Below are 115,343 nucleotides of genomic sequence, written 5' to 3' on the forward strand. Positions count from 1 at the left end.
CCTATTTGTATGGTTTACTATCATGCCTTCCCCTGTTAAAGCTGCTCCTGTAGCTAAAGCAAAATCTTTAAGACATACCTCGTTAAGACTGCCATTTACAAATTCGGCAGTCTCGTAGAATATTTTTACCTTTATACTTTTATATTTATTAAAAGATATCTCCATTGGGAGTGTCTTTTTTTAATGAAAAGATATATCAAATTTCATATCCTTTATCCAAATACATTTCACTATTAGTTAAGGATTTGCATACAATAATTTAGTGATCATTATATAACTGGAGGGCAACTATTTGGTATTTAATCAAGATAATAACGAAAACCTCCAATCCGTCAGTGAATCAGCAAAACTCGCTGTTATTGCCGGAGTAGTGTCAACGTTTGGTGATCTTCTTTCAACTATATCAGCAGTGCTTGCAATAGAAGAAGAGCGTCAAGCAGAAAACAATAAAAGTGATAACAGTGATAATAAAAGTATGCAAAAACAGATTGACTATTTAAGCTCTGAATTAGAAAAACTAAAAAAACAAGTAAACAATGTAAACCCTTATTTTCATAAATAATTGTATACTCTCCTATATAAGCACAAACATATAGAAAAGCATTAATCCCCATTGGATTAATGCTTTTGTCTTTAAAATCTTTTTACTGAGAAAGGAATAGCAATTGTCTTAAAGCTTTTTAGTTAATGGAAAGAAAACACAATCTTTTATCGTTTCACTATCAGTTAGAACCATTAATAATCGTTCAATACCAAATCCCCAACCTGAAATTGGAGGCATTCCATATTCCATAGCTGTTAAATACTCTTCATCCATCTCCATAGCTTCCAAATCACCATTACTTTTAAGGAGAGCTTGTTCTTCTAGCCTTCTTCTTTGCTCTAACGGGTCAACTAGCTCTGAATATGCATTAATAATTTCTGAACCGTTTACTACTAATTGAAAACGATCTGTTAGCGAATAATTATTGTCATTAGCTCTTGCTAATGGTGATAAGTCAATTGGATGTTGAATTAAAAAAGTTGGTTTTACAATTTGAGGTCTACTTATTTTCTTATAAAGCAGATCTATGAAGTTACCTCTACCTAAAGATTGAATATCCGAATGTTCTATTTGAATATTTTTTCTCTTCGTTTCCATGTATAAATCTTTAACATCTGGATAAAGATCTATGTCAATTCCTGTGTCCTTTAATATTAAATCTCTAAAAGATACAATATCCCACTCTAATGAAAAATCAATTTTTTGACCTCGCATCATAATGGAAGTTGTATTAAATGTATTTTCAAGAACAAACAGAACCATTTCACGCATTAATTTCATCGTATCTTCATAATTCCAATAAGCTGCATATCCTTCAACCATTGTAAATTCTTGAAGATGTTGAGGACTGATTCCTTCATTCCTAAAGCACTTTGCAAATTCAAATACTTTTGTAAAGCCTCCAACAATTAATCTCTTCAAATAAGTTTCTGGTGCAATTCGCAAGTTCAGTTCCGTATCCAAAGAATGATGAAAGGTCTTAAAAGGTTTTGCTATTGCACCAGATGAAGTATGTTGTAATATAGGAGTTTCAACTTCTAAGAAATTCTGTTCTTCAAAGAATCTCCTAATAGATCGAACCAAACTTGTTCTAGCTAGTAAACGATTTTGCGTATCTTTTGTCATTATTAAATCTAAGTAGCGTTGCCTATACCTTAACTCAATATCGTTTAATCCATGCCATTTTTCCGGAAGAGAATGCAATGCCTTCCCTAGAAACTTATAACTTTCAATACGTAGTGTTTTCTCATTTGTTTTAGTTGTGTACATAATTCCTGTAACTCCGATAAAATCTCCAATATCCAATAAATGATGAAATTGATTATAAGTAGGTTCACCAACTTCCTCTTTTTTCAATAGTAGTTGTAAACCTCCGTATATGTTGGATATAGTTATAAAACTTAAATGATTAAAGTTTCTAATACCTGTTATTCTTCCAGCAACTTGTACTCCAGAAGTTCCATCTTCCAGCATTTTCGCTTCAATAAGTTCATAATTTGTATCATATCTTTCAGGATATACTGTTATTCCCTGAGATTTAAGCAACCTTATTTTCTCTATTCTTCGTATTGTTTCTTCATTACTCATTTTAATCACTCCATACTTTTTATATTGTCACATGTAATTACTGTATTTATAAACAACAAAAAAACCCCCACCCCCAAGATTATTAATCTTGAGGACGAGAGTTATTAGCTTCGTGGTACCACCCCAGTTTATTGATATGTCACCATATCAACCTTTTCGGGTACGGCAATTAACACATTGATTATACCCTATCTCTATAACGGGAGATCCCGTCGCATTATCACTAAGATTATGTCTTAGATCCGTGCGAAGCTCCGAGCCTTTTTTCACTAGGATAATTAATACTCCTTCTCACCAATAGGAGCTCTCTGGAAATAATTAATCATAATTACTCTTCTCTTCATCGCTATTTTCCTATATTTTTTAATAATTTTAATAATAGAAATAATATTAATCGATATATTTAGTTTAGTCAATATATCTTTAATGTTTATTACTTTGTTTCTCTATGCAAAGTCACTTTACGTAATCGAGGACAATATTTTTTCAGCTCTATACGTTCTGGGTTATTACGTTTGTTCTTCTTCGTAATGTAATTGCGGTCACCAGTCTCTGTACAAGCAAGGGTGATTTTTAACCTCATTGATCTTCCTCCTAATTTGCGTACCAATTTCGGAAATGCTATGTGTCAAATAATAGTTCAATTTGAACTAAACGGAGGAAGTGGATCCGATAGTTTTGTCCAGTCACTAACCATTTCCTCATCTGTTAATAAACATGAATCAAGACCGGTTTCAATTTCATATCTATCCATCTCAAGCCCAATCCATACCATTTCTGTCAGTCGGTCTCCATGAATGTCATCCCATCTAGATGTCAAAGAATAGTCTTCTTGTAATATCATTTGTTGTTCATCTTTCGAGAGAGATGCTACCCAATTACCAGCACCCTGAATTTGGATTGAAGATCCAGCTTGGGATAGTATACCTGACATATTATTACGAGTTGCTAACCAGAAGAATCCTTTGGACCGAACAATTTCTTGAGGAAAAGCTTTCAACCAATCGTACCAACGTTCTGGGTGGAATGGGCGTTTTCTTCTATATACAAAAGATGTTATTCCATATTCCTCAGTCTCCGGGATATGTTCATCATTTAATTCTTTAATCCATCCAGCACCTTGGCTTGCTTTCTCGAAGTCAAAAAGTCTTTTGTCCAAAATTTCCTCCGGGGGAACTGCCCCATTTATCATTGGAACAATAGCTGCTTCAGGATTTAATTTTTTTAAAAAGGATTTAAATGCTTGCAAATATTCAGGTGTGACTAAATCTGTTTTACTTATCAATAAAATATTTGCAAATTCAATTTGATCAATCAATAGATCCGAAACATCCCGAATGTCTTGAACATCGTCTGTTTGTTTCCGTTCAAGAAGCGATTCTCCACTTTCATAATCACTCCAAAAACGGAAGGCATCTACCACAGTTATCATGGCATCTAACGTACAAAATTTAGATAAATCAATACCAACTTCTTCATCAATGTATGTAAATGTTTGTGCTACAGGTATAGGTTCAGAAATACCGGTCGATTCAATAACTAAATAATCGATATTCCCATTTTTAGCGAGCTTCTCGACTTCCATAATCAAATCTTCACGAAGTGTACAACAGATACAACCATTTGTTAGTTCGACTAATGTTTCTTTAGTTCGTGAAAAACCCCCGTTCTGGATAAGTTGAGAATCAATGTTAATCTCACTCATGTCATTTACTATTACAGCTATTTTCTTTCCATCCTTATTTGCCAATAAGTAGTTCAGTACTGTAGTTTTTCCTGCTCCTAGATAACCGCTTAAAACGGTGACCGGTATCTTTTTATTCATACATTTCCTCCTTCATTCTTTTTAAATCGTAATGGTTACGATTTATATAATACAATTTATTTAATTAATGTGCAATACTAATGTATATTTTTTATTTATTCGAAGTTGTAAACCAGTCAAGTACTACTTTTCCAAATTAGAAAAACTAAATCACTACATTTACTAGGACATATTCAAAATCAAATTTTCATATGTTATCTAAAAAGTTTAAAAGGGGAAAATGAGATTTCCAAAGTTAAACAAATTATTCGGCTTCGAACAATATGGATTGTAACTTTTATCATGTTTATAGTAGTAATGTTGAAATTAATTCACCTGCAAGTCTTTCAGTTTGAAGAGCTTACTTTAAAAGCTAAAGAAAGCTGGGATCGAGAGTTACCCTATGCCTCCATTAGAGGAAACATTTTGGACAGAAATGGAGAAGTGATAGTTGGGAACAAACTATCACCAACACTCTTTTATATGCCCTCACAAAATGATGATCCGAAAAAAGTTGCGGAGCAAATTGCACCACTTTTAAAAACAGAAGAAGAAGTTATTTTAGAACAATTATCCAAAAGAGCTTCCATAATAAAGCTGGCTCCTGCAGGTAAAAATATAACCTCAGAGCTTGCTATGGAAATTCAAGACAAAAATATTAAAGGTCTCTATGCCGGGATTGATTATATTAGGGAATATCCACATGGTAATATGCTATCAAGATTATTAGGATTTACAGGCTCTGATGCACAAGGTCTTGCCGGAATAGAATATCAATATGATTCCATATTAAAAGGAGAAGATTCTGCTATACGTTTATATACGGATGCTAAAGGCATTCCACTTCCACACGTCGATGATGGTTGGAAAAATGGATTAACAGGAAATCATATTCAATTAACTGTAGATTTACATATTCAGCAAGTGGTAGAGCGTGAATTATCTCAAGCGATGCAAAAATATGAGGCAACTCAAGGTGTCGCTATAGTGATGAATCCTAATAATGGAGAAATTTTGGCTCTTGCTTCCGCACCAAATTTTGATCCATTATCGTACCAAGAGGTAGACCAAGCGATTTACAATAGAAATTTACCTGTTTGGATGACTTTTGAACCTGGTTCAACATTTAAAATTATTACATTAAGCGCTGCACTTGAAGAAGATGTTGTAGACTTAGAAAAAGATACTTTCTATGATCCAGGATATGCAATAGTGGATGGTGTAAAGTTACGATGTTGGAAAAGAGATGGGCATGGACTTCAAACATTCTTAGAAGTAGTCCAAAACTCATGTAACCCAGGTTTTATCGAACTTGGTCAGCGATTAGGAGAAGATAGATTATCGGAATATATTCGTAAATTTGGTTTTGGAGAATCTACCGAGTCGGGTATGGCTGGAGAATCAACGGGAATCTTGTTTAGTGAAGAGAATTATGGTCCTATCGAGCATGCAACTACCTCGTTTGGTCAAGGTATTTCCGTTACCCCTATTCAACAAGTGCAAGCAGTTGCTGCAGCCATAAATGGTGGTTACTTATACAAACCGTATATCGTTAAGAACGTTTTAGATGGAGTGTCAAACGAGCTATTATCCAGTACTGAACCAGAAATGAAACGCCAAGTAATTCGGGAAGAAACATCAGCAAAAGTACGTGATGCATTGGAGCATGTTGTTGCAGAAGGTTCTGGTAGAAATGCATTTAGAGACCAATTGCGAATTGGTGGTAAAACGGGAACCGCTCAAAAAGTTAAAGATGGCAGATATGTCGACGGTGAATATATTGTTTCGTTTATAGGTTTTGCTCCTGCAGACAATCCCGAACTCATCGTATACGTAGCAATTGATAACCCAAAACATAGTGCTCAATTTGGTGGGGTTATAGCAGCTCCGATTGTAGGACAAATTTTAGAAGACACACTTCAAAAAACTGGATCCGGTGAACAAATCGAAAAAGAGTATAGATGGGGTGATGTACCACAAACTAGAGTTCCAAATCTAGTAGGTACTAAGAAAGAGGAAATAACTGCGTATATGTATCCTTTTTCAATCGTTTGGCATGGTGATGGTAATCAAATACTTTCTCAGTTACCAAAAGAAAATAGCTTAATTCCATTGGATGGAACAATCCATGTATATACAACAAATTAATAAATGAATCAGATTGCACATGATGAAATAATATTTTGTCATGTGCATTTTTCTATAAAGAAATACAATCATACCTCTCTCCATTATCTTAAATAATAAAGCACCTCCACCACTCAATCCTACGCAGTCAATAACTTTTCTAGTGATGGAAGTAACAGAATCAGTTATTTTCCCTCTCTTCATTGTTCTCATGATTGTTGGTCCAGTTCGTAACTCTTATATAAAAGAAACAACAAAGGTCAAAAAATATGTAAGTAATATTACTGTACCCGTTCTTTTGTTTTGTTTGTACATAACCAAATTCTATCTGTAATCATATATAAAAAAAGCAAACCCACTACTTTGGGTTTGCTTCACTAGTTTATAATACCTTTTGTAGAAATTCTTTCGCTCGTACTGATTTAGGTTCCGTGAAAAACTGATCTGGTGGTGTGTCTTCTACAAGCTGGCCACTATCTAAAAATAATATACGATCTGCTACTTCTCGCGCAAAATTCATTTCATGTGTCACAATAACCATCGTCATACCTGATTCAGCAAGTGACTTCATCACAGCAAGTACTTCCTTTACCATTTCTGGATCAAGCGCTGAGGTTGGTTCGTCAAAAAGCATAACGGAAGGATTCATCGCTAAAGCACGCGCAATCGCAACACGCTGCTTTTGTCCACCTGACAATCGATTTGGATATTCGTCTCGTTTTTCAAATAGGCCAACTTGGCGTAATAGTATATCTGCTTTTTCTATTGCATGCTGTTTTGAAATTCCTTGCACATTAATTGGAGCATACGTTAAATTCTCTAGTACTGTTTTATGAGGGAACAAGTAAAAGTGTTGGAATACCATTCCTACGCTTTCTCTTACCTTCATAATATTTGTCTGTTTATCTGTCACAACATCATTACCAATAGTAATAACGCCTTCTGTAGGCTCTTCTAATAAGTTCATACAACGTAAAAACGTCGATTTTCCTGAACCGGATGGTCCAATTACTGCAATTACCTCTTTTTCCTTAATGACAGTCGAAATTCCTTTTAATACTTCATTTTTTCCAAATGATTTATGCAAATTTTCTACTTTAATCACTTCTACTCATCCTCTTTTCTAGCATTTTCCCAAGGAATGTCAAAATGAGCGTCATAATATAATAAATTACACCAGCAATTAATAATGGCTCCAAATATCGATATGTTGAGCCTCCGACAACATAGGCACGGCGCATAATATCTAGGGCTCCAATAACTGTTACAATTGCAGATTCCTTGTTTAGTGTAATGAATTCATTCATTAATGCCGGTAGAATGTTCTTTAACGCCTGTGGTAAAATGATATCTTTCATCATTTTAAAATATGGAATTCCTAATGCTAGGGCTGCCTCTTGTTGGCCTTTATCAACTGCATTAATACCTCCACGAATGATTTCCGAAATATAAGCACCAGAATTTAAACCGAATGCTAATATAGCAGCAGGCATTGGATCAATTTGAATGTCTAATAACTGTGGTATTGCATAGTAAATGATCATTAATTGTAATACGAGCGGTGTTCCCCGAAAAATGGATGTATATATATCCGCAATCCAGCGCAACAATTTAATACGTCCAATTTTAAATAAAGCTAATAAAATTCCTAATAAGAAACCAATGATGGTTGCGCACAATACGATTTGAAGCGTTATACCTATTCCTTCTAAAATATAAGGAATAGAGGGTAAGACTGCTGTAAAATCTAAGTTCACAACGTCCCCCTCCTTTCTTTACTTACTATTTATTCTTCCACAACAAACCATTTTTGTTGAAGCTCTTCAATTTTACCGCTATCAATTAATTCTTGAATTGCTTGATCAAATTGAGCTTTTAAGTCGCTTCCTTCAGGTAAAACAGCAACTTTATAATCTGCTTCATCTACCTCTACTGGGAAATAAGTTAGTTCAGCATTTCTTTGTACATAGTTTTCTGCTACAATATCCTCGATAATCGCTGCATCAAAACGTTTTGTCATTAATTCTTGTACTACTTCTGGAATAAGGTTACGGCTTTCTACTTTCATATCTACTGTTTTAGCTACTTCATTTGCTAATTCTTCTTGAATAGAAGAAATTTGCACTCCCACGGTTTTACCAGCTAAATCTTCTACTTTTTCAATACCACTATCCTTTTTAGTCACTACCATTTGTACTGTTTCGTTATAAGGAATTGAAAAGTCTACTACCTCATCACGTTCAGGAGTTGGGCTCATTCCAGCTAATATAAAATCTACTTTTTCTGCTTGTAATGCCGGGATTAAACTGTTGAAATCCATATCTTTTACTTCTACTTCAAATCCAATTTTTTCTGAAATTGCATTAGCTAAATCTATATCAAATCCAATAATTTCATTACTATTCTCTGTATCCACAAACTCAAATGGTGCGTAGTCAGCAGACGTCCCCATTACCAATACCTTTTTATCCTCTGTTGCTGAACCTTCGCCATTTGTTGATTCTTCTTTTTCCGCAGTTCCACATGCTCCTAAAATAGACATAACAAGTACTAACATGAATAAAAATAGTTTATTTTTCATAATTGTTAACTCCTCTTCTTTTTCAGTTTGATTTTTCTTGAATAAAACGAATAATTGCTTTTTCTAACATTTCTAAGCCGTCATCTATTTGTTCTTTTGTAATAGTTAATGGTGGAATCATCCGAATAACTTCACCGACGTTTCCACAAAGGTAGAATAGAACACCTTCTTCTAATGCATAATCAAGAATTTTCATTACCGCTTGTCCATCTGGCTCGCCTGTTTTTGGGTTCGAAATTTCAATTCCAATCATTAAGCCTACTGAACGTACATCACTTACTATGGAATATTTTGATTGAAGTCTTTTTAAACGCTCCGTAGCATAAGCTCCAACTACTTTAGAGTTTTCAATTAGTTTTTCCTCATGAAGAATTTCTAAAGTTGTTAACGCTACTGAACAAGCTATAGGATTTCCTCCAAATGTTGTACCATGCATTCCTAAAGGCCATTGTTGCATTAATTCTTTGGAAGCAACAGTTGCACTTAACGGTAAGCCAGATGCGATACCTTTCGCTATAGCCATAATATCTGGTGTTACGTCGAAATATTGCGCAGCAAACCATTCTCCTGTTCGTCCGAATCCTGTTTGCACTTCGTCAAAAATCAATAAAATACCATGCTGATCACAAATTTCTCTTATTTTCTTTACCCATGCTTTCGGTGGAATGATGTAACCACCCTCACCTAAAACTGGTTCTAAAATAACACATGCTACTTCCTCAGGAGTAACTTGGTGATTAAAGAGTCGTTTAAAATCCTTCTCTAGTTGTTCTACACAGTAAACTTCAGGATCCAATCCATCAGGACAACCCTTTACGTCCGCATAAGGAATTTGATAAGACAAATGCGAAGGTTGTAAAAACTTTCGATATTTACTCTTCGACGTTGTTACACCCAAAGCGCCAAGAGAACGACCGTGGAAGCACCCGGTAAATGACACAACGTAAGGACGTTGGGTTACAAATTTTGCAAGCTTTAAAGCACCTTCAATTGCCTCAGTTCCACTATTTGCAAAGAAAAAGCAATCTAAGTTACCTGGTAATACATCACCAAGATTTTTCGCAAGTTTTAAAATCGAATCATACATTATGACGCCTGATGGTCCATGTACAAGCTGATCAGCGGCATCCTTAATGCTTTGTACAACCTTTGGATGACGATGACCTGTATTCGCTACAGCGATTCCAGATGTGAAATCCAAATAAGTCTTTCCATCTACTCCATAGTAATAACAGCCCTCTTCTTTTACTATTGGAATATTCGGATGATCCTTAGCCATACTTGGTGCTAAATAATCTCCCATATTATCATAAAGCTCTAGCCAGTTACTCATGTTGTTCACCTTCACTTTTCTTTCAAGTTTGTTTACCGATTATTAGGGACGAAATGTATTTTTACAATTGTAAATAAGAATATATACATTCAAATCATTCAAAAATAGATTTGATATTAATATAATATATGACTTTATGTATAATTATACAAGAAGAAATTTTGTGTAAATTAAAGTTTAAATAGTATGAATTGATAAAATAATCTCTATTTATTAAGAATAAATACATTTGTGAACCAAAAAAGCCGTTGATGTTTTTAACTCACACGGCCAATTGATGGTTGCTTCTTTAGTATCATGTACGCATATAATTTTCTAAATTACTCCCTTCCCTTTACAAATAGGGCATTTTATTTCCATTGGAATAGGCAAAGTTATTTTAATTTTCCCGGTCCCTTTACACTTTTTACACATCATTTGAATCCCCTCTTACGTTATTTTTTTTCTGGTACAATACATTTATTGATTTTAGTAAATGATCAAATTCTTCCTCATTTAATTTGTCAATTTTTTTTAGTTGCTTCCTAATGTATGTATCTAAATCGTCCTCATTGTTAACGAGTGGATCGTCTTCGGGATCAACTGTTTGTTCAATATTAGAGAAATAAATTGCCATACTTCCTGTAATAGATCCTATTAAACCAATACCTACTAACATAAGAATACTTGCAATAATTCTTCCTCCGATTGTGACCGGTGAGATATCACCATATCCTACTGTAGAAACAGTCACAATTGACCACCAAATGGAATCGGCCATACTATTTATATTTGGATTCTCTCCCTTTTCTAAAATATAATTGCTAACTGCTCCCCATGTCATGATTAGAAAAGTAAATATAAATACATTTGATAATCCGCCTGACTTAAAAATTTCTTGTAAAGTCTTTGATACTTTAATAATTCTTATTAATCGAACTAAACGCATAAGACGAGCAACTTTGAAAAAAGCATCAAACGGAATGAGTGCAATAAGGTCAAATACGTTTTCTTTCACAAATTTTTTCTTGTCATTTGAATTATATAATCTAACGATATATTCAATGGAGAAATAGATAATAAAACTATAGTCTGCCCATTTAATTTGTTGTGCTGTCAAAATTTCACTACCTGAATAGCTTGTGACAATTATTGTTAAGTACAATAAGATAAACAAGAAGATGACAAATTCATATATAATCGTCTTATTTTTCATCTTTTCACTCTCCTATATCTATCACGCCTTTCTCTCTATACCCTTTTCAATTGAAATATATTACTTATAAGATCATAAAAATAAATCTCACGAATAATTTTTCATCAGGATGGTAACAATATAATTAGAAAATTTTATTAATCCGAAGTAGCTCAGTGGTAGAGCAACCGGCTGTTAACCGGTTGGTCGTAGGTTCGAGTCCTACCTCCGGAGTATAGATAAAGCACCTCTTTGTATGAAGAGGTGCTCAGACTGTAGACAAACTCAAAGAAATTTGAAATTGTCATGGTCTTTTTTTTATTTCAATACATAGTGAGAAATCGTCGATTTCCGTTTCAGGCGCTACGCTTTCCACGGGCACGGCCTCAGCCTTCTCCCTTGCTCCTGCGCAAGCTCGTCGCAGAAAAAACGTTGCTCCTGCGCAAGCTCGTCGCAAAAATTAATTTCGCTACGCTCAGTCCGGGTGCTTCGGCTCGTGCTGTTCCCGTAGGAGTCTTCGCGCCTTCTACTCCGATCGACTAGTGTTGGCAAATTTAAAAAGAGTTGAGTTTCTAAATCTTCTAAGACGATAGGTGTTGAATATCATGATGACTAAAAATCAAATCAATGAACGTGAAAATTGACAAAGTACCCCAAGAGACGAACTCACGGGATACTTTGTCTGAGCACCTCTTTTTATGAAGAGGTGCTTTCTATCTTTTTGGATTGAGAGGATTTTTTAATAACACCTTATAAAACCCAATTAAAAGGCCATACTTGTATATATATAAATTTAATATGGAGGTACTGAAAATTGTATACAACTGATTCTAAAATAGCTGTTTTTGCTCTCGGTGGCGTAAATGAAATAGGGAAAAATATGTATGTTATACAGTCTGATGACGATATTGTTGTAATTGATTGCGGATCTAAATTTCCAGATGAAAGTCTACTAGGAATTGATTTAATCATTCAAGATGTTTCTTATTTAAAAGAAAATATTGAGAAAATCAGAGGCTTGATTATCACCCATGGTCATGAGGATCATATTGGAGGTATCCCCTATTTCTTAAAACAATTAAAAGTGCCTGTTTATGCAACAAACTTAACACTAGGTTTAATTGAAATAAAATTAAAAGAACATGGCTTATTAAGAGAAACAAAACTTCTATTGATTGATTCAGAATCAAAACTTAGATTAGGTACTATTAACGCAACATTTTTCAGAACTAGCCACAGTATCCCTGATTGCTTAGGCATAGCTTTCCATACACCACAAGGTACAATCGTACATACTGGTGATTTTAAGTTCGATCTAACTCCCGTGGACAATCAATCTCCAGATATTCATAAAATGGCGGAGTTAGGTCAAAATGGTGTATTGCTATTATTATCAGAAAGTACGAATGCTGAAAGGCCAGGTTCTACTCCATCGGAGCAGCTTGTTGGCGATCATATAGAAGAGGAATTTCGTCGAGCGCCAAGAAAGATTTTTATTTCCACTTTTGCTTCCAATGTTCATCGTATACAACAAATAGTACAAGCAGCTATTAAAACAAATCGAAAAATTGCATTGCTCGGCCGTAGCATGGTTAATGTTGTAGCAGTTGCAAGAGAACGTGGTTATTTAGAGATTCCAGAAGGAATGATTATTGATGCAAGCGAAGTACAATCAATGAATCCTGAAAAAGTAGTGATTATTTGTACAGGAAGTCAAGGAGAACCTATGGCTGCTTTAGCACGTCTAGCCAGCTCTAATTTTCGCCAAGTAGAAGTTTTGCCTGATGATACTGTGATTCTTGCAGCAGGTCCTATTCCTGGAAACGAGCGAAGTATTTCTAAAATTATCGATAATTTATTTCAATTAGGAGCTAGAGTAATTTATGGCTCAGGTAGTGTTACTGGGATGCATGTTTCAGGTCATGCATGCCAGGAGGAACTAAAACTTATGCTAACACTAATGAAACCGAAATACTTTATTCCTATTCATGGAGAGTATCGAATGCTAAGACATCACAGCTTATTAGCAGAATCAGTTGGCGTGAAAAAAGAAAATATATTTATTGTCAGTAATGGCGGTGTAGTTGATATAGAAAATGAAGAAGCTAGACATACCCGAACTATTGAATCTGGAAATGTGTTTGTGGATGGTTTTGGAATAGGAGACGTTGGGAATATTATTTTAAGAGATCGAAAACTACTTTCAGAAGATGGCATGCTAGTTATCGTCACATCAATCAATAAATCTAACAATCAAATAGTTACCGGTCCGGACACTATTTCTAGAGGTTTCGTGTATGGTCCAGACGCAGAAGAATTGATTAATGAAGTAAATAATTCAGTTCGATCGACTATCAACCAGCTGCAAGATAAAAATAAAAATCAACGTGTCCTAAAACAAAATATTAAAAAATCTGTAGAACATCTTTTATATAAGAAAACGAAAAGAAGACCAATGATTCTTCCAATAATGATTGACATTTAAATCTCGTATGAACAATCCAGGAGGCTAGAATGAAGGATTATAAAATATACACAAGCCAAGATATTGATGTCTATTTTAATTTAAATAAATGTACTCATGCAGCGAACTGCGTGAAATATTTACCTTCTGTATTCAATGTGAATCGAAAGCCATGGATTCAACCTGATGCAGCACTAATTGAGGATGTAAAAAGAGTAATTGCTACCTGCCCAAGCGGTGCTTTGCTATATAAGGAAAATAAGTTCAAATAACGAAAAGTACCGTTCTATTTATAAATTAGAACGGTACTTTGTCAATTTTGAAAGTATTTGAGTTCAAAATTCCCCTGAATTTTATGCGTGAGTAGTCTCTACGAGACGTTTTCAATTTGCATTAGGAAGCTTCCATGTCCAAGTGGGTCCTTCGGTACAAGCTTCTCAATCGTTAGCATTTCAAGTTGTTCACGTTCATTTATTTGGTTTTTAGTCATCATGATATTCAACACCTCAAAGTATTAGAAGATTTAGAAACTCAACACTTTTTAGTTTAGCCAACACTAGTCGATTGGAGTGGAAGGCGCGAAGACTCCTACGGGAACAGCACGAGCCGAAGCACCCGGACTGAGCATAGCGAGGGAGAAGGCTGAGGCCGTGCCCGTGGAAAGCGTAGCGCCTGAAACGGAAATCGACGATTTCTTACTATGTATTATAAATAATAAAAGACAATTTCAAATTTCTTTGAGTTTGTCTACAGTCTGAAAAGTACCGTTCTATTTATAAATTAGAACGGTACTTTTCGATTTTACAACGAAATTACTCCAGTAACCACAGCAGTTATGGTCATGACAATCGTCGTTCCAAATGCCCACTTAAATAAAAACTTTTGATGCTCTCCAAAATCCACTCCAACTAGTCCAATTAATATAAATGTTGCAGGTACTAAAGGAGATAGTGGAAATCCAGCTGTCGAATGTCCAAGCAAAGCGGCACGTCCAATCTCTACTGGGTCAATACCAAAACCGGCAGCCGTTTCAGCTAGAATGGGAAGAATACCAAAATAGTAAGCATCCGGTGAGAACACAAAGCTCATTGGAATACTAGTAATAGCTACGATAACAGGCAAATGGCTTCCAAGTGATTCAGGAATTACAGAAACTAAAGTAGATGCCATTGCATCCATCATACCTGTTCCACTAAAAATTCCAGTAAAAATACCAGCGGCAAATACCATCGTACTGATCATAACAAAACTATTTGCATGGCTTAAAATCTGATCTTGCTGTTTCTGCGCATTTGGATAATTGACAAAAAGTGCTATAGCATAAGCTACCGCAAACAAAATGGCAATTGGTAACACATCCATTACAAGTAAAACCATAAGAACAATCGTTAAAAATAGATTAAACCAATATTTAGTAGAAGTCCCCTTACTTGTTGCCGCAATCTCAAGAGATGCAGTGGAAGTTTCCTCTAATTTAACAATGCCTAATCTCTTTCTTTCTCTCTTGCCTAATATGTATGCTACAAAAAGTGCCCATAATAGTCCTGAAACCATAACAGGAATCAATGGTATAAACAAGTCAGATACATCTACCTGAAGGCTAGCTGAAGCTCTAACCAAAGGTCCTCCCCATGGAATAATATTCATCACACCAGCAGCCAGTCCAACTACCGAAGCTAATATTAAGCGATTCATCCCAAGTCTAGTGTATAGAGGTAACATTGCCGAAACAGTAACCATAAACGTTGAAGAACCGTCTCCATCGAGCCCAACTAAAATAGTTATGATAGCAGTTGCAACTACAATTTTTAAAGGATCCCCTTTTACAACGCTTAAGATTTTATTAACCATTGGATCAAACAATCCTACATCAATCATTAATCCAAAATACAAAATAGCAAAAACAATCATAACCGCTGTTGGTGTTACATTGAGAATCCCGGCCATCATCATCTCACCCATATCACCTGCAAAACCACCTATTAATGCAAATACAACAGAAACACTGATGAAAGCAACAACCACAGACAGCTTTTTAGTGATAACTAGTATTAAAAAAATACCAATCATACAAAATCCTAAAATTGACAACATAAAATAATTCCTCTCTTTTTTACTTTTCTAATAACGCTTTAGCTTAGTAGTGTAATAAGTACATAGAGTATATTTTATGCAATATATTTCTCTAAGTCAACATAATTTTTAGAATATTAATAAATGTAAGAAATAACAAAAAACGTTCATAAATAGATTAACTTCCCTAATGGAATTTCATCCTTTATATATAGCTTAAGTGATTGTATTTTCAAAAAATTATTGTAAACTAAAACCAAGTCATTTATTTTGTATATATTAAAAGGAGAAATTATGTTAACTAAACAGCAATTACTAGATATAGAAAAACTACAAAAAGAATGTGAGAATCATGATCACATTCAATTAAAGCTAAATTGGGAGATGCTTCGTAATCGTACTTCCAAAGAATTGGATTTCCTGCTTTATGAAAATGAAGAATTAATAGCTTTTTTAGGATTATATCCTTTCGGATCAACAGTAGAAGTATGTGGAATGGTTAAACCAAGTGAGCGAAGAAAAAATTACTTTACTCTCTTATTTAAACAAGGTATGGAAGTTGTCAAAAAAAAATCTTTTAGAAAAGTTTTATTAAATGCTCCAGCTAGTTCAATTGAAGCGAAAGCTTTTTTAACAAAACAAGGTGCAATATACAGTTTTTCAGAACATCAAATGACATGGGAAGAAAAGGTGTTAGAAACGGTAGATGGGTTTTCCTTACGCCACGCAAATGACAATGATTTAGATATGCGAATACGTTTATCAGTTGAAGCATTCGGATTACCCGCATTAGATGCCGAAGAAATGGAAGTCAGAATTACCGAAGATAAGGACTCTGACATGTTAATGATTGATGTTGAAAATGAAACAATCGGGAAAATTCGCATTAGAAGAGAAAATGGAGAGGCTTGGATATATGGTTTTTCCATCTTACCTACACATCAAGGCAAAGGTATAGGAAGAAAAGTATTACAACAAGTAGTACTCGAACAATCTAACTCTGGACAATCAGTACATCTGGAGGTAGAAACTAAAAATGCACATGCACTCAGACTTTATGAATCAATTGGATTCAAAGTGGTCCATGCGCAAGATTATTACGCTTATAAATAAGAAAAAAATAAAACCAAAGTGATTTTATCATCACTTTGGTTCTATCTTACTTATTTGAGTCCTTTTTCCTTTAAATATTGCGTATTTCTTCGCGCTTTATAGCGAACATCATTATTCTTCCACCACGCCCAAATAGATACTAAAAAAGTTACTAAAAGCGTCACTCCTAATTCTAGCTCTTCATCATTAAATGGTAGTGGACTATACCCTTTCATAACTAAAAATTGATTGATCCAGGCTATAAAAAGAATAATAGACCGTATAATCATCATTTTATCGAAAGGTGCTAGTTTATCATTACTTGACATTACAGATTCGCCTCCTTAAGAAAATAATATGTTTATATACTATAATCATATGTCTTTAAGGGTTTCTGCATTGGACTATCTGTTAATGTCTTTTATTATCGCTTTCCATTTGACGCCAATCTTTTGCAAGCATTCCATAAATAACATGATCTACATAATGATCATATAACCACTCTGCTTCACGTACGCAGCCTTCTTCCGTAAAACCTAATCTTTCTGGTACTGCTCTACTTTTTTTATTTTCTACAGCCGCCCGTATCTCAACTCTATTTAACTTTAAGTCTAGTAATGCATAATGGACAAAAGATTTCACCGATTTTGTCATTAATCCTAAGCCTCTATAGCCATCACCAAGCCAGTAGCCTATACTTGTAGATTTGTTGTTCCAATCTATCTTGTGAAAACCGATAACCCCTGCAATTTTTCCTTCATACCATATACCAGCCTGTACTCCATTATTCTCACTAAATTGCTTCATAGTAGACTGTATAAAATTTTGAGTATCTCCAATTGATTTTGTGTAGTCTATAAACGGTAGCCATTCTCTTAATGTATCTTTTGAACGAATAGTTAAATCATATACTTGTTGTACATCTTGCAAGTCAAGCATTTTCAGCTCGGTTTTATCATCAATTTTGAAAGTAAACATTATTTTTTCCAACCCCTTAATTTTACATGTTTCATAGAATTTAGTTTACATAATATTATTATTAAACAATTTCCACGAAATTCTATTCATGATCAGCAAACAATCTCTATGAAAAAATATTACCACTCACTTATGTGAGTGGCAATATAACTTAGTTTTCATGCTCGGTAGAATTACAGCACCCATTATGTATGATTACTTTTACTCTGCATCCAAACTTATTAGCTCTGTTGGAACCGCACATGACTGTCTAACAACTAAATGATGAGGAATGATTATTCGTTTTACTGGTTCATTTTCATTCTCTAGCATTTGAATTAAACTCCTCGCAGCTTGATAGCCTAGTTCTACAATATGAATATCAATTGAAGTAAGTGGCGGCCTGGACATTTCAGCAAATAAAGCGTTATTAAAGCTTACAATCGATACTTCCGTTGGAATGTCAATTTGCATTTCTGTCAGTGTATTAACTACTCCCAAAGCCATTAAATCATCTGTTACAATAAAGGCTGTAGGTGGAATGCTTCTTCTAAGAAGTTCCATTACCGCTTCTTGTCCACCCTCACGTAAAAATTCCTCGTGGATAATATAGTCTTCATTTAGTACTATGTTAGAATCCTTCAGAGCTTCTTTATATCCAAGCAAACGATCCATCGTTACAGTTAGACTTGGACTGCCTCCAATAAAGCCAATTTTTTTATGTCCAAGACCAATTATGTATTCAGTAGCTTCTTTTGCTGCTAAATAATTATCATTATCTACATGAGTTATTTTCTCCACAAAGTCAAAAGGTTTACCTATCACGACAAAAGGAAATTTTCTATATTTTAAATAGGAAAGAATTTTGTCGTCTATACGAGAGTATAAAAGGATTATTCCATCAACCCTTCCCCCCTGGACCATTTGCACAACTCCATGATATAACTCCTCTTCCGTTTTGCCAGTAGTCATTTGAAGAGCATAGTGTTTTTCATGCGCACCTTCACTTAATCCTTGAATAACCTCTGCAAAGAATGGGTTTTGAAAAAACACACCAGACGAGTGAGGTAATACAAGACCTATCACTTTTGTGGATTGGCTTGCAAGACTGCGTGCGATAAAATTAGGATGGTATCCTAGCTGCTCCATCGCTTCTCTCACACGTTTCTTCGTCGTTTCACTAATACGAGGACTATTTGCAATCACGCGAGAAACTGTAGAAGGTGCAACATTTGCCAATTTTGCCACATCTTTAATCGTAATAGCCATTAAAATTCCCTCACTCTCTTCCATAAATAACATTATACAAAATCATCGTTTCCATTAAAACATTGATAATTAAAACATTGTATCTAATACTATATTTTTAAAATTGGGAGTCACCTTATACACTTCTTACTATTTGAACAAATATACTCTTACTTCGTAAGGCTTGAGGAAAACATCCTTTGTTAATTGACTGGGAGCGTCTTCATAATTAAATAGTAATAATTCAGCCTCAAGGTTTGGAAGTTCATCTAACTTCAGTTCCGATTCATAATGGCGGAAATTACATAGCACAACAGCAAACTGACCCAAGAATGAGCGTGTATATATATATACATCAGGATGATTTTCAAGCCATACATCATATTCCCCATAAACAAAAATCGGGTTATCTTTTCGCAATTGGATCATCCTTTTGTAGAAATGATAAATAGAGTTTTCATCATTCAGTTGGTAATTTACATTGATTTTCAAATAGTTAGGGTTAACTTTCATCCAGGGGAGACCATCGGTGAATCCACTGTTTAACGTATCATCCCATTGCATTGGCGTTCTAGAATTGTCACGTCCATTCGTCCAAATTGTTTCCATTACATCCTCATGTGAACGTCCTTTAGCAATCTCGAGAGTATAGTAATTCTTCATGCCGATATCATCATAGTCTTCAATGGTAGGAAATTTGACATTTGTCATCCCTATTTCCTGCCCCTGATAGATGAAAGGAGTCCCCTGCATAAGAAAATAGAATGCAGCCAACATTTTTGCACTTTCGTTCCAGTGCTCTTGATCATTTCCCCAACTAGAAACGCTACGTGGTTGGTCATGATTTTCTAAGAAAAGAGCATTCCAGCCTTTAAGGTGTAAACCTTTCTGCCATTTGGTCAGTGTTTTTTTAAGACCGATGACATCTACCGTCTTATCTAGCTCCTTATTCCATAAGCCAAGGTGCTCAAACTGAAAAATCATATCAAATTTCCCATTTTCCTCCCCAACCCATTCATCAGCTTCAGCCAAGCTGACTCCGTTAGCTTCACCAACAGTCATAATATCGTACTTTGAAAAAGTTTCCTCTTTTAACTCTTTTAAATAATCTTGTATTCCAGGCTGGTTTGTGTGCATTTCAAAAGCAGAGACATATTTATCGCCTTGAGAATTAGGCATATCCGGCATTCCATAGCGCTTCTTTATATGGCTGATTGCATCTACACGGAATCCATCTATTCCTTTATCCAACCACCAATTAACCATTTTAAATAATTCTTCTCGAACTTCTCGGTTTTCCCAATTTAAATCAGGCTGCTTAATAGCAAATAAATGAAGATAATATTGTTTTGTTAACAAATCGAACTCCCATGCACTTCCAGAGAAGATACTCTCCCAGTTATTTGGAGCTTCATCTTCTTTACCATCTCTCCAAATATACCAATCTCTCTTAGGATTATCTTTGGAGGAGCGGGATTCGATAAACCAAGGATGTTCATCGCTTGTATGATTGATTACCAAATCTAGTATCAACTTCATGCCTCTTGCATGTACCTGTTTTAATAATTCATCAAAATCCTCAATGTTTCCGAACTGTTTTGAAATACCTTGATAATCACTAATATCATAACCATTATCAGCATTAGGTGACTTATAAAACGGACAAATCCAAATTACATCTACCCCTAAATTCTTCAAATAATCTAACTTTGAAATGATTCCGCGTAAATCACCAATCCCATCCCCATTGCTATCCATAAAACTTCTAGGATACACCTGATAACATACTGCTTCTTTCCACCATTTTCTTTCCATATAACAAAGTACTCCTCTCGTTCTGAGTTTACAAAGTATATTACTGCAATCAGTCGACTGGAGCGTATATATTCGTGCCATTCGCTAATTCACATTTTGTTTTTTTCTCTTTTTAATCCAAACATATAGGGAGACTGCAAATAAAATAACTATAGAACCGGCTATATATATCCAAGTAATCCCACCGCGGTTTCTAAGTTCATATATTTCTGATTGGCCACTTTTAAGTTCAATGGAATATTGCTTCCTATCTGATTTAAAGTTTCCCCCATTAAGCAGACCTATTAATTCTTTTCCTTTTTCAAGTCCTTCCGTAAGTACTACCTTTTGGCTTTTTGAAGTATTATTGATTGCTACAACAACTGTTTCTGCTTGATAGGTACGTTTGAATACCGCCATTCCCTCTTCTTCATATAAAAGTTCCATGTTCCCTCTTGTGAGTGATGATAAGTCTTGCCTCAACTTGCCAAGCTTGGATAGATAGTTAATTAAATCGTCATTCGAATTAAATTCCATCATTCTACGATTATCCGGGTCATTTCCGCCATCCATAGCGTTTTCAGTTCCATAATAAACAATTGGTATTCCAGGTGCCGTATATAAAAAAGTTAAACCTTGCTTCACTTGAGTAACCGGATCTTGGTTATTGTTAATTGCCAGATGAGCGAACCTCGGTATGTCATGAGTGTCCAAAAACTGCCCCAACTTTTCAGGTCTATCGAATGTCTTTTGATTACGATCATTATTTGAAAATAGCCAACCTAATGATTGGTCCGTTTTTTCAAAAGCAGTACGTAAACTATCATTCTGCGAAAAGTCAAGAAACCCATCAATACCTGTATCCTGATACCCTATAATTACATTAGGATTATCATGCCATACCTCACCAATGAGAAAGAAGGAATCTTTTTCTGATTTAACAGCAGCTGAAAACTCCGTCCAAAAATCCTTTGGAACATGCTTTACTGTATCTAATCTGTAACCATCAATATCTGTCTCGTTAATCCACCATTTTGCCGCATCTATTAAATACTTTCTTACTTCCGGGTTATCCTGATTTAAATCTGGTAGATCATAAAGCCAACCATTCTCCACTTCATTTGGATCGTCCCAATTAGAAATTGGTTTTTTTTCGTGAAACCAATCTTGTTTACTAGAATCGGATAGCCACTCATGGTTAGGTCCTACATGGTTAACGACAAAATCTAAAATAACCTTCATATCTCGATCATGAGCTTCTTTAACGAGGGTCTTGAATTCTTCCATCGTACCGAAGTGATCATTTGTTTTATAAAAATCATTTATCCAATAGCCATGATAGCCTTTTTCCGTATTTTCAATGATTGGTGTCAGCCAAATTGCTGTGAAACCCATTTCTTTTAAGTAGTCGAGCTTGTCGATGACGCCTTTAAAGTCACCACCGTGATACGCAAGCGGGTCATTTGGGTTTGCTTCGTTGTCATTATTAACATCTCCGTTATTGAATCGGTCCACCATAATCATATAGATGGTCTCGTCCTGCATCTTTCGCTCTTCGTTTGCATGAACAGGCTGAAATTTAAAATTAGTAATTAAAAGCAAAGTTAATACAAATAGTACAATACACTTTTTCATGTCTTTCCTCCCGGCAAATTCTTACCCCTTTGTACCACCTGATGTAAGGCCAGATATAAAGTATTTCTGGAAAGTCAAGAATAAGATGGTAATTGGAATAGCAATCAAAACCGAGCCGGCAGCAAAAGTAGTAAACTCATTACCGAACTGCTTGGATACCAATTCATATAAACCAACACCCATCGTAAATTTTTCCTCTGAACGTAGCATAATTCGAGCAAGGATAAAATCCCCAAAAGGAGCGATGAATGAAAATAGAGCTACTACCGCAATAATTGGTTTGGCTAGTGGCATAATAATCTGCCAAAAGATGCGAAGATGTCCAGCACCATCCATTCTAGCTGATTCATCTAACTCCTTTGGAATAGTATCAAGATATCCCTTCATCAGCCATGTATTCATTGGGATTTGTCCTCCTACATATATAAGAATCAGCCCTAAATGAGTGTCTAAGAGATTTGTTCTTTGTGCGAGAACAAAAATTGCTATAAGAGCAGCAAAGTTAGGAATCATTTGCAAGACCAAAAAAGTAAGAAGCCCATTTTTTCGTCCAAAAAAACGATAACGAGAAAAGGCATAACCAGTGAGAGAAACACTTATTACAGCAAAAACCATTGTGATTAAACTAATTTTCATGGAATTTATATACCATAAAATATAATTAGACTTTTCTGTATCAAACAGATCTAGATAATGCTTGAATGTAGGATTTTCTGGAAACATGGAGGATCCAGAAAGACTTTGTCCGGGATTAAGGGATGATCCTATTACCCAAAGAAGTGGGTAAATGACAACCACAGCTGCAATAAGTAGGAGAAGATATGAAACTGTTAGTCTGATAATCTTTTCAGTCTTATTAGTCATTACATCATATCCTCCTCTTTAAATGAATTGGTCCGTTTGAATTGCCATAATGCAACTGCAATAATAACAACTGATAATAGCATCGTTATTGCCGCTGCCTTTCCGTATTGACCAGAAGTCATCGTTAATTTATAAATCCAGGAAATCAATATGTCACTACCTCCGGCATTTTGCCCTGGTAAAGCTGGTCCCCCGCCGTTGAAAAGGAAGATTACATTGAAATTATTAAAATTAAATGTATACTGCGTGATTAGAATCGGTGCTGTTGCGTATAAAACCATTGGTAAAGTAATACTACGAAATTTCTGCCAAATGGAAGCACCGTCCACGTTTGCAGCTTCATATAATTCATCAGGAATTGACTGTAAAACCCCAGTTGTCATTGCAAAAACAAATGGAAAGCCTAGCCATGACTGAATAAAAATTAAGGCCACACGTGTCCATAACTCTTCTGTCATCCAAGGAAGGGGTTCAATACCAAAAAAATGGAGTATACTCATATTAATTACTCCGAAAGATTCATTGAACATTCCAGAAAAAATTAGAATAGAGATAAAGGCCGGTACAGCCCATGGCAGAATCAAAATCGTCCGAAAAACTACCTTTCCTTTCAAGTCCTTTTGATTGACTAATACAGCTAAAAAGATTCCTATTGCTGCTTGTAGTGTCGTTGCTCCGAATGTCCATACTATAGTCCATCCAAGTACTCCAAAGAATGTTTTTCTCCAAAGATCCAATTTGAAGATATCAATATAGTTTTGAATTCCTACCCAATCAACTAGTTTTGCAGGTGGAGAATGGTACAAATCATAGTTAGTAAAAGATAGTAGAATAACAAAAATGATAGGAAATATAACAACGAAGATTAACAATAAAAAACCAGGGGATATCATCAAATATGGAAAGCCATTGTCCAAGAGGTTATGATATTGTTCCTTCACACTGTTTAAAGCAAAGCCTTCATCTCGTTTTCTCCCATTATAATAAGCATCATAAATGTTAAAAGCATAGATAACTAAACCAATTATGGCTACAAGCAAAGCGATAATTCCATCTATTAGCAAGAAGATGGAATGGTCAAGAATTGGAATCTCACCAAGTGTGAATAATCCCCAAAATCCCCAACTTAAAGTTTGAGAAAAGCTACCAAAAAATGCTGCAGCTAATACGAGGAAAATAATACCCTTCACAATCTGTCTGTTATAAAATTGTCCGAAGCCAGGAATTATCGATAATATGCCCGCATTTCGTTTATGTTTGGTTGTGACATTTCTGTCCATTGCCCATGTTGCCTCCTTCTTTCCTTTGAAAGGAGAGTTTTCTCTACTATTGCGCAAGCATTTGCTTTTATTTTTTTGTATGAAAATACTAATATACAAGCAAAGCCATGCTTCCTGATGGAAACATGCCTTTGCCTTCAAACATTAATTAGGGTGATTTGTTTTAATATTTGTCTTAATCGTTTTTACTGCATCATCCATTGCTGCTTGCGGCTCTGCTTTGCCTGTAGCAATCGTTTGCAATGCAGATGCACCTGGCCCCCAAACCTCACTCATTTCAGGAATGTTTGGCATTGGTACAGCATACTGAGATTGAAGAGCTACAGCTTTTGCACCTTCATTTTCAGCAATAATTGGATCTTCAATCAACGTTTTTACAGGTGGGATTTCTTGTGTAGTTTCGAAACGAGTTTTAGCATTCTCTTCGTTTGTTAACCATTCCACCAATTTTGTAGACCAATATTTATGCTCTGTAAATGCTGTTACATGCCAACCTTTAACTCCCATAAACGTTTTCATATGCTCTCCATTTGGTAGAGTAGGCATAGCAGAAATCCCAATATCGATTCCAGCGTCCTTCATGCTTTGGAAAGCCCATGGTCCGTTCATTACAGAAGCAATTTTTCCTTCGTTGAAAAGTCCGTCTCTAGTAGAGCCACCACTTTCCCCTATGATTCCTTTTGGGAACAATCCTTCTTTATACCATTTTTGAATATATTCGGCTCCTTCAACTGCTCCTTCGTTATTCAACCCAACGTCTTCACGATCAAGTGCACCATCATTATCCTTAAATACATATCCGCCCATCCCAGCTATTACACCATGAGCAAAGTAAAAGTCATCCCACACAGCGATAAATCCAAACTGTTTACCATCTGTAAATTTCTTTGAGAACTCATATACTTCATCCATTGTTTTAGGTGCTTCTGGCATCAAAGCTTTGTTATAGATAAATACTGGAGTTTCAGTAGCTTTTGGTAATCCATAAAGTTTACCATCGTATTTTTGTGCATTCACTGAAGATTCCGTGAAAGTTGACAGTACTTCGTCACTTACTTCTATTTCTTGAATTAAACCTTCTGTAACAACCTGACCAATTTGATCATGCGGTAAAGTAACGACATCTGCTCCAGTCCCAGAAGGACCATCTAAACGAAGCTGATCTCGCATTTTATCAGCCATACCTAATTCTTTAAACTCGACTTTAATACCTGTTTCTTTTTCGAAAGACTCAATTGCAGGTTTCAAAGCAATTGATTTATCTGTATCTTCCCATACAACTAGTTTTTCTGGTTTTGCAGGTTCATCTGATGCGTTTTCAGTATTTTCATTGACATTAGAGCTTACTGGAGTAGTTCTTTCCCGATCTGGTCCACAGGCAGCAAGCATTGCAACAATAAGAACCAACATGGTTAACATGGATAGTGACTTTTTCATTTCTTTAACCCCTCCTATTTGTATCTTTCTCGACTTCCCCAAGTTGGACAACCGCTTGCACAATTATTTAAATGAAAACGCTAACATATAATTCGTTAGAGGAATATATTTTTTCTAATATCTCTTCAGAACTGATTTCTCAAGGTATTAAGAGATTATTATTTACATAAAATTTATGAAAGCGATTGCACAACTTATGGTTTTATTATACATTTATTCTAAGAGTACACAATCCCCTTTTTTATTTTTTCAAAAAATATTTAATATTTCGTTATTCATTCGTATTTATAATGCTTCATGTATTACTATCCCAAAGCTTTAATATTGTACTGAAAGAGATTAAACATCAAAAGGAGATAAGTTATGGAAAAAGCAGCTATTTTTCACAGACCGAGTGACAATTTTGCATATTTACTAGACGATCACACCCTTCAAATACGGCTTAAAACGAAAAAAAGTAATATACAGGCGGCTTCATTAATTATGGGTGATCCATATATATGGGAAAATGGAGAATGGCAGTTTTCTGAAATTCCGATGAACCTAGTTGGAAACGACGATTTGTTTGATTACTGGGAAGTGAATGCTTATTCCGAGACTAGTAGAATTCGATACGGATTTAGACTAACATCCCTAACTGAAGAATCCATCTATACTGAAAAAGGATTTTATGATATCCCCCCTACTGACAGTGATTATTATTTCTGTTTTCCCTATCTTCATAAGAATGAACTTTTCAATGCTCCGAGTTGGGTGAAGGACACTGTTTGGTATCAAATCTTCCCAGAGCGCTTCGCTAATGGGAATCCTTCTATAAACCCTGAAAATGCTAAAGCATGGGGTAGCGAGCCACCAGCAGTGAATAATTTCTTTGGTGGAGATTTTGAAGGAATTATAGAACACTTAGATCATCTAACAGATATAGGCGTGAATGGAATCTATTTAACACCTGTGTTTAAAGCTTATTCAAATCATAAGTACGACACGATCGACTATATGGAACTTGACCCTCAGTTTGGAGGCGCTGACTCTTTAAAGAAGCTAATTACTGAATGTCATCAACGTGGCATTAAAGTTATGCTTGATGCTGTTTTCAATCATAGCGGATACTATTTCCCTCCTTTTCAAGATGTTTTAGAAAAAGGTGAGAATTCTAGTTTTAAAGATTGGTTTCACATTCATAGCTTTCCGGTCCAAGGTGGATCAAAACCTAATTACGAAGCATTTGGTTTTGTTGACTCCATGCCAAAATTAAATACTTCTAATCCAGAAGTAAAAAAATATTTGCTCGAAGTAGGGACATATTGGATAAGAGAATTTGATATAGACGGATGGAGACTAGATGTAGCAAATGAAGTAGACCATCCCTTCTGGCGTGAGTTCAGGACTGTAGTCAAAGATGCAAAGCCGGATATTTATATACTGGGGGAAATATGGCATGATTCTATGCCTTGGCTTAGAGGAGATCAGTTTGATGCAGTGATGAACTATCCATTTAAGACAAATGTATTGAATCTGCTAGCAAAGAAAACGATCAGTTCTAAACAATTCGTAGAAAATATGAGTAAAGTATACTATAGTTACCCGAAGAATATAGTTGATTTTACTTTTAATCTAGTTGGTAGTCATGACACTTCAAGAATTCTTACTGAATGCGAGAATGATGTAAAGCGTACAAAGCAGGTTTTCACTATCTTACTAACATTTATGGGAACCCCTTGTATTTATTATGGTGACGAAATCGGTCTTACAGGTGAATTGGATCCTGGCTGTAGAAAATGTATGGATTGGAACACTGAAAATCATCATGATGAGTTAAAGAATCATATTCGTACTTTAATTACACTTCGAAAAAAAGAGAAATTATTGGCAAATGAAGGATCGGTAAAGTTCCTTTTCCCAACAGAAGAAAATGGTATATTTGGTTATCAAAAATACTCTGACAACAAATCAATTATCGTTTTACTTAACCCTAGCTCTTTAAAACAAGCTTTTCCTTTAGAAGAAAATCTAGATTATACGGTTCTTTATAGTTCCGAAACGGAGATGGAGTCTTTACAAATTAATATAGGAGCAAATGGTTTTTGTATCCTCTCTTACACGCACTAAGCATTGAATAGACTGACATAAACATTAAATGAAAATAGAAGTGAATCGTCTCTTTAGTTAAAAGACGGTTTGCTTTTATTTTGATAATCTAAATCCATAAAATCATTTTAGTTTACATAAAAATATTATTTTATTCTAAATGATTAAATGGATTATTATCGATTACTTGTTGAATCTCCTTATCCTCCACATGGGTATATATTTGAGTAGTAGAAACACTTGTGTGACCCAAAATATGTTGTAGACTTCGAATGTCAGCCCCATTCTTATACATGATTGTTGCGGAAGTATGTCTTAACTTATGTGGGGTTATTTTTTCTTTTTGTATACCAGCGTCTTCCTTAATTTGTTTAATAATCTTTGCAACGGTTTGACGGGTAAGTCTCGTTCCTTTTTGAGACAAAAAGAGCGCTTCATGTTTACTTGCACCATGTATGTACTTTCTCTCCTTCTCTTTATATATTTCAAGAGATCTCAAGCATACATTATTCATAAATACTGTTCGTTCTTTATCACCTTTACCTATAACACTTAGCAAATTGCCTTGTATCGAATTAATATTTAAATTGCATAGTTCAGAAACGCGAATCCCTAAATTTAAAAAGAACATGACCATACTAAAATTACGGTAATAGTGATTATTTCTTCTAATTGCTGCTATAAACTGTTCAGCTTCCTGTTGATTCATATAAATTGGTTTCTTTTTCCCTATTTTCGGTGACTCCAATTCATCTGCAGGATTATACTCCAATAATCTTCTTTTTCCTTTTAAATATTTGAAAAATGATTTGATCGTTGCTGCCTTTCTTGCTCTAGAAGCAGTGCTATTATTTCTTTGGACCTCACAGTACTCCAAAAACAAGTAAATGTCCTCTAAAGTAACTTCTCTAATCCATTCAATGTTTATATCCGATATGTTTATCGTCTGTATTTCACCTGGATCTATGTCATCTTCAATCGCCTTTAAAAAACGGAAAAACAATTTAAGGTCGTACTCGTATTCTTTTCTCGTTCTTAAAGATTTTCCTTTAATAGTTGTTAAGTAAACTAAAAAGTCCTTCATTATTTTCGGTATCTCTCTTTGCAATTCTTTCACCTCACCTCTTTGTCTCCTATTTTATCACAAAATAAGGTTCCCAAATATGTATTTGGGAACCTTATATACAAAATGAAATCTTTTTTATGCTTTTAAGATTCCACACTAAATTTTTTATAAATGTTGAGGGTCCTTCTTCAATTTTTTCTTACGTAGCATATAAACCGCTACTAGCAATATAGGAATGACAATTCCAACAATGGTTGACAGTGTTATCGCTAATTTTGAATCAAACTTATATTGATCCATAATATCTGGGAAAAATAGGAGGGAAAGTACAACCATAATGATTCCTATAGGTGACGTCAACGGGCGATAATCTTTTATATTTAATATTTGTGACAATCCAAAAATGGCAGCAAAGAAATATAGAATAGATTTAAAAAATAAACATAAAATCCAAAGGGTAGCCATTAATGACTCTATTCGTGTAAAAAAATCGCCTACATTAATCACTTTCGCTAAGGCATAGCTTGGATAAACTTGTCTTGCTGTAGTATTAGAACCTAATACAAAAATACACAAAAAGGTGATTAGGATGATCACAATACTACCAACAATATTACCTATAAAAAAGTTTCTCCTTGCTTTCTTAATCTCTTTCAAAAAAGCAGGAAAAATAACTAATAAGGTAATTGAATTCACTGTTGAAACAATAATCAACACAAACGATGCCTCAAGAATCGTAGTAGGTTTTGACTGAAAAAATGGCTCGATATTCTCATAATTTATCTGTGGAGTTATGGATAAACTCAGAATAATAAAAAGAATAAAAAAAACAAATATTAAAATTTCTGCAGAACGAGCAATTGTTTCTATCCCTAAACGAACCCCCATCACAATAATAATGGCCATTAAAATATTTAAGGGAGCCATTGGTGTTTTTGGGTACATTTGTGTTATTAAAAATGTACCCGAGTGTGCGAGCAATGCGGATGAGTATAGAAAAAGCATAAGTACAAAGATTATTGAAAAGGTTTTACCTAACACTTTTCCAAATACTTTTTCATTTACTTGAATGTAGGTTAGTTTCGGAAACCACAGAGAAATAATTGTATATAACCAAATAACAAGCAGCCCAACCAATGTGGCTACAATAGTAGCAATCCAAGAATCCTGCTCAATTTTAATAGCTAGAATGGATGGAACATAAAGGATGCTTGAACCAATTGTAAAAAAAATAACCAAAACTAAAAATTGAAAGGAACTTATTTTTTCTTTTTGCATCCTTGCACATCCTCTATCACTTAACTTTTACTAAACAGATTGTAAATTGGTTGAAGAATATAAGAGAGTAAATCTACTGGTGACATCTTTTTCACATCAAACGAATATAGAATACCTGAAACTACTCCGATCACTAACAGAATTATAAATACTATTAATTCTTTTTTTAATTTTTTTTGTACAAGTGACGGAACCTCCATAATTACTATCACAGTCGCCAACAATAAAATACCTATACTACTTACCACAAGTTTCAATCCTTTATCGTTTTTAGAATCGGATTAATGACAGATCCCGTATGTCTAATTTCAACTTTTACCTTTATATTGACAGGTACTTCTTTAAACTCTTCATCCCAATTCTTCTTTAATTTTTTCCATTCCTCTGGATGATCTTGATGGATTTTCGCACCAAATCCAAAAATGTCTGAACCCAAATCCTCTTGTACAAATTTAACCGTATCATTTATATTTTTTTTAATTTCCTCTTCGTAGAGCTTGTTTAGCTTTTTAAAGGTTTCTTCTTTATTTAGATCAATTTGACAATCCACTTCCCCAACATTCCCAGTGAGATGAACACTTACTTCTATTTCTGGTTTCCCATTCGCCATTTTACTTTTTAATTTTGTCTTAGAAGTAATTCCATGCACATTTAATGTCCCTTCATCAGGGCAAGACAAGATTCCTATCGTATTTTTTACATGATTCGTTATACTGTTATATCCTTTACCTTCCTCTGGAGACAACCAGCCTACGAGCTTGTCATGATTAAATACAGCTATCTCTTCCAATTTTAAATATGCAGAAGGAAGTATAGTCTCCACATTCTGTTTACTAGAGCCGCTCTTTTCATCTCCTAACACTTTAATTCCTGTTAAAACACCTTCTTTACCCTCTCGTTCTAAATCAGTAATAAGTTTAACTAGTGTCATTGCAGTGGTACTGGATAAACTTTCTTCGGATGTTTTAAGTATATGAAAGAAATTATTAGCAGGTATGTTTTCTAAAGTAGTTTGCACGTTTAATATTTTTTCAGCAGTACTATCTTTTGCAATAGCTAAATAAAAATCAGATCGAACTTCCCAATATCTTGATAAATAATCTAAAAGGGAACCAATTCCCTCTTGCGCCAACTCCTCTCCAATAATCACCATTTGAAGATGTCCGAAGTACAATGTTCTTGGTGAAATGGATGTTACATTCCGAATCGCTTCATTAATAGTTTTACCTTTAGCTATAAACAGAGTAACAGGAGAACGACCAGTACCTCCCTTTATAGGAGAAACTTCTCCAGGTAAGACGACTTGAATAGAAGCTAGATATTCATCATCTATCTTATCTATTCCGAGCCCCATTACTAAAGCTAACTCATTTAATTCTCGTTTATCCCAACAGCCAGTTAACATCAGACTAAGTAATGATAAAACAATCAAGCATTTCTTCATTTACTTTCCCCTTGATTCTCTAGATGGTTTTGAGTAATTTTGTCTTCTTTTATTTTTTGATATTAAACTAGGACGAAATAACATCTTCCAAATTGGTAAACGAACAAACGTATCTTTTTGTCCAGAAGCACTAAATGGTCCTAGTGGAGACATGTAGGGAACCCCAAAAGATTTTAAACTAGATAAATGCAATAATAGTGCGATTAAGGCTATGAGTATGCCATATAATCCAAACGCACTTGCTATAATCATAAAAAGAAAACGTAGTATTCTTCCGGCAACTGCAATATCATACGTTGGGGATACAAAGCTTGATATAGCAGTAATAGATACAACGATAACCATTGCTGCCGAAATAATACCCGCTTCTACCGCAGCGGTTCCAATAACAAATGCCCCTACTATTGACATTGCTGAACCAATAACACGAGGCATTCTAAGTCCTGCTTCGCGTAATATTTCGAAGGTAAGTTCCATAATAACTGCTTCTATAAAAGCAGGAAAAGGAACTCCCTCACGTTGTGCTGCCAAACTAATGAGTAAATCCGGTGGAATAATTTCATGATGAAATGTAATAACAGCAATATAAAAGGAAGGAGCTAGCATGGATATTCCAAATGATACAAATCGAAGAGATCGAATAAAACTGGCCATGATTGTACGCTGATAATAGTCCTCAGAAGACTGAAAGAACTGAACAAATAATGCTGGAATAATTAATGCAAAAGGTGTCCCATCAACTAAAAGTGCTACTCGGCCTTCTAATAATGCAGCTGAAACTATATCTGGACGTTCTGTATTATATACAGTTGGAAAAGGAGAATATTGAGAATCCTGTATAAACTCCTCAATATTTGCACTTTCCAATATTCCATCTATATCTATCCGTTTTAGTCTTTGTCGCAATTCTTGGATTACTTTTTCATCAGCTACTCCGTTTATATACATTATTGCAATATTTGTTTTAGTGCGTTTCCCGACTTCTGATGATTCCATCCATAAATTCTTGTCTTTTATAATTCTTCGGATCAATGCAGTATTAACTCGTAAATTTTCAGAGAATGCTTCTCTTGGACCTCTAATAACGCTTTGGGCTGATGGTTCTGTTACTCCCCGTTCTATCCAGTGCTTATTACCGATGATAAATCCAGTCGAATAGCCATCGACTAAAAATATCGCATCTCCAGATAACAAAGCAGTGAATAAATCCTCAAATCTAGTTAAATCTTTAATTTCACCAACCGTCATTGCGAAGTCCTTTAAGTTGTTCATCAGATTAGGATTAGTCTCTAGTTCATTATTTTTAAAATCCAGCATCAAAGTTTCCATAATAAAATTTTGTAAAGAACTTGTATCGCTTAATCCATCTGTATATATAATTCCGGCACTTATAGCACCACCTGGACCGAATTTAAGCTCACGAAAAATAATATCTGTGCTTTCTCCGAGGGAATCTTTTATAAGTTTTAAATTTTCTTTTAGGTTTGAATATAAAAAAGTCATGTCCTTTGACTCAACTTTCTTACTAGCAGGCGGAGACAAGGGATTTAGGACAATATTATGTTTATTTTTAAAGAAACTCATTATCTCCCTCAATTCTTTCCTATTATAAAGAAAGCATTACCAATCACTAGTTGTTTTAATCTTTTTTAACTAGAATAAGAATAAAAAATACCAAGAGTTCATTTCACTCTTGGTATTTCAAGATATATAAAACCCCTTATTCAGCTTCTATAGGTTTAGTTGGTTTAATTGAGTCATTCTGTTGATCTTTAAACTTGTCAAGAATTGTGCCAATAATAAAACCTACGATTGCTGGCACTAACCAGCTGAATCCATCTGAGCTCAATGGTAATTTTGAAACAAAAGTCGATAATAATGGAACTTGAACCCCTAAGGAACTAACTGTTTCTATTAAACTAACGATAAATGTTAATAAGATTGTTCCTCTATATGAACCAGCATTTGGTACAAAATTTCGGAAAGTACCTAATATAACTAATACGATTGCTACGGGATATAAAGCTGTGAAAATTGGCATTGTATAATTCACAATATTTTCGACACCAAATGAACCGATAACTACTCCAGTAACACAAATAATTAAAACCCAAGTACGATAACTTAATTTTTCTTTAGTAAGATCATTCAAGAAATCTGCAATTACTGCAACAACTCCAATAGCAGATGTTAAACAAGCCAATGCTATAGCGATTGCTAAAGCAATTGCACCAAAACCTCCAAGTGAAATATCGATTAACGCAGATACTAAAGCTGTATCTCCAATATCAGTTGGGAATAATCCACTTCCTGATGCTCCAAGAAATAATAATCCACCATATACAACGAGTAATCCTAACCCGGCAATAATCGTTCCAGTAATAGCCATTTTACGTGCTTGTTGTCCCTTATACCCATAGCTAGCAATAGCCGCTATAAATATTGGCGCACAAAATATCCCTGTTACAACATCTCCAGTTTGGTAAGCGCTAATAAAAGCATTTGAAAAAGCATTTTTAATATTTGAGACTTCCGGTACGCCAATTGGATCAAAAATACCTTTTCCTACGATAAATAGAAGAATAATGACTAACAAAGGTGTAAGTACTTTACCAATCTTATCGATTACATTTGATTTATCCATAGCAAAGTAAAAACAAATTGCAAAAAATACTATGATAGTCACAATGGAAGGAACGCCTGGAAACAATTGATGAACACCAAGTTCATGCGTCGTTGCAGACATACGTGGAATTGTAACGAACATTCCAATACCAACCATTAATAATAAGTTAAATACTTTATAAAACCAAGGGCTAATTGGTCTCGTCAAATCTTCAAATTTCCCTCCAGCATTTAATATAGCGATCACTGCTAGAAGCGGCAAAACGATTCCTGTAATACAAAAACCGATTAATGCTATAATCCATTCACTTCCGGAAGCGTTACCAATGGAAGGCGGAAAAATTAAATTACCTGCTCCAAAGAATATTGCAAATAAAGCAAATCCTACTAATAAACTGTGTTGAACTGTTTTACTCATTTTTGACCCCTCTTTCATAAAACCACTTTGAAAACCCTTACAAAATTAACAAGAAATCAAGAGCAGTTCGTCTGCCCTAATTGACCCCCAAGTTTTAATTTTCTAATAGTTATCCTTATAATAATTAATTAGTGACAATAATAAAAGGAGGTAAATTTTTCACCCCCTTTCGTAAAAATATTTTTACCTTAATTCATATTTTTCCATTTTGTATTTAAGTAATTGTTTGGATATTCCTAGTCTTCTTGCTGTTTCGGCTAATTTCCCACCACTATGCTGTAGCTCAAGAACAATCAAACCTCTTTCATATTCCTCCACTTTATCTTTCAAATTTATAGGTTTATCTGATTTAAATATATTTACCAATTTATTTTTGAATTTCGAAATTTTTGAAGGTATATCATTCAGAGTAATATTTTTTGTACTTGCATTATTATAGGCAGTTTCAATAGCATTCTTTAATTCTCGAACATTTCCTGGCCAGTTATATTGCTGAAATACTAGTAAAACATCGTCTTCTATATGATCGATTTTCATTTGCATATGACGATTATAAAATTGAATATAATAATTGGTTAGGACTCCAATATCCTCTTTTCGCTCTGCCAATAAAGGTAAGTCTATTCGGAAAACGCTTAAACGGTAATACAAATCTTCCCTTAATCCCTTTTCACTTACTAACTTATCTGGATCCTCATTTGTAGCAGCAATTAGTCGAATATTCAAGTGAATATCCTGATTACTTCCAACTCTTCTGATCGTTTTGTCTTCAATTACTTTTAATAGCCTCGCTTGTAGTTTAATATCCAATGCGTTCACTTCATCTAAAAAGATAGTTCCGCCATTAGCTTGCTCTAACAAACCAGTAATAACTGGAGTTAAAGTCGAACTATCTTTTTCGGTCCCAAAAAGAATTTTTTCCAAGAGGTCCTCATGGATTTCCGCACAATTTATAGATATATATGGCTGAGTATATCGAGTACTTAAATTATGTATAGATTGAGCAACAATCTCTTTTCCGGTCCCCGTTTCTCCATAAATAAGAACGGTTGAATCTGTATTGGAAACTTTGCTAATTTTATTTTTTACTTCTTGCATAACAGTACTTTCAGAAATTAAATTATCGATTGTATAGATTGTATTATTTTTTCTATAAATTTTATGATCAGCAAATCGTTCAAGCTTCTCCATATCTTGTATTTCGTAAAAATGCTTAGAAAATTCGATAGCCCCTATAATTGAATCTCCTTTCTTTATAGGAAAGGTAGAGCTTTTTGATAGATAAGAAAAACCATTCGTTGATGTCAATCGTTGTTCTATATTCCATAATGCTTCACCTGTGCTTAATACGGTCATTAAAGTACTATTATCATTCGTAAAGTTTTGATAAAAGGATGTTACATTTTTTCGCAAAAACTCTTCTGGTCTAAGACCGAGTTGTTTTAAGATATTTAAATCTGCCAGATCGTAAAAAATTGTAATCCCGTTTTCATCGACTATTAATACATTGTCATAATCAGACAAATGATATATTTCATTGATATTCATATATTTGCCCGTCCTTTCTTTACTAAGCAACTCGAGAAGATTGGGATCAACTGAGATACAATATTTTCTGTTATTATAGTCTATTTAGATGTAGCGTAACCAATTATATGATACCCCTTAGTTCGTTAAACCACTGAGCGCATGTAAAAGAACGTCCCCATTCTGGATCATTATCCTCTATTCCCCAACATGCATATAAAGTAGACATCGTAAACCCAGCTTTCAAAAGCCGCTCTTTGTCCAAATTCATCTCATCACAAAGAGAAAACACTCTATCCTTAAAGAATTGCTGAGGATTTGGTTTATCAAACAACTGATTCGTGAGAAAAGAAATTAAATCAAAATAAGTATCACCAATTACTCCTTTTGGATCAATAGCAATCCAACCGTAAGCTTTCGAAAATAAAATATTTTCATGATGTAAATCTCCATGCAATAGTTCATTACCTTTAGAAGAATCTGATATTTCACTATAGAAAGTTTTTGCCAAGTAGATATAATCATTTGATATTGGTCCCTCTTCAATAGAATAGGTCTCTAAATATCGATCAAATGCACTTAGCCAATTTTTTATGAAAGGATGATCAGAATTTCCTTTGATCGGTCTCCGAATCTCCATCCATACTTTAGCAAAATACTTAATAGCCTCTTGTTCCTCCACTATATTTAACATAGTTCCAGGAAGTAAATGCTCTAACAGCATTACACCTTTTTCAGTATCGGCATCTAATAATTTTACACACCCCTTACCGTTATAAGTTTGGAGTGTTCGAATCTCATTCTTAAAATCGTAATTTGGAACACCTAGCTTTAAAATTGCAGGGTTTCCATCTTGATCTTTTACTTTTAAAACATAATTATAAGACAAATTATCGACTGGCCCCTCTGAAATTAGGTTCCATTTATGTAAAAATTCATTTATGGTCGTCTCCAAGGAATATAAGAATTCCTTTCCGTCTTTACCAAAAGCCCCTATTATTTTTTTCTCAAATCTTTCTGGGTACATACTATATGAAAACTCCTTTTCCCTAATTTCATTTTCAATTTTCATTTTAAAGTGTAACCCTATTCCACGAAACAGCAAAGACAAAAATGAGTAATAAAAAAAGCTGATACCTTGGGTGGCATCAGCTTTCAATTTAATTCCTAGCAAATTTTCCGTCTACTTCTACTGTTTCAAATATGTTAATAAAAGCATTGTTATCATGCTTACGTACTATTTGTTTTATTTGCATAGTTTCGTATCGGGTAACGACCATCATCAAAATTTGCTTCTGCTCTAATGTATAACCACCGTATCCATCAGTAATTGTTACACCACGATAAATCGTAGTCAAAAGCTCTTTTCGAATCAGTTCCCCTTGTGTAGTTACAATTTGCATCGTTAATTTTTCATGATTCGTATAAATGGTGTCCACCATTTTTCCAGTAAGATAAATAGATAAAAGTGTATATAAAGCAATTTCCCAGTTAAAAATCGTACCAGATATTAAAACAATCAGTCCATTCATGGCAGTTAGTAACATGCCAACACTTACATTACTCATTCTTGATACAATAATGGCAATGATATCTAAACCACCTGAAGTACCTGAGTACTTTAAGATAATTCCTACTCCAAGTCCCCCTATAATCCCACCAAAAATAGATGATAGCAAAATGTTATTTGTAACTGGTTCAGTTGGTATTATATACAAGAAAAAAGAAAGAGAAACAACGCATAAAAGCGTATTAAAGGTTATCATTTTTCCAAGTTTAAAATAACCTAAAATGATAATTGGTAAATTTAGGGCAAAGTTCAAGATACCAGTATCAAATGGTGTAATTATTCCAAGCAAAATAGCGATTCCACTGATTCCACTACTCAAAATACCATGCGGAACTAGGAAGCAATTGAAACCAAACGCTATAATGAGTGAACTGATGATAATTATTAAGTTTTTCATAAAATTAATACTCCTTCTTACCTTTTCATAAAAAAACTCGCCCTCATTAAAGGACGAGTTTTCACATCTTTTACAGGTTTTATTCATTATAAATTTAGATAGAATTTAATTTATCAGAGAAAATTAAGCAAGTCAACAAGAAGAAACCGATAGATTTTAATCAATAGATCAGACTCTCGACAAAAGGTATCGAGTGGTCTTTCTCTCGATACCTTTTGCCAATAAATATATATTTTGGCGAGGAAAAAACCAAGCTTAAGTTTAGGGAATACTTTTTGAGCATTTTTCCTTATACTTAAGCTCGTAGACATTTCAAAGTGGTGAGTTTCTTCAAATTCAAGGCAGCAAATGTAAATCCATAACTTATATCATTGTAATTATCCAATATAACGATTGGAGCGGAGGCGGCGACTCCAGCGGGAAAAGCGGGACAGCCGAGACCCTGGACTGAGCTTTGCGAAGGAAGCGGCTCGGCCCCGCCCGCGGAAAGCGTCCGCCGCGAGCGGAAATCGTAATTCTATTTATCAATTTTTTTATTTTAATAGAAAAAAGACTATAGAAAAACTCAAAATCCTTAAAGTTTGTCTACAGTCTTACCTATAAATTTTATACTCAAACATTTTTTGCTATTTTGTATTTTTAACCGTAATTTTTCCGTTATCTGTTTCTAAACTGATTAAGTTATCACCGTTTCCAAATATAGATTGTTTGTTGGATGAACCGAAGATATCAATCTTACCGTTATCTACATTTGCATCAATTGTAGCATTTTGAGGTTCTTTGTCAGTTTGTATTTCAATAAATCCATTATCTGTTTCCAACTCAATAGATCTTTCTAAATTAGTTGAAAGAAATATGATTCGTCCATTGTTTGTTTCCGCTTTAATCTTACCATCTACTTCTTCCATTAGTATCTGTCCATTATCAGATTCAACATTTACGTTCTCTGCTTGAATATCTTTTAATTGGATAGAACCATTGTTAGTAACTAGAAATGCATCTTTGAAATGCGCATTTTCCACTATGATACGTCCATTTTCCAACTCTGTTTTTAACTCATTGTATTCTTTTTCTGGTACATATACTGTTAACTTAGTATTTAGAGAGGAAAAACCAAACTGAATGAAATCCCAGCGTTTTTCTATTAATTCAATTTCCAACGTATCTCCTTTTACATCAGCGGAAAAATTGTATTTCGTTCTTTTTTTTGATTTTCCTGAGAATACAACTTTTGCTTCTTCGCTTTTCGAAGGTAAAAGTTCTACAGTAGCATTATCAGACGTTATCTGAATATTGTTGTATGATTGATCTTTCACAATTATTTCGTCTGATTTCAGCACGAGTGTATCTTTTAAGTTCAAGACAATATTAATTGCTGCTCCCGCCAATAAAATAAACAATGATATGATAGCAATTTTCTTTAGATTCATCTTCTATATCCCCCAATTAATGGTTTACTTGTTATAACCTTATTATACGGTAGGCAGAAATCATTCCAATGGCCTGAAGAAGTGAAATGATCTCAGCCTTAAGACGTATTTAAAAGTACGTATATAATTGGAGAAACTAAGTTGAAATACTAAATCTGTTGTTCTAATTCTTTCGTTTTTTCGTTTAATAGCTCTGTATATACGGTCAATTCTTCTTTGTTATTGGTTTTTATATATATTGGTTCACCGAAGATAATCGTTGCTTTTTTCATATTCCATAACTCTTTTAGTGTACGCGGTCCAACGTAAAGTGCAGGAATAATTGGTGCTTTAGCTAAATTGCTTATCGTAACAGCACCTCTTTTTAAAGGCACTTCCTCAGCAGTGCGTGTGCCGCTCGGAAATATTCCAACTACTTCTCCAGCTTTTAATAATTTTACAGGTTTCTTTATGCTGCTTGGAGAAGTATTTTCTCTGTCCACAGGAAATGCATTTATTTTTTTCAAAAATGAACCAACTATTTTATTTTGAAAAAGCTCTTTCTTTGCCATAAAATGAATCGGACTTGGGATACACATCCCTAGAATTACTATTTCTAACCATCCTCTATGTGTACAAGTAACAATATATCCTTCGTTTTTAGGTAACAAATGCTTGTTTTGAACCTCTACTTTCCCAAACAACCGTACAACTATTTTTGCTAATGTTAATGTAAATCGATACATAATTCTCACCTTTTTTATCATCTAGTTTTAGTACCTAGTGCTAATTATAAAGAATAATTTTAAAAAAACTAGACTTAAGGTTAAAAATAATTAGGTTTGTTGTACCATTTAGGAACGTCTAACGTAAAATTGTCAAACTGATCTAGTGTAAACCTTGTATATCCTTGAAACTTCTCCAACTGTTTAATTGCAATTTCATGGCCCCATACTTCTGCAGACACAATATGCATTGCTGCATACAACCGATGTAATTCCCAAAAAGAGAAAGGGATCTCCTCCATGTTGTGATAACCATCTACTACTCCACATGAATAGGCTTTACTTGTCTGTACATTAAAATATTCCATCTTATAAAATTCATTGATAGGATCTGCATATCGTATTTTTTGCATATCAATTAAGCCAGAAAATCGGTTTTCATCGATTAATATATTACCAGGATGAAAATCATAATGTTGAATACTACTTGGTCGATTTTTTAATAAATGAAGATTTTCCTTTATAAATGGCAATATGCATTTATATTTAGGATTTTTTCTAACAATTTCTTCAAACAGCGGTGCTTGTCTAGCTATTCTATTTCCCCATGTTTCATCCCAACTTGGATACCCTACAGGAGCTGAAATACTATGCATGTTCTTAAGTGTCTTTCCTACCTGCAGGCCAATTTCGTATTGAGTCGTTTCGCTTTTACTCGGCAAGGCAGTTTCCCCATTTTCTCCATTTATATAGTCCAAAATCATATAGGCTTTGTCATTAAAAACTCCGATATTATGTACAAATGGAATATGGGAATCGAGTGCATGAACAGCATTTATTAGTTCCGCTTGCATTTCTAACTTTTTTATATCTGTTTGTGGAGAAAAACGAAGTAAATATATTCCATCTACACACCATTTCTCGTCTTCCGAATAACCTTCATCTATTTTTTGATAAGATGTACATTTTTTTAGAAATGGAATATCTGGTTTAAACATCATTTACCTCCTTCTAATTTTGTTTTTTAAAAATTCCAACACTAGCATTAATATTACTAAATTATTACACCCAATGACACAACAAAAAAACCAATCTGCTCTTCTTTTAAAAGAAAAGAGACTGGCTTTTGAATGAATCCGAATTTTTTATACAGCTTTCAAATTCAAGAACACGTTTATAGCAAACATAATAACGCTGAACACAACTAATACCCCACCGATTGCTGTAAAAACAGTTGCTATTTGAGCTCCATTTAATATTAGAACTGCCAAAGCTATCATCATCATAGGAAGCCCAATATTGCTGCTCCAGAAGTGTAACTTAGTATACAAGTTGTTGCTTGTACTTGGGAATAAGTGATACACAAAACCTGCTAGAGCAAAAGAAGCCCATCCTATCAGATTAATGTGTACATGTACTCCTTTTAATGCATAGTCATGCACCATAGACATGTAAAGACCTAAGATCACCCCTATGGAAAAATAAACAACCGAAATCTTAATAAATTTAATACCCATTTTTCTCGTTTTCCTCCATTGAAATAGAATAATAAAATAAGTGCTTATATATTCTATTAGGAGAATAAAGTGAGTATTATTATCAAAGTTACTTATTAATTCCACGTATCATCTAATTTATCTGAATAAAAACGGATCGCTTTTTGGTAACGTATAATCTCTTCATCGTTTGTAGAATCCAGCAAACTGGATAGTAGTATTTCCATAGCCTTATTATGTTCGTTTAGGTTGTAAAGAGTCATCGAGTAAAATACTTTTATTGCCTTATTGTTTGGGAACAAGTTAAGCCCTTTAAGAAATATCTTTTTTGATTTCTCGTATTCTCCTAATGTTCTATATGTACTTCCCAAGCCTAATATAGCACCTTCTAATTCTTCTGTAGGGAGTCCATATTCAATCGCTCTTTCGTAATAAGGTGCAGCTTTTACTTCTTCCCCTAAAACATCAAAGCTCCAGGCACATTGATATTGAAGTATAGCTTCAGTAGGAAATGCTTCTGCTAACTTGATCAACAACTGATTTGATTCCTTATTCTTTCCTTCTTCTCTTAATTTAAGCGCAATCTCCATTATTTCATTCAATTTTTGTTCCTCCAGGGTTATGTAGATGGGATTTCTTTTTTAAAATAAGTTAATTCGTGTTTAACTTGAAATCCATAAGCTTTGTATAAATGGACTGCTTTTTGATTTTCTGCTCCTACACATAAAGTAATTTCGTTTAATGAGTCCTTAAAGATTAGATGATTTAAAGCCACTCGTACAAGCTTTGTGCCAACTCCTTGTTTTTGAAATTCAGGATTAACCGATACATATTCTATCAAGCCTTCTCCATGTTTTGGGTCAGCTTCGACATACACATAAGGACCCCACACTTCTGCCTGTTTATTTTCTTCGTCTATATAAAGGCTTATTGCTCCTAAGATTTCCTTATTTTCATATGCAACAATGAACGAATTTGAAGATTCTAAAACAGAAAAGTCGCTAAGAAGTGTTTGGTAAATTTCATTTTCATTTTCTAACCCTCATCTGAAGTGATATTTGAATTCTCTGAAATTATTTATAATTTTAGAATAACAGAAACAACAAAAAATTTTCATTATTATTTTCTTTGGAGTAGTCGTATAGCTCGTTCACTTTGAATATGATTCTAAGACATCACATTTCGGAGGGCTAATAAATGAATTCTTTAATTACCTATTTCCTATTAGGTGTTTCGTTAGCAGCACCTATCGGCCCTGTTAAGGCAACATTATTAAATACTGGTATTAAAAATGGGTTTTATCATGCTTGGTTTTTTGGTTTAGGTGCAATTTTAACAGACATACTTTATATGCTAATGGTATATTTTGGAGTAGCCCAATTCATTGACTCTCCCTATATGAAGACATTTCTTTGGTCTTTCGGTTTTTTTGTCTTAACGTATACAGGGATTGAAAATATCATGACTCTCCATACTATATCAACGGATCCAAAATTTCGAAAAGTGATCCGTTTAAGACACTCTATTTTAGCAGGGTTCTTAATGGCTCTAATGAACCCTTTAACTATTCTATTTTGGTTAGGAATTTATGGTTCGATACTTATTGGGGGAAATGGGAATTTAACTGGATATGAAGTGATCATTTACAGTTTAACCATATTAGTCGGTATCTCTTTAGTAGACTTAATAATGTCTATCCTATCGAGTAGCACGCGAAAAATCTTATCGAGCCCATTTTTGAAAATTATTTCCCTTATCTCCTCGTTATCCATGATTGGATTTGGAATATATTTTGGTATTCAAGCTTATCGTTCCCTTATAAATTTAATAAACTAAATTAACTATTTTACGTTTTTTGTAAAAATATTTTCAAGGATAATACGTTGGTGCATGGGAATCATACCTGTAACAATAAGAAGTTGAGGTGTGATAATGAATAATATAAACAGAGGGGATTCACAGGTTAGTGTATGGTGTATCGTCAGCTTGGCATCAATCCCCCTCGTCATGACTCTTGGAAACTCCATGCTTATACCCGTACTACCTATTTTAGAGAAGAAAGTTGGAATTACATCTTTTCAATCCAGTATGATCATAACAAGTTATTCAATTGCTGCAATTTTACTTATTCCCGTAGCAGGTTATTTATCTGACCGTCTGGGAAGGAAAAAAATTATCTTACCGAGTCTTATTCTTGCACTTATTGGTGGTCTGATAGCTGGATATGCATCATGGAAAATGGAGAATCCTTTTACATGGATTATTATAGGAAGGATTCTACAAGGAATTGGAGCATCTGGAGCTATGCCAATCGTATTACCACTAGTCGGAGACTTATATAAAGATGATGATGAAAAAACAAGCTCGTGTTTAGGAATAATTGAAACTTCGAACACCTTCGGAAAAGTGTTAAGTCCTATCTTAGGATCTGTTTTTGCAGCCATTCTATGGTTTTTACCGTTCTTTTCTATCTCTTTATTCAGCTTGATTTCCATTATCCTAATATTTTTCTTTGTTAAAGTGCCAAAAGATTCCGATGAACCTGTAAAACTCAAAGAATTTATTGGTAATGTAAAGAAAACATTCAAAAAAGAAGGTAAGTGGTTATTTACCGTATTTCTTAATGGAGCTTTCGTAATGCTTATATTATTTGGAGTTCTTTTCTTTTTATCCGAGATGCTAGAAATAACACACAACATAAAAGGGATTAAGAAAGGTTTCGTAATTGCTATTCCTCTACTGTTACTTTGTATTTCATCATTTATTACCGGTAGAAACATTAAGGGTGATATTAAGACCATCAAAAGAATGATGGTACTAAGTTTAATTATTACCTCTGCAAGTGTCGTCTTCGTCGGTTTTGTAAAAGAAAAACTTATTCTTCTATTAATCGTAACGAGTATTGTAGGTATTGCTATAGGTGCACTTTTACCCGTTCTAGATGCAATTATAACTGAGAACATTAGAAAAGAAGAACGTGGAACAGTCTCTTCTTTTTATAGCTCTGCAAGGTTTATAGGTGTTGCTGCTGGCCCTCCTATCATGTCCTTAGTAATGAAAAACTACCTCAATATAAGTTATATTATTGGAGGGATCATTGGCCTTCTTCTTTTATTTTTGGTATTTAAATACGTTAAAGTTGATGAGTTTGAAAGCAAATCGACGTCAAAATAAATAAAAGGATCGAACAGCTTATTACGCTGAAGCGATCCTTTTTATATTTAATCTGACTTTAAACTAAAAATGATAAGGAATATTCCTGCAAAAAGACAAATAATTCGTGTAAGAGATATTTTTTCAGCTAATCCAGATAGTCCAATTGCTGTAGTAACGATTAAAACAGTTGGTCCAACTAGAGCAAGTAATGTATTAATATAAAATGCTTTTTCTAAATCATTAAATTTTAGCATAAATAAAGCAGCTGTTATTTCTATACTTCCTGAAATCAATCTTAGTAAAATGATAAAAAATAGCGCCTTTTCTATTAAAATGAATACCCGCTCCCCAACTTATTATAACCCACTACTATATATATACGAGTTAATACAAACGATTATGCAAATTAAAAAGGTGCTAAATCTAAAGTTGGGGTGTGGTAATATTGTTCAAATAATTTCACTGCACCCTTTCTTGATAAGGGCGCGATGATTTTCGCTACGGGTAGGACGCTTACCCCGGGCACGGCTTCAACTAATTTTTTTCAGCTCGTGCTGTTCCCGGTGGTGTCGCCTCCCTTTCGCTACATACAAAGCTGCTATCCAAGATGATTTCCTACTTTTTTATATAAATGACTAAGTAAAATCTTCGCCTTAAAATACTCGAACTTACTATATCCATCGTCATTTCCATTAATAACTTTTAAATGAATTATTAATACCTTCTAAAAAACCATTCGAATAGGCAAATGCATAACTATTTAAATCTCTACATGCAAATTATTATAAGTATTAATCGTTCATAGATTATGATATGGAAACTTGTTTTTTGGAAGCTTGTATAAGCTCGACTATTTTCTTCTTGTTATTCAAGTGGAACGCTTCTACTATTGCACTTCCCACAATTACACCATCTGTAATAGCACCCATGGATACTACTTGTTCTGGCGAGGAGATTCCGAATCCTGCGAGTACTGGAATAGGACATAGTTCTTTTAATAATATTAAATGTTGCGCTAGCTGTTCATCAAAACCATTTCGAACGCCAGTAATACCATTTACAGTAACTGCATAAATAAAACCTTCCCCTAATGCAATAATTTTTGCAATACGCTCAGGTGGGCTTGTCAAAGATACTAGTGGAACTAGTGCTATATCAGTATCTTGAAGGGACACTCTTAGTTGATTACTTTCTTCGACAGGTACATCCGGAACGATCAATCCAGCAATACCAATTCGTTGACAGTCTTTCGAAAATGTTTCTAAACCATAACTTAAAATCGGGTTGAAATATGTCATTAATATAAGTGGAATATGAACTTTTTCATGAAAAGAATCTAACGCTTGAATAATTAATCGAAGATTTGTACCATTGGCAAGTGAACGTTCTCCAGCTCTTTGTATTGTAGGACCATCTGCTACAGGATCAGAAAAAGGAATTCCCACTTCAATGGCAGTTGCTCCATTTTCTTGAAGAAAGAGAATTTGCTCTTGTAATAATTCAAGACCTCCGTCACCAGCCATTATATACGGAATAAACGCTTTTTCACCTTTTGTAAGTACTGCCTCAATTTCCGCTGTTAGTTTTGTTTTAGTCATTTTCCTGCACCTCCTAACGCATCTCGTACTGTTTGAACATCTTTATCGCCACGTCCAGATAAACATATTACCAAAATTTGTTCTGCATTCATTTCCTTCGCTAATTTTGCAGCAAAATGAACAGCATGAGAACTCTCTAAAGCTGGAATAATACCTTCCTTTTTTGAAAGTAATTGTAGGCCTTCGAGTGCCTCTGAATCTGTTACAGATGTATATTTCACACGTCCTATATCATGTAAATAACTATGTTCAGGTCCAACTGCTGGATAATCTAAACCTGCTGAAATAGAGTGTGCTTCTTGGATAAATCCATTTTCATCTTGTAAAATATACATATATGCTCCATGCAATACGCCTTCTTTTGCTTCTGCAGTTGCTGAAGCATGTAAACCTGAAGCGATACCACTTCCGCCTGCCTCTACACCGTATAAAGATACTGTATCATCCTCAACAAAAGGGTGGAACATACCGATTGCATTACTTCCGCCACCTACACATGCAACTACAGCGTCTGGTAATCTTCCTTCCTTTTCGAAAATTTGCTTTCGAGTTTCAACACCTATTACACGTTGAAAATCTCGAACAATTCTAGGAAATGGATGTGGCCCAAGGGCAGAACCTAAAATATAGTGGGTATCTTCTACATTGGATACCCAGTACCGAAGTGCTTCATTGACAGCATCTTTAAGAGTCCCTGAGCCTTGATCAACTGAAACGACCTTCGCCCCAAGCAACTCCATCCGAAATACGTTTAATTCTTGTCTACGGACATCTTCTTTTCCCATAAAAACAACGCAATCCATGTCGAATAATGCACATACAGTTGCAGTTGCAACACCATGCTGACCTGCTCCTGTTTCTGCAACAATTTTATTTTTCCCCATACGTTTTGCAAGTATTGCCTGACCAATCGTATTATTGATCTTATGTGCTCCTGTATGGTTTAAATCTTCTCGTTTTAGGTATATTTTCGCTCCACCAATTGCTTGTGTAAGTCTTTCTGCAAAATAAAGAGGTGTTTCACGTCCACTATATTCCTTTAAATAGTAATTCAATTCTTCTAAAAAAGATGGATCCGCAATTGCCTCATCATACGCTAGTTCTAATTCATTCAATGCAGTCATTAAAGTTTCAGGAACGTACTGTCCGCCAAAACGACCATATCTACCAGCTTTTACTTCCTCATTAGTTTTGACCATTTGCTTCTCTCTCCTCATCTTTAACAGCTTTAATAAATGCTCGAATCAGCTCGCTATTTTTTTTACCGTCTATTTCTACCCCACTTGAGACATCTACCATATAAGGATTTACACGTTTTATGGCCTCTTTCACATTTGTAGGATTTAATCCTCCAGCTAATATTATCTTTTCTTGCTTGACCTCGTGCCCTTTCATTAATCGCCAATCAAACACAATACCACTACCAGCTTGTGGGGCATCAAACAATAAATAATCTGTGTCGTACTGCTTGGCTCGCTCAACATCTTCCTCACTTCTTACAGAAAATGCTTTTATGGAAGGGTAATTATGCACTTGAATGAATTCTGGCGTTTCAATGCCATGGTACTGAACAATATCTAATGCTACTTCCCTTACAGTATCTTCTAATTCCTGAGCTGTCGGGTTAACAAATACCCCTACCTTTAATACGCCTACTGGAACCTCTTTGGCTAATTCTTTCGCCTGTTTAATCGTAAGTTTTCGTTTACTTGGTGCAAATACAAAACCAACTGCGTCAGCACCAGCATCAATCGCTGCTCTTACATCCTCTTTTTCCATCAATCCACATATCTTTACTTTCGTCATTTGGCTATAACACCACACTTAACTTGTAAAGAACTTATTGCATTTTTGATATCTCCACTTCTCATAAGCGATTCTCCTACAAGGACACCACTCGCTCCATATCCTGCAACTTTAGATGCGTCCTCAGAAGTCCAAATACCACTTTCACTTATTAATACACGTTCCTCATGGAAAGGAAAGATAGATGCAATTTCTTCGGTACGAGCTAAATCGACCTCAAATGTACGCAAATCTCGATTATTTACCCCAATAAGCTTCGCATCGAGCTGTAGGGCACGTTTCAATTCCTCTACATCATGTACTTCCATTAATACTTCAAGCCCTTGATCATTTGCATACGAATAAAGTTTAGCTAACTCTTCTTCACTGAGCGCCGCTACAATAAGTAAAACAACAGAGGAACCTGCATTTTTAGCGTAATCTATTTGAATAGGATGTATTACAAAATCTTTACACAATATTGGGATTGGCACAGTTCGAGCTACCTCTTCTAAATCAGAAAAAGTTCCTTTGAAGAAGGGGGTATCAGTTAATACGGATATACAAGCAGCTCCAGCTTGGTAATAGGCTGTAGCTTGTTCGCTAGGATTTACACCTTCTGCTATCAATCCCTTCGACGGGGAAGCACGTTTTATTTCCGAAATTACTTGTAAATGATTATTTTGATACATAACTTCAAAAAGTGAAGGTCTTGTAATTTGTATATTTTTCTTTTGCAAATTCTCTTTTAACATTTCCTCAATTTGGTCCTTCTTCTTTTCTAGAATCTTATCTAAAATAGTTGTCATGACACAACCTCCTGCATAACCGCTTTTTTACTGAAAGCAATTACTGCCTCTAATTTTTCTAGCGCTTTTCCAGATAGAATAGTATCAGACGCTATTTTAACTCCTTCTTGGATAGTGCTCGCGATGCCGCTCGCAAAGAGGCCGATACCACTATTGAATAGGACGGTATCTAAATAAGGACTACTTTCTCCCTGAAGAACTTTTCGCATAATTTTTGCATTTGCTTTTCCGTCTCCTCCACGTATTGCTGTAACAGGGGCAGATGATAATCCAACATCATCTGGTGTAATGGTAAATGGGATCAGATCACCTTTGTCTACGAGAACCAATTTGTTTTTGCCTGCTAAGGATGCTTCATCCATACCTCCAGCTCCACTTACGACAATAGCTCTTTCTCTTCCAAGTATTCGTAGTACTTCTGCATATTCCATCGTGAAATCTGTTCTATTTATTCCTGTATATTGTGTTTTAAGTGCCACAGGATTCGTTAAAGGTCCAACTAGATTGAATATAGTTGGTTTTCCTATTTGCTTTCGCGCATTACTAATACGTTTTAACTTTGGATGAACATTCGGTGCATATAAAAAAGTAAGACCTTCTTGTTTTAACAGTTCAATTGATGCTTCAGCACCGATAGAAGGTTGAATTCCTATAGCTTCTAATACATCTGAGCTACCTGCTGCACTTGAGATTTTTCTATTTCCATGCTTGGCAATAGTCGCTCCGGCACTTGCTAGAACAAATGCTGATGTTGTACTAATGTTAAAGCTATTTAAACCATCTCCACCTGTACCACAGTTATCCATATATTCCCCAGGTGGTTCATTAAGCTGGATTGCAAAAGACTTCATTACTGTAGCAAGAGCAGCAACTTCTACAGCTGTTTCTCCTTTTTTCGAAAGAGCAATTAAAAAATCAACAATATCTTGTAAATTGGTATTTTCTTGAAACATCAGACGAGATGCCTCCACCATTTCGTCATACAATAATTGCTCTTGCTTCTCTACTTTTTCAATAAAATCTCTCATCTCAATCTCTCCTCTTCTCATCTCAACTAATTTCTTATAATCAATATGCATTTGCATATCTGTGTCTCGATTTATTTAAAGTGTTGTTTCGTATAAAAAATCTGAGACAACTGCAAGTGCTTTGATTTCTAAAAAACAAAAAAAGCCCTCTTCAAAGGAATTCAGAAGAATCCCTTTGAAGAGGACGGTTTTGACCGCGTTGCCACCTCTAGTTGGAGCTTAATGCTCCCACTTCATTATCCTGTAACGTAGGAAATACGTCTACCTCTAAAACGAATAGTCGTTCTCAAGATAGCTCTCATAAGTCCATTCACACTAGATACAAATCAGTTCTCACCAACCACTGACTCTCTTCATTGCAAACTAATGCTACTCTTCTTATTCAAACAATTTCTCAGCTATGCTCATCTAATCTCAGCTCGTCTGTTCAATGGGCGAAACCGCTATCGGTTTCTTCTACCCGTATCCGAACATAAAAGTTACTACTATGATAGTAGGAATACTTCCAATTGTCAAATTATTTTTTTGTTTTAGACAAACTCTAATTTATTTATATCTAGAATAGATTAGTTGGTTTTCCGAAGCTTCCGTGGGCGAGCGATGAGCCTCATCCTTCTCTTCGCTTGAGGGCACTGATAAAGTCCTCAATGAGATTTCATAACAGTATTTGAACGACAAGTGTTCACATACTCGATTTTTATTTTGTACCCGTTAAATTACGTTCCAGGCGGACGCGTTCCGCCGGCATGGCTTCAGCCGCTTCCCTCGCTACGCTCAGTCCAGGGTCTTCAGCTCATGCAATTCCGGCTGGAGTCGCCGCCTTCCACTTCAATTAACTATTATCCACTTTTCAATTATGAAATCTTCATACATAATAGAGCAAGTTTTTATCACTTACGTTATTCAAATAGTATTTATAGAAAATCGTTGAAAAAGGCGACACTCCTGCGGGAATAGCGTTAGCCGAAGACCCCGCAGCGTAGCGAGGAGGCTAAGGCAACGCCCGCGGAAAGGGAGCCGTTTCAACGATTTTCTTATTTATCGGGCGACACTTTTTAGAGTCAAATTCTATAGACTTTTTCAGTGCCATTGCTTCACTCCAGAAGGGTATCAACTCTTTCACTTTCACGCAGGAATCGACCGGACGCTTCTCCAAACTAATAAAATGCTACCTTTTTATTTTCTATATACTTTGAAAGAATAATCTCAAGTTAAAAAGATGACAAATAATCATAATAATGAACAAGACCAATTAGGAGCTGCCGTCTTCAAGCTGAGGTACTTGTAGTTAATCTAGTATCTGATTTCTATCGCATAATTTCAATTTGTCGGAACAAGTTGTATTAATATTGTATGATTTCCTATTACAATTTCTGTACCAACCATTTCATTTTGAGTAAATGTTAAACTATTCATCAACAAGTTTTGTTGCAGCATGTTCTTAAACTTTTCAATTACAATTTGTAGCTCATCATCCGTTTTTACTATTATATCTACACGCATATCTATTGGTAGCTTTAACTGTTTTCTATATGACTGTATCGCTCTTATTAATTCACGTGCCATTCCCTCTTGAATCAGTTCTTCAGTTAATGAAAGGTCTAATGTAACTGTATAATCTCCACTTGTAGCAGAAGCATAGCCTTGCTTCGCTACTTTTTCAATCTGCACATCTTCTACTAAAACTTGTAATTCTTCAGCGTTTCTCATATTTAAATAACCAATTTGTATAAATTTTTTCACTTGTTCTTCGTCTAAGTTTTGTAGAAAAGTATTAATTGTATTAGATTGATTTCCAAACTTCGCACCAGATTTTTTAAAATTCAGCTTTAATTTAGTAAAAACAAACTGATCATCATTATCTATTACTCGAAATAGCTTTACATTCAACTCTTCTTTGATGATATCTTCGTATAAGTCCCAGTTTACATCTTGTTGCGAACTCATTAGAGATAAACTTCCTAATGGTTGTTTTATTTTCAATGAAGTTGTATTCCTTATACTCCTTCCTAACTCCACTACTTGAAGGACTGCATCCATTTCTTTCTCAAGCTTCTGATTTATGAAGTGTTCTTTAGATTTAGGAAAATCTGATAAATGTACACTTTTACCTGTCAAGTCCATAAACACATCTTCTGCTATAAACGGCGTTAATGGTGCTAATAATTGACTAGTTTTTGTTAAAACTTCATAGAGCGTTTTATATGCAGCTGCTTTGTCCGAATTCATGCCATTTGACCAAAATCGTTCTCGGGATCGTCTAACATACCAATTGCTTAGTTCTTCTAATAGCTTTGCGATTTCCCTTGCAGCGTTTGTAAAATGATAAGCATCAAAGTTCATTCGAGCTATTTTAATAGTGCTATGCAATCGTGATAATATCCATTCATCCAATTTGTTATTTTTTACTTCATATTGCGCACCTGGACTATAGTTATCCAAATTAGTATATAAAGAATAGAAACTATGCACATTATCTAATGTATCGACTAATTTGGATTTAGCCTCTTGTACAATCCGTTCTGAAAAACGTTTAGTATTCCATGGTGCACTGTCAACTAATAACGCCCATCTTAATGCATCTGCTCCGTATTTTTGAATTAACTCTACTGGATCTAGTGCATTCCCTTTACTTTTAGACATTTTTTGTCCATTTTCATCTAAAATATGACCTGTAGAAATTACACGTTTATAAGGTGCTTTTCCCGTAAATAAAGTGGATACGGCGAGTAAGCTGTAAAACCACCCTCGAGTTTGATCGATTCCTTCAATAACTACATCTGCAGGAAATTGTTTTTCAAATAACTCTTTATTTTCAAAGGGATAGTGATATTGTGCAAATGGCATTGAACCACTATCAAACCAAACATCAATTACTTCTGGTGTCCTGATCATCGTGCCGTTACAACATACACAATTCAACTTAATGTTATCTACATATGGTTTGTGCAATTCAATCTCATCAAAAGGCTGTATTGAGAGAAGTTTTAATTCTTCAATACTTTTGGGTGCAATTTCATGCTTACATTCCTCACATTCCCAAATATTCAGAGGTGTTCCCCAATAGCGTTTTCGACTGATGTTCCAGTCTACCATCTGCTCTAAAAAGTTTCCAAACCTGCCATGTTTAATATGCTCCGGGTGCCAAGTGACACCTTCATTATTACGTAAAAATTGATCTTTTAGAGCTGTTGTTTTGATAAACCAGCTTTCACTTGCATAATACAAAAGAGGCGAATCACAACGCCAGCAATGCGGATAACTGTGTTCGTATTTTTCTTTATTGAAAAGTAATTCTCTTTCCGCAAGATTACGAACAATATCCACATCACAATCTTTTACAAACCTTCCTTCAAAGCCTTTTACATCAGAAGTATACATTCCTTTTTCATCTACAACATTGATGAAGGATAATTCGTTTTCTTTCACTACTTTATAATCCTCTTCCCCGTAAGCTGGAGCAATATGAACGATGCCTGTTCCACTTTCTGATGATACATAATCAGCCAATACCACTTTATGTCCTTTTTCCACATCAACAAAATTAAATAGAGGTATATAAGAAATATCTTTTAAATCTTCCCCTAAATGAATAGAAAGAATCTCAAAATCTTTTGTTAATACAGTGCTAACTAAAGCTTCCGCAACAATATATATGTTTTGCCCTTGTTTTGCTCTAACGTATTTCATCGAAGGGTTAACTGCCAATGCAACATTTGCCGGTAATGTCCAAGGAGTCGTTGTCCATCCAAGAAAATATTCATTTTCTCGATCTGTTATTTTAAATTTTGCGGTAGCAGATAAGTCTTTCACAGTCTTATAACCTTGTGATACCTCATGTGAGCTAAGAGAAGTTTGACAACTAGGACAGTATGGAGAAACCCTATGACCCTTCTGAAGTAATCCTTTTTCATGAATTGTACCTAGTATGTTCCATTCACTTTCAATATAAGTGTTACTTAATGTTAAATATGGATCATCCATATTTACCCAATAACCTAGCTGTTCAGTAAAATTTCGCCACTGCTTTTCATAAGTAAATACACTTTCTTTACACTTTTCAATAAAAGCCTCTACACCATACTTTTCAATCTCGCTTTTCCCAGAAATGCCTAATTGCTTTTCTACTCCAAGCTCGACTGGTAAACCATGTGTATCCCAACCAGCTTTACGTATTACTTGATGTCCAGTCATTGTTTTATACCTTGCAACGACATCTTTAATTGTCCGACCTAATGCATGACCTACATGAGGTAAGCCATTAGCAGTAGGTGGTCCTTCATAAAAGACAAAAGACGGGCTATCTTCTCTGTACTCAATGGATTTCTTAAAGGTTTCACCTTTCAACCATTGCGCTCGAATCCGTGCTTCTCTTTGTAGAACAGTTTCTTTTTCGTTCGATTTAACCATTCGATATCACTCCTATTTTTATTAATAAAACATACAAAAAACCCGTCCCTGTATAAAGGGACGGGTTTAACCGTGATACCACCCTAATTCTATTGGAACTCTCGTTACACAATAGCACTTAGCCACGTACAATCATACGTGTTCCTTTTAACGGTAGACACCCGGTCTCACTTACTCATTTTCAGCTCGACTTCTCAGAGAGGATTTTCATCTATGAACTGAACACCGACTTTCAGCATTTGCCGGCTCTCTTTGGAACAGTTTCAACAACTACTTTTTCTCATCAACGAATTTGTATGGTTTTATTGTGGATAAATTTAACATACATCAAATTGATCTGTCAATTTAATATATGCTTAATTTGTTCCATTTACTCAAATGATCTTCTAACTTTATCTACTCCAATGTTATTTTGAAAATAAATCAAAAAATCTGTCCATTCATCATTTTCAAAAGAAAACTCTGATGAAACCATCCGATTTTAGTATATAGCCACCCGATTATTTAAAAGATCCAACCGATTAATCAGTTGAACCATCCGATTCTCATTAATTTTACATAAAGATGAACCCAATTTATGTAATATAGTTAAAACTAACAAGACACTCATAAGTTTGTTGGAGCCAAGAGGAAGAATCTATTCAATGACTCCTTCAAGCTAATGAGTGTCTGGTTTCAGTACTCAAAATCTCTTTACTAGTAAAATTTTCAAATATACGAATTTTCTATAGTTGTTGGTCTTGGAGTTTCTTCTTCTACCATCTGTTTTGAATTAGTTGTAAAGCTCAAAGCTAAGATGACCATGCTAGAAAGGGCTAAAAATACAATTCTCTTTTTCAATTTATAAATCCTCCCATTTATTAATAAATTTTTCTTTAAATAAAATCTGATTTGATTTTTGATAATATAAACCAGCTGCTTTAAATTTATTTTGTTTAAAAAAGTAATTTGCTAATAAAATAGAATACTTTTGAACATGCCGATCATCTTGGATATTTTCAAAATGATAGATAGCTTCTTTTAGTACCAGTTCAAGTTCTTCGGATAAACTATGGAAAGTTCTATATATTTCTATATGAAAATAATATGAAATATTTTCATTGCTAGAATTTTTTCCCACCTCTATCCTTTCTAAGCCTTTTTGACACCACTTTAGAACTTGTTCATGATCCGCTTGCTTTGAATACTCTTTAATAATGGAAAGAATAGTTATTAGATATCTTTCTGTATTACAAATTTTTTCCTTAGATCTCAAACTACGCTCATAGAACTCAATGGCTTTTTCATGACTCCCCTGAATAGCGTGTAATGAACCTAGATTTTGATAAATCACCCCCTCATAGTGTATAAGTTTATAATCTATTGCTAGCTTTCCAGCAAAATTATAATTCTTTTCTGCTTCTTCATATTTCCTCATTCTTTTATGTGAAATTCCTATAACGATGAAATTATCAATTGCTCTTTCGAACAAAAGATTGTCCTTATAGTAGACCAAAGATTTGGAGGCATAGTTTATTGCGTTAAAAAATTCATTGCATTTAAAGTACGTTAAGCTTAGTACATTATAGTAATCAGCGATCTCCCATTCTTCATTTGTTTCCTTATTTACGAATTTTAATGATTTTTCCAATTGATTTAATGCCTTTTGATAATTTCCATCCAAATAATAATACAGTCCAAGATTAAGATTCATAACAAACTTTTGTTTATCGTCTAAATCATCTTTTATTTTCACAAGGACGTTGTAGGTCGTTTGAAGCTTATCTTCCTCTTCGTTTAAAATTAACTGGAGACGAAACATAAATAGGTGATAACTATAGAAATTATTTAATTGTAAGAAGTAGTGCTTTCTTTTCGTAAACTCTTTCAAGGATGTTCTTATTAAATTTTTATCCCTGCTCAAAATGCCAGTTTTATACAGCTCAAATAACAATGTAATTACCTTATTTTCTTCTTCACTTGAAACTTGATCTATTTCTATTTTTAGTCTTTTGAGTAAAAGCCTTATAACTTCGTCACTTGGAACTGTTGTATTATTTTCAATTTTGCTTAAATAGGATGTAGAGCAGATTCCCTTGGCCAATGTGTTTTGTTTCATACTTTGGTTTATTCTTTCTGATTTTATTATATGACCTATACTACTCATTTTCTTCACCCCTTATGAATTAGTAATGTACTAATTCTTGAAATAAAATAAATATCCTTTCTTAATCGCTCGACTCAAAACGACTATTTCATTGTAGAAATTCATATTAATAGGTAGAAGATTGTTGAATATAGGCGATTTCAATATCCAATTTTTATTACAAAATAGTAATATTTCATTATTACATGAAATTTGTTTGATTTTAGTAGTAATAATCCAGGAAAAAAAAGGTTATTTCCCAACTTATAATTATTCTAAAAATACGAAAAAATTAGTATAATCTAATAAAGATTTATTATTTTATCAATGAAAGGTATTTGAGGTAGTTAGAAGTATTATTTTTTTCGGACAAGTCAGTTTGTCATGATGATAATGTATTTCTCAACAGGTATATCATGTAGTTAGAAGAATGGTGAAATAAAATAAAGAAAGGAGGATACTCATGATTGGGGAGGGAAACATCGTACAATTAATTGGCAACTTCGGATTTCCCATTGTAGTCACTATTTATTTATTACACCGATTTGAGAATAAAATAGAGTCTCTTGAAAATACCATTCACAATATAGCAAATGTTGTTAACAATAGTATTGAAAAAAGAAAGTGATGGTGTAACATGGACGAAAACTGATATCCTGTTGATTAAATAAATTTTTTTAAAATAAACTACTTTTTTCATACGGCAGTTTAGCTTATTTTCACTCTGGACCAACGATACTCTTTTATGAAGATCGACAGTAGTGAAAAGTAATCCATCACGAGTGATAACTCAGACATGGATTACTTTTTTCATGTCAATAATAGATCTACACCAACTGTAACACTCCTTCTTTCTAAAAAAAGATTTATCCCTCCATATTCCATTCCCTTTTGCAATCCTCTCACGAATGCCTATTATTCAAAACCATTTTTCCTGTATTATTTTCATGGAAGATCGCAGCTTGCAAAGTCCAATAACCGGCTACTTCCGACTTTTGGTTAGTGCTTGCAGTAGTAAATTACCGATCCCTTTCCCCCTTGCATTTGGATATATATAAATACTGACCTCCCATACACCTGAATACACACTAACGTACAATCCAAATGATACTTTCATCTTCCATTGTTCAAATGAAAATGGAGCTTTCGTCTCAAATGTAGCCAACAGAGACAAAAAATAAAAAATGGAGCAAGAATCAACTTTTGCATGTTGATTCTTGCTCTTCTCATTTATGCTTAAGATTTAACTGAATAGCCAATGAATCTATTAAAGTATGAAGCGGATTAATAACAGTTATAGAGGTCTCCTTCTCCACTTGAATAGAAGCATTCACCATCGATAATTGGGCAACTGAAATAATTTTATTTTCCGCTTCCAACAATTTATGTATGCATTTAGATATTGCTTCATTGTATTTCTCACTTAGACCCTGCATAAGTAGTTCAAATGAATCTTCAATTATGACAACATCCATCTCTATATTCTTGTGACGATCACTTAAATAATTATTTAATCTATCCAAAGTACCTTCGACAGTTGCAGGATTAGTAAAAAGAATAACTTGTGGTTCATCAATTGAAGCTATTACTTCGAAAAAAGGTTCATCGATTTTGATAATTGGTATGGATAATAAATGATCAGCCTCATTAAGCAATGCAACGTAGTTAGTACAAGTTATAAGTATTGCATCTACGTTACTTTTTGAAATCCATTCTATTTGTTCCTTAACTTTTTGTTGAGCATCTGAAATGCAGAAACTAGTATCATGAGTAACCCTATTCACAAGACCAGGGTCTACAAAATGAACTAGTTCTATTTCATAAGACACTAAAGCAGATTCTATATATTCGATATTTGAATGATGTGCGTGTAAACATGCTAATTTCATTTTAACTCTCCTGAATACATGCTGTAATTTAGATTCTTTAGAGAATTTTTGAAATCCATAATTTTAGTGAATATCTGATTTGGTTTTGTAATAAAATCATCTGCTTGATAATTTTCTAACCATTGTACTCCAATTGTAACAATTCCTGCTTGAACGCCAGCTAAAATATCAGCCTCGCTATCTCCGATAAATACCGCTTCCTCTTTTTGAACGTTTAGAATGGACAATGCCTTATTTACTCCCTCTGGATGTGGCTTTGGGAATTGTACATCATCTCCTGTTATTATTACATCGAATAGTTCCTCCATTTGGAGCGCTTTTAATGAAATATCTAAACTTCTCTTTGCTTTACCTGTAACGATTCCAAGCTTTATACCCAACCCTTTTATATAAGTTAGTAAATCTTCTATTTCTATGTTACTTTCTACAAAATGGTGATGTTTTTCTAAATAGCTTTCATAATACTTCTCAATTGCCTTCTCTTTGTTATTATTTATAAGGTTTTCTCTAATGATTCCAGTTTCAGAAGGACCAAACATAGCTTTTATTTCTTCTGAAGATAATTCTTTATTATCAAACTCTTGAAAAACACTCTGAAAAGAGTAGTAACAAATTGGCAATGTATTCGCTAGCGTTCCGTCAAAATCAAAAATAATGGCTTTCATTTTAACAATCTCCTTTTGGCTTATATTATCTAATCATTAAATTCCATATACTGTTTTTCAAGTCTGTAGTACTCCATTCTGTCTTGTAATGTACCGGTATGAAATTCGAATTTATGACCGTCTAGATCAGTGAAGTAAATAGAATTCTTGTCTCTTTTGTCTCTTTCTCGTCCTACAAGTATATTTACTCCCAACTCCATTAATCTTACGTGTGTATTCTCAAAGTCGGCTTCCTCTATTGTAAAAGCAATATGTGTATAGGACTCATTAATTTCGTTTCGTGGTACATTCTTTTCTTCATTTAATGCAAGCCACATTCCACTTAAATCAAAATAAGCGGTACTTTTTCCTTTCACCAATAGCCTTGCATCAAATACATCTTGATAAAATTTGATTGATTGCTCTAAATTGGATACAGAAAACAAAAAATGATTTAAGCCTTTAATCTTCATTTCTTCCCCTCGTTACTAATTTCTATAGGTTTATATATGGTGTATCCGGTATTTAACGAGTTCTTTTTATTCTCATCTATTCTTCTAACTTCTATTAAGTGATTCTCATAAAAAGAAAGCCTATAAATGTCTGGCATAGCGAGCTGCTCCCAAAAATGAAAATCATATTGCCGATCAAAGAAGTTCATGATCAAAACCATGAGGTTACCATGTGTGCCAATAACAACATTTTTTCCTTTGTATTCATCTAGAACTTGCATGGTTGCTGTAATCCCTCTTTGTTGTGCTTTTTTATTCGACTCACCACCATCAAAAAAGAAATCAGGGTTTGACCATACTTTTGTTATAGCCTTATTAAAATCTTCTACAGGAAGTAAAGACAAAGTTCGTTCTCTAAAATCTTTATTAATCTCAATGTTACAGCCAAGGTACTCGGAAATACCTTCAACTGTTTGAATCGCCCTTTTATATGGGCTAGAAATGACAAAGTCAATGTTTTCTAGCTTTAATCGTTCGGTTACTAACTTTGAGTCTTCTTTACCTCTGACTGATAGTGGTCTTTCAAGTTCATTAGTCGTATATGTAGAGTGCGCATGTCTAACAAAATATAAATTTGTAATCATAATTTTCACCTCTTAATTTGTACGTAAAGAAAATATACCTTTCACAAAAGGTTCTTTTAAATTTGTATACGATGTTATATTTATACTTTTTCTTTCAGCTAAAGCTACTTTTAACTTTTTATATTCATCCCTTGCCTCATCTATTGTATTTAAGTAGTCTCTAAAAAAAATTAGGTTTTTCCAAAGCTCTTTGTCGTAATCGACTAAATGGATATAATGTGTTTTTACTTTGTATGTATCATCTATAAATTTTGCTAATACAATTTCTCCCGGCCTTTCCACTCGCAATGGAAGAAAACCAATACTCTGGAGAGCTTTCATCATGTTGTTATCTATATGTTTTGTATCTTCAATGCCGATTAAAATATCGATGATTGGTTTTGCCACCATATCTTTAATTGCCGTACTACCAATATGTTCGATCCGTTTTGTTTCCAATTTAGTTACCAACATGATCTCTTCTTTAACTCTATTAAATTCTATATTCCATTCACTCGTATAATTATTTAATTTTACTTCATCTTTAGATAATCCTAGCCTCATGAAAAACTCTCCTTTTTCATAAAATTACCCCTCTTACATATTCTTCAAGAGGGGAGGATAATCCTTTATTTCACTAATAGTTCGTCTAAAAAGGTAACTAAATCTCTTTGATTTTCTGGTGCAACACCATGTGAAACAGGATAGTTCTTAAAAGTAACACTTGCTCCCTTTTCTAAGAAATAGTCTCTACTAGCAGTTCCCCATTCAAATGGAAGCATATTATCAAATTCGCCATGAGATATAAATGCATTTAATTTATTTACTCGTTGATGTGCATACTCATCTTTCACAAACGACGGAATATAGCCACTTAGTGCAACTATTCCTTTAATTTTATCACCCATTACTAATGCTAATGATTGAGTCAATATAGCACCTTGACTAAAACCAAGAAGGAAGAGCTTATTTGAATCAATCGAATGATTATTAGTTATTTCTTCGATAAATGACTGAAGATCTTGTACTACCTGATCAAAGACTGCACGATGAGGTTTTCCGAGACCCTCTATCGTGAAAAAGGCATATCCAGGTGGTTGAGAAATTGGCCCACGTATACTAAATATATGGCATTTCTCCTTTAAGTTAGAAACGAGTCCAACCAAATCGTTTTCATTACTTCCCATTCCATGCAATAAAAATAATGCTGGATATTTTTTATTCTCATCGGAAATTTGTGGAGAACTATGAATATAAGTAAAATTTGAATTCATTACTTCTTATCCTTTCTTTTAGGTATCGACAAAGTAGTCCACTTGTCTTCTGGTGTAACTTGTTTGGCTATATATATTACCTGTCCCACATGAATTGAAATATGTGTAATACTCCGAATGATTGCTTCCAAAACAGTAAGTGGTTTATTGCGAATATAAATAGTTTGAAGTAAGTGTTTTTCTTCTATACTGTCTATCGCTTTGAAAAATGCATCACACCCATTTTCCCACACTTTAAGCAACTCTTCCCGTGATTCTATCGTACTTTCGAATTCACTATCACGATCTCTGTCTTTTTTTTCTCCATCGGTTGTTAAAAAGTCTGTCCAACGAGAAATTAAGTTTCCACTCATATGCTTCACCAGTACATCTACACTATTTGATTGTTCGTTTGGTGACCAAAAAATGGATTCTTCCTCCATTTGCATGATCGCTTTCTTTGTATCACTTTTCAATTCCTCCAATTTTGACCGTATATTTCGAATAAAGTCAGCATGAAAATTAGTTGAATTTGACAATCTAATCATCTCCTTTAAAACATAGTTCAATAAATATTATGAATCTCCTTCCCCATTTCTTTTGATAAAACCAAAATTCTTTGAGTAAAAGGACATTATTGGTAATATTATACTAGAATATATAGAAGAGGAGTTGTTTTTACTACTATGAGTAAAAAAGTAGAAATTGGTAAAACCGGATTATTTGTAAATCCCGTTGGCCTTGGAACAAATGCAGTTGGTGGCCACAATTTATTTCCGAATTTAAATGATGAAACCGGAAAAGACATTGTGCATACAGCACTTAATCATGGAATTAGTTTTCTAGATACTGCCTTTATTTACGGCATCGGAAAATCAGAAGAGTTAATTGGGGAAGTATTAAAAGAAACGAAGAAACGTAGTGAAATAATTCTTGCTACTAAGGGCGCTCATAAAATGACCGGTGAAAAAGTAGTCATCGACAACTCACCTGCATTTTTAAGAGAAACTGTGGAAAACAGTTTAAAACGACTTCAAACGGACTATATTGATTTATTCTATATTCATTTCCCCGATGAAAACACACCAAAAGCTGAAGCAGTTGGTACTCTTCAACGTTTAAAGGAAGAAGGAAAAATCCGTGCAATTGGAGTATCCAACTTTACTTTAGAACAGTTAAAAGAAGGTAACCAAGATGGTTATATTGAAGTTCTTCAATCTGGATATAACTTATTAAAACGCGATGCAGAAAAGGATTTGCTTCCATATACAAATGAACGTAATATTTCCTTTATTCCTTATTTTCCGCTTGCTTCGGGCTTATTAACAGGTAAGTATGATAAAGGCAGTACTTTTAGAGAAGGTCTCACAAAAAATCCGTTATTCCAAGGAGAAACATATATTAACAACTTAGAAAAGGTAGAGCAGCTTCGCCAAATTGCTAATGATAAAAATGTAGGTGTTTCTAATATTGTGCTTGCATGGTATTTAACGAAAGAAAATATTGATGTGATTATTCCAGGGGCTAAAAAACCTGAACAAGTTATAGATAATTTGAAAACTGTAGATGTTCAATTAACAAAACAAGAAATAGATAGAATTGACCAAATATTTCAATAAAAAAATAGAACAAGAGGCTGAACGAAAGAAAAATCTTTCTCAGCCTCTTCTGAATTATTCCCATTCGTATGGCGTTTCTTGATAGACATAATAATTTAACCAATTAGAAAACAATAAATGAGTATGCGAACGCCAAGAATTTAATGGTTGTGTCGAAGGATCATTATTAGGAAAATAATTTTCAGGAACATCGATTTCAATACCTTTATTCACATCCCGAGCATATTCTTCCGCTAAAGTTGTTGCATCATATTCTAAATGACCAGTAATCATGATATGCTTTTCGTCATTTGATATTACAAGGAATACCCCTGCATCTTCAGAATTTGAAAGCAGATTAAGTCTGGAATCAGTTATTATTTCATCATATGAAACAGATGTATAACGAGAAACGGGCGCATAAAACTCGTCATTGAAACCACGGACTAAATTCACAGTTGGATCGGATAAACGGTGAGAAAATACACCAAAGCATTTCTTAGACAATTCAAATTTACCAATTCCATAATGATGATAAAGTGCAGCTTGTGCACCCCAACATATATGTAAGACAGAAGTGACGTTTGTTTTCGACCAATCCATTATTTCTGTCATCTCACTCCAATAATTTACATCTTCAAAATTCAAATGTTCAATTGGTGCTCCAGTAATAATCATCCCATCATATTTGCGAAGTTTAATCTCTTCAAAAGTAGTATAGAAAGTGTCTAGATGCGTTTTACTAACATTTTTGGATTCATGTGTTGCAGTATTCATAAATGTAACATTCACTTGTAATGGTGTATTACCTAATAGTCTTAGTAGTTGTAATTCCGTTTTTTCTTTTTCTGGCATTAGATTTAATATAATAATGTTTAGAGGACGGATATCCTGAGCAATTGCGCGCTCCTCGTCCATGATAAAAATCTTTTCTTTCTTCAGCAATTCAGCTGCTGGCAATTGTTTGGGAATCATAATTGGCATACATTTCTCCTCTTTTCCGTAAAAATAAAAACCCTCTCTTCTAATAAATAAGAAAAGAGGGTAAGCAAATGCTCTCAGTTCTTATCTTTCAAGATTGATATCTTGTAGGAGTTAGCACCTTTCTGACATGTGTCAGAGGTTGCTGAAGCTTCACAGGGCCATTTCCCTCTGCTTCTCTTGATAAGAGTATATTATTTGTTATTCTACTACATTATTTTTTATACTATCATTTTCTGAACATTTAAGCAATGGAATATTATACTTTAAAACGATTCACTGCTTCTGCTAATTTATCGCTAAGTTCTGTTAATGTTTCAGAAGCATCTGCAACGGATTGGATTGCCCGAAGCTGTTCATCTGAAGATGCACTAACTTCCTCGCATGCAGCAGCAGTTTGTTGAGAAGTCGCTGCCATCATTTGAATCGTTTCAACTACTTGTTCTTTGTATTTAAAAACTTGGTTAATTTCGTTGGAAACCTCATCAATAGAAGATTGCATATTCTCCATTAAATTTGAGATTTCACTAAATGTTATTTCCGTATCAGTAACTACTGCCCCTTGTATACGGAAAGTTTCCCTAGTTTCAGTCATTTGTTGGCTTACTAAAACTGATTCTTTCTGTAATTCAGTAATAGTCTTTTTAACATCTTCAGTCGCTCTGGCTGATTGCTCAGCAAGCTTTCTTACTTCCTCTGCTACTACCGCAAAACCTTTTCCATGCTCACCAGCTCTTGCTGCTTCTATACTTGCATTTAATGCAAGTAGATTTGTTTGAGCAGAAATCTCCATGATGGTTTCCATAACCCCTCCAATGGCTTTTACTTTGTTTTCTAAAATATCGACTACATCAGACATAGACTTTAAATTGGACTCCCAATTGTTAAAGGATGATTTAAGTTCACTCATTTGTTTTTGTCCATTTGCATTCATTTTATTTGCTTTCGTAGCAATATCAGTCATTACAAGCGATTTATCATTAATTAAATTAATTTGATTACTTAAATGTGAAGAGCTATCTGTTACTTCTTCCGCATCTTCAGCAGATTTTGAAGCACCTTCAGCTATTTCACCCACAGCTACGGATACTTGTTCTGATGATGCAGTTGTTTCCTCTGCAACTGCACTAAGACTTTCAGAACTTACTTGAACATTACTTGCAGATTCTTTTACTACTTGAATAATTTCATGCATGCTCTCAGTCATTTTATTGAAATTTTTAGCTAATTGTCCAATTTCATCGGTTGACTTTACGTTCGCGTGAACAGTCAAATCTCCTTCTGCAACCGAATCCATTAGTATTTTTAATTGATCTATCGGTTTTAAAATGTGATGAGTAGTGTAATATAGCACAATAAACATCAGCACTAATATAACAGCAGTAATAACTAAAATGAGATTTCGAATACTATCAGCTGTTTTATTAACTTTTTCTTGCTCGTATACTGCACCAAGCTTCCAGTTCAAATCAGGTATTGTCGTAAATACAGTAACCGTTGAAAGTCCTTCGGAAGTATCTGTGACTACTCCTTCATTTAAAGAACTAGAAAATATTTTTTTAATATAAGCATATTCTGACAAATTCTCACCAAACATGGTAGGATGAACAATTGCTGTGCCGTCGTTCTCCACGATAATCGGAAAACCTTCAAATCCTAACTCATTAGATGAAATTGTTTCTGTTAACTTCGAAAGTAATATATCAATGCCGACAACTCCAACAACTTGACCATTCTTAAGTACTGCTTTTGCACCAGAAATTGCATATTCTCCCGTTGCAGCATCTAAATAAGGTTTGGACCAACTAAAATCATCTTTATTGGCTACCGCATTTTTATACCAATCTCTAGTTGTTGCGTCGAAATCTTTCCCTAAATCCGCTTCAGGTATTATTTCAATATGCTTGTTCGGTAATGCATAGTAAACGGAAGCAACCGCGTCGTACAACGTTGTAAACTCAGTAAATTTAGAATCTAATTGTTTCTCTAGCTGTGAAGCAATGATTGCATCTGAAATACTAGATTCCGTTTGAAAATCCACCACTTCCTTTGTAGTGGATATTTGTATAATACCCTTTTCATAGACACTGAGATAATTTTGAATGGAAGAGGACATTTCGTTCACTAATACATGACTTTGATCAGTTAAACTTTCTTCCGTTTTGTCTTTAATCGTAAAAGTACTTATGAAACTTAATGCAGACATACTAATTACAATTAATATCATTACAGTAATAATTATTTTCCATTTGATAGAAATTTTCATATTTCATCTACTTTCTGTTTTTTTAAAGATATAATCCCTTAATAAGGATAAATTTACTATTTCAAAAACTAGGACATAGTATATCTTTCTGATTATATCGGCTAAAAACGAGAAAGTTAATATTAAATTATTAATTTTATAGGAACTATCACACATTTTTTTGGAGTTAAGCGGACTTAATAATCATGAATATTTTCATTCTTGTCTCTCTAACCAGATCTCTATTAATTTTTCAAGTTTTTGTTCCTTCTCGTCAATCGACAATAATAATTTTTCATAATCATTCCAGTCCTTCTGAATATCCTTTTCTTTCTTTAGTTTACTTAGTTCGTTTTCCAATTCTAAAATTTGTTCTTCTGTTGATTTTTCTTTTTTATCTCTACTTTTATAAGTTCTTACCTTTTCAACGTATTCTGCTGTGTTGATTGACTCCTGTTTTACTAGTAGCTCGTTCCATTTCCCTCGAGCCCAATTATAAGGCCCTTCAAAAGTTGTCATATTTCCTGAATCGAGCCAAACTGTACGATGAAATAACTTATTTAAAAAGTATCGATCATGAGAAACGCATAGAATAGTTCCTTGAAAATCTTCTAGAGCATCTTCCAATACTTCTCTCGATTCAATATCTAAATGGTTTGTTGGTTCATCTAATATCAACAAATTTATATCTTGGTGCATTAGTTGAGCAAGACGAAGACGCATACGTTCTCCTCCACTTAAATCCCCAACTCGTTTAAAGACATCAGGACCATAAAACATAAACTTAGCTAAAATATGCCGTGCTTCTGCTTCAACAACACTCACTTCACTTCTAAATACATCTATTATACGTTCTTTTGGATTCAATATTTCAAAGTGTTGTGAAAGAAATCCGATCCTAACATTACTGCCTATTCTAGCATTTCCTTCATCAGCCAAAATTTCTCCTAGCAATAATCGTAAAATTGTTGATTTTCCAGTTCCATTTCTACCAACGATCGCAACTCTTTCTTTCCAATACACATACAAATTTGATTTATGAAGCAAAACCTTATTGCCAAATGATTTAGAAACGTTATCCATTATGACAACTTCTTTTCCACTTCTAGATGCAGCTTCGAATGATAAACTCATCTTTTTAGGGTCGATAATTGGTTTTCTCAGTTTTTCCATTCTTTCCAATGCACGTTCCATGTTCCTAGCTTGCCGATGAAGACCTGGATTTGGAGGAACAGCTTCATTTGCCCACTGTCTTAACCGTTTAATGGCTTCCTTCATTTTCTTTATCTTTTTTTGTTGTTCCTCATATTCTTGAAATTCCCGCATGAGTCGTTCTTCCTTGTTAACAATATAAGAAGAATAATTACCATGGTAGAGAGTTAGTTCACCATCCTCTAAATCAGCTACTTTTGTAATTACTTGATCTAGGAAAAATCTATCGTGCGAAATAATTACAACTGTACCTGTGTAGTTAACTAAATATTGCTCCAACCATTCAACTGCGAATAAATCTAAATGGTTTGTAGGTTCATCTAGTAACAGTAAATCAGGCTGTGACAACAATAATTTACCAAGCATTATCTTTGTTTGCTCTCCTCCACTTAGGTTTGAAAAAGATTGATGAACAAATGAAGATAATTGTAAACCCTGGATGACTTTATCTATTTCTGAATCCAAAGAATAACCGCCCTGGTTAGTAAAGTCCTCTTGCACATCTCCATATTCCTGGAGTAATTTTTCCATATTAGGTTGATCGGTACACGATAACTTTTCTTCTAATTGTTGCATTTTTGTTTGCAGTGCTTTTAGCTTTTCAAATGCACTATTTAAAACATCCATTCCTGTTACTTCATCTGAAAAGGTAGGTATCTGTGCTAAATATCCAATTTTAGTTCCTTTTTTAAAGCTGATAACACCTTTATCAGGTGCCTCCGTACCGATGATTAATTTAAAAAGTGTCGTTTTACCTGAGCCGTTTCTTCCAACAATACCTAATTTTTCTCCAGTTTTAATCGACAATGATAAGCTTTCAAAAATGGTATTTCCTCCGAGCATTTTGCTTACATCTTTAATTGTACAAATCATTATTTCCGCTTCCTTTCAAGTTCAATATAGCTGGAAGCATTTTTCTGCATAAAAAAAGACTGCTTAAAAAGCAGTCTTTCCCATATATTATGGTTCAGAAAGAATGACTTATCAGCTGTGAATTACATGTAATTTGCTAAAAATGGGCACACTTATCCCGTTGTTAGAAATTTCATGAGTAATCGCACACGAAGTGGATAAAAATTCCAATATAAATCCATGTGCATTCACAGTGTTTTTCATTCTTTCTTCACCTCCGTTCAGTTAGTTACGAATATTCTAACACATAATTTTTTCCAACACAATAATCATTTATCAATTAGATGATCATTGTCATTGTTTTTATCAATAACACCTTCTTCATTTTCTATATTTACATCTTCATTACCGGTAACAGGAGTATTACCTGTTTTACTATCTAGCTGCGTTTCCGGTTTTGGCGGACCATTTGTATCACGATTTGAACCGCAAGCAGATAGACTGAGCAATAGAAAAACTAGAGTAACGCTTATAAATTTTTTCATAAATTGTCTCCTCGTTTTTGATTAGATTGCTCAAATCCACAACATTTATCCATAAAAAAACTCCAATACAGAATGTATTGGAGTGAATGAAACCGGTTGGTTATTCTTCAATATCAAAGTGAATTTCATCTTCGTCATTATATTCAGAACCATTTTCGAATAATACGGTAGTTCTAAGTATAAGATTGCTTACGTCGTCATCGCCATCTGGAAGCCATCTTTCATCTGGCATTATTTCAAAGGGAATCATTTGAACATCTTTAGAAGCCACAGCTCCGACAAGTTCAATCGAATGCTTGGAGATAACTTTTGTAACTTCCCCATTTACTAATTTGAAAACCTCTAGTTTGATATTTTCAATTGATTCATCATCATGTACTCCGTTAATATATATTGTCCCTGATAAGTTAATACCATGTTCAATATATGGATGATCAACTACTGTTTCTATTTTTATTGATTGTACCTCAATGCAAGATTCAAATTTCCTCGCCATTACTCTCAATCCACCTTGTTATTTGTATACTCATAATGATTTTCTATAAGTGGTTCATATTTATTGTAACGTCTTTTAAATAAAGTATAAAAATGTGAAATTATAACCTTTAATATTGCATACCCTGGAATCCCTAGTATTACACCTGGTACACCAAATAAAGATCCAGAAGTAATTAAAACAAATATTATAGTTATAGGATGTACATGTAGAGATTTACCCATTATTTGTGGAGAGATAAATTTCCCTTCTACTAATTGTACTATTGTCCATACTACTGCAAGCTTTACTAACATTAAAGGAGAAGTAACAAGAGCAATTATTGCAGCAGGTGTAATTGCTATCACTGGCCCTAAATATGGTACGACACTTGTTACAGATGCTATAACTCCAAGTAGTAATGCATAATCCATTCCAATAATGGAGAAACCGATAAATATCATAAATCCTATACATATCGAAACTAAAATCTGTCCTTGAATGTATGAACTAATTTGTTTATCGATATTATGGAAAACGGATTGTAAATCATCTCGCATACGTGGTGGAAAAAGCTTCATAACATATTTTGGTAGATTTTCACCATCTTTTAATAAATAGAATACGATAAATGGTACAGTTACAATTGCCAAAATGAAGCTAGTCAACATACCAACTAATGAAGATAAACCAGTAGCTATCCCTGTTACAGTGCTTTGAATAAACTCACCTATTTCAGCTGGAAGATCTTTTAAAATGGTATTTACTTGAGTTTCGATTTGTGAATAATAATCGGAAACTATAGATGTTCGTAAAAAAGTATCAAGTGAATTAAACAATTGTATAAAATACCCAGGGAACTCTGCAACCAGCTTCGTAGACTGTGCCTTTAAAAAAGGAAAGACTAAAAAGACAAGTAGTGTGATAAGACCAATTAATGCTAAGAAGATAATTAATATACCCCATACTCTCGGAATTTTAATACGCTCGAGCATGCGTAATAATGGTCTTAGCAAATAATATACAATGACTGCTAGTATGATAGGTAAAATTACATTACCTAAAAAAACAGTTAACGGAACAAATATAAATGATATCTTGTCGTATATCATAATGACAAGTCCGATTAACAAAAGCATAATTAGTGTAAAGAAAGTATTACGTCCACCTAGAAATTTTATGTATCTCGTAGAAAAAAAAGAAGGTTTTTCAGGCTCCACTTTTATCAAACTCCCTTTTCTATATATTCTTATTTTACGGAGGAAAAAAAAGTTTAGCAACGTATACGATTTACTTTTCTAAAAATTTCGTAATGGCTGTTTTATTTTCTTCTGTATCAATCTCAATAACAGAACCAGCATGAGAATAGCTATTAAAGGAATACGACCCTTCCACTGGAATCGATAATTTATCAATTTCAAGCTTTCCACTTATAATAGCATCAATCACTCGTTTTCCCTTATCGGTTTTAGAATAGTCTGTTTCTATATAACCCTCCATAGCACCTACAAATTTGGGTACATTCGGTAAGCTTTGAAAAGAAAGCATTTCATCCTTTAATGCCTCAATAACGATTTGCTGACGAGAAACTCTTCCAAAATCTCCTTCTTCATCAGAGCGGAATCTTGCATAACCAAGCAATTCTTTACCATTTAGGTTCTGTTGGCCTTTCGTTAAAGAAACACCAATTTTTTCTGACATATCTTTTTCAACATTTATCGGCACCCCTTCAGGAGCAATTATATCTACCAATGATTCAAAACTGCTAAAGTCAATAAGCGCATAATGATGAATTGGTATATCAAACATTCCTTTGAGTGTTTCTGTCAATAATTGAACTTCTCCTAAATAATAGGCAGTATTTAGTTTATATGATTTATGCCCCGGTATATCTGCATATATATCTCGCATAAAAGAAATAATTTTCACATCATTTTCCTTTTTATCCCAAGAAATAATCATCATAGTATCTGTACGAGCTTTATCTTGTCCACGAGAATCCACACCGAGAACTAAAATATTTTCCCTTTCCCCAGAAGCAAGTACATCACCCTTAAATTCTGAAGGATTATTATTACTATTATTGCTACTTAATTTGTATCCAATATTATATTGAACAATAGAATATACTCCCCCAACTAATATGACTACTACTAATAAAGAAATAAAAACTCTACCTAATCTAAGTTTTCTTTTGCGCTTTCGCCTTGTTTGTTTTTCTTGAATTTCATCCATCCTAAAATCTCTCCTTCATATTATAATAATAACGTATTTTGAAACATTTAGTTTCAGTTTTTTGTGCATCGTTACTTGAAATGATAGAATAAGTTTTAGAAGATTAGGAGGGGTAAATTTGATAGAAAAAGCAACTTTTGCAGGCGGCTGTTTTTGGTGTATGGTAAAACCGTTTGATTCATGGGATGGTATACATAAAGTGACATCTGGTTATATGGGAGGGCATTTAGAAAATCCAACATATGAAGATGTTAAAAAAGGTGAATCGGGTCATCTAGAAGTTGTAGAAATTCAATTCAACCCTGAAGTTTTTTCTTATGAACAATTACTAGAAATTTATTGGCAACAAATAGACCCAACAGATGCTGGAGGTCAATTTCAAGACCGCGGTGAAAGTTACACTACAGCAATTTTCGTACATTCAGAGGAGCAAAGAAAGCAAGCTGAAAAATCGAAGGAATTACTTGCAGCAAGCGGTAAATTTTCAAAGCCAATTGTAACGAGCATTCGAGAAGCAAAGACTTTTTACGAAGCAGAAGAGTACCATCAGGATTTTTATAAAAAGAGTCCGAATCATTACAAAGAAGACAGAGCCCAATCTGGCAGAGACGAATTTATAGAGAAAAACTGGAAATAAGAGCTAGCTTTGCTAGCTCTCTTTTTTATACTTCCGTATTTTCTAAGTATCTATACAATGTTGATTTACTAATGCCTGTTTCATTTTTAATATCTAACAATGTGTAATGATTGCTATGGTACATTTCAATAGCTTTTTTAATATTTTCATCTGATTTTTTGGGACGTCCTAAACTTTTCCCTTGGCTCTTTGCGGTCTCTAGTCCAAGCTTCGTTGATTGTTTAATAATATCAGAATGAAACCGTATGAAGTACGACAAAATAGTTGACAAACTTTCCTCCAAAACTTGATCACTTGATAACTCTTCATCAATAAATCGAATAGATACTCCATCTTTTTTTACTATTTTTAATAACTCCATTAAGTGATGCAAAGTATCTGCAAGAACGATGAATTTTTCAACTACGATTACATCCCCTTTTTGCATTGTCATCAATAATTCTTCTAAGGCCTCCCTTTTTTTAGGTGAGCCGTGTTTCTCTTTTAAAACATAACTTACTTGAAAATCATTTAATTTTTTGGTTTGTTCTATACAATCTTCGTCGTTATACAAAGGTCTTTTGTATCCATAAATCATATTTATCGCCTCAAATCAGTCTCATAAAGGTTCCTTTTTAGGAATATGCGTGCTATGATATTTTAGTCAATTTTAATCGAAGGAGTTTTAACATGCAAACGATCAAAGAACAATGGTTTGGAAATATTCGTGGTGATATACTCTCGGGCATCGTTGTAGCTCTTGCGCTAATTCCAGAGGCTATTGCTTTTTCAATTATCGCTGGTGTTAATCCCATGGTAGGTTTATATGCGTCTTTTTGTATAGCAGTCATTATAGCATTTGTTGGTGGGAGACCTGGGATGATATCAGCAGCAACAGGAGCAATGGCTCTTCTTATGGTGCCACTAGTTAAAGAACATGGTCTGGACTATTTACTTGCAGCGACCATTTTAACTGGAGTTATTCAAATATTATTTGGTGTTTTTAAAATAGCAAAATTAATGAAATTTATTCCCAATGCCGTAATGATTGGTTTTGTAAATTCACTTGCAATTCTAATATTTATGGCTCAAGTTCCTCATTTTATAGGTATTAATACATTAACATATATTTATGTAGCGATAACTCTTGTAATTGTTTATGTAGTACCTCGCTTTTTTAAAGCAATTCCCGCCCAGCTTATTGCGATTGTTTTATTATCATTTGTTGCAATATCTAGTGGAGCAGAACTTAAGACAATAGGTGACTTAGGAAATCTAACACAATCTTTACCTAACTTTTTAATACCGAATGTCCCTTTCAATCTTGAAACGTTGGCTATCATCTTCCCTTATTCCATTGCTCTTTCTATTGTAGGTTTACTTGAATCATTGTTAACTGCATCTATTGTGGATGATATGACGAATACAGAAAGTGATAAAAATAAGGAAGCGCGTGGTCAAGGAATTGCAAACTTCATTAATGGTTTTTTTGGTGGAATGGCTGGTTGCGCAATGATTGGACAATCCGTCATTAATGTCAAATCTGGCGGTAGAGGACGCCTTTCTACACTTATTGCAGGACTTTTTTTAATGTTTTTAATAATTGTGTTAGGGAATCTTGTTGTAAAAATTCCAATGCCTGTTCTTGTAGGTATTATGATTATGGTTAGCATCGGTACTTTTGATTGGGGCTCCTTTAAATATATTATCAAAGCACCGAAAACAGATGCTTTTGTGATGCTCTCAACAGTAATAATTGTTGTTGCAACTCATGACCTTTCAAAGGGTGTCATAGCTGGTGTTTTATTAAGTGCTATTTTCTTTGTTGCAAATATTTCTAAAATAAGTGTAATTGAACGTAATGGAAGATTTATTGTAGAAGGTCAATTGTTTTTCGCCTCAACCGAAAGTTTTATCAAAGCTTTTGAAAATATTGAAGACAAAAAGATTCAAATCGACTTTACAAACAGCAATCTTTGGGATGAATCTGCAGTTGGTAGTGTATTGAAAGTTGCAAGAAAATTAGAAGATAAAGGGACGACTGTTGAAATCGTAGGTCTAAATGCATCTAGTCAAAAACTATATAATATATTGTTAGGATTATCACCTAACCACTAAAGGGGGATATTAATGTATAAGCATATTTTACTTGCAGCTGACGGCTCTGAAAATGCTCTACGTGCTGCAAAGGAAGCGGTCAAAATTGCAAGATGCACAGAAGACTCGTTTGTTGAAGTCGTCTATGTTGCAGACTTCGAAAAAGTAAAAACAGAAATGTTACATGTTGGTTCACCTGAAGCTTTGGAAGTTACTCGTCGACAAAAATTATTTCATATCGAACAACTGCTAAAGAAAAATAATATTGCTTACAAAGTGTCCATTCTCCACGGTACTCCTGGACCAGAAATTATTAAACAAGCAAATGAACAAAATGTTGATCTTGTTATTATAGGAAGTAGAGGTCTTAATAATCTACAAGAAATGGTGCTAGGTAGTGTAAGTCATAAGGTGATGAAACGTGTTCACTGTCCTGCGCTTATCGTAAAATAGATACTTTTGAAAAAGATTAACGAATACAGATCAATGGCGAATGCACATCAATATGTACGGGTGATTAGGTCAAAGAGCACCTCTTCATGAATTACACCCCAATTGTTAGACACGATCTCACAATTGGAGGTGTATTTTTTTATGCTAAATGTACAACTAAAGATAAGATAGCTGCCGCTAAACGATTCAAAAAATCGACCAACTCACTGGAGAGGTGATCGATTTTTTTGAAGAGAAGATACAAAATGGGTTTGTATCGATATTATTTTATACTAATTAAAATGAAACATCTCTCTAAAAACGATAATACAGACAAATTGCCCACTACTATTAAGAGCTATACTTGTTAGAGTGAAACTCTCTTGAACAATTCAAATAATGTACATCAAATTTTGTTAGTACTTAATAAAAGATGCTCCTACAATAATTAGTAAGATAAACAGCACAACAATCAACACGAAGCCCGATCCACTATTACCGTATCCGCCGTATCCACCACTTCCACCGTATCCAGACATCTTATACCCCCTCCTTTCATATTACTATTTATAGATTATGAAAAGATTATGTTATTGATAAGGTTATTTACCTAATATCGGAGTATTTAATTTAAACGCTTTAATGGTGCACTCTTCTACTTGTGGTTGTTACTTTCATAAAACATTTTTCACCTTCAACTAATTAAGGAATCCACTCTTCCTTTTGTTTATAGAGTGTATGCAGATTTAGGTTTACTAACCATTTATTACATCTGAAAACTCATATGCTACTACATTAAGAGGAAAGGAGGATTATACATGGAAAAACATTATTCTTTGAATTGTAACTGCAAAAAAATATGCCATAACAAAAAAAACTGCCTGGAACACAAAAACTGTTCATGCAAGCGGTGTTGCCACAATGAATATTGCAGAACTTGTCACTGTAACCTTTGCCGTGAAGATTTATGCGGCACTGATTTTAAAATCCGATTGGCTGGTTTACAAGGTGGGCTTAACTTCCGACTAAGTCAGCAACTGTGGCGCGAAGCTGAGTTCGAGTTAGATAACGGGAATATAATTAAGGGGATGATTGTCTTTGTTGGATCTAATTTTATTGAAGTGCAAGTAGATGAAATAGTGGAGGATTCATTACAAGATTTGGACAAAGAGTTAACACAGGAATCGCCAGCAGAAGAAAATAAACTAAATGAGTCTGAAACAAGACATCATAGGAAAGGTAAAACGTGGATTTTTTCCATCGATAAAATTGTACATGTTAAATTATCAAGTTCTAACCATCAAATCTTTTTTTAAAAAAATATGTCAGCAAGTAATTTGAAATTTCACTTGCTGACTTTTTTGTTTAAGAATTTATTGTAATAAGCGTGATCTTACCAATTGGGATGATGTTAATTTCTTCTTCCATTTTTAAAACAATCGTTTCTTTATTTACATCTACAAGAAATCCCTCAACTAGTGATTCTTCTATTTTCACTTGAAATCGTTTTTCTTTCATGTTAAGTAAATAGATATTTAAACGGATTCTGAAAAATAAATGAATCAATTCTGGGGAAGAAGAAACTACTTCACCAAAGTGAAATGTTAAATCCCGTCTAAAGCATGGATCTATCTCACTCAGTTCTGGGTCATGGTAAAGCTCTGCAAACCGACCATAGGGCTTGATAGTCTCAATTTGACTATAAGGAACAATGATAATCATTTCTTCTTCTCGAAGGACAACAAAATTATATCCAGCTAAGTTTACGGTTCCCTCGATTTTTTCACCTAGCAAATTTGTTATTTCAACTCGTAAACCAATCAAACCATCAAATGCTTTTTGAAATGTTTCCTCTGGAGGGCGTTCATCAGCTAAAGCAAGATCCAAAAGAAGTTCATTTGCATCTCTAATCTCTTCCTGAAGTTTTTTAAGATCTCCTTGTTGTAGACAGTCCGTTGGGGATGGAAGTTTTGGTGAAGGGAATCGTTCGGGGCAACAATCTTTTGGAAAACATAAATCTTTAGATTGTTCTTGTTCAAGTATTAAACAATCCATATCCTTTTCTATTTCCATTTTCTCACCACCTTTCTCCTAGTGTTTATGTAGAAAAAAGAGAAGAAAAATCTCTTCTCTCATAATTACCTATTGATCTAGCGGGGGTAAGTGTTCTTTTTCCTCATCGTGGACTCTCATAATCCCCCACATGCCTTGCTCTATATCCCATTGAATATTTCCTGAACGGTACATATAGTCTCCTGGGAAATTTCCATATGCTCCGGCTCCGCCTAACAATTCTAAGTTTCGTTTAGCACCTGCGACATTGAATCCAACGAATGATTCTGTTCTGGAATCAATATCCTTTACGTCAAAGCGAAAGCGGTGGCCGTGAAGATGAAAAGTATGCGATCTTCTTCTTTCTGCAGGCGTAACTAACCGAATTGTCACCGGTTCCCCTGCATAGCTTTCAAACAGTGGGGTAGCCGGGTCACCGAATACATGTGAACTAAATACATCATGCACTAAAGGATGTTTTTTATAACGGTTGATTAATCGTTCACTTCGATAGTTAAAGCCCCTCGATCCTTGATCATACGTATCAACTACTTCTTCTTCAGCATCTGACGGAGGCAAGAGAATTCCAGCAATTGGGTCGAGAATAACCTGATCGTTTTTATCAAGCAGCCTCACTCCATCATGCATAATCATAACAAACTCTCTAATATCCGGTAAGAAAGGATTGCGCAATATAACATTAGCTCCTGATTTAACCGGCTTTAGTGTATATGGGTCCAGATATTTTGTTCCCCGTGGTTCTGCAATAAAGGCACCAAATGCCCCTTGTGATTTATGATTACGTATGTCCGCCATATCCCACATCCCACAAGCTCCTACTTGAGAATCCACCCACCATCTGTACACCCTTTTTTCTCCTGGTCCAACCGTTTGGTCTCCATTGAAACCTACTGTTTCTCCTGCAGAAGTTTTCACATCATACTGAATCAATTGAGGGTGAAGCGAGATCCGCAAGGATGGAGGATAAAATGCCTGCTCTTTCACTTCAGGATAAGGGTATATACCATCTTTGAAGGGGAATAGATCTAATTTCAACATGCTTGTTAAAGAAACTTCTACTGTATCACCAACATTGGCACGTATGATTAAAGGTTCCGGCTTTTTTGTGCCTTTTAATATATCATCCATATCTTCCTTTAATGAAAAAATAATTCCATGTGGATCGTGATCTCCGAAATCGTTGTAAGTAATAGGAAGTTGGAAAGCGACAATGTCAAAGTAGCAAATTGGTCCGTTTACATCCATATGAAGAACAGGATTTTCAGCTTGCGGTGGCTTTTTTCCTTCACATTCAGGTAGTGGTTTCGACCGTTTTAATGGCTCTGGACGATCTGATAAAGGTATTAAATCTGGTACTTTTTCGTCAAATGCTCGAATCAATCCCCAAAGTCCATTCCATAAGTCTTCTTCTGTCTCGAATGCCCATAAATAATCTCCAGCTCGAGGGATAAACGTTTCCAGAGTAAATGATTCTGAAATACCGATATGCTGTTGATCTTCCAACTTAGAATTCAAACTGCCTCTCTCTTTAAGCCAAGTAAGTCCATGAACATTAAAACTGTGTGATTCTTCCTGAGCTCCTTGAAGTAGCCGTATACGAATCGAATCACCTTCGTATGCTTTAAAAATTGGTGTAATCGGATCACCATTCACGAAGGAACTGAAGGAATAAGCTGGATCGCAGTCAGGTCCTAAACGAAATTGCAGTGGCTCGTTCTTATAATTTACTCCAAATAGTCCGGGGTCATCTTCAGAACCTGGAAATTTTGGTGGTTGGAGCGGTTTTCCATTTTTATCAAACAGCATAGTGAAGTCTTGGACAAATAAAGAAAAATCACGATAATCAGGAATTAATGGATTGACAGTAGTAATTTGTGTTCCATGAACGACTTTCTCTCCTGAATTTGAATCGATGAATTTCGAGAAGCGCGGATGCACAACTCCAGATCCAAATACTCCATGTTGCTGATGAGCATTTGGAAATAAATGATCATGGAAAAACCATGCTTTTAACTCAACATCTGCGTAATAGGAATACTGTATTGTTTCTCCGGGTAATACAGAGGAATCATAGTTCCATCCGACATTTCCTCCATCATTTACAAGAACATCAAATTTTACAAAATGGATATGAAATCCAGTTTCATAAGTTCTTGTGACGAGCTGAAATGCATCACCGTCGAGAATGTGGGGTAATTTGTTCGTAAAATTAATGTGAAAGCAAGTATGTGCTGAAGCGTGAATCACTAGTGGTTCTGGTTCTTTTTTTCCTGAACAAACATCTTCTAGATCTTCGTCGAGAACAAAAATTCTTCCTTTTGGATCATGCCAACCTTGTTTATTGTATATAATCGGCAGCTCGATTACTGAGATGTTAAATTCCTTCTCCGGTGTCCCTTCAGGGCAAGGATCTGTAAATACTGCTCCGGGTCTAGGATTGTTAATAGCAGCGTGACGTTCTAACTCTGTTAGTCCACGCCCACCTTTAATACCAAGCGGTGGACGAGGTGCCTTAAATCCAACTTTACCAGGAATAAAATTAGGGAATCCAGGTTTTAATTTTGTCGGTTTTGGCGGTGCATTTCGGTCGGGTAATGGCTTTAAAGGTTTTATGGGAACTCCATTTGGATAACACTGACTTCCATCCTGAAGTGTATTAAAAACACGATTCAATCCCCACATTCCAGCAGCAAAATGTGGATAAAGATGACAGTGAATAATAGCATCCCCAAAAGACCCTTGCAAACTACCTAACCCATAAAGAGGCTCAATTGTGTAATGTGACTGCGGACTGGTAGCTTGTGCATCAAAAATTTCAGAGTTGAGGTCTTGCGGATCGCTCAACCATTGATGAACGTGATAATGAAAGACGTGGGTTTCTTGTGTGCCACCATGCATGACTCGGATTTTCGCTGGGTCTCCAACATAACCTCGCAAAATAGGCGTGGATGGATCTCCAAATACCCATGAATCATGATGGACTTCTTCCCCCTCCGTATTCGGACCAACAACACCTTCTGCAATTAGTTGTTGACGTCTGTTTATCGGCTCATATCTATAATTAGCCCCATGAAATGATTCCTCTTCCTGGTTAGTTAAATGATTGATTGGTCGATTCCCCGTTAAATCGTCTACTTCCATTTCATCATGAAATATCCATGCGTATTCCCTGAATGAGGGTAAAAGCGGATGATGAACATCAGCATACACTCCACTATTCATCGGCTTCCCGGTCTCAGGATCTGTCCACCAGGAAAAGCGTTTCTCCACAAACAATGCTCCGAACAGACCATTTGAATTGGAACCATTTTGACCGCTTGAAGGATTACCTAAATCAGAAAAATAATACGTTCCTTCTTTTACAGCATTTATTCGATATAAAATGGAATCTAAAGGAGCTACCGTACTATCTTCGTTTAACCCAACGTTCGCTCCGTCTGCTCGATCCACTTCATACTCCGCTTGCTGAAAATGCATCCCAATGTTAAATGGCAGTTTATTTTCGAGTAAAATTTCCACTGTTTCTCCTTCATTCGCCCTAATTACAAGAGGTTGAACGAGATCAACTGTTGAGAATGGATTTTTTTTGACTAATTCTTTTACTTTCTGTTCATTCTCTTTTAATACATACATCATTCCATTTGGATTGTGGTCACCAAATGAGTTCAAAACTATTCGAATTGGAATAGCAATTACGTGGTACCTTCTCTTCATATTTCTTCCCCATCCGAATTATCTTTTAAATGAGGAATTTTTGCTCCAATCCCCGTTTCAATATAGAACACATCAATTGAGTCGATATGCACATACCATTCTTTCCCCTCTAAAGCAGGTACCGATGTCGTTTGCACATCCATTACGACTATATCTCCAAGTACATCTTTAATTTTTCCGATAAACATAAATGGAAATGATTCTGTCAGTATAAACACTCTTCGTCCAATATTTTTAGTAAAATGATTGACTAGAGCTACTTCTCGATAGTCATTAACTATACTACTAGCTTTGTTCTGGTTAGTCATTCACGCATCCCTCCTCAATTATGCTAATGGGAACACCAAGTCACTAGGTACTTCAGTTGAATAAGATACAATCTGCTCAAGTGGAATACTAAGTGGAAATGGAAATCTATAAAAAGGCGCATTCACCATTTTGATAATGACAGGTGACAGCGTTATATGCCCTTGATAGACGTCAGAAATTGTTCCTGAAAAAACGGGACGAAATACTTGCCCCAATAAGTTAAGTTGTACTGCCTCAGTAATTACAAGCACTTCTTCTCCCATCCATTTTTTTAATTCCAAATATAATTTATCTTCCGTTTGATCCAATAAAAAGCCTCCTATAATTAAATTTCAAAACCCTTCATTTTATATCATTTTTTTTAAAATAGGACTTCAACATATTACTCCATAAAGGAAACAGACCAATCGTAGACACGTATCGAATCGCATTTAGTGAGATTCTCTTTTCTGTCTTGAACATACGAAGGAATAGCTCTTTTTTGGTTGTTTTTGTTATTTTTCCTAGAAATATTTTCTCACCTGTCTTCACTTCTACCCACAGTCCACCCCATGAATTAAGATTTGTTCGTAGAGATTCTTCAAAGAACTGTCTAATTAGTGCATCCTTTTTAGCCACTGTTTCTCCAAATTGAAGAACGAGCTTTTGCTGTAATTGGTTATCATATATAAAGTGTTGATGGGGATTGGAATAGGAAGGAAAACCGAAAGGGATATTTGCAGCTTCGATTGCAGTATAAGGAATCCAAATTCTTTTTTTAAGGTTCGTTAGCATTATGAAATCTCTTCCAATCGTTGCGACTTTTCCTTCTGTTGTTATATATACATCTTTTTCGATAATGGAAGAAACGACTACTTCTTGATTTCGTTTCATTTTAAAAAATTGTTTTAGAATAAGAGGCTTCCTGCGTGTTTCATCTTGAGAGACCACGTTAAATAAATTTTTCTGGTTATTAAATTCTGTAAGAATTCTTGTTTCTTCTATAGAAACTGCACTTGTGGGAGACGAAAAAGATGGAGGGTTCTTCGATCGTTCCTCTGCTTGTGTGATCTTTTCTATTTTCACAAACTCTTCATCCATAAATGATTCCCCCCAATCACTTTATTAGCTGTTGTAAATGATTTGCAATTTCTTCTATATTCACTCGTTTATTACCTATCGCCATGTCATGATGAGCTCTAATTTGATCATTTGAATCCACAATATACATGGAGGTGGAGTGAGTAAGAAATCCATTCTCATCTTTTTTATAGTAAAAATCGAAGTTATTAGTTAATTCTTTTGTATCTTCTTCTGAGCCTCTTAAAAACAACCAATTAGGGCTTGATATTTCAAATAAATTTTTATACTCCAGGATTCGCTTATTTGTATCATATTCTGGATCCAGCGTGACAGATAGGATAATATACTGGTCTTCAGATATCCCCTTTTCATTCATTAATTGTTGCAATTTTTTTAGGTCCATCATGGTGGTAGGGCAAATATCCGGGCAATTAGTATAGTAGAAAGAAATAAGCTTTGGTTTTTTCTCTATGGACATATCATTTCCACTCACTTCAGACAGTTTCCACTCTTTAACTTTACCGATATTTGGTAAATCAATTGATTTTGGCCATAAGAAAAAGAATGCTATAAAACCTATAACTAATATGAAAATACTGACAAATACTTTCATTAGTCCCTCCAAATAACTTTTTGCGAAAAAAGTTTATTTACACTTTAAACGAATAACGGATGAAATGACTTATGAGCGCATGAAGACAAGCAGCAAAAATAGTAATACTATACATATTTGTTGCAATCATCGTTTCTGACTCTATCGGAATATTGCAGAGTGCAGGATTTTTTAGAACAGCTCCTAGCATTGTCCCCATTATTCCGCCCATTGCGCCATTATAAATACCAATCAGTGTAGCAGGAGCCTTCATGATTGCACTAAATTTCCACCCAATGAATAATCCAATTAATACAGGAAGAAGAGAAAAAACTCTTTCTATGGAAGGAAGCAATAGTTCAAGATAAAGTGCTAAGACAAATGAAGAACTCATGGTTATGGCCATACACATTGTCTTTATAAATCGATCATCGAAAATCCAATGTTTCTTTTTGAAAATTCTATAAACAAAGCCTAATTCAATTAGATTCCACGTAAATAAAATCATGATGAGTAGCAAGGATTACATCACGACCTTTTTATTGAAATAAAAATTGTCATTAAACTTAAAACAAAAAAAATATGCATGAACCAAACAAACACGGTTGGCATTTCTAATACTGTTCCAATCATCGGCGACATCAACCCTACGAGCATTCCATTTGTTAAGCCTGTCACAAATGTTTGATAATCGAATAACTTTCCAAATGATCCCCCCGTTATCATTCCTAACGACGTGGCTATAATGGTAATTAATGTGAAATGAAAAGGAAATTGCATTATTAGAAGTACTCCGAATAATAAAGAAATCATGCCTCCCATAACAACGCTTATATTCATCCCTAATTGAAAACCAATTAGTTTCTTGATTTTTCGTAAGTACATATAAAAACCAATAATTAAACAGACATCTATATACAGGAAAAGCAAGATTTTAGTATGTTCCATAGCCCCACCTCTACATACGTTATGTAATATAAGACGAAAACGAAACGTGTCCTATATAAAACTGTTTGAGATATTAGTAAGTAAGCATTCTGACAAATCAGCAGTCCTACCTCTTTAACTCTTTTTATCCCTTGTTCATACACTATGTACAGTTTCACTTTAGAGGTGAGGACTAAAAGCATAATAAATCTACTTATAAGTGGAAACGCTCTTTGCATTAGATACTAAATCTATTATGCTATTTACTATTATTCGGGAGGTATTTTATGGAAGTTGGACCGATTAATGCTTTTGATGGATTTCCTATATGGTATAAAGATGAAAATGGTTTACGGTTTCAACTAAACGTTGACCCTACTGATCCATTCTCTGGTATCACTCCTGCTGATTTACCAGATCCATCACAACCAGTCTCTTTCCCAAATAATTATCCAGGAGAGGCTTTTTATATGCAGGCCGAAGCTGAAATGACAACGGGTACGGGTGAAAGAGCTAGGCTCGTTTTGGCATTGGAAGCTGCATTTGTAAATGAAGTTCCAAGAGACGATGAACAGGTTGTGTTTGGCAGAGTACGTATTCGTGTTGCAGGATTACAGCCAAATATAGAATATACGGTTACACATCCTTATGGAGTCGACACATTCATCGCTGAACCAGATGGAGAGGGCTTCGGAGAAATTAATTTTACTGAAGATATTGGAGGATTAAACGGCGGTGAGTTTCATCTTGCACTGAATAGTCGTGTGCATCCTTTCTTACAATGGGATCCTTCTGTAGCACCAAGTGCCCCAGAAGGATATATTGGCAACCCTGCTGTGTTACATCCAATTGTCGGAAGTTTATTTACTGATCGATTCGGGCAGCCTCAAAACTATTTTCGTATTGAAGGTCCCGGAATCGGGATCGGCTCACCAGATCGTTCAACTACCCTAGGAATTAACGGAGATAACTGTATTGAAACGAACAACTTTACGTTATTAGGAAAAATCTCAACAATTTCTGGTGTTGATGTAACAAGAGCTACTTACACACAAAACGAAAGTTTAGGTGGATTGTTAGATGTATTCGCTACCTCTGACGATACTGCTCAAACTATTAATGTTACTGGAACCAGTTTTAACTCTACATTATTACAAGGTAGCGACGGCCAATATTTTACTCGTCTTCGTTATACGGGTGCACGTCCCCCCAGTACTATTACAGTTACAAATTTAAGTGATAATCCTAACAGTATAAAAGAAGTTGTCCCAGTTGACTTTATTACGGCATCAGCAAACTATGACACGGATACTCAAGACCTTATTATCACCGCTACATCTAGCGATTCAATTGGTGCACCTATTTTATCAATAGCAGACTTTGGCCTTGGTGAAATAATCATTCCATCAGATGGGATTAGTACGACAAATCTCACTTTTGCACCAGCCGTTGTGACGATTAACTCAACCGCAGGAGGTATTAGTTCTATACCGGTAAGTGTGACAGGATCACCAGATGGTCCGATTCCTGTGGCGTCCAATGCCGGTGAAGATGAAACAGTCATTTTCGGTTCTACGGTTACCCTTAACGGTTCTAACTCTACTGGTGTTATCACATCTTTCAGTTGGACTCAGCTTTCAGGTACACCAATTACATTAACAGGAAGTAATACTCCAACACCAACCTTTATAGCACCTAATTCAACTACAACTCTTGTATTTGAATTAACTGTTGAAGGTGAAGGTGGCCAATCCAGAGACACAGTGAATGTTTCAGTAATAGAATTTGCACCAATACCTATTGCAATTGCAGGACCTGATCAAACCGTTTCAATAGGATCAGTCGTAACGTTAGTGGGGAATGCAACTGGCAGTGTTACAAACTATCAATGGGAACAAATCTCTGGGTTTCCTGTTCAGTTAACCAATGCGAACACATCAACAGCTACCTTTACCTTTCCTGCACAATCAACAACCCTATCTTTCCGATTAACCGTTAGTGGTCCTGGAGGCACTTCGTCTGACGACATCCAAATAACAAGCTTCCCCGAAAACCTTACTGTGACTCGTGCAGAATTTCGAACTGGGGAGGCTGAATGGCGAATTACTGGAACATCGAATGTGATTGGTACTGAAGTCATTATTTCCATCTATATCGGTAATGTGTCGGGAGGTCGTCTACTCTCACAAGTGTCAGTAGATACGCTTGGAGAATGGGAGTATCGAGTAGAAGGATCTACCGTACAACCTGATGAAACAAGAGCAATTTCGATTCAATCTAGCTCGGGTGGAACACTCAATAATATCCCACTTAATATTCGTAATTAATATAAATAAGAAATTCGGCTATTCTAAACTAGTTTAATAAAGAAAGGAGAAGATCGCATGGATCAATGTCCAAAATGCAACGAGCAGTATTGTAAATGCGAACTTGGATCAAGAGGACCAAGAGGATATCAAGGCCCTCCAGGACCAAAGGGTGAACAAGGTCCCCCAGGGCCTAAAGGGGAACAAGGCCCTCCAGGACCAAGAGGACCAAAAGGAGAAACAGGACGTGGTAAACAAGGACCAGAAGGACTAAGAGGACCAAGAGGCTATGATGGCCCTCCAGGACCTAGTGGCGGGCCTCCAGGACCAAGAGGAGAACGAGGACCGGCCGGCACCTTAGATTCAGCTTATGGATTTGCCTATTCCGAATCTGAAAGTTTTGTATCTGGTGATGTGAAATTTATCATTGCTGGTCCATTACAAGATGTTGAATTAAAACGTGATGGCCTTGCGGTGGCAAAAGCTGGGGTATATCAAATTAGCTATAAAGTTATATTGGAAACAAATGATGAAACGAACATTCCTTCAAAGTTTCAAATCAAAATCAATGATGCTGTTAAGGTAGCATCATCAACGACACAATCTACTACTTCTACTACTCTAACTTCCACTGAATTATTTTCTTTATTGGAAGGAGACATTGTTAAGCTAGTTGCAGAATTACAGGAAGGTTTTAGTTATAGATTGGCAACATTATTAATTATACAAGTTGGATAAATTAAAATTTAAAAGCTACACTTACAGCTAATAGGCGATATTTGTAGCTTTTTTTCTATAAATTCAATAGAAATTAAAAAACTCTTTTTGTAGTAATAACTTGGATTACCTATTCTGCGTATCTTTTATCTCTTGTGCCTCTCCTTTACCTCCGTAACAATTTTATTCTAAAGCCCTACTTTCTCCTTATGTGCCAGAAAGTCGTTTATAATCCTGATTAATTACTAGTCAAAGTCACTCGGCTAATTAACTTGAATCCCTTTAAATAAAGGGATTATTTATTTTGTTTAAATTCCATGCTATAATAAGAGCATTGTGAATTTAGGAGGTACGAGTATGATTGCAGTAAGTAATGTTAGTCTTCGTTTTGGTGACCGTAAGTTATTTGAAGACGTAAATATAAAATTCACTCCAGGTAACTGTTATGGATTAATCGGTGCTAATGGAGCAGGAAAATCAACATTTATAAAAATTCTCTCTGGGGAAATAGAGCCTCAAGAGGGTAACGTAATTATGAACCCTGATGAACGTCTAGCGATTTTAAAGCAAAATCACTTTGAGTACGAGGAATATACTGTTTTAGAAACAGTAATAATGGGTCATAAACGTTTATATGAAGTAATGAATGAAAAAAATGCTATATACATGAAAGAAGACTTTTCCGATGAAGATGGCATGCGAGCAGCTGAATTGGAAGGCGAATTTGCTGATTTGAATGGCTGGGAAGCAGAATCCGAAGCAGCAATCCTTTTACAAGGTTTAGGAATTCCAGATAGCATGCATCAAAAGAAAATGTCTGAGTTAACTGGTTCTGAAAAAGTAAAAGTGTTATTATCTCAAGCATTATTTGGTAAGCCAGATGTTCTTTTACTGGATGAGCCAACAAACCATTTAGACATTAAAGCTATAAAGTGGTTAGAGGACTTTCTTATTAATTTTGAGAACACAGTTATTGTTGTGTCCCATGACCGACATTTCTTAAACAAAGTATGTACACATATTGCTGATCTAGACTTTAGTAAAATTCAAGTTTATGTTGGTAACTATGATTTCTGGTATGAGTCAAGTCAACTTGCCCTTAAAATGTCGCAAGATCAGAATAGTAAAAAAGAAGAGAAAATTAAAGAACTACAGGCATTTATTGCTCGATTTAGTGCAAATGCTTCCAAATCAAAACAAGCAACTTCTCGTAAAAAAATGTTAGATAAAATTGAACTAGATGATATCAAGCCTTCTTCACGTAAGTATCCATATGTAAACTTTGCGATGAAACGAGAAATCGGTAATGATGTTCTTCAAGTTCAGGACTTGGGGTACACATTTGAGGGAGAAAAATTATTTTCTCAAATAAATTTCACTTTGAATAAAGATGACAAAATTATTCTTATTGGTGATGAATTAGCTAAATCTGCTTTACTTCGAATTCTTGCTGAAGAGGAGGAACCACAAGAAGGCTCCATTCGTTGGGGTGTAACTACTTCACGTGCATACTTCCCTCTCGACAATGCTAAATATTTTGAAGGCAGCGAAGCTACACTTGTAGATTGGTTACGTCAGTACTCTCCAGAGGACGAAAGTGAAACATTCCTTCGAGGATTTTTAGGACGTATGTTATTCTCTGGTGAAGAAGTGAAGAAAAAACCATCTGTCCTCTCAGGAGGAGAAAAAGTTCGCTGTATGTTATCTAAAATGATGCTATCCGAATCAAATGTTCTACTTCTTGACGAGCCAACTAACCATTTGGATCTCGAATCAATTCAAGCATTAAATAATGGACTAATCGCATTTAAAGGCGCAATGATATTTACATCTCATGACCATCAATTCATTCAAACGATTGCAAATCGTGTTATTGAAATTAAAGAAGACGGTTCAATCTTAGATAAGCAGTTATCATATGATGAATATTTGGATTGGAAAGAACAACAATAAAAATAATAGGGTATTCTTATTCGATACTTATCGAATGAGAATACCCTTTTTTTATTACTATGGTCTATTTAGTCTTTGATGTAAAAGTCCATCTGATTGATTATTTTCACCTATTACAAAATCAGTCATATAATAGGAAAGATATTTGCCATAATGATTACTCGTTTTCAACAATAGCTCATCAACATAATACGAACCTTTTGGTATTTGGTCTAAAAGCAATACTGCTAATGATGCATAAACTCCGCAAGCTACTTGAAAGTAGGTTGCATTCGTTTTGAATTTCTTTAAAATCTCATTATTATTTCCTATATTGTATATAAAACATTCTTTATCCTCATAAACTAGAAGCACGCCAATTAAATCTTCTCCAATTAAAGGCGATTCGAGAGGATCCAATACTTTCTTTTCCAAACTCCAAAGCTTATCCAATTCATCTATATTCGAACGGATTAACTCTGTTGTATGGTCATTTACCTTATATAAAAAGCCACACTCAAAATCATATTGCTTTCCTAATGTGAGTACTTCCTCATGCGGCATTAAGCATCCATAAAACTGTTTGTCCCCTAACTTCACCTTATATTCAATATTATAAACCTTTTCATATAAGAAATGGGGAGTGTGTTGCTTCATAAACATAGGATAGTTTAATATAGCCTCATCTAAAAAACTTTCTGGAGACCAAGTAGTGTAAATGACATTCTCTTTAGCTATTTTATTGTTTTTATAAAATGTATTGTCATTTTCAACAATATAACAACCAAGAGCTTTACCTTCTGATGCATGCATATTTAGTAACTCGATTGCCATCCATTGCACTACACCTGGATTCATTCCAGAACCAATTATAGAAGTGGAATTATTTAATAAATCTTTCTTCTTTTCTAGAATATTTAATCGCTCAATTAACCCAAATCTTTCGTCTTGCTTTTCATCTCCATCAATTATTGTATTCTCTAGTGCTGTGTTTACATATTTAATACCTAATTGATCACAAATTTCAAGCATTTTAACAGTATCTGCACGAGAAACATCTATAACTACAGTTGTCATCGATTGTTTAAGATGATTCCTAAAATAATTTATATCATTTAAATCAAATTGATGGATTTCGAATTGGTTCATTAAATTAGGAAACAAATTAGTAAAATAGCATTCCTCTCTTTGCTTTTGATCAATTAAATGAATCTTACTATGCTTTATATGACAATGAATTGGATCCTCTGTATCACTCACCGACTGATTTAAAACAGAGAGTATGGATTTTGCAACCCCTCCACTACTCCCTAGTATTGATATCACTGTATGATTAAAATTCACTCTACCACCTCGTATATTTTTTATTAATATATGAGATAAAATTAATAGAGTTTAGACAAACGGCTTATAGATTCCTAAATAAAAAATGACTTTAAATTCACGAGAAAATTTAAAGTCATTTCTATTATGATTATTTTGAAGTCTTCAACAATCTGCTAAGCAAAGATCTTGCAGGAAGCTTACCGAGCAACGAATTACTTGACTCAGATATTTTCTTTAAAGCATCTAACAACTTATGATCCCCTGCCCAATGCTCTTCAATAATGTCAGGGGAAAATTTATTTAATAACATATTAATTACAAACGTGGCAACAATAATATCATCAATAAAGCCACCTGGACCAACTAAACCTTCTGGCAACACATCGATTGGAGTAATAAAATATAATATTCCACTACCAATCAAAGTCTTACTTTTAGTATCAATACGATTATCGACCATTGCTTTAACTAATAAATGAAAAAGATCAGGAGCAAATAATAAATAGGGAGCGAATTTACTCGCTTTTCCTGTTTTACTTTCTAAGAAATCCGTCATTTTTACACGTAACTTTTCATAAAAAATCTTTCTGTTCCTCATAGGCTGGTATATCTTTTTTTAGTTCAAAGTTCATTAGAATCTCCCCTCTCTCATTTTACTATACCAAAAAACATTTATTTTGAAACATTACAGCTCTTGTAAGCGACTATTTTAACAAATATAGGAGGGTTAAAATGAAAAGATTACTTTTTCTAATAATACCATTTCTTTTTCTTATTGCTTGCCAACCGAATGAGGAAGAAATCATTGAACCTAATAACGACACAACCACTAGTACAGAAAATGAAACTACAATTCAATATAAAACCTTAGCTGAATTTTTCCAAGAAGATCAAACTATTGCAAATTTTAAAGGTGAAGGAAATGAATATGCCTCTTACACTTTGCAAACACAACATCCATATGAAAACTACGTCGTAACGTATGAAGATAATGGTGGTACCATTGTTCAAAGAATTTACCGGATTACAAAAGACAATATCGGTCTGCTCTCAGAAATGGGAGAAGCATATGATCCTGTTATACCTTCTTTTAAAGAATTGGAATCTATGCAAGTAATTGATATATATTTAGCTGCTCCACTTGAGGTGGGTACACGATTCAATGATTGGGAAATTGTTTCTACTCAAGAAACTGTAGAAACAGAATTCCAAACCTTTGAAAATGTTATTGTAATAGAAAAAAAGGAAAAACAGGGAAATATTACTCGAAAGTTCTTAGTAAAAGACTATGGAGAAATTAAAAGAGAATTTATTATGGTTTCAGATGAAGCAGAAGTAATCGTCACGTCTACATTTGAAAAGTTATTATAATTTAAAGAAGCTGATCATAATTAGATTAGCTTCTTCAATGAGTTCAATTATTTTATTAAGAATTCATTTAAAGCTTGTTGTAAAGTACCAAAAGTTTTTGTTTCTTTATCAAAATTAATCCCTAGTTTAATCATTTGTCTAACAACATCTGGACGCAAGCCAGTAATAATTGTGCGACATCCCATCATGGAAGTACCGTATATAGTTTTCATTAGGTTTTCAATAACTTTGTTTTCCATTTCAGCTATGCCTGATAAGTCAATAATTAATATTTGTATATGAAGTCTATTAATCTCTGTTAAAACCTTTTCCTCTAGAATGGTCGTTCTAAATGAGTCCATTGTTCCAATTAAAGGTAGTATACATATAGTTGGTGTTATTGGAATAATTGGAACAGATAAGTTTTCAACTACTTCCCTTTGAGACAAAAGCAATGCATCCTTAAAAGTTGAATAGTTAATAAAGAATGAATTTAAAAAGTCATCAATTTGATTATTGAGTTGTTTTTCCAATAAGAATATTGAATCTAAATTGAACTTTTGCTTTTCCTTGTTAAGTTCCTGCATGAAGCTCCAAAGGGTCCTGCGAATCGCTTGTACCCATTCCAGTTTAAAAGACAAAGTTAAGGAATGTGTTGCCCACGCGATTCCTTCTTGTTTTGCAAATAACTTAAGTTCTGTTTGTTTATCGCCTTCAAGGATAAAATTAATTAGTTTGTGTGCATTATTAATAAGGTCAATTTCACCAACCCTTAAGATATCGTTTATTTTATCTCTTACATTTACAGCGTGACTCAATAATTGGTTTTCAAAATCTTGTTTATGTTTATTAAAATACCCTTTTATATCCTCATCTATTAGTACCTTTTCCAAATCATTTCCCCCCAGAAATTATTAATACTTTCAAGAATTCTCTTTTCCCCTTTTAAGCAATCTTTAAACATAAACTATAAATAAAATTTACAAAAAAAAAGAAGCCCATCGAAATGATGAGCTTCTCTTCTATTATTATAGTTTTGTTACGTTTGCAGCTTGAGGTCCGCGGTTTCCTTCAACTACTTCAAATTCTACTTTTTGACCTTCTTCAAGTGATTTGAAGCCTTCTCCAAGAATAGCTGAAAAGTGTACGAATACATCATTTTCACCTTCTACTTCGATAAATCCAAATCCTTTTTCAGCGTTGAACCATTTTACAGTACCTTGTTTCATTCTATTACCTCCAAAAGTATTAATCAATATGTGAAAAACAAAAATTCACATATTCCATGAAGTACCGACATCACATCGATCACTACATAGGATATGTGAATTTCAAAACCGGCTTCTCACTATGAATTGTTATTTAAATTATATCAGTTGGATAAATTTAGTCAACAAATAATTTTATAATTCAAAATCGTTTATCGAAGATCATTCCAAATGATACCGTGGTAAATTTGGAGATCCTCGTCACATGAATCACAAAAACATTGTTCTTTTACTGACCAAAATGCCCAATATTTATCTCTTTTTACTTTTTCAAAAGGGAAATTTCGTCTAAATTCCTCCAGTTTCTTATTTAAATATTCAAGCGCCTCATTTTCTTCCTTAAATGAAACCAGTTCTACTATATGCTCTTCCCAACCTTCAAATTCAAACCAAGGTTCGTAATCTGCTTTCATATAAATAATTTCAATCATTTAATCGCCTTCTAACATATATTGTTATTTCATATTTTACTGCTATCTCTAAGAAAGTCTACTCAAATGACTTATTCAGTACATTAATAAATTGAAAATCCTTTAATTTTCAGTTAAGTTAAATGTACAAGTTATTATACATCTCAAAGGAGAAGATTTTTTTGAATAAACGAGCACATATTATTATGCGTAGTGATGTAGATGGTGTGGGTTTTCGTTTTTTAGTTAAACAAAAAGCTCAATCTCTTGGACTAAAAGGGCAGTGCAAGCAAAATAACGAGAAAGACATAATGATAGACATTGAAGGGAATACTAAGAGTATGGAAGAATTCATTCAATTTATTCAAAAAGGGGTATCTCCTTTTATGAAAAACAACTCATTTGAAATTGAGTTCTTTGACGATTTAATTGGATATACTACAATGGAAACAGATATTGTATAATTCCCTTTTCACTCTTTATATGAAACCTTCTTGTCTCCCATTCGTATAATGTATTGTATATATAAGGAGGTTACAAATTATGACTGAAGTTGCCCAAACTTTCATTCGACATTTTTTAAATATACCTATAATGATCACTTCTTGGTTCATTTTCTTTTTTGCATTTGATACAAGTTTTCTTATTAGTTCAGCTCTAGCTATTGGAATTTATTTTATATCAAATTTTAGTATAAAAAAGTTACAACAAAGAAGAATTATGAAAAAACACCAGCTGACTGTTTCGGAATATTTTCATATTCAAAAGCAGTTAAAAGAGGCGAATGTTAAAATTCGTACATTAAATAGCCTATACCTAAAGGTTAGATCTATAAGTTCATTTAAACAACTTTTCGAAATGACTCGCCTTGCAAAACGAATTATTTCATTGGTTAAAACAAATCCAAAGAAATTTTATCATGCTGAGAACTTTTTCTATGCACATTTAGACTCAGCAGTTGAGCTTACTTCGAAATACACGTTATTAGTAAGTCAGCCTATTAAAAACAATGACATGAAAATCGCTCTACAAGATACGAGAGATACTTTACAAGCTATCAATTATAAAATGGAGGAAGATTTAAAAGATGTCCTCGCCACAGATATTGAACATTTAAAAATGGAATTGGATTTCGCTAAATTGTCTGTTGGCAAAAAAGAACAACCTTTATATTTAAAAGGAGAATCAGAAAATGACCGAAAAACTATCGAATACAAATAATGATTTCTTAATGGATGAATTATTAGAAAGTCCATTTGAAATGGCAAAGCCTCTAGAACAGCCAGTAACACCTACTTCTGGAGAACAAGCTCCTACAAAACTAATTGATCGTTTATCTGAAGTTGAAAAGCAAAAAGCGAAGCAATTGGCAGATCAAATTCCTGCTGGAAATTATGAGGCAATATTAACATATGGGGCTAATGCACAAACTGAACTTTCTCGTTTTTCCCATCAAATGCTTGATCATGTTCAAAAGAAAGATATTGGTCCTGTAGGAGATATTTTAGGGGATTTAATGAATAAGCTTTCTGAAATAAATCCAGAAGAATTAACTACACAAAAGAAATCAGGACTCAAAAAATTATTTAATCGAGTTAATCGCTCTGTTCAGGAAATGATGACAAAATATCAAAAGTTAAGTACTCAAATTGATAGAATTGGTATACAGTTAGAACATTCCAAACGAGGACTTGTAGAAGATGTTCATATGCTGGACAAACTTTATGAGCAAAATAAAACCTATTTCCAAGCATTAAATGTATATATTGCTGCAGCGGAATTAAAAAAAGAAGAGATTATTAATAATACAATTCCAGAACTTCGTAGAAAAGCAGAGGCTTCCAATGATCAAATGGCATATCAGGAAGTTAACGATATGGCCCAGTTTTTAGATCGATTAGAAAAAAGAGTATATGACTTACAATTATCAAGACAAATTACCATTCAGAGTGCTCCACAGATTCGTATGATACAACAAACCAATCAAACGTTAGCTGAAAAAATACAATCGTCAATTATGACGTCTATTCCTCTTTGGAAAAACCAAATTGCGATTGCGTTAACACTTAATCGTCAAGCAAAAGCCGTAGAAGCTCAAAAACAAGTGACAAAAACTACAAATGATTTACTTTTAAAGAACTCCGAGATGCTAAAAGTGAATAGTATTGAAACAGCAAAAGAGAATGAACGTGGTATTGTTGAAATTGACACATTGAAGAAAACCCAAGAAAACCTTTTACAAACTATTGAAGAAACAATTCGTATTCAAGCAGACGGTAGAGTCAAACGAAAAGCTGCAGAAATTGAAATCGGTCGTATGGAGGAAGAATTAAAACAACGTCTTCTATTAATTGCTGAACAATCTCAAAAGAATTAACAACTAACGAGTTTTACTCAAAACAAAACCGCCTTCAAAAAGGCGGTTTTTTATGAACTCTTTACTACATGATGTAGTATTTTTTTTAATATTCTTAAAGTTTCTTCCGAGAATTTTTCTAATGAGGAAGCGGTTGCAGTTTTTTTCCCAAATATTAAGCGGAACAGCTCTAATTGTTCTTCGGTTGCATCTGCATCATTTAAAAATAAATGTAATACTGTTATATTCTTTCTTTCAAGCTCTACTACTGCTTCTGCTGTATCCATTATTCCGTTTTGTGCATATCCAAAAGCGGAAGGTTCTCCATCAGAAAACATAAGCAAAAATTTATGATGCTCTGGTCTATGTTCTAGTCTTCTACCCATCCACCTTAAAGCGAATCCATCGCGATTATCCTCATGTGCATTTATGGAAAGAATATCTAGTCCATTATCTTGTTGTCCGTCTTCCAATTTATGAATCCATTCAAATGTGTTCGGCTGTTTTGACTCAGATGCTTCATATGCATCTTCATAATGTAGTACAATTTCATGTGCAATTTGTAGTTTTCTTAATACATCATGAAATAGTAGTACTGCCTTTTTCGTATCTTCAAGCTTGTCTTGCATAGATGCGGAACCATCTACTAGCAAGCCGAATACTGCGTTTAATTGTGTGCTTGGTGCAGTTTTTTTATAAAATGGTTTTGGTCGTTCTTCTGTCCAAAAAACGGACAGTTTTGATGAAAGCCTACCTTTTGATAAATTTTCACGCTTAGCTATTTGTTTTTGTTCCATCCGCTTTTTCATCTCATCAACAAATGCTTTTACATAAGGTGCTTGTTCTTGTCGATAATTTTCCAATAATCTATTATCTTGAGCGATAGAATTTGTAATTATTCGTTTTTCATCATACACTACATGAACATTCTCTTTACCAAAAGCAGTACCCGCTTTTTTTAGAGAATCTGAACCCTTTAAAGATTGATTGTCACTATTAAGCTCAGCTGTGCTACCAGAAGATTGCCCTTTCCCAATTTCTGTAATATCATGTCCTTCTTGCCCTTCTTCTGTGGCTATACGTTGATCAGCTTTCCCATCTCTTCCATGTTCCAATTCAAATTGTAAATGAAGTCCTTTTTCATCTTCATTTTCTCGGTGCCAACTTCTAAATACCTCTTCAATCGTTTCTTTCGATTCCTCTTCCCCTGTTTCAGAATTCTTCACACCTTTATGGTAATGAAAATCAGATTTTCGTAAATTGGAACTTGAAATAATCGAATAATATTCATGAATTGTATCTTCTTTTAAATCATCCATAAATAGATAAAAAAATTCATATACCATACTAATGGAAGATTGTGTATGGCTATTTTCATAAGCTTTCTGAATAATACTATTTGCTTTATGAAATAATTCAGGCCCTGTTACACGCATAGTACCTTCGTAAAGACAAACATATAAGTAACTAATAAAAGCATCAGCTAAAAAGCCTTTTTGACTATTTACTACTAGTTGTTGTTTATGAAATGACAAGTACATTTGAATTCTTTTCTCAAATACTTTAATCGTTCCAACTCTTTTTTTCTGGATTTTTTCAATTAAGCGAAATTCTTCTAAACAAAACACTAATTGATCCATCCATTTTGAAAATGTTACTGGCTGATTTTCTTTGTAATCTCTCCATATATGGAGGTTGAAATCTTTCCAAAATCCCTCAGAAAGTAAATAGATATCAGACATCCTACCAGCATTCATTAGGCGTTCTTCACGATGTCTCCAAAACACACTTATTGACAAAGACTGCTCTTCTGGTTGAAATTCCATTAACTTACGTTCTTTAACCATTAACATTGAATTTGAAGTTAAAGCCTTGGCGACATTTTCATAATGCATTAACTGCCTTGCATTAATAGTTTCATTATTAAATTGTATAAAACGATCTATAGAAGGCATCTAAATCCCTCACTTCATCCAAGAAGAAGCTAGTTCTATTACAAGCTTTTTCTCTTGATCGTCCTCTAATTTTTCTGCAATTGCATAGGTGATTGCCCTCATTGGATCAATATATTCAGCTAGTTCCATTGCATATTGCATACTTCTAATCGAAGCCGCCTCTTCTGATAATAACCCTTGTTTCACTTGATTCATCAGATCTTCTGCTAAATTTAACATTAAAACATGCAATTCTTTAGATGAATTTGGAAAAAGATCCATCCAAAGTTTTTCAAGAAGTTCTCCTGAGATATAGGGAATTGAATAGGATACAAATCGATTCTTTAATGCCTCATTCATAGGTGTAGTACCTATATACCCTTCATTGATTGCAGCAATAACCGAAAAATCAGGGTGTGCTTTTATGACTTCACCAGTAAACGGATTGGTTAACATTCGTCTGTAATCCAATACACTATGTAGTATAGGTAAAGTTTCGGATTTTGCCATGTTGATTTCATCAATATATAATATATGTCCTTTTTTCATTGCTTCGAGAACTGGCCCTTCCACAAATTCAATCGAGTTAAGTCCTTCTTTTAAAACAATCGTTTTAAATCCAAGTAATGCTTCCGCATCTAAATCAACTGAACAATTAATGCTTTGCACTGGCTGTTGAAAAAATGCAGATATTGTTTCAGCCAATTTGGTCTTTCCTGCACCTGTAGGTCCTTTTAGTAATACCGGCTTTTTTAATGTCACAGCTAGTAATACATCTTCTAGCAAATGTTCATTTGGCGACATATAACCACCTTCACCGATTAATTGCTTGTCTCCATCATTATGAGTTCTCTGCAATCTATTCTGTCTTTCTTGTTCGATGACATTAATCATTTCTAATTCTCCTTATGTAAAAAAAGCCGATGTCTCCACCGGCTTTTTTGTCAGACTCCTACATACATTTAACATAATTATTTTCTCTTATTGAAAATATTCCTTATAATAGCCGCCAACTTTTCCTGTATTGTCAATGACAAATAGAAATTCTTCTGTTTCATTTTTGACTTCATATGTGTTTCCAACAGTAAGAACGTTACTCACTAAGAATTTTTTTGCATCTGTATGAACACATTTTACCGTCTTAAGTGTTGGCTTTGTTGCCCAATTAGTATGTATCATATAACCACTTCCTTTATATTATAGTATACGATGGTGTACAGAAGATTTCAAACGAAAGTAATACATAAAGAAGTAACCTAGTCTGTACTTGTTCTAAATCGATTCGCTATCAAAGACAAATTCTACAACTACATTACTTTACGCGTATAACACAGATGTGTTATAGCCCCGATAAATAAGAAAATCGTTGAAACGGCTCCCTTTCCGCGGACGTTGCCTTAGCCTCCTCGCTGCGCTGCGGGGTCTTCGGCTAACGCTATTCCCGCAGGAGAATCGCCTTAATCAACGATTTTCTATAAATACTATTTGAATAAGTTTAAGTGATAAAAACTTGCTCTATTAATGACATTATGATTTTCTAATTGAAAAACGGATAATAGTTGATTTTCGTTTCAGGCGGCGACTCCAGCCGGAATAGCAAATGTTTTCTGCACCAAAAGCGAAGCGGCAGGCGCATGAGGTGAAGACCCTGGACTGAGCATAGCGAGGGAAGCGGCTGAAGCCATGCCGGCGGAACGCGTCCGCCTGAATCGGAAATTAACGGGTCCAAAATAAAAATCGACTATGTGAACAACTTGTCGTTCACATACAGTTAGACTTTTTCAGTGCCCTCATGAGTCTTTCCCTCTACATATCAAATAGAATTTTCACTGACCCCTACAATCGAATATTGGCGCAAAAAAATACAGACCCTCAAAAATGAGAGTCTGCATTTTATTACTAATTAAGAATTTAACATTAAGTCTTCTGGGTTTTCTAGAAGCTCTTTTACTGTTTTTAAGAATCCAACGGAATCTTTTCCATCGATTACTCGGTGGTCATACGACAGTGCCACATACATCATTGGGCGAATTTGAATTTCATCACCAACAGCGATTGGTCGTTTTTGAATTGTATGCATTCCTAGGATACCTACTTGTGTACCATTAAGAATAGGAGTTGATAATAATGAGCCAAATACTCCACCGTTTGTAATTGTAAATGAACCACCTGACATATCAGAAAGTGCTAATTTGTTATCACGAGCTTTTTTAGCAAGTTCTCCAATATTACCTTCAATCTCAGCAAAGTTTTTACGATCTGCATCACGTACGATTGGAACAACTAAACCGCCTTCCGTAGAAACTGCGATACCAATGTCATAGAAATTGTTTTTTACAATATAATCCCCATCAATTTGAGAATTCACATAAGGATATTTTTTAAGTGCTGCTACTACAGCTTTTGTAAAGAATGACATAAATCCAAGACGAACATCGTTTTCTTCAAAGAATTTATCTTTTTTGCGAGAACGTAAAGCCATCACGTTAATCATATCAATTTCATTGAAAGTAGTTAACATCGCAGTGCTTTGTCTAACTTCCAATAAACGAGAAGCGATTGTTTGACGACGGCGAGACATTTTCTCGCGTGTAAAACGACCATCATCTTCTTGTCCAGCTACTTTTGCCGGCGTTGGAGCAGGTGTTGCTGCTTTTGCAGGAGCAGAACCATGTGCCGCAACATCTTGAACACGTACGCGTCCCATAGGGTCTACCGGAGAAATTTCACTTAAGTTAATACCTTTTTCACGAGCAAGTTTACGTGCAGCCGGACTAGCAATAGTACGGTCTTGTTCATTATTGTTTTCAACAACTTCTGCTGCTTTTGGCGCTTCAGATGGTGTAGAAGCAGGAGCTTCTGCCGCTTTTGTTTCAGCACTTGGCGTTGGTGCTGCTGGAGCTGCAGAGCCTGAACCAGCTCCTACAATAGCAATTACTTGCCCAACTTGTACTGTATCGCCTTCTGCAAACAATAATTCACTAACAACGCCAGCTTCTTCTGAAATTACTTCAACGTTAACTTTATCAGTTTCAAGCTCAACGATAAACTCACCTTTTTCAATTGTATCACCAGGTTGTTTTAACCACTGTGCAATAGTACCCTCTGTAATCGATTCTGCTAATTCTGGAACAATAATTTCTGCCACTTTAATTTCCTCCTCTTATCTAACCTTACCTTAATTGCTTTTTAATGCTTCTTCAATAATGCGTGATTGTTCTAACTTATAAGTATCAATATCACCTTCTGCTGGGCTTGAACGATGAACCCGCCCAACGTACGAAATATCTTTTCCTTTAGCTAGATCTAGTAAATATGGCAGAGCAAAATTCCAAGAACCCATATTTTCTGTTTCTTCTTGTGCCCATACTAGTTGTTTTACGTTAGGATAGCGCTCGATAATGGCTTGAATTTTTTCAGCTGGGAATGGATATATTTGTTCAATACGAACAATATGCAAATAATCATATCCTTTTCCATCTTTTACTTTATCAGCTAAATCAATTGCCAATTTACCACTAGCGAAAACGATTTTTTCAACTTTTTTCGTATTTTGCCCAAGACCTGGTTGTTCGATAACAGTTTCAAATTGACCAGTAGTTAACTCTGCTACATCTGCCCCTACTAAAGGATGGCGTAAAAGAGATTTCGGAGAAACAATAATTAATGGACGAATTGCTTCTTCTTTTAACATTTTAGCTTGTCTGCGCAAAATATGGAAATAGTTTGCCGCACTTGATAGATTAGCTACTGTCCAGTTGTTTTCTGCAGCAAGCTGCAAGTAACGTTCTAATCGAGCACTAGAATGTTCAGCACCTTGGCCCTCAGATCCATGAGGAAGTAACATAACTAGCCCTGATTTTAATCCCCATTTAGAACGCGCTGAACTGATGAAGTTATCAAACATAACTTGTGCCATATTTGCAAAATCACCATATTGCGCTTCCCAAATGGATAAGGAATTACTATCTTCCAGGTTATATCCAAACTCATAACCGAGTATTGCAGCCTCAGTTAATGGACTATTGTGAACAACGAATGATGCTTTTGAATCACTAATACTGTGAATTGGTGTTAGCTCTTCACCTGTTTTTTCATCATGAAGAACTAAATGTCTATGAGAGAAAGTCCCACGTTGTGCATCTTGTCCAGTTAATCGAATAGAATTTCCTTCTTGTAAAATAGTAGCGAATGCCAATGTTTCTGCATGTCCCCAATCTACTTTACCTTTTCCTTTAAATGGTTCCTCACGACGTTTTAATATTTTCTCTAGTTTTTTAAATGCAGTAAATTCTTTTGGCCAAGTTAATAACTCTTCATTAATTTTTGCTAATTGACTTTCTGGTACCCCAGTTTGAATTTCAGGCATGCCATTTAATACAGCTTCCGGAATAATAATATCATGTGCTGTTGATTGTGGAAGTTCTTTCACACGATCATATGCCTTTTGCATACCGCTGAAAACATCTTGATCTAATGATTTAACATCTGTATCCTGTATTAAATTTTCCTCTACTAATTGTTTCCCATAAATTTCACGAACTGTTGGATGCTTGTGAATAATATGGTACATAGCAGGATTAGTTACAAGTGGTTCATCCATTTCGTTATGACCATAACGACGGTATCCAAGTAAATCAATTACAATATCTTTTCCAAACTGTTTACGGTAATCATAAGCAAATTTTGCTACAGCTATAACCGCTTCTGGATCATCAGCATTTACATGAATAACAGGAACTTCGTAACCTTTAGCTGGATCTGAAGAATAGTTAGTGGAACGAGAATCGTAATGTTCCGTAGTAAACCCTATCATGTTATTAGCAATAATGTGAATAGATCCACCCGTTTGGAAGCCACGAACTCGACTATAATTTAATACTTCAGTCACAATTCCTTGACCAGGAAAAGCCGCATCCCCATGAATTAATATAGCGAATGCTGCATTTTTATCTTGCACTGGATATCCTGAAGAATTTGTAGTCTCTTGAGCAGCACGAGTTTGCCCAGTGACAATTGGGCTTACAACTTCTAAATGGGATGGATTATACGCTAACTTAACAGTTAGACCAGATTTAGAACGATAAGAAGCACCATTATGGTATTTAACATCACCATACCAACCTTTAGAAATTTCTAAAGATCCATCCTTTGGTAAGAATGCGTCACTTGGTACATGTGCAAATTCAGCGAACATCATTTCATACGGCTTATTTAAAACGTGAGTTAACACATTTAAACGTCCACGGTGAGCCATTCCGATATTTACTTGTTTCGTATTTGTAGCGTCTGATTGACGTATTAATTCTTCAATAAGAACAACCAATGTGTCTAGACCTTCTACTGAAAATCGTTTTGCCCCAACAAAAGTACGGTGAATAAATTTTTCAAAACCTTCTATTTGAGTTAAACGTTTCAATAATTCTTTTTTATCATCTGCTGAAAGGTTCCCTTTTATAGCACCCTTTTCAATTCGTTCTTGTAACCATAAACGTTCGTCAGAATTTACAATATGAGCAAATTCAAAAGCAATATTATTTGTGTATACTGATTTTAAGTGCTCAATAGCTTGTAAACCATTTTTAACGTTTTCTGGTGGATTAGTAATAAGTAATTCTACTGGGATTTCAATCAAATCTTGTTCCGATAGATTGTATGTTTTTATATCAATTTTGGATTCGTTTTTAGGACCATCATTTAGTGGGTATACATTAGCAGCTAAGTGTCCATGTGAACGAATTGCATCTGCAAGTTGAATAGCACGAATAATTTTATCAAAATTATTCGGAGATACTGCAAGATTTGAAGCCTGAATATTTGATTCTGAGGATGAAGCTAAAGAAGGAGCTCCGTATTGTTTAAATAGATTCACTAATTCATTATCTACTTCTTCTGGAGATTGTAGATATAAATCGTACTGCTCCATTACATAACCAAGGTTAGGACCAGAAAAAGCTGACCAAGGTGTTTTATTGTTCGACATTTAGAAAAACCTCCAACATTTTGTGCCTATTATGGCTGATGATAAAAATGATTATAAATATATAATTACACACTAAAAATTAATATAAACTTATAAATACATACACAATTTGTGCACATTTACAGTTTACCATTCTTTCGCAATGACATAAAGAACCTTTTGAAAGAACGATTTTTCCATTACCATCTTACTACTATCTGAAAAAAATACAATCCTTTTTCACAAATTAATTTGAATTTAAAATTATTTTTTATCGCTCATTTTATTTTCACTTATTTAATTGAAATATTAGGAAAAAACAGACGAAAAATTGTTCCTTTTCCAGTCGTACTTTCTACTTCAATCTTTCCTCCATATTCAAGCATTAACATTTTTACAATACTTAAACCAAGACCAGAACCACCCTTTGATTTTGTCCTTGCTTCATCCACAATGTAAAATCGATCAAAGATTTTTGAAACTTGTTCTTCTGGAATTCCTATTCCATTATCTTGGACTGTAAGGATTGTATACAACCCATCTTGATAACCCTTGATTATTATAATTGGATCATGCTCATTGTACTTAATTGAATTATCCATTAAGTTCCTTAAAATTTGCAGTAAAGCAGTTTGTTCAATTGTAGCTACATAGGTTGAATCAATTTCTACTTGTATACGGACATTTGGATGTACAAGCTTATATTCATTTTGTAATTGGAAAATAACTTCCAATATATTTGTTGAAGATGTTTCTTTTGAATTCTCTCTTCTTGCAAGCTTCAACATTTCTTCCATGAGCTTTTTCATTTTTTGAATTTCAACAAGAGAAATTGATAACGATTCTTCTAATACTTCTTGTTCTTCCTTTCCCCAACGATTTAAAAGGGACAAGTGTCCTTCCACAACTTGTATTGGAGTTCTAAGTTCATGGGAAACATTATAAATAAACTCATCTTGCCTTTTAATCGTTTCTGAAACTTCATTCATTAGTTGTTTGTAAATAAGTAGAAGTTCACCGATTTCATCATTTGTTGAATAATTAAAACTTACTTGTTTTAAAAATTTGTGCTGTTTTGCTCTTTGCATTTCATTTCTTAACTCTTTAATAGGTTTTAATAAAATAGAAGAAATTGAATAACCAATTAGTGCAGATAATAAAAGAGAAATAACAGCAAAAATTAGCATCGCAATTAAAATATAATTCATAAGCTGAGAAAAATTCTCAAGGTCATGAGAAATTTCTACATAACCCGAAAATGTTCCAAAGTTGAGTGTCTCTATTTTATGAAAAACAATTTGATCATTTACTACTTCGCGTTGAAAATCTTCCATATTGTACGTGAATTCCGGAAAATCACTTGCATCATTAATACGTAACAATTCTATACCATCTTTGTTCATTATACGAACAGATTGTTTTTGGTTCACAATTTGATTTAACAGTGTTCGATTTCTACTAATATCCTGAATCGTTAGAAAAGGACCTTTTGATTCTATGAAGAGAACAACCTCATTTAAGGTGTTTTGTGCTATTTTCTTTTCTGAAATAAGCATCCAGTTATAAAGAGAAAAATATAAAATGACACACATCGTAAGAAAGCTCAAGAAGATAGAAATAGCTGAACTAAAAGTCCATTTTTTTTGAAGAGTCCAATTTTTCATTTTCTCATCACATACCCTACCCCTCTGACTGTTTCAATCATATGAGAAACAGCAGGCAACTTCTTTCTTAAATGCCTTATGTATACATCAACCACGTTAGTTTCAACCTCTGTGTCATACCCCCATACTGTTTGTAATATTGCATCTCTCGTTAAAACCTTATTTTCATTTTCCAATAGATATACCAACATATCATATTCTGTCTTAGTGAGTTCTACCTCTATTTCTTCAAAGAAAACTTGATGCGCATTCTTATCAACAACCAACTTATCCATTTCTAACTTTGTAGAGGGTTCCGTGTAATTAGCAACTCTTCTCAATACCGCACGAATTCTTGCGAGTAACTCCTCTATTGCAAAAGGTTTAACAACGTAATCGTCAGCACCAGCTTCCAACCCAGAAACACGATCAATTATTGCGTCTCGTGCAGTTATAAGAATTATTGGTGTATTTTTTTGTTTTCTAACTCTTCTACATATTTCAAGTCCATTTAAACTTGGTAACATCAAATCAACTAACAGCAAATCATATTGGTTTGAAATTGCAAGCTCCATACCCTCTCTACCATCATGACAAACGGTAACTTTAAAGCCCTCATGCTTTAATTCCAATTCAACAAATTTAGCTATATTCACTTCGTCTTCTATTATTAATAGATGAAATTCCATATTTTAACCCTACCTTTTAAAATAGCCGTTCAAATTAATTTTGAACGGCATTCGTATAAAGAAAGTTATTTTTACCAAGTTTTTTAGCAGCGTATAATGCTTGATCTGCTTTATCTAATAACTCGTCAACGCTTTTCCCATCGTGTGGATAAATGGATATTCCAATAGATGATGTTGGGGTAAATAGATGATCTCCTATCATCCAACCAATTTTTAACGTATCTTGGATAGCGTATATCAATTTTAAAATTTTTTCACTACTGCCATCTTTATAATCGTCTACTTTATCTACTATTATAACGAATTCGTCTCCGCCAAGCCTATAGCAATTGAACTGGCCATTAACGCAATGTTGAAGCTTTTCAGCAAAACGTATTAAAAATTGGTCTCCAACATCATGCCCAAATTGATCATTTACAGATTTAAAGTCATCCCCATCAATATATATCAATGCTATATTATTGTCGCCGTTTAGAGAGTCGATAGCTATTGGTAAATCTCGGTGAAACGATCGGCGATTTGGAAGTTCAGTTAAACTATCATGATAAGCCATAAACTTTAACTTATCTTCTAATTCTCTTTTTTCTGTAATTTCTCTTGAAACTACAACAAACCATTTCTCGTCTTCTTCATCTCTGTTCCTTTTTACTTCAGTAATTGAAGTATCTGCCCAGATAGTATTCCCATTCTTCTTCTTCATTAAAAGTTCTGTTCGATAAATACTATTTTCATCAATAGAGGGCAATAGATGTCCTGCTTCTACTCTGTCTTCTGATATTAGACTAAGATAATAAGTCCCAAGGAGCTCCTCTTTATCATATTGAAGAATAGTTTCATGACTAGGAGAAGAATATAGTAAATAACCTTCTTCATCTGTAATAGCTATGAGGTCATTTGAATATTCTGTTATTAGAGTAAATGTTCGCTCTATGTTTCGAAGCTCATCTATAATTCTTTTCTTTTCAGTAATATCAAATTGAATTGTTAAATACTTTTCAATTTCACCATGTTCGTTCATGATGGGTATTACATTTGCATCTACCCAATAAAAAGAACCTGACTTGGTCCGATTACGAATCTCACCCCGCCAAATACTACCATCTTTAACTGTGCTCCACATTTGTCTAAAGAAATTTTCATCATGGAAGTTTGAGTTTATCAATCGGAATGTTTTTCCAACAATTTCATTTTGTTTAAACTGGCAAGTATTTTCAAAAACTTGATTGACCATTTCAATTATGCCATTTTCATTGGTCATTGCTACTAAGGCAGCTTCATTGATTCCTTTTTTATAGCTTTCCAAAATATAGGTAGAAGCTTGCATTTCCTTAGATCGTGCTACTTTTTTTGTAATGGCGAGAATATATTGGTTTTCTCCATCAAAAATAGGGATAGCTGTAGTTTCATTAACATGCGTTAAATTGGAAATCGAAAAATGATCTTGATAAAAAATAGACTTCTTTTCCAAGAAAGCTCGTTTATAATTGTTGACTATTGTCATATAATGATATTCTTCTAAACAATCTTCTAATTTTTTTCCAATAGGATTTTCAAAAAAAACTTCTTCTGCTTTTTTATTAATACATTCATATATAAAAGTATCGTCTAATTTCCGCATAAGAAAGACATAATCATCTGACAAATCATATAGTAAACTAAATTGTTTTGGAGTTATAACTGCTTCAGTCATTATTTCAAAAAATCTCCTATCGGCATTGATTCTCATATCCTTTAATCATATTTATTTAACGATAAAGTTACAAGTATTTTAACAATTTTTATGGATATATCCTTCACAAAAAATTAACATATTATTAGAGACATTTCTCTATGCAAAAGGAAAAAAAATTAGTATATTATAAAAGCAAATAATTTTATAAGACAAAGTTCGCTTTGTCGAGGGAAGGCAAATGGTGCGCCACCAGTTTTGAGCTGGTCCTAGTAGGTTCGATTCCTACCCCGAAATTTTTTATGCATTTTAAAATGAAAAATTTCAGGGAACCTAGGATGATTATGCTCATTTTGGTTCTTTAAGGGGGCACTTATTTTGATTAGAAAACGTGATTTACATGAATGCACTGCGCTTTACGAACTAATGTCTGACCCTAGCGTTCTTGCTTATGTTCGTCAAAAAGCTAGTTCAGCAGACGAATATTGGTTCATGACAAAGCAGTTAATGGAAGAAGAAGAGAAAGGTTTATCGATTTCTAGAACCATTATCAGTGATTATGGTCAACCGATAGGAACTATAAACTTATTTGATATAGAAGACGGAGCTGGATTCCTCGGTACCTGGATCGGAAAACCATTCCAAGGACTAGGTTACAATAAAAAAGCAAAAGAACAGTTTTTAAATGAAATGTTTTTCGAAACAGATATTCATACAATCTTTCTTCGTATTCGAAGAAGCAATGTCAAAAGTATTCGAGCTACCGAGAAACTTCCTTACGTTCTTAAAGCAAATACAACCCATTCTAAAATTTATGAGGCAATCAATAGCCAGTCAGATATTTATGATCTTTACTATATTCCAAAAGACTTGTTCCATCTAGTAATGTTACAACAAAGTACAGAGGAAGAACAAGCAATGTAATAAAAGGAAATAGAAATACAGACCTTGCTTCTATAGAAAACTCCCGCCAAATTGTCATTGGCGGGAGTTCTTTATTTTTATTTTTGTTAAAACTTGCATTCACGCAGCCGCAGGAACGCGAAGAATGAGGCCCCCAGAAAGGGATAGCACTGAAAAATTCTTAAATGAGATTTCGTAACAGTAGGTGAAACAAGTTGTTCACATACTTGATTTTATTTTGGCCCGTCAATTTCCGTTCCAGGCGGACGCTTTCCGCCGGCATGGCTTCAGCCGCTTCCCTCGCCACGCTCAGTCCAGGGTCTTCACCTCATGCACCTGACGCTTCGCTTTCGGTGCAGAAAACATGTGCTATTCCGGCTGGAGTCGCCGCCTTCCACTCCAATCAACTTTTATCCGCTTTTCAATTAGAGAACCATCATGCCATTAATAGACCAAGTTTTTTCACTTAAAATTTTTCAATTAGTATTTATAGAAAATCGTTGAAAAAGGCGACACTCCTGCGGGAATAGCGTGAGCCGAAGACCCCGCAGTTGAGGGGAAGGCAATCTAAGTTCGCCGCATCCTGCGGCAACGATTGCATGACCAACATCGTGTTGGCCTAGGAGGCTAAGGCAACGCCCGCGGAAAGGGAGCCGTTTCAACGATTTTCTTATTTATCGGACGACATTATTTAGTAAAGAAAAATTCTATAGACTTTTTCAGTGACCTTCGTAAAGGATGAGATAGTAACAATGGAGATACTCAAACCGGGAGGGTCATGCAAAGCGTGTGCACGAACACACATCCGTGATTCTAAATTCTACTCTCCAAATTGCTGAAATACATCCTATAAAGTACTCCGCGATTAGGAATATCAAAATTTTAAAATCAACCGTAATAAATATCAGAATCTTATTTTTTATGCGATAAAAGAATTTCAACAAATTGGCTTGGAGTTTTAGGAGAATTTGCAGCTTTTTGTTTATTTATAATTGTTTCCTTAGCGTTAACTAGCTTTGTAATCGATTCTAGAAATGATTGTTGTGTTAAGTGTTCCTCTTCTAATACAATTCCGAATCCTTGATTCTCAAAATAGTTCGCATTTAGTAATTGATCTCCCCTACTTGCATGAATCGATAAAGGAATTAAAAGCATTGGTTTTTTTAAAGCTAAAAATTCAAATATAGAATTTGATCCTGCTCGCGTAATAACATAATCTGAAATCTTTAATAAATGAGGGAGCTCAGTTGTGACATATTCGAATGCAATATAATTTGGTTTTCCTGTTAGTGATGCATTTAAGTTACCTTTACCACAAAGATGTATGATTTGATATTTTTTCGTTAACTCATCTAAGTTGTCGTAAATGGCTTCGTTTATTTTAGCTGCTCCCTGGCTACCACCCATTATAATAATAGTCTCTTTGTTTGCTTTAAACCCAGTCAGCTGCTCTGCTATTAATTCATCGCCATTAAACAAATCTGGACGAATAATCGCCCCGATAGAAGATGACTTTTCTGCAGGAAGGTATTTTAATGTTTCTTCAAAAGTAGTAAATATGTGTTTTGCGAAGGAGCCAGCAATTTTATTTGCAAGTCCAGGTGTTATATCCGATTCATGAATAACTACTGGTATATTAGCGAATTTTGCAGCAATTACGACAGGAACAGAAACAAATCCCCCTTTAGAAAAGATGAGTGATGGTTTGACTTTTTTAATGATTCTTGTCGCTTGAAGTGTTCCATAAAGGACCTTAAATGGATCGGAAAAATTTTTAATGGAAAAGTATCTTCTTAGTTTGCCATTTGAAATTGCTTGATACGGTAACGATGGGAAACTTTTAGTGATAATCGATTTCTCTATTCCATCTGAAGAACCTATATAATGAAGTTCATAGCCTTTTTCTATTAATTCGGGAATAATTGCTTCATTTAATGAAACATGCCCTGCAGTACCTCCACCTGTTAATACAATTGTGTTATTATTCATTAATAATCTCCTAACTATTTTATAACTTTAAAGGATGTATGCAAAATGCAAGAAACGAAAACATTATCTGATAAAATGATTCAAATGATTAAAATAGTCTTACCTATTTTAATCACACAATTAGCACTATATTTATTGACATTTTTTGATGTATTAATGACCGGAAAATTTAGTATTGATCATTTAGCAGGTGTTTCGATAGGTTCATCTCTTTGGGTGCCTGTATATACTGGTCTTACCGGTATATTATTAGGCATTACGCCAATTGTAGCACAATTAATAGGAGCAAAAAAGAAGGAAGAAGTCCGTATTTTTGTTCAGCAAGGATTTTATATAGCTCTCTTGTTAGCAATCATCATTTTTGTTGCTGTCCTATTATTAATTGATCCTGTTCTTCAGCGTATTTCCCTCGAGGATAGTGTACGCGAAGTAGCAAAGAAATATTTATATATGATGAGTATTGGTCTTGTTCCACTATTCCTTTATAGTGTAATTCGCTCTTTTATTGATGCTTTAGGAAAAACACGAGTATCCATGGTTATTACTCTTTTATCTTCTCCCATCAACATTGCATTAAATTATGTATTTATTTACGGGAAGTTAGGCATGCCTGCTTTAGGAGGCGTAGGAGCTGGATTAGCATCGGCACTTACTTATTGGTTAATATTCCTTATTTCAATAGTGATCGTGTATCGTAATAAACCATTTGCTGAATTACATATTTTCAATGGTTGGAGAGCGCCTTCCTTACAAAAAATAGGATCGATTACTAAGATTGGTTTTCCAATTGGGATTTCCATTTTTGCAGAAACAACCATTTTTTCTGCTGTCACATTATTTATGAGTGCTTATTCAACAGAAGTGATATCAGCTCATCAGATTGCTATGAACTTTACTTCCCTACTTTATATGATTCCATTAAGTATTGCGATGGGAGCTACAATACTTGTTGGGCATGAAGTAGGTGCAAATAGATTTAAAGATGCCAAAACTTATAGCTGGCTTAGCGTGGTTACAGCCGTCCTATTCAGCTTTATATCCGCATCTATACTTCTCTTGTTTAAAGAGCAAATAGCATCTATTTATACAAATGATCAAGCTGTAATCACATTAACTATTCAATTTTTCTTTTTTGCTGCGTTATTTCAATTATCAGATGCAATCCAAGCACCTGTTCAAGGAGCACTTAGAGGATACAAGGATGTAACAATCACATTCATTATGTCAATTGTTTCTTATTGGATAATAGGGTTGCCTACTGGATACATACTAGCAAACTATACTTCTTTTGAACGCTTTGGATATTGGATAGGTTTAATAGTAGGGTTAACATTAGGGGCTATCACGCTCTGTTCAAGACTTATCTATTTACAAAAAAGAATAACAAAAAACGACGCTTAAAAGCGTCGTTTTTATTTTCCTATAAATTGTTGTGTCCAATAGAAACCACTATCTGATAATCCAACGCCTATATGTGTAAAGGATGGATTCATTATATTTTCTCTATGACCTGGAGATTTCATCCATGCATCCACTACCTCTTCAGCACTTGGTTGACCCATAGCAATGTTTTCACCTGCAGAATTATAAGTGATTCCTAAAGCTTTCATTTGATCGAATGGTGAACCGTACGTTGGACTAGTATGAGAAAAATAGTTTTTATTTTTCATATCCTGTGATTTTTCCTGTGCTGATTGGGTAAGCTTTACATCAATTTGTAACGCTTTTAATCCTTCTTTAGCACGTTCTTGGTTAGTTAAATCCACAACTTGTTGAACTGTTGAAGATACTTGTCCAATATCATTTGCAGTTGTTCCAGACTTTTGAGTACTAGCTTCCTGATTTGGTGTTACAGGATTTTGTTTCGTACTTTCGATTGGCTGGCTATTTTTATTTATATATGAAAAAGGTTCATTCCCTTTTTGTTTTACAGAAATATTAGCTTCTGAAGTAGTATTTGAATTTGAATTTCCCGTGGACATAGAAGCTTCAACAGATTGAGTTGTAAATAACAGACTTCCTGCAAGTAATCCAACTATTAACGAATAATTTTTATTCATTTTCTATTCCTCCTTCTTTTGGGCTCCACTATTATAAACATATGAAAGAAAAAATAATTTTTATAAAATATTCCATTAAAACCATTAAGATAAATAACTAGATAGCAACAACTATCCCTCTTCAAATAGATGGATATTATAACCACAGTTTAGAAATATTTCATCTCAAACACTGTTGACAGTTTTATATAAAAAACTATTAAGGTACTGACCTAATAGATTGAGATTAAAAAAACATTGAGTTGAAGAACGGGAATGTAATATCTAAAACCAAGTTAGCAAGCAGAAATTATTAGCAGTAGATTTACAATTGCCAATGAAATAAGGAATAAAAGAATTAAACATTCGAAATAGAACACAACTCAATTACTTAGATGCGGTGGTATTTTTATTGGATACACTAGACCAGTTACTTACTTTGCCAAGAGATTTAACATTGCATAGTCATCAGCAATCGTTTTACATATGCATATCAACAAAAAGTTAAAAAAGGCATTATTATAAGTTGGATGCCAGCCCGCTGATCATGCCTCAATTAAATCGTTCCACGCATCATTAAACATTCTATCTCGAACACTTGAAACCCACTATGAGGTAATCGTATAGGGCACTTGCACATATTATTTAAATTTTTTAACAATGTCCGCATACAAAAAAATAAACAACCAGTCGCAGGTGTAATTACCGTCAACTGGTTGTTTAAAAAGGTGTTTTATTCCCTATCTCAATTATTAGGAGTCAGTCCCTAATCTTGGTAGGTTTCACTTCATTACTTACCTATAAATTGTTGAGTCCAATAATATCCACTATCTGATAATCCAACTCCAATATGTGTATAAGAAGGATTCATAATATTTTCTCTGTGGCCTGGTGAATTCATCCATCCGTCAACTACTTCTTTTGCACTACGTTGACCCATCGCAATATTTTCTCCAGCCGCTTTGTATGTTACACCAAAAGATTTCATTTGATCAAATGGTGAACCGTATGTTGGACTAGTATGAGAAAAATAGTTTTTGTCTTTCATGTCTTGTGATTTTGCTTGAGCTGATTGTGTTAATTTCGTATCGATTTGTAATGCTTTTAAACCTTGTTTAGCACGTTCTTGGTTAGTTAAATCTACAACTTGTTGAATTTCAGAAGATACTTTCACTTCTTCTTTATTTTCTGTAGCTGGTTTTTGAACTACTGGTTCTTTTACTGTATTTGTTGGTGCTTGTGCAACTGGTTTTTTAACAGGAACATTTGGTTTTTCTACTGGTTGCTTCTCTGTTACAACAGGTTTTTCTACTGGCTGCTTCTCTGTTACAACAGGTTTTTCTACTACCGGTTTTTCTACTACTGGTTCTTTTTCTTTCACAACTGGTTTTTCAGCTGCTTTTTCTTCTTCCATATTGACAAAGTATTTAGCAACAATTTCGTTTGCAACTAATTTAGCATTAGCTACATATTTAAAGTTATCGTATGCTCTCCAATTATATTGATCTATTAATTTATATGGAGACTTCAATTGATAATTAACAACCGCTTTTGCCTCGGAAGTGGTGTTTGAATTTCCAGTTGTTGTTGATGCTTCAGCTGTATTTGTAGATAAAAACAAGCTTCCTGCAAGTAATCCAACTATGATTGAATTTTTTTTATTCATTCTCATTTCCTCCTTCTTTTGTGCACCCTTATTGTAAACATAAAAGAGGAGGAATTTTTCACATAACATTTACCAACAAAACCATTAGATTAAAATATATTGATAGAAATAGAGTACTATATGATTACTTTTGGATATAATGACCAATAAAATTAAAATTTACACATCATTCGCTGTTGACACTTTTAAATACTCCTCTTCATAGACAGATAATAAGTCATGTTTATCTTCTTCACTAAGCTCACTACCTTGTATACGTTGAATCGCAAGTTGACACTTTTTTACTGAAGATAACCTTGCTCTAGGATGAGTAAATTCATCTTTTAACTCACTGTTTATAACAAGACGAATTTCGTCCTCTGTTTGAATTTTTTCTAGAGCAATTCTTCCTTTATATAATTGTTGAAAAGCCTTTATCATTTTGAAACACTTCCTATCATCTCGAGTTTATCAATTTTATCTCCGATAATAACGATCTGAGGATCCATCTTCATGTACTCAGGTATCCATTGAACCATTCCATAAGCATATTGAAATAGAAAGGGATATTTATGACCTTTTAATGGTACATAGCCTTTCATCCGATATACCGTATCAGGGAGACTTCTTACCCAAGTCTCAAACTCTTCTTGTTCAACTGCCTCTTGAAAAGTATATAGACGGGTAGACAGAAATAGTTGTTTACCTATGGCTGTTTCGTTAATGTCTTTTTCATGGTGAGTAGCTTCTAGCTTTTTTATTAATGACAATGGAAGTTTACTATTGGATGTTTGTATAATCGGAGCAGAACTATTTAAAGACTGTAATTGCATAGTGACAGTTGCTACTTCCGAATCACTGAGTAAATCAATTTTGTTTGCTACAATTAGATGGGCGTGTCGTATTTGTTCTAAAAACAACATTCTAGTTTGAGGCGTTAAGTGATCACGATCTATCCATCTCTTACAATCCGCAACTGTTATAATCCCTTTCATATTTAACTTATTTGCAAATAGAGGTGAAAAAACTGCATCCATCGCTTCAACGGGATGAGCAGCACCTGTTGTCTCTATTATTAAGACATCAAATTCCTCTCCTTCTAAAAGCATTTGAAGCTGTGCTTCCATCTTTTCAGATCCTGTACAGCATATGCATCCTTCCAACATTTCTTTTAAAGGTATATCTTCATCTACAGCTCGGCTATCGAAATTAAGCTTCCCTAACTCGTTCATAATGACTGCAGGTTTAATACCCTCCTCTTTAAGTTGAGCAATTAAATGTGATAATAAGGAGGTCTTTCCGCTCCCTAAAAAGCCACTTAATAGATAAACATCTTTCATTTTATGTTTACTCCTTTCACTTCAGCTATGTTAAACTTTGCTATTGTTAAATTACAATCATACAAGATTATTGAGTCAATTTGACTTTGTG

The 115,343-nt window shown here is 34.4% G+C and carries 108 protein-coding genes, 1 tRNA gene, 2 pseudogenes, 1 riboswitch and 3 other annotated features; of the genes and pseudogenes, 24 read left to right on the top strand and 87 right to left on the bottom strand.

Annotation, left to right across the window (positions count from 1 at the left end; all coding sequences use genetic code 11):
* The first annotated feature begins 292 nt into the window (after positions 1 to 292).
* On the top strand, positions 293 to 562 hold the full coding sequence (locus P2Q73_RS10715) for a hypothetical protein (RefSeq protein WP_056829890.1): 270 nt from the start codon (positions 293 to 295) through the stop codon (positions 560 to 562).
* 108 nt (positions 563 to 670) lie between these two features.
* Here P2Q73_RS10715 and lysS read toward each other — a convergent pair whose 3' ends face one another.
* The 3 genes from lysS to P2Q73_RS10730 form a co-directional block, all read right to left on the bottom strand.
* Positions 671 to 2,131: a lysine--tRNA ligase gene (lysS, locus tag P2Q73_RS10720; protein ID WP_056829888.1), complete on the bottom strand. Its 1,461-nt coding sequence runs from the start codon at positions 2,129 to 2,131 to the stop codon at positions 671 to 673.
* Positions 2,132 to 2,218: 87 nt separating this feature from the next.
* Positions 2,219 to 2,484, bottom strand: a binding site (T-box leader).
* An 80-nt stretch (positions 2,485 to 2,564) separates the two neighbouring features.
* The gene (gene rpmG, locus P2Q73_RS10725; protein WP_053589536.1) at positions 2,565 to 2,714 is read right to left on the bottom strand and encodes a 50S ribosomal protein L33; all 150 of its coding nucleotides are present in this window, start codon (positions 2,712 to 2,714) and stop codon (positions 2,565 to 2,567) included.
* A gap of 57 nt (positions 2,715 to 2,771) precedes the next feature.
* Entirely contained in the window at positions 2,772 to 3,956 is a 1,185-nt protein-coding gene (locus P2Q73_RS10730) for a GTP-binding protein (RefSeq protein ID WP_275786820.1), read from the bottom strand.
* A gap of 282 nt (positions 3,957 to 4,238) precedes the next feature.
* Here P2Q73_RS10730 and P2Q73_RS10735 point away from each other — a divergent pair, with 282 nt between their 5' ends.
* Positions 4,239 to 6,083, top strand: a complete 1,845-nt coding sequence (locus P2Q73_RS10735) for a penicillin-binding transpeptidase domain-containing protein (protein ID WP_481747146.1) — start codon at positions 4,239 to 4,241, stop codon at positions 6,081 to 6,083.
* 361 nt (positions 6,084 to 6,444) lie between these two features.
* Here the strand turns inward: P2Q73_RS10735 and P2Q73_RS10740 are convergent, their stop codons facing one another.
* The 5 genes from P2Q73_RS10740 to P2Q73_RS10760 all read right to left on the bottom strand — a co-directional run bounded on the left by P2Q73_RS10740 (position 6,445) and on the right by P2Q73_RS10760 (position 11,171).
* The gene (locus tag P2Q73_RS10740; protein ID WP_275786826.1) at positions 6,445 to 7,167 is read right to left on the bottom strand and encodes an amino acid ABC transporter ATP-binding protein; all 723 of its coding nucleotides are present in this window, start codon (positions 7,165 to 7,167) and stop codon (positions 6,445 to 6,447) included.
* Positions 7,160 to 7,819: an amino acid ABC transporter permease gene (locus P2Q73_RS10745; protein ID WP_053589540.1), complete on the bottom strand. Its 660-nt coding sequence runs from the start codon at positions 7,817 to 7,819 to the stop codon at positions 7,160 to 7,162. Before P2Q73_RS10745 ends, P2Q73_RS10740 begins: the two co-directional genes overlap by 8 nt.
* Before the next feature lie 29 nt (positions 7,820 to 7,848).
* Positions 7,849 to 8,643 (bottom strand): transporter substrate-binding domain-containing protein, encoded by a 795-nt coding sequence (locus tag P2Q73_RS10750; RefSeq protein WP_275786830.1) that lies wholly within the window; start codon positions 8,641 to 8,643, stop codon positions 7,849 to 7,851.
* 22 nt (positions 8,644 to 8,665) lie between these two features.
* The gene (locus P2Q73_RS10755) at positions 8,666 to 9,976 is read right to left on the bottom strand and encodes an aspartate aminotransferase family protein (RefSeq protein ID WP_275786833.1); all 1,311 of its coding nucleotides are present in this window, start codon (positions 9,974 to 9,976) and stop codon (positions 8,666 to 8,668) included.
* 406 nt (positions 9,977 to 10,382) lie between these two features.
* Positions 10,383 to 11,171, bottom strand: a complete 789-nt coding sequence (locus P2Q73_RS10760) for an ion transporter (protein WP_275786836.1) — start codon at positions 11,169 to 11,171, stop codon at positions 10,383 to 10,385.
* A 141-nt stretch (positions 11,172 to 11,312) separates the two neighbouring features.
* Between P2Q73_RS10760 and P2Q73_RS10765 the strand changes: the two genes are divergently transcribed.
* The 3 genes from P2Q73_RS10765 (at position 11,313) to P2Q73_RS10775 (ending at position 13,886) form a co-directional block, all read left to right on the top strand.
* Positions 11,313 to 11,384: transfer RNA gene (locus P2Q73_RS10765), tRNA-Asn, on the top strand.
* 580 nt (positions 11,385 to 11,964) lie between these two features.
* Positions 11,965 to 13,635, top strand: a complete 1,671-nt coding sequence (locus tag P2Q73_RS10770) for a ribonuclease J (protein ID WP_275786837.1) — start codon at positions 11,965 to 11,967, stop codon at positions 13,633 to 13,635.
* A gap of 29 nt (positions 13,636 to 13,664) precedes the next feature.
* On the top strand, positions 13,665 to 13,886 hold the full coding sequence (locus tag P2Q73_RS10775; protein ID WP_053589545.1) for a (4Fe-4S)-binding protein: 222 nt from the start codon (positions 13,665 to 13,667) through the stop codon (positions 13,884 to 13,886).
* Between the two features lie 98 nt (positions 13,887 to 13,984).
* Here P2Q73_RS10775 and P2Q73_RS10780 read toward each other — a convergent pair whose 3' ends face one another.
* Both P2Q73_RS10780 and P2Q73_RS10785 read right to left on the bottom strand, forming a co-directional pair.
* Complete coding sequence (locus P2Q73_RS10780; RefSeq protein ID WP_275787490.1) at positions 13,985 to 14,107, bottom strand: hypothetical protein; 123 nt, start codon at positions 14,105 to 14,107, stop codon at positions 13,985 to 13,987.
* Between the two features lie 308 nt (positions 14,108 to 14,415).
* Entirely contained in the window at positions 14,416 to 15,708 is a 1,293-nt protein-coding gene (locus tag P2Q73_RS10785; RefSeq protein ID WP_275786841.1) for a CitMHS family transporter, read from the bottom strand.
* A 273-nt stretch (positions 15,709 to 15,981) separates the two neighbouring features.
* On the opposite strand from P2Q73_RS10785, the gene P2Q73_RS10790 reads away from it, so the two are divergent.
* A complete protein-coding gene (locus tag P2Q73_RS10790) occupies positions 15,982 to 16,800 on the top strand; it encodes a GNAT family N-acetyltransferase (RefSeq protein WP_275786844.1) in 819 nt (272 codons plus the stop codon).
* A 50-nt stretch (positions 16,801 to 16,850) separates the two neighbouring features.
* On the opposite strand, the gene P2Q73_RS10795 is transcribed toward P2Q73_RS10790, so the two are convergent.
* The 8 genes from P2Q73_RS10795 to P2Q73_RS10830 form a co-directional block, all read right to left on the bottom strand.
* A complete protein-coding gene (locus P2Q73_RS10795) occupies positions 16,851 to 17,108 on the bottom strand; it encodes a phage holin (protein ID WP_053589548.1) in 258 nt (85 codons plus the stop codon).
* A gap of 82 nt (positions 17,109 to 17,190) precedes the next feature.
* Positions 17,191 to 17,757 (bottom strand): GNAT family N-acetyltransferase, encoded by a 567-nt coding sequence (locus P2Q73_RS10800; RefSeq protein ID WP_275786846.1) that lies wholly within the window; start codon positions 17,755 to 17,757, stop codon positions 17,191 to 17,193.
* Between the two features lie 201 nt (positions 17,758 to 17,958).
* Positions 17,959 to 19,005, bottom strand: a complete 1,047-nt coding sequence (locus P2Q73_RS10805) for a LacI family DNA-binding transcriptional regulator (RefSeq protein WP_056829866.1) — start codon at positions 19,003 to 19,005, stop codon at positions 17,959 to 17,961.
* A 129-nt stretch (positions 19,006 to 19,134) separates the two neighbouring features.
* The gene (locus P2Q73_RS10810) at positions 19,135 to 20,799 is read right to left on the bottom strand and encodes an alpha-glucosidase (protein WP_275786850.1); all 1,665 of its coding nucleotides are present in this window, start codon (positions 20,797 to 20,799) and stop codon (positions 19,135 to 19,137) included.
* An 84-nt stretch (positions 20,800 to 20,883) separates the two neighbouring features.
* Positions 20,884 to 22,413: an alpha-amylase family glycosyl hydrolase gene (locus P2Q73_RS10815; RefSeq protein ID WP_275786853.1), complete on the bottom strand. Its 1,530-nt coding sequence runs from the start codon at positions 22,411 to 22,413 to the stop codon at positions 20,884 to 20,886.
* 21 nt (positions 22,414 to 22,434) lie between these two features.
* A complete protein-coding gene (locus P2Q73_RS10820) occupies positions 22,435 to 23,277 on the bottom strand; it encodes a sugar ABC transporter permease (protein ID WP_275786855.1) in 843 nt (280 codons plus the stop codon).
* Positions 23,277 to 24,557, bottom strand: a complete 1,281-nt coding sequence (locus P2Q73_RS10825) for a carbohydrate ABC transporter permease (RefSeq protein WP_053589554.1) — start codon at positions 24,555 to 24,557, stop codon at positions 23,277 to 23,279. The genes P2Q73_RS10820 and P2Q73_RS10825 overlap by 1 nt, the downstream gene beginning before the upstream one ends.
* 144 nt (positions 24,558 to 24,701) lie before the next feature.
* Entirely contained in the window at positions 24,702 to 25,994 is a 1,293-nt protein-coding gene (locus tag P2Q73_RS10830; protein ID WP_275786859.1) for an extracellular solute-binding protein, read from the bottom strand.
* A 363-nt stretch (positions 25,995 to 26,357) separates the two neighbouring features.
* Here P2Q73_RS10830 and P2Q73_RS10835 point away from each other — a divergent pair, with 363 nt between their 5' ends.
* Complete coding sequence (locus P2Q73_RS10835) at positions 26,358 to 28,103, top strand: glycoside hydrolase family 13 protein (protein ID WP_275786861.1); 1,746 nt, start codon at positions 26,358 to 26,360, stop codon at positions 28,101 to 28,103.
* Between the two features lie 130 nt (positions 28,104 to 28,233).
* Here the strand turns inward: P2Q73_RS10835 and P2Q73_RS10840 are convergent, their stop codons facing one another.
* From P2Q73_RS10840 to P2Q73_RS10910, 15 genes are all read right to left on the bottom strand, one after another.
* Positions 28,234 to 29,190 carry a tyrosine recombinase XerC gene (locus P2Q73_RS10840; protein ID WP_275787470.1) on the bottom strand — a complete coding sequence of 319 codons (957 nt, stop codon included), beginning with the start codon at positions 29,188 to 29,190 and terminating at the stop codon, positions 28,234 to 28,236.
* Between the two features lie 123 nt (positions 29,191 to 29,313).
* Positions 29,314 to 30,426, bottom strand: coding sequence for a GerAB/ArcD/ProY family transporter (locus P2Q73_RS10845; protein WP_275786864.1), 1,113 nt, complete (start codon positions 30,424 to 30,426; stop codon positions 29,314 to 29,316).
* Positions 30,427 to 30,446: 20 nt separating this feature from the next.
* On the bottom strand, positions 30,447 to 30,674 hold the full coding sequence (locus tag P2Q73_RS10850) for a hypothetical protein (protein WP_275786867.1): 228 nt from the start codon (positions 30,672 to 30,674) through the stop codon (positions 30,447 to 30,449).
* A gap of 5 nt (positions 30,675 to 30,679) precedes the next feature.
* Positions 30,680 to 31,870: a Ger(x)C family spore germination protein gene (locus P2Q73_RS10855; protein ID WP_275786870.1), complete on the bottom strand. Its 1,191-nt coding sequence runs from the start codon at positions 31,868 to 31,870 to the stop codon at positions 30,680 to 30,682.
* Positions 31,871 to 33,454, bottom strand: coding sequence for a spore germination protein (locus tag P2Q73_RS10860; RefSeq protein ID WP_481747147.1), 1,584 nt, complete (start codon positions 33,452 to 33,454; stop codon positions 31,871 to 31,873).
* 136 nt (positions 33,455 to 33,590) lie between these two features.
* Positions 33,591 to 34,913, bottom strand: coding sequence for a branched-chain amino acid transport system II carrier protein (gene brnQ, locus P2Q73_RS10865; RefSeq protein ID WP_275786875.1), 1,323 nt, complete (start codon positions 34,911 to 34,913; stop codon positions 33,591 to 33,593).
* Positions 34,914 to 35,096: 183 nt separating this feature from the next.
* Positions 35,097 to 36,461 (bottom strand): sigma-54 interaction domain-containing protein, encoded by a 1,365-nt coding sequence (locus P2Q73_RS10870; protein WP_275786878.1) that lies wholly within the window; start codon positions 36,459 to 36,461, stop codon positions 35,097 to 35,099.
* 103 nt (positions 36,462 to 36,564) lie between these two features.
* Positions 36,565 to 37,512, bottom strand: a complete 948-nt coding sequence (locus P2Q73_RS10875) for an aminoglycoside phosphotransferase family protein (protein WP_275786881.1) — start codon at positions 37,510 to 37,512, stop codon at positions 36,565 to 36,567.
* Between the two features lie 88 nt (positions 37,513 to 37,600).
* Entirely contained in the window at positions 37,601 to 38,407 is an 807-nt protein-coding gene (locus P2Q73_RS10880) for a YitT family protein (RefSeq protein WP_275786884.1), read from the bottom strand.
* Positions 38,408 to 39,033: 626 nt separating this feature from the next.
* Positions 39,034 to 39,837, bottom strand: a complete 804-nt coding sequence (locus P2Q73_RS10885; RefSeq protein WP_275786886.1) for a DUF4097 family beta strand repeat-containing protein — start codon at positions 39,835 to 39,837, stop codon at positions 39,034 to 39,036.
* A 149-nt stretch (positions 39,838 to 39,986) separates the two neighbouring features.
* Positions 39,987 to 40,562: a lysophospholipid acyltransferase family protein gene (locus tag P2Q73_RS10890; protein WP_275786889.1), complete on the bottom strand. Its 576-nt coding sequence runs from the start codon at positions 40,560 to 40,562 to the stop codon at positions 39,987 to 39,989.
* An 80-nt stretch (positions 40,563 to 40,642) separates the two neighbouring features.
* Positions 40,643 to 41,539, bottom strand: coding sequence for an aminoglycoside phosphotransferase family protein (locus P2Q73_RS10895; RefSeq protein WP_275786890.1), 897 nt, complete (start codon positions 41,537 to 41,539; stop codon positions 40,643 to 40,645).
* A 147-nt stretch (positions 41,540 to 41,686) separates the two neighbouring features.
* The gene (locus P2Q73_RS10900; RefSeq protein ID WP_275786892.1) at positions 41,687 to 42,058 is read right to left on the bottom strand and encodes a cytochrome-c oxidase; all 372 of its coding nucleotides are present in this window, start codon (positions 42,056 to 42,058) and stop codon (positions 41,687 to 41,689) included.
* A gap of 95 nt (positions 42,059 to 42,153) precedes the next feature.
* Entirely contained in the window at positions 42,154 to 42,639 is a 486-nt protein-coding gene (locus tag P2Q73_RS10905; RefSeq protein ID WP_275786894.1) for a tetratricopeptide repeat protein, read from the bottom strand.
* A gap of 17 nt (positions 42,640 to 42,656) precedes the next feature.
* Positions 42,657 to 43,058, bottom strand: a complete 402-nt coding sequence (locus P2Q73_RS10910) for a GNAT family N-acetyltransferase (RefSeq protein WP_275787473.1) — start codon at positions 43,056 to 43,058, stop codon at positions 42,657 to 42,659.
* A gap of 176 nt (positions 43,059 to 43,234) precedes the next feature.
* Between P2Q73_RS10910 and P2Q73_RS10915 the strand changes: the two genes are divergently transcribed.
* Positions 43,235 to 43,873, top strand: a complete 639-nt coding sequence (locus P2Q73_RS10915; protein WP_275786896.1) for a LysE family transporter — start codon at positions 43,235 to 43,237, stop codon at positions 43,871 to 43,873.
* Between the two features lie 96 nt (positions 43,874 to 43,969).
* A complete protein-coding gene (locus tag P2Q73_RS10920; protein ID WP_172794335.1) occupies positions 43,970 to 45,211 on the top strand; it encodes an MFS transporter in 1,242 nt (413 codons plus the stop codon).
* Between the two features lie 47 nt (positions 45,212 to 45,258).
* On the opposite strand, the gene P2Q73_RS10925 is transcribed toward P2Q73_RS10920, so the two are convergent.
* The 10 genes and pseudogenes from P2Q73_RS10925 to P2Q73_RS10970 all read right to left on the bottom strand — a co-directional run bounded on the left by P2Q73_RS10925 (position 45,259) and on the right by P2Q73_RS10970 (position 56,969).
* Positions 45,259 to 45,528: a YqhV family protein gene (locus tag P2Q73_RS10925; RefSeq protein WP_053589571.1), complete on the bottom strand. Its 270-nt coding sequence runs from the start codon at positions 45,526 to 45,528 to the stop codon at positions 45,259 to 45,261.
* Positions 45,529 to 45,791: 263 nt separating this feature from the next.
* Positions 45,792 to 45,957: pseudogene (locus P2Q73_RS10930) on the bottom strand (transposase); the annotation flags it as partial.
* A gap of 42 nt (positions 45,958 to 45,999) precedes the next feature.
* The gene (trpA, locus tag P2Q73_RS10935; RefSeq protein WP_275786899.1) at positions 46,000 to 46,791 is read right to left on the bottom strand and encodes a tryptophan synthase subunit alpha; all 792 of its coding nucleotides are present in this window, start codon (positions 46,789 to 46,791) and stop codon (positions 46,000 to 46,002) included.
* Positions 46,788 to 47,990, bottom strand: coding sequence for a tryptophan synthase subunit beta (gene trpB / locus P2Q73_RS10940; RefSeq protein WP_275786901.1), 1,203 nt, complete (start codon positions 47,988 to 47,990; stop codon positions 46,788 to 46,790). Before trpB ends, trpA begins: the two co-directional genes overlap by 4 nt.
* Positions 47,977 to 48,597 (bottom strand): phosphoribosylanthranilate isomerase, encoded by a 621-nt coding sequence (locus tag P2Q73_RS10945; RefSeq protein WP_275786904.1) that lies wholly within the window; start codon positions 48,595 to 48,597, stop codon positions 47,977 to 47,979. The genes trpB and P2Q73_RS10945 overlap by 14 nt, the downstream gene beginning before the upstream one ends.
* The gene (gene trpC, locus P2Q73_RS10950) at positions 48,594 to 49,385 is read right to left on the bottom strand and encodes an indole-3-glycerol phosphate synthase TrpC (protein ID WP_275786907.1); all 792 of its coding nucleotides are present in this window, start codon (positions 49,383 to 49,385) and stop codon (positions 48,594 to 48,596) included. Before trpC ends, P2Q73_RS10945 begins: the two co-directional genes overlap by 4 nt.
* Positions 49,382 to 50,413 carry an anthranilate phosphoribosyltransferase gene (trpD, locus tag P2Q73_RS10955; RefSeq protein ID WP_275786910.1) on the bottom strand — a complete coding sequence of 344 codons (1,032 nt, stop codon included), beginning with the start codon at positions 50,411 to 50,413 and terminating at the stop codon, positions 49,382 to 49,384. The genes trpC and trpD overlap by 4 nt, the downstream gene beginning before the upstream one ends.
* A gap of 177 nt (positions 50,414 to 50,590) precedes the next feature.
* Positions 50,591 to 50,808, bottom strand: a binding site (T-box leader).
* A gap of 925 nt (positions 50,809 to 51,733) precedes the next feature.
* The gene (gene ileS / locus P2Q73_RS10960) at positions 51,734 to 54,823 is read right to left on the bottom strand and encodes an isoleucine--tRNA ligase (protein ID WP_275786913.1); all 3,090 of its coding nucleotides are present in this window, start codon (positions 54,821 to 54,823) and stop codon (positions 51,734 to 51,736) included.
* Between the two features lie 53 nt (positions 54,824 to 54,876).
* Positions 54,877 to 55,119: a binding site (T-box leader), on the bottom strand.
* A gap of 412 nt (positions 55,120 to 55,531) precedes the next feature.
* A complete protein-coding gene (locus P2Q73_RS10965; protein ID WP_269432416.1) occupies positions 55,532 to 55,663 on the bottom strand; it encodes a hypothetical protein in 132 nt (43 codons plus the stop codon).
* 1 nt (position 55,664) lies between these two features.
* Positions 55,665 to 56,969, bottom strand: coding sequence for a helix-turn-helix transcriptional regulator (locus tag P2Q73_RS10970; protein ID WP_275786918.1), 1,305 nt, complete (start codon positions 56,967 to 56,969; stop codon positions 55,665 to 55,667).
* A 442-nt stretch (positions 56,970 to 57,411) separates the two neighbouring features.
* Here P2Q73_RS10970 and P2Q73_RS10975 point away from each other — a divergent pair, with 442 nt between their 5' ends.
* Entirely contained in the window at positions 57,412 to 57,576 is a 165-nt protein-coding gene (locus P2Q73_RS10975) for a YvrJ family protein (protein WP_082355195.1), read from the top strand.
* 598 nt (positions 57,577 to 58,174) lie between these two features.
* Here the strand turns inward: P2Q73_RS10975 and P2Q73_RS10980 are convergent.
* From P2Q73_RS10980 to P2Q73_RS11010, 7 genes are all read right to left on the bottom strand, one after another.
* Positions 58,175 to 58,837 carry an aspartate/glutamate racemase family protein gene (locus P2Q73_RS10980; protein WP_056829808.1) on the bottom strand — a complete coding sequence of 221 codons (663 nt, stop codon included), beginning with the start codon at positions 58,835 to 58,837 and terminating at the stop codon, positions 58,175 to 58,177.
* Positions 58,834 to 59,502 (bottom strand): HAD family hydrolase, encoded by a 669-nt coding sequence (locus tag P2Q73_RS10985; protein WP_275786921.1) that lies wholly within the window; start codon positions 59,500 to 59,502, stop codon positions 58,834 to 58,836. Before P2Q73_RS10985 ends, P2Q73_RS10980 begins: the two co-directional genes overlap by 4 nt.
* A 29-nt stretch (positions 59,503 to 59,531) precedes the next feature.
* Complete coding sequence (gene fosB, locus P2Q73_RS10990; RefSeq protein WP_275786924.1) at positions 59,532 to 59,954, bottom strand: metallothiol transferase FosB; 423 nt, start codon at positions 59,952 to 59,954, stop codon at positions 59,532 to 59,534.
* On the bottom strand, positions 59,951 to 60,577 hold the full coding sequence (locus P2Q73_RS10995; RefSeq protein WP_275786927.1) for a histidine phosphatase family protein: 627 nt from the start codon (positions 60,575 to 60,577) through the stop codon (positions 59,951 to 59,953). Before P2Q73_RS10995 ends, fosB begins: the two co-directional genes overlap by 4 nt.
* A gap of 12 nt (positions 60,578 to 60,589) precedes the next feature.
* Complete coding sequence (locus P2Q73_RS11000; RefSeq protein WP_275786931.1) at positions 60,590 to 61,120, bottom strand: GrpB family protein; 531 nt, start codon at positions 61,118 to 61,120, stop codon at positions 60,590 to 60,592.
* A 65-nt stretch (positions 61,121 to 61,185) separates the two neighbouring features.
* A complete protein-coding gene (locus tag P2Q73_RS11005; protein WP_275786933.1) occupies positions 61,186 to 61,830 on the bottom strand; it encodes an alpha/beta hydrolase in 645 nt (214 codons plus the stop codon).
* Complete coding sequence (locus P2Q73_RS11010; RefSeq protein WP_275786936.1) at positions 61,830 to 62,348, bottom strand: DUF1572 family protein; 519 nt, start codon at positions 62,346 to 62,348, stop codon at positions 61,830 to 61,832. The genes P2Q73_RS11005 and P2Q73_RS11010 overlap by 1 nt, the downstream gene beginning before the upstream one ends.
* Positions 62,349 to 62,495: 147 nt before the next feature.
* Between P2Q73_RS11010 and P2Q73_RS11015 the strand changes: the two genes are divergently transcribed.
* Positions 62,496 to 63,428, top strand: coding sequence for an aldo/keto reductase (locus tag P2Q73_RS11015; RefSeq protein WP_275786939.1), 933 nt, complete (start codon positions 62,496 to 62,498; stop codon positions 63,426 to 63,428).
* Between the two features lie 54 nt (positions 63,429 to 63,482).
* On the opposite strand, the gene metA is transcribed toward P2Q73_RS11015, so the two are convergent.
* The 9 genes and pseudogenes from metA to P2Q73_RS11050 all read right to left on the bottom strand — a co-directional run bounded on the left by metA (position 63,483) and on the right by P2Q73_RS11050 (position 71,952).
* Positions 63,483 to 64,391: a homoserine O-acetyltransferase MetA gene (metA, locus tag P2Q73_RS11020; protein WP_275786942.1), complete on the bottom strand. Its 909-nt coding sequence runs from the start codon at positions 64,389 to 64,391 to the stop codon at positions 63,483 to 63,485.
* A gap of 78 nt (positions 64,392 to 64,469) precedes the next feature.
* Positions 64,470 to 64,578, bottom strand: a riboswitch (SAM riboswitch).
* A gap of 69 nt (positions 64,579 to 64,647) precedes the next feature.
* Entirely contained in the window at positions 64,648 to 65,595 is a 948-nt protein-coding gene (locus tag P2Q73_RS20425; protein ID WP_481747155.1) for a methyl-accepting chemotaxis protein, read from the bottom strand.
* Positions 65,590 to 66,654, bottom strand: a pseudogene (locus tag P2Q73_RS20430) (HAMP domain-containing protein); the annotation flags it as partial. The gene P2Q73_RS20425 and the pseudogene P2Q73_RS20430, both read right to left, overlap by 6 nt.
* 195 nt (positions 66,655 to 66,849) lie before the next feature.
* Positions 66,850 to 68,718, bottom strand: a complete 1,869-nt coding sequence (gene abc-f, locus P2Q73_RS11030; protein ID WP_275786948.1) for a ribosomal protection-like ABC-F family protein — start codon at positions 68,716 to 68,718, stop codon at positions 66,850 to 66,852.
* A gap of 111 nt (positions 68,719 to 68,829) precedes the next feature.
* Positions 68,830 to 68,961 (bottom strand): RAxF-45 family protein, encoded by a 132-nt coding sequence (locus P2Q73_RS20340; protein WP_345798839.1) that lies wholly within the window; start codon positions 68,959 to 68,961, stop codon positions 68,830 to 68,832.
* A 65-nt stretch (positions 68,962 to 69,026) separates the two neighbouring features.
* The gene (locus P2Q73_RS11035; protein ID WP_056829789.1) at positions 69,027 to 69,242 is read right to left on the bottom strand and encodes a hypothetical protein; all 216 of its coding nucleotides are present in this window, start codon (positions 69,240 to 69,242) and stop codon (positions 69,027 to 69,029) included.
* A 100-nt stretch (positions 69,243 to 69,342) separates the two neighbouring features.
* A complete protein-coding gene (locus P2Q73_RS11040; protein ID WP_053589589.1) occupies positions 69,343 to 69,738 on the bottom strand; it encodes a sporulation protein in 396 nt (131 codons plus the stop codon).
* Between the two features lie 5 nt (positions 69,739 to 69,743).
* Complete coding sequence (locus P2Q73_RS11045) at positions 69,744 to 70,937, bottom strand: AI-2E family transporter (RefSeq protein WP_053589590.1); 1,194 nt, start codon at positions 70,935 to 70,937, stop codon at positions 69,744 to 69,746.
* Between the two features lie 70 nt (positions 70,938 to 71,007).
* On the bottom strand, positions 71,008 to 71,952 hold the full coding sequence (locus P2Q73_RS11050; protein ID WP_275786954.1) for an LCP family protein: 945 nt from the start codon (positions 71,950 to 71,952) through the stop codon (positions 71,008 to 71,010).
* A 121-nt stretch (positions 71,953 to 72,073) separates the two neighbouring features.
* Here P2Q73_RS11050 and msrA point away from each other — a divergent pair, with 121 nt between their 5' ends.
* Positions 72,074 to 72,589 (top strand): peptide-methionine (S)-S-oxide reductase MsrA, encoded by a 516-nt coding sequence (gene msrA / locus P2Q73_RS11055; RefSeq protein ID WP_053592126.1) that lies wholly within the window; start codon positions 72,074 to 72,076, stop codon positions 72,587 to 72,589.
* A 25-nt stretch (positions 72,590 to 72,614) separates the two neighbouring features.
* On the opposite strand, the gene P2Q73_RS11060 is transcribed toward msrA, so the two are convergent.
* Positions 72,615 to 73,166 (bottom strand): recombinase family protein, encoded by a 552-nt coding sequence (locus tag P2Q73_RS11060; RefSeq protein WP_275786956.1) that lies wholly within the window; start codon positions 73,164 to 73,166, stop codon positions 72,615 to 72,617.
* 92 nt (positions 73,167 to 73,258) lie between these two features.
* On the opposite strand from P2Q73_RS11060, the gene P2Q73_RS11065 reads away from it, so the two are divergent.
* Both P2Q73_RS11065 and P2Q73_RS11070 read left to right on the top strand, forming a co-directional pair.
* Positions 73,259 to 74,686 carry a SulP family inorganic anion transporter gene (locus P2Q73_RS11065; RefSeq protein ID WP_275786959.1) on the top strand — a complete coding sequence of 476 codons (1,428 nt, stop codon included), beginning with the start codon at positions 73,259 to 73,261 and terminating at the stop codon, positions 74,684 to 74,686.
* Between the two features lie 12 nt (positions 74,687 to 74,698).
* Complete coding sequence (locus P2Q73_RS11070; RefSeq protein WP_275786961.1) at positions 74,699 to 75,118, top strand: universal stress protein; 420 nt, start codon at positions 74,699 to 74,701, stop codon at positions 75,116 to 75,118.
* 395 nt (positions 75,119 to 75,513) lie between these two features.
* Here the strand turns inward: P2Q73_RS11070 and P2Q73_RS11075 are convergent, their stop codons facing one another.
* Entirely contained in the window at positions 75,514 to 75,636 is a 123-nt protein-coding gene (locus tag P2Q73_RS11075; RefSeq protein ID WP_082355197.1) for a YjcZ family sporulation protein, read from the bottom strand.
* 279 nt (positions 75,637 to 75,915) lie between these two features.
* Here P2Q73_RS11075 and P2Q73_RS11080 point away from each other — a divergent pair, with 279 nt between their 5' ends.
* The gene (locus P2Q73_RS11080) at positions 75,916 to 76,413 is read left to right on the top strand and encodes a hypothetical protein (RefSeq protein WP_275786964.1); all 498 of its coding nucleotides are present in this window, start codon (positions 75,916 to 75,918) and stop codon (positions 76,411 to 76,413) included.
* A gap of 49 nt (positions 76,414 to 76,462) precedes the next feature.
* Here P2Q73_RS11080 and P2Q73_RS11085 read toward each other — a convergent pair whose 3' ends face one another.
* The 8 genes from P2Q73_RS11085 to P2Q73_RS11120 form a co-directional block, all read right to left on the bottom strand.
* Positions 76,463 to 77,170, bottom strand: a complete 708-nt coding sequence (locus P2Q73_RS11085; protein ID WP_275786967.1) for a hypothetical protein — start codon at positions 77,168 to 77,170, stop codon at positions 76,463 to 76,465.
* Between the two features lie 69 nt (positions 77,171 to 77,239).
* Positions 77,240 to 80,884, bottom strand: a complete 3,645-nt coding sequence (locus P2Q73_RS11090) for a multicopper oxidase domain-containing protein (protein ID WP_275786969.1) — start codon at positions 80,882 to 80,884, stop codon at positions 77,240 to 77,242.
* A complete protein-coding gene (locus P2Q73_RS11095; RefSeq protein WP_275786972.1) occupies positions 80,881 to 81,192 on the bottom strand; it encodes a hypothetical protein in 312 nt (103 codons plus the stop codon). The genes P2Q73_RS11090 and P2Q73_RS11095 overlap by 4 nt, the downstream gene beginning before the upstream one ends.
* An 18-nt stretch (positions 81,193 to 81,210) precedes the next feature.
* Positions 81,211 to 81,501 carry a hypothetical protein gene (locus P2Q73_RS11100; RefSeq protein ID WP_275786975.1) on the bottom strand — a complete coding sequence of 97 codons (291 nt, stop codon included), beginning with the start codon at positions 81,499 to 81,501 and terminating at the stop codon, positions 81,211 to 81,213.
* 34 nt (positions 81,502 to 81,535) lie between these two features.
* Positions 81,536 to 82,273, bottom strand: a complete 738-nt coding sequence (locus P2Q73_RS11105) for a hypothetical protein (RefSeq protein WP_275786977.1) — start codon at positions 82,271 to 82,273, stop codon at positions 81,536 to 81,538.
* A gap of 16 nt (positions 82,274 to 82,289) precedes the next feature.
* Positions 82,290 to 82,868: an SCO family protein gene (locus tag P2Q73_RS11110; RefSeq protein ID WP_275786980.1), complete on the bottom strand. Its 579-nt coding sequence runs from the start codon at positions 82,866 to 82,868 to the stop codon at positions 82,290 to 82,292.
* Between the two features lie 37 nt (positions 82,869 to 82,905).
* Positions 82,906 to 83,241: a hypothetical protein gene (locus tag P2Q73_RS11115; protein WP_275786983.1), complete on the bottom strand. Its 336-nt coding sequence runs from the start codon at positions 83,239 to 83,241 to the stop codon at positions 82,906 to 82,908.
* Positions 83,242 to 83,375: 134 nt separating this feature from the next.
* The gene (locus P2Q73_RS11120; protein ID WP_275786986.1) at positions 83,376 to 83,795 is read right to left on the bottom strand and encodes a hypothetical protein; all 420 of its coding nucleotides are present in this window, start codon (positions 83,793 to 83,795) and stop codon (positions 83,376 to 83,378) included.
* Positions 83,796 to 84,061: 266 nt separating this feature from the next.
* On the opposite strand from P2Q73_RS11120, the gene P2Q73_RS11125 reads away from it, so the two are divergent.
* The 3 genes from P2Q73_RS11125 (at position 84,062) to P2Q73_RS11135 (ending at position 88,750) form a co-directional block, all read left to right on the top strand.
* Positions 84,062 to 86,101 (top strand): PKD domain-containing protein, encoded by a 2,040-nt coding sequence (locus P2Q73_RS11125; protein WP_275786989.1) that lies wholly within the window; start codon positions 84,062 to 84,064, stop codon positions 86,099 to 86,101.
* A gap of 57 nt (positions 86,102 to 86,158) precedes the next feature.
* Complete coding sequence (locus P2Q73_RS11130) at positions 86,159 to 86,818, top strand: collagen-like protein (RefSeq protein WP_275786991.1); 660 nt, start codon at positions 86,159 to 86,161, stop codon at positions 86,816 to 86,818.
* 336 nt (positions 86,819 to 87,154) lie between these two features.
* The gene (locus P2Q73_RS11135; RefSeq protein ID WP_275786994.1) at positions 87,155 to 88,750 is read left to right on the top strand and encodes an ABC-F family ATP-binding cassette domain-containing protein; all 1,596 of its coding nucleotides are present in this window, start codon (positions 87,155 to 87,157) and stop codon (positions 88,748 to 88,750) included.
* 57 nt (positions 88,751 to 88,807) lie between these two features.
* Here P2Q73_RS11135 and P2Q73_RS11140 read toward each other — a convergent pair whose 3' ends face one another.
* Together P2Q73_RS11140 and P2Q73_RS11145 are read right to left on the bottom strand one after the other, a co-directional pair.
* On the bottom strand, positions 88,808 to 90,073 hold the full coding sequence (locus P2Q73_RS11140) for an S-adenosylmethionine decarboxylase related protein (protein ID WP_275786996.1): 1,266 nt from the start codon (positions 90,071 to 90,073) through the stop codon (positions 88,808 to 88,810).
* 130 nt (positions 90,074 to 90,203) lie between these two features.
* Positions 90,204 to 90,653: a YkvA family protein gene (locus P2Q73_RS11145; RefSeq protein WP_275786999.1), complete on the bottom strand. Its 450-nt coding sequence runs from the start codon at positions 90,651 to 90,653 to the stop codon at positions 90,204 to 90,206.
* A 134-nt stretch (positions 90,654 to 90,787) separates the two neighbouring features.
* Between P2Q73_RS11145 and P2Q73_RS11150 the strand changes: the two genes are divergently transcribed.
* Positions 90,788 to 91,426 carry a hypothetical protein gene (locus tag P2Q73_RS11150; RefSeq protein ID WP_275787002.1) on the top strand — a complete coding sequence of 213 codons (639 nt, stop codon included), beginning with the start codon at positions 90,788 to 90,790 and terminating at the stop codon, positions 91,424 to 91,426.
* Between the two features lie 47 nt (positions 91,427 to 91,473).
* Here P2Q73_RS11150 and P2Q73_RS11155 read toward each other — a convergent pair whose 3' ends face one another.
* The 3 genes from P2Q73_RS11155 to P2Q73_RS11165 all read right to left on the bottom strand — a co-directional run bounded on the left by P2Q73_RS11155 (position 91,474) and on the right by P2Q73_RS11165 (position 93,104).
* Positions 91,474 to 92,298: an STAS domain-containing protein gene (locus P2Q73_RS11155; protein WP_275787004.1), complete on the bottom strand. Its 825-nt coding sequence runs from the start codon at positions 92,296 to 92,298 to the stop codon at positions 91,474 to 91,476.
* 135 nt (positions 92,299 to 92,433) lie between these two features.
* Entirely contained in the window at positions 92,434 to 92,634 is a 201-nt protein-coding gene (locus P2Q73_RS11160) for a cold-shock protein (protein WP_053589611.1), read from the bottom strand.
* A gap of 191 nt (positions 92,635 to 92,825) precedes the next feature.
* The gene (locus P2Q73_RS11165) at positions 92,826 to 93,104 is read right to left on the bottom strand and encodes a DUF1033 family protein (protein ID WP_275787008.1); all 279 of its coding nucleotides are present in this window, start codon (positions 93,102 to 93,104) and stop codon (positions 92,826 to 92,828) included.
* A gap of 161 nt (positions 93,105 to 93,265) precedes the next feature.
* Between P2Q73_RS11165 and P2Q73_RS11170 the strand changes: the two genes are divergently transcribed.
* The 3 genes from P2Q73_RS11170 to P2Q73_RS11180 all read left to right on the top strand — a co-directional run bounded on the left by P2Q73_RS11170 (position 93,266) and on the right by P2Q73_RS11180 (position 95,460).
* Positions 93,266 to 93,547, top strand: coding sequence for an acylphosphatase (locus tag P2Q73_RS11170; protein ID WP_056829750.1), 282 nt, complete (start codon positions 93,266 to 93,268; stop codon positions 93,545 to 93,547).
* A 79-nt stretch (positions 93,548 to 93,626) separates the two neighbouring features.
* Positions 93,627 to 94,304, top strand: a complete 678-nt coding sequence (locus P2Q73_RS11175; RefSeq protein ID WP_275787012.1) for a 5-bromo-4-chloroindolyl phosphate hydrolysis family protein — start codon at positions 93,627 to 93,629, stop codon at positions 94,302 to 94,304.
* Positions 94,276 to 95,460 (top strand): toxic anion resistance protein, encoded by a 1,185-nt coding sequence (locus tag P2Q73_RS11180; protein WP_275787015.1) that lies wholly within the window; start codon positions 94,276 to 94,278, stop codon positions 95,458 to 95,460. Before P2Q73_RS11175 ends, P2Q73_RS11180 begins: the two co-directional genes overlap by 29 nt.
* A gap of 50 nt (positions 95,461 to 95,510) precedes the next feature.
* Here the strand turns inward: P2Q73_RS11180 and P2Q73_RS11185 are convergent, their stop codons facing one another.
* From P2Q73_RS11185 to P2Q73_RS11220, 8 genes are all read right to left on the bottom strand, one after another.
* Positions 95,511 to 97,394, bottom strand: a complete 1,884-nt coding sequence (locus tag P2Q73_RS11185) for a vWA domain-containing protein (RefSeq protein WP_275787018.1) — start codon at positions 97,392 to 97,394, stop codon at positions 95,511 to 95,513.
* Between the two features lie 9 nt (positions 97,395 to 97,403).
* Complete coding sequence (locus P2Q73_RS11190; protein WP_275787020.1) at positions 97,404 to 98,267, bottom strand: AAA family ATPase; 864 nt, start codon at positions 98,265 to 98,267, stop codon at positions 97,404 to 97,406.
* A gap of 87 nt (positions 98,268 to 98,354) precedes the next feature.
* Positions 98,355 to 98,552, bottom strand: coding sequence for a DUF6501 family protein (locus tag P2Q73_RS11195; protein ID WP_053589618.1), 198 nt, complete (start codon positions 98,550 to 98,552; stop codon positions 98,355 to 98,357).
* 724 nt (positions 98,553 to 99,276) lie between these two features.
* Complete coding sequence (odhB, locus tag P2Q73_RS11200) at positions 99,277 to 100,521, bottom strand: 2-oxoglutarate dehydrogenase complex dihydrolipoyllysine-residue succinyltransferase (RefSeq protein ID WP_275787024.1); 1,245 nt, start codon at positions 100,519 to 100,521, stop codon at positions 99,277 to 99,279.
* Between the two features lie 30 nt (positions 100,522 to 100,551).
* Complete coding sequence (locus tag P2Q73_RS11205; RefSeq protein ID WP_056829738.1) at positions 100,552 to 103,356, bottom strand: 2-oxoglutarate dehydrogenase E1 component; 2,805 nt, start codon at positions 103,354 to 103,356, stop codon at positions 100,552 to 100,554.
* A gap of 272 nt (positions 103,357 to 103,628) precedes the next feature.
* Positions 103,629 to 104,999: a sensor histidine kinase gene (locus tag P2Q73_RS11210; RefSeq protein WP_275787027.1), complete on the bottom strand. Its 1,371-nt coding sequence runs from the start codon at positions 104,997 to 104,999 to the stop codon at positions 103,629 to 103,631.
* Entirely contained in the window at positions 104,996 to 105,667 is a 672-nt protein-coding gene (locus P2Q73_RS11215; RefSeq protein ID WP_275787030.1) for a response regulator transcription factor, read from the bottom strand. Before P2Q73_RS11215 ends, P2Q73_RS11210 begins: the two co-directional genes overlap by 4 nt.
* Positions 105,668 to 105,701: 34 nt before the next feature.
* Complete coding sequence (locus tag P2Q73_RS11220; protein WP_275787032.1) at positions 105,702 to 107,357, bottom strand: diguanylate cyclase domain-containing protein; 1,656 nt, start codon at positions 107,355 to 107,357, stop codon at positions 105,702 to 105,704.
* 357 nt (positions 107,358 to 107,714) lie between these two features.
* Here P2Q73_RS11220 and P2Q73_RS11225 point away from each other — a divergent pair, with 357 nt between their 5' ends.
* Positions 107,715 to 108,260 carry a GNAT family N-acetyltransferase gene (locus P2Q73_RS11225; RefSeq protein WP_053589624.1) on the top strand — a complete coding sequence of 182 codons (546 nt, stop codon included), beginning with the start codon at positions 107,715 to 107,717 and terminating at the stop codon, positions 108,258 to 108,260.
* A gap of 891 nt (positions 108,261 to 109,151) precedes the next feature.
* On the opposite strand, the gene P2Q73_RS11230 is transcribed toward P2Q73_RS11225, so the two are convergent.
* Complete coding sequence (locus P2Q73_RS11230; RefSeq protein ID WP_275787035.1) at positions 109,152 to 110,228, bottom strand: undecaprenyldiphospho-muramoylpentapeptide beta-N-acetylglucosaminyltransferase; 1,077 nt, start codon at positions 110,226 to 110,228, stop codon at positions 109,152 to 109,154.
* A gap of 45 nt (positions 110,229 to 110,273) precedes the next feature.
* Between P2Q73_RS11230 and P2Q73_RS11235 the strand changes: the two genes are divergently transcribed.
* On the top strand, positions 110,274 to 111,629 hold the full coding sequence (locus P2Q73_RS11235; RefSeq protein WP_275787038.1) for an MATE family efflux transporter: 1,356 nt from the start codon (positions 110,274 to 110,276) through the stop codon (positions 111,627 to 111,629).
* 11 nt (positions 111,630 to 111,640) lie between these two features.
* Here the strand turns inward: P2Q73_RS11235 and P2Q73_RS11240 are convergent, their stop codons facing one another.
* The 4 genes from P2Q73_RS11240 to P2Q73_RS11255 form a co-directional block, all read right to left on the bottom strand.
* Positions 111,641 to 112,288, bottom strand: a complete 648-nt coding sequence (locus P2Q73_RS11240) for a CAP domain-containing protein (RefSeq protein ID WP_082355200.1) — start codon at positions 112,286 to 112,288, stop codon at positions 111,641 to 111,643.
* A gap of 769 nt (positions 112,289 to 113,057) precedes the next feature.
* The gene (locus P2Q73_RS11245) at positions 113,058 to 113,933 is read right to left on the bottom strand and encodes a CAP domain-containing protein (RefSeq protein ID WP_275787041.1); all 876 of its coding nucleotides are present in this window, start codon (positions 113,931 to 113,933) and stop codon (positions 113,058 to 113,060) included.
* A gap of 159 nt (positions 113,934 to 114,092) precedes the next feature.
* Complete coding sequence (locus P2Q73_RS11250) at positions 114,093 to 114,353, bottom strand: hypothetical protein (protein WP_275787044.1); 261 nt, start codon at positions 114,351 to 114,353, stop codon at positions 114,093 to 114,095.
* On the bottom strand, positions 114,350 to 115,252 hold the full coding sequence (locus P2Q73_RS11255) for a CobW family GTP-binding protein (protein ID WP_275787046.1): 903 nt from the start codon (positions 115,250 to 115,252) through the stop codon (positions 114,350 to 114,352). The genes P2Q73_RS11250 and P2Q73_RS11255 overlap by 4 nt, the downstream gene beginning before the upstream one ends.
* Positions 115,253 to 115,343 lie beyond the last annotated feature (91 nt).

This window comes from Bacillus sp. Cr_A10 (assembly GCF_029222665.1).
Taxonomy (GTDB): domain Bacteria; phylum Bacillota; class Bacilli; order Bacillales_A; family Planococcaceae; genus Psychrobacillus.

Excerpts from the sequence above, each read along its gene's own strand:
- P2Q73_RS10780 (WP_275787490.1), bottom strand. The coding sequence starts at position 14,107 with ATGATGACTAAAAACCAAATAAATGAACGTGAACAACTTGAAATGCTA.
- P2Q73_RS10945 (WP_275786904.1), bottom strand. The coding sequence starts at position 48,597 with ATGACGAAAGTAAAGATATGTGGATTGATGGAAAAAGAGGATGTAAGA.
- P2Q73_RS11230 (WP_275787035.1), bottom strand. The coding sequence starts at position 110,228 with ATGAATAATAACACAATTGTATTAACAGGTGGAGGTACTGCAGGGCAT.
- P2Q73_RS11205 (WP_056829738.1), bottom strand. The coding sequence starts at position 103,356 with ATGTCGAACAATAAAACACCTTGGTCAGCTTTTTCTGGTCCTAACCTT.
- P2Q73_RS10760 (WP_275786836.1), bottom strand. The coding sequence starts at position 11,171 with ATGAAAAATAAGACGATTATATATGAATTTGTCATCTTCTTGTTTATC.
- P2Q73_RS11040 (WP_053589589.1), bottom strand. The coding sequence starts at position 69,738 with ATGGCGAGGAAATTTGAATCTTGCATTGAGGTACAATCAATAAAAATA.
- P2Q73_RS11195 (WP_053589618.1), bottom strand. The coding sequence starts at position 98,552 with ATGATACATACTAATTGGGCAACAAAGCCAACACTTAAGACGGTAAAA.
- P2Q73_RS10790 (WP_275786844.1), top strand. The coding sequence starts at position 15,982 with ATGTTAACTAAACAGCAATTACTAGATATAGAAAAACTACAAAAAGAA.
- brnQ (WP_275786875.1), bottom strand. The coding sequence starts at position 34,913 with ATGAGTAAAACAGTTCAACACAGTTTATTAGTAGGATTTGCTTTATTT.
- P2Q73_RS11125 (WP_275786989.1), top strand. The coding sequence starts at position 84,062 with ATGGAAGTTGGACCGATTAATGCTTTTGATGGATTTCCTATATGGTAT.
- trpA (WP_275786899.1), bottom strand. The coding sequence starts at position 46,791 with ATGACTAAAACAAAACTAACAGCGGAAATTGAGGCAGTACTTACAAAA.
- P2Q73_RS10845 (WP_275786864.1), bottom strand. The coding sequence starts at position 30,426 with ATGCAAAAAGAAAAAATAAGTTCCTTTCAATTTTTAGTTTTGGTTATT.
- P2Q73_RS10735 (WP_481747146.1), top strand. The coding sequence starts at position 4,239 with ATGTTTATAGTAGTAATGTTGAAATTAATTCACCTGCAAGTCTTTCAG.
- P2Q73_RS11050 (WP_275786954.1), bottom strand. The coding sequence starts at position 71,952 with ATGGATGAAATTCAAGAAAAACAAACAAGGCGAAAGCGCAAAAGAAAA.
- P2Q73_RS11120 (WP_275786986.1), bottom strand. The coding sequence starts at position 83,795 with ATGGAACATACTAAAATCTTGCTTTTCCTGTATATAGATGTCTGTTTA.
- P2Q73_RS10995 (WP_275786927.1), bottom strand. The coding sequence starts at position 60,577 with ATGATTACAAATTTATATTTTGTTAGACATGCGCACTCTACATATACG.
- P2Q73_RS11250 (WP_275787044.1), bottom strand. The coding sequence starts at position 114,353 with ATGATAAAGGCTTTTCAACAATTATATAAAGGAAGAATTGCTCTAGAA.
- P2Q73_RS20340 (WP_345798839.1), bottom strand. The coding sequence starts at position 68,961 with ATGAAAAACACTGTGAATGCACATGGATTTATATTGGAATTTTTATCC.
- ileS (WP_275786913.1), bottom strand. The coding sequence starts at position 54,823 with ATGGTTAAATCGAACGAAAAAGAAACTGTTCTACAAAGAGAAGCACGG.
- P2Q73_RS10875 (WP_275786881.1), bottom strand. The coding sequence starts at position 37,512 with ATGAAAATTGAAAATGAAATTAGGGAAAAGGAGTTTTCATATAGTATG.
- P2Q73_RS10860 (WP_481747147.1), bottom strand. The coding sequence starts at position 33,454 with ATGAGTTTCTTTAAAAATAAACATAATATTGTCCTAAATCCCTTGTCT.
- P2Q73_RS11035 (WP_056829789.1), bottom strand. The coding sequence starts at position 69,242 with ATGAAAAAATTTATAAGCGTTACTCTAGTTTTTCTATTGCTCAGTCTA.
- P2Q73_RS10815 (WP_275786853.1), bottom strand. The coding sequence starts at position 22,413 with ATGAAAAAGTGTATTGTACTATTTGTATTAACTTTGCTTTTAATTACT.
- abc-f (WP_275786948.1), bottom strand. The coding sequence starts at position 68,718 with ATGATTTGTACAATTAAAGATGTAAGCAAAATGCTCGGAGGAAATACC.
- P2Q73_RS10820 (WP_275786855.1), bottom strand. The coding sequence starts at position 23,277 with ATGACTAATAAGACTGAAAAGATTATCAGACTAACAGTTTCATATCTT.
- P2Q73_RS11175 (WP_275787012.1), top strand. The coding sequence starts at position 93,627 with ATGACTGAAGTTGCCCAAACTTTCATTCGACATTTTTTAAATATACCT.
- P2Q73_RS11015 (WP_275786939.1), top strand. The coding sequence starts at position 62,496 with ATGAGTAAAAAAGTAGAAATTGGTAAAACCGGATTATTTGTAAATCCC.
- trpD (WP_275786910.1), bottom strand. The coding sequence starts at position 50,413 with ATGAGAGATTTTATTGAAAAAGTAGAGAAGCAAGAGCAATTATTGTAT.
- P2Q73_RS11180 (WP_275787015.1), top strand. The coding sequence starts at position 94,276 with ATGACCGAAAAACTATCGAATACAAATAATGATTTCTTAATGGATGAA.
- P2Q73_RS10885 (WP_275786886.1), bottom strand. The coding sequence starts at position 39,837 with ATGAATCTAAAGAAAATTGCTATCATATCATTGTTTATTTTATTGGCG.
- fosB (WP_275786924.1), bottom strand. The coding sequence starts at position 59,954 with ATGAAGATTAAAGGCTTAAATCATTTTTTGTTTTCTGTATCCAATTTA.
- P2Q73_RS11090 (WP_275786969.1), bottom strand. The coding sequence starts at position 80,884 with ATGAAGAGAAGGTACCACGTAATTGCTATTCCAATTCGAATAGTTTTG.
- P2Q73_RS10920 (WP_172794335.1), top strand. The coding sequence starts at position 43,970 with ATGAATAATATAAACAGAGGGGATTCACAGGTTAGTGTATGGTGTATC.
- P2Q73_RS10985 (WP_275786921.1), bottom strand. The coding sequence starts at position 59,502 with ATGAAAGCCATTATTTTTGATTTTGACGGAACGCTAGCGAATACATTG.
- trpB (WP_275786901.1), bottom strand. The coding sequence starts at position 47,990 with ATGGTCAAAACTAATGAGGAAGTAAAAGCTGGTAGATATGGTCGTTTT.
- P2Q73_RS11110 (WP_275786980.1), bottom strand. The coding sequence starts at position 82,868 with ATGAAAGTATTTGTCAGTATTTTCATATTAGTTATAGGTTTTATAGCA.
- P2Q73_RS11070 (WP_275786961.1), top strand. The coding sequence starts at position 74,699 with ATGTATAAGCATATTTTACTTGCAGCTGACGGCTCTGAAAATGCTCTA.
- P2Q73_RS20425 (WP_481747155.1), bottom strand. The coding sequence starts at position 65,595 with ATGACTGAGAGCATGCATGAAATTATTCAAGTAGTAAAAGAATCTGCA.
- P2Q73_RS10855 (WP_275786870.1), bottom strand. The coding sequence starts at position 31,870 with ATGAAGAAATGCTTGATTGTTTTATCATTACTTAGTCTGATGTTAACT.
- P2Q73_RS11005 (WP_275786933.1), bottom strand. The coding sequence starts at position 61,830 with ATGAATTCAAATTTTACTTATATTCATAGTTCTCCACAAATTTCCGAT.
- P2Q73_RS11075 (WP_082355197.1), bottom strand. The coding sequence starts at position 75,636 with ATGTCTGGATACGGTGGAAGTGGTGGATACGGCGGATACGGTAATAGT.
- P2Q73_RS11105 (WP_275786977.1), bottom strand. The coding sequence starts at position 82,273 with ATGGATGAAGAGTTTGTGAAAATAGAAAAGATCACACAAGCAGAGGAA.
- P2Q73_RS10890 (WP_275786889.1), bottom strand. The coding sequence starts at position 40,562 with ATGTATCGATTTACATTAACATTAGCAAAAATAGTTGTACGGTTGTTT.
- trpC (WP_275786907.1), bottom strand. The coding sequence starts at position 49,385 with ATGACAACTATTTTAGATAAGATTCTAGAAAAGAAGAAGGACCAAATT.
- P2Q73_RS10825 (WP_053589554.1), bottom strand. The coding sequence starts at position 24,557 with ATGGACAGAAATGTCACAACCAAACATAAACGAAATGCGGGCATATTA.
- P2Q73_RS10835 (WP_275786861.1), top strand. The coding sequence starts at position 26,358 with ATGGAAAAAGCAGCTATTTTTCACAGACCGAGTGACAATTTTGCATAT.
- P2Q73_RS10970 (WP_275786918.1), bottom strand. The coding sequence starts at position 56,969 with ATGAGTAGTATAGGTCATATAATAAAATCAGAAAGAATAAACCAAAGT.
- P2Q73_RS10830 (WP_275786859.1), bottom strand. The coding sequence starts at position 25,994 with ATGAAAAAGTCACTATCCATGTTAACCATGTTGGTTCTTATTGTTGCA.
- metA (WP_275786942.1), bottom strand. The coding sequence starts at position 64,391 with ATGCCAATTATGATTCCCAAACAATTGCCAGCAGCTGAATTGCTGAAG.
- P2Q73_RS11060 (WP_275786956.1), bottom strand. The coding sequence starts at position 73,166 with ATGATTTATGGATACAAAAGACCTTTGTATAACGACGAAGATTGTATA.
- P2Q73_RS10795 (WP_053589548.1), bottom strand. The coding sequence starts at position 17,108 with ATGTCAAGTAATGATAAACTAGCACCTTTCGATAAAATGATGATTATA.
- P2Q73_RS11245 (WP_275787041.1), bottom strand. The coding sequence starts at position 113,933 with ATGAATAAAAAAAATTCAATCATAGTTGGATTACTTGCAGGAAGCTTG.
- P2Q73_RS10730 (WP_275786820.1), bottom strand. The coding sequence starts at position 3,956 with ATGAATAAAAAGATACCGGTCACCGTTTTAAGCGGTTATCTAGGAGCA.
- P2Q73_RS11080 (WP_275786964.1), top strand. The coding sequence starts at position 75,916 with ATGGAAAAACATTATTCTTTGAATTGTAACTGCAAAAAAATATGCCAT.
- P2Q73_RS11220 (WP_275787032.1), bottom strand. The coding sequence starts at position 107,357 with ATGACTGAAGCAGTTATAACTCCAAAACAATTTAGTTTACTATATGAT.
- P2Q73_RS10880 (WP_275786884.1), bottom strand. The coding sequence starts at position 38,407 with ATGAAAAACTTAATAATTATCATCAGTTCACTCATTATAGCGTTTGGT.
- P2Q73_RS11240 (WP_082355200.1), bottom strand. The coding sequence starts at position 112,288 with ATGAATAAAAATTATTCGTTAATAGTTGGATTACTTGCAGGAAGTCTG.
- P2Q73_RS11085 (WP_275786967.1), bottom strand. The coding sequence starts at position 77,170 with ATGGAAATAGAAAAGGATATGGATTGTTTAATACTTGAACAAGAACAA.
- P2Q73_RS11215 (WP_275787030.1), bottom strand. The coding sequence starts at position 105,667 with ATGGAATTTCATCTATTAATAATAGAAGACGAAGTGAATATAGCTAAA.
- P2Q73_RS11115 (WP_275786983.1), bottom strand. The coding sequence starts at position 83,241 with ATGAGTTCTTCATTTGTCTTAGCACTTTATCTTGAACTATTGCTTCCT.
- P2Q73_RS11145 (WP_275786999.1), bottom strand. The coding sequence starts at position 90,653 with ATGAGGAACAGAAAGATTTTTTATGAAAAGTTACGTGTAAAAATGACG.
- P2Q73_RS11165 (WP_275787008.1), bottom strand. The coding sequence starts at position 93,104 with ATGATTGAAATTATTTATATGAAAGCAGATTACGAACCTTGGTTTGAA.
- P2Q73_RS11000 (WP_275786931.1), bottom strand. The coding sequence starts at position 61,120 with ATGAGGCTAGGATTATCTAAAGATGAAGTAAAATTAAATAATTATACG.
- P2Q73_RS11160 (WP_053589611.1), bottom strand. The coding sequence starts at position 92,634 with ATGAAACAAGGTACTGTAAAATGGTTCAACGCTGAAAAAGGATTTGGA.
- P2Q73_RS10975 (WP_082355195.1), top strand. The coding sequence starts at position 57,412 with ATGATTGGGGAGGGAAACATCGTACAATTAATTGGCAACTTCGGATTT.
- P2Q73_RS10980 (WP_056829808.1), bottom strand. The coding sequence starts at position 58,837 with ATGAAATTAGCATGTTTACACGCACATCATTCAAATATCGAATATATA.
- P2Q73_RS10870 (WP_275786878.1), bottom strand. The coding sequence starts at position 36,461 with ATGAATATCAATGAAATATATCATTTGTCTGATTATGACAATGTATTA.
- P2Q73_RS10755 (WP_275786833.1), bottom strand. The coding sequence starts at position 9,976 with ATGAGTAACTGGCTAGAGCTTTATGATAATATGGGAGATTATTTAGCA.
- P2Q73_RS10895 (WP_275786890.1), bottom strand. The coding sequence starts at position 41,539 with ATGTTTAAACCAGATATTCCATTTCTAAAAAAATGTACATCTTATCAA.
- P2Q73_RS11185 (WP_275787018.1), bottom strand. The coding sequence starts at position 97,394 with ATGCCTTCTATAGATCGTTTTATACAATTTAATAATGAAACTATTAAT.
- P2Q73_RS10775 (WP_053589545.1), top strand. The coding sequence starts at position 13,665 with ATGAAGGATTATAAAATATACACAAGCCAAGATATTGATGTCTATTTT.
- P2Q73_RS11235 (WP_275787038.1), top strand. The coding sequence starts at position 110,274 with ATGCAAGAAACGAAAACATTATCTGATAAAATGATTCAAATGATTAAA.
- P2Q73_RS10810 (WP_275786850.1), bottom strand. The coding sequence starts at position 20,799 with ATGGAAAGAAAATGGTGGAAAGAAGCAGTATGTTATCAGGTGTATCCT.
- P2Q73_RS11065 (WP_275786959.1), top strand. The coding sequence starts at position 73,259 with ATGCAAACGATCAAAGAACAATGGTTTGGAAATATTCGTGGTGATATA.
- P2Q73_RS11190 (WP_275787020.1), bottom strand. The coding sequence starts at position 98,267 with ATGATTAATGTCATCGAACAAGAAAGACAGAATAGATTGCAGAGAACT.
- P2Q73_RS11135 (WP_275786994.1), top strand. The coding sequence starts at position 87,155 with ATGATTGCAGTAAGTAATGTTAGTCTTCGTTTTGGTGACCGTAAGTTA.
- P2Q73_RS11130 (WP_275786991.1), top strand. The coding sequence starts at position 86,159 with ATGGATCAATGTCCAAAATGCAACGAGCAGTATTGTAAATGCGAACTT.
- P2Q73_RS11095 (WP_275786972.1), bottom strand. The coding sequence starts at position 81,192 with ATGACTAACCAGAACAAAGCTAGTAGTATAGTTAATGACTATCGAGAA.
- P2Q73_RS10805 (WP_056829866.1), bottom strand. The coding sequence starts at position 19,005 with ATGGCTATTACGATTAAAGATGTGGCAAAATTGGCAAATGTTGCACCT.
- P2Q73_RS10750 (WP_275786830.1), bottom strand. The coding sequence starts at position 8,643 with ATGAAAAATAAACTATTTTTATTCATGTTAGTACTTGTTATGTCTATT.
- P2Q73_RS10800 (WP_275786846.1), bottom strand. The coding sequence starts at position 17,757 with ATGTTTACTTTCAAAATTGATGATAAAACCGAGCTGAAAATGCTTGAC.
- lysS (WP_056829888.1), bottom strand. The coding sequence starts at position 2,131 with ATGAGTAATGAAGAAACAATACGAAGAATAGAGAAAATAAGGTTGCTT.
- P2Q73_RS11210 (WP_275787027.1), bottom strand. The coding sequence starts at position 104,999 with ATGAAAAATTGGACTCTTCAAAAAAAATGGACTTTTAGTTCAGCTATT.
- P2Q73_RS10785 (WP_275786841.1), bottom strand. The coding sequence starts at position 15,708 with ATGTTGTCAATTTTAGGATTTTGTATGATTGGTATTTTTTTAATACTA.
- rpmG (WP_053589536.1), bottom strand. The coding sequence starts at position 2,714 with ATGAGGTTAAAAATCACCCTTGCTTGTACAGAGACTGGTGACCGCAAT.
- P2Q73_RS10900 (WP_275786892.1), bottom strand. The coding sequence starts at position 42,058 with ATGGGTATTAAATTTATTAAGATTTCGGTTGTTTATTTTTCCATAGGG.
- P2Q73_RS11150 (WP_275787002.1), top strand. The coding sequence starts at position 90,788 with ATGAAAAGATTACTTTTTCTAATAATACCATTTCTTTTTCTTATTGCT.
- P2Q73_RS11255 (WP_275787046.1), bottom strand. The coding sequence starts at position 115,252 with ATGAAAGATGTTTATCTATTAAGTGGCTTTTTAGGGAGCGGAAAGACC.
- P2Q73_RS10915 (WP_275786896.1), top strand. The coding sequence starts at position 43,235 with ATGAATTCTTTAATTACCTATTTCCTATTAGGTGTTTCGTTAGCAGCA.